Source organism: Novosphingobium sp. ZW T3_23 (assembly GCF_044987305.1).
In the GTDB taxonomy this organism is placed as follows: domain Bacteria; phylum Pseudomonadota; class Alphaproteobacteria; order Sphingomonadales; family Sphingomonadaceae; genus Novosphingobium.
On sequence record NZ_JBJDRF010000009.1, the window covers coordinates 1 to 114188 of the forward strand.

General features: G+C 63.0%; 92 protein-coding genes, 4 pseudogenes and 2 riboswitches. Of the genes and pseudogenes, 45 read left to right on the forward strand and 51 right to left on the reverse strand.

Going from position 1 to position 114188, the window contains the following annotated elements:
- Nucleotides 1–115 precede the first annotated feature (115 nt).
- Nucleotides 116–979 (forward strand): ABC transporter substrate-binding protein, encoded by an 864-nt coding sequence (locus tag ACI3K3_RS07350; RefSeq protein ID WP_404912956.1) that lies wholly within the window; start codon nucleotides 116–118, stop codon nucleotides 977–979.
- Here the strand turns inward: ACI3K3_RS07350 and bluB are convergent.
- The 5 genes from bluB to ACI3K3_RS07375 all read right to left on the reverse strand — a co-directional run bounded on the left by bluB (nucleotide 966) and on the right by ACI3K3_RS07375 (nucleotide 8149).
- Nucleotides 966–1601 (reverse strand): 5,6-dimethylbenzimidazole synthase, encoded by a 636-nt coding sequence (bluB, locus tag ACI3K3_RS07355; RefSeq protein ID WP_404912957.1) that lies wholly within the window; start codon nucleotides 1599–1601, stop codon nucleotides 966–968. The two genes, ACI3K3_RS07350 and bluB, sit on opposite strands and share 14 nt — an antisense overlap.
- A gap of 2 nt (nucleotides 1602–1603) precedes the next feature.
- Nucleotides 1604–2209 carry a cob(I)yrinic acid a,c-diamide adenosyltransferase gene (cobO, locus tag ACI3K3_RS07360; protein ID WP_404912958.1) on the reverse strand — a complete coding sequence of 202 codons (606 nt, stop codon included), beginning with the start codon at nucleotides 2207–2209 and terminating at the stop codon, nucleotides 1604–1606.
- A gap of 2 nt (nucleotides 2210–2211) precedes the next feature.
- Nucleotides 2212–6039: a cobaltochelatase subunit CobN gene (cobN, locus tag ACI3K3_RS07365; RefSeq protein ID WP_404912959.1), complete on the reverse strand. Its 3828-nt coding sequence runs from the start codon at nucleotides 6037–6039 to the stop codon at nucleotides 2212–2214.
- Nucleotides 6039–7088 carry a cobalamin biosynthesis protein CobW gene (gene cobW / locus ACI3K3_RS07370; RefSeq protein WP_404912960.1) on the reverse strand — a complete coding sequence of 350 codons (1050 nt, stop codon included), beginning with the start codon at nucleotides 7086–7088 and terminating at the stop codon, nucleotides 6039–6041. The genes cobN and cobW overlap by 1 nt, the downstream gene beginning before the upstream one ends.
- Before the next feature lie 189 nt (nucleotides 7089–7277).
- A riboswitch (cobalamin riboswitch) is annotated at nucleotides 7278–7523 on the reverse strand.
- 29 nt (nucleotides 7524–7552) lie between these two features.
- Nucleotides 7553–8149, reverse strand: a complete 597-nt coding sequence (locus ACI3K3_RS07375) for a histidine phosphatase family protein (RefSeq protein ID WP_404912961.1) — start codon at nucleotides 8147–8149, stop codon at nucleotides 7553–7555.
- A 20-nt stretch (nucleotides 8150–8169) separates the two neighbouring features.
- A riboswitch (cobalamin riboswitch) is annotated at nucleotides 8170–8311 on the forward strand.
- Between the two features lie 34 nt (nucleotides 8312–8345).
- Between ACI3K3_RS07375 and ACI3K3_RS07380 the strand changes: the two genes are divergently transcribed.
- Nucleotides 8346–8573 carry a CbtB-domain containing protein gene (locus ACI3K3_RS07380; RefSeq protein ID WP_404912962.1) on the forward strand — a complete coding sequence of 76 codons (228 nt, stop codon included), beginning with the start codon at nucleotides 8346–8348 and terminating at the stop codon, nucleotides 8571–8573.
- Nucleotides 8574–8581: 8 nt separating this feature from the next.
- A complete protein-coding gene (locus ACI3K3_RS07385; RefSeq protein ID WP_404912963.1) occupies nucleotides 8582–9337 on the forward strand; it encodes a CbtA family protein in 756 nt (251 codons plus the stop codon).
- Between the two features lie 17 nt (nucleotides 9338–9354).
- Here the strand turns inward: ACI3K3_RS07385 and ACI3K3_RS07390 are convergent, their stop codons facing one another.
- The 4 genes from ACI3K3_RS07390 to ACI3K3_RS07405 all read right to left on the reverse strand — a co-directional run bounded on the left by ACI3K3_RS07390 (nucleotide 9355) and on the right by ACI3K3_RS07405 (nucleotide 12555).
- The gene (locus tag ACI3K3_RS07390; protein WP_404912964.1) at nucleotides 9355–9834 is read right to left on the reverse strand and encodes a MarR family winged helix-turn-helix transcriptional regulator; all 480 of its coding nucleotides are present in this window, start codon (nucleotides 9832–9834) and stop codon (nucleotides 9355–9357) included.
- 42 nt (nucleotides 9835–9876) lie between these two features.
- Nucleotides 9877–11814, reverse strand: a complete 1938-nt coding sequence (locus ACI3K3_RS07395; protein ID WP_404912965.1) for an FAD-binding monooxygenase — start codon at nucleotides 11812–11814, stop codon at nucleotides 9877–9879.
- Between the two features lie 172 nt (nucleotides 11815–11986).
- On the reverse strand, nucleotides 11987–12361 hold the full coding sequence (locus ACI3K3_RS07400) for a DUF6356 family protein (RefSeq protein ID WP_404912966.1): 375 nt from the start codon (nucleotides 12359–12361) through the stop codon (nucleotides 11987–11989).
- Nucleotides 12322–12555 carry a hypothetical protein gene (locus ACI3K3_RS07405; protein ID WP_313437005.1) on the reverse strand — a complete coding sequence of 78 codons (234 nt, stop codon included), beginning with the start codon at nucleotides 12553–12555 and terminating at the stop codon, nucleotides 12322–12324. The genes ACI3K3_RS07400 and ACI3K3_RS07405 overlap by 40 nt, the downstream gene beginning before the upstream one ends.
- Before the next feature lie 374 nt (nucleotides 12556–12929).
- On the opposite strand from ACI3K3_RS07405, the gene ACI3K3_RS07410 reads away from it, so the two are divergent.
- Together ACI3K3_RS07410 and ACI3K3_RS07415 are read left to right on the forward strand one after the other, a co-directional pair.
- Nucleotides 12930–13220: a hypothetical protein gene (locus tag ACI3K3_RS07410; RefSeq protein WP_404912967.1), complete on the forward strand. Its 291-nt coding sequence runs from the start codon at nucleotides 12930–12932 to the stop codon at nucleotides 13218–13220.
- A 56-nt stretch (nucleotides 13221–13276) separates the two neighbouring features.
- Nucleotides 13277–14560 carry a cystathionine gamma-synthase family protein gene (locus tag ACI3K3_RS07415; protein WP_404912968.1) on the forward strand — a complete coding sequence of 428 codons (1284 nt, stop codon included), beginning with the start codon at nucleotides 13277–13279 and terminating at the stop codon, nucleotides 14558–14560.
- 6 nt (nucleotides 14561–14566) lie between these two features.
- Here ACI3K3_RS07415 and ACI3K3_RS07420 read toward each other — a convergent pair whose 3' ends face one another.
- Complete coding sequence (locus ACI3K3_RS07420) at nucleotides 14567–15151, reverse strand: DUF1989 domain-containing protein (protein WP_404912969.1); 585 nt, start codon at nucleotides 15149–15151, stop codon at nucleotides 14567–14569.
- Nucleotides 15148–15828 (reverse strand): guanitoxin biosynthesis heme-dependent pre-guanitoxin N-hydroxylase GntA, encoded by a 681-nt coding sequence (gntA, locus tag ACI3K3_RS07425; protein WP_404912970.1) that lies wholly within the window; start codon nucleotides 15826–15828, stop codon nucleotides 15148–15150. Before gntA ends, ACI3K3_RS07420 begins: the two co-directional genes overlap by 4 nt.
- 295 nt (nucleotides 15829–16123) lie before the next feature.
- Between gntA and ACI3K3_RS07430 the strand changes: the two genes are divergently transcribed.
- Complete coding sequence (locus ACI3K3_RS07430; RefSeq protein ID WP_404912971.1) at nucleotides 16124–18367, forward strand: spermidine synthase; 2244 nt, start codon at nucleotides 16124–16126, stop codon at nucleotides 18365–18367.
- Nucleotides 18368–18625: 258 nt separating this feature from the next.
- Here the strand turns inward: ACI3K3_RS07430 and ACI3K3_RS07435 are convergent, their stop codons facing one another.
- Entirely contained in the window at nucleotides 18626–18889 is a 264-nt protein-coding gene (locus tag ACI3K3_RS07435; RefSeq protein ID WP_404912972.1) for a hypothetical protein, read from the reverse strand.
- Between the two features lie 174 nt (nucleotides 18890–19063).
- Entirely contained in the window at nucleotides 19064–19735 is a 672-nt protein-coding gene (locus ACI3K3_RS07440) for a TetR/AcrR family transcriptional regulator (protein ID WP_404912973.1), read from the reverse strand.
- Between the two features lie 47 nt (nucleotides 19736–19782).
- On the opposite strand from ACI3K3_RS07440, the gene ACI3K3_RS07445 reads away from it, so the two are divergent.
- The 3 genes from ACI3K3_RS07445 to ACI3K3_RS07455 are packed head-to-tail and all read left to right on the forward strand — an operon-like array spanning nucleotide 19783 to nucleotide 25667.
- Nucleotides 19783–20985 carry an efflux RND transporter periplasmic adaptor subunit gene (locus ACI3K3_RS07445; protein ID WP_404912974.1) on the forward strand — a complete coding sequence of 401 codons (1203 nt, stop codon included), beginning with the start codon at nucleotides 19783–19785 and terminating at the stop codon, nucleotides 20983–20985.
- 6 nt (nucleotides 20986–20991) lie between these two features.
- Entirely contained in the window at nucleotides 20992–24189 is a 3198-nt protein-coding gene (locus tag ACI3K3_RS07450) for an efflux RND transporter permease subunit (RefSeq protein ID WP_404912976.1), read from the forward strand.
- A 2-nt stretch (nucleotides 24190–24191) separates the two neighbouring features.
- A complete protein-coding gene (locus ACI3K3_RS07455; RefSeq protein WP_404912978.1) occupies nucleotides 24192–25667 on the forward strand; it encodes an efflux transporter outer membrane subunit in 1476 nt (491 codons plus the stop codon).
- Nucleotides 25668–25830: 163 nt separating this feature from the next.
- Here the strand turns inward: ACI3K3_RS07455 and ACI3K3_RS07460 are convergent, their stop codons facing one another.
- The 5 genes from ACI3K3_RS07460 to ACI3K3_RS07480 all read right to left on the reverse strand — a co-directional run bounded on the left by ACI3K3_RS07460 (nucleotide 25831) and on the right by ACI3K3_RS07480 (nucleotide 30650).
- Complete coding sequence (locus tag ACI3K3_RS07460) at nucleotides 25831–26793, reverse strand: glycosyltransferase family 2 protein (protein ID WP_404912979.1); 963 nt, start codon at nucleotides 26791–26793, stop codon at nucleotides 25831–25833.
- A 27-nt stretch (nucleotides 26794–26820) separates the two neighbouring features.
- Nucleotides 26821–27810 carry a phosphoribosyltransferase gene (locus tag ACI3K3_RS07465; RefSeq protein ID WP_404912980.1) on the reverse strand — a complete coding sequence of 330 codons (990 nt, stop codon included), beginning with the start codon at nucleotides 27808–27810 and terminating at the stop codon, nucleotides 26821–26823.
- 22 nt (nucleotides 27811–27832) lie between these two features.
- Nucleotides 27833–28825 (reverse strand): glycosyltransferase family 4 protein, encoded by a 993-nt coding sequence (locus tag ACI3K3_RS07470; protein WP_404912981.1) that lies wholly within the window; start codon nucleotides 28823–28825, stop codon nucleotides 27833–27835.
- Nucleotides 28826–28833: 8 nt separating this feature from the next.
- Nucleotides 28834–29781, reverse strand: a complete 948-nt coding sequence (locus ACI3K3_RS07475; RefSeq protein WP_404912982.1) for a glycosyltransferase family A protein — start codon at nucleotides 29779–29781, stop codon at nucleotides 28834–28836.
- A 113-nt stretch (nucleotides 29782–29894) separates the two neighbouring features.
- On the reverse strand, nucleotides 29895–30650 hold the full coding sequence (locus ACI3K3_RS07480) for a hypothetical protein (RefSeq protein WP_404912983.1): 756 nt from the start codon (nucleotides 30648–30650) through the stop codon (nucleotides 29895–29897).
- A gap of 477 nt (nucleotides 30651–31127) precedes the next feature.
- On the opposite strand from ACI3K3_RS07480, the gene ACI3K3_RS07485 reads away from it, so the two are divergent.
- Nucleotides 31128–32186 (forward strand): acyltransferase family protein, encoded by a 1059-nt coding sequence (locus ACI3K3_RS07485; protein WP_404912984.1) that lies wholly within the window; start codon nucleotides 31128–31130, stop codon nucleotides 32184–32186.
- A gap of 1 nt (nucleotide 32187) precedes the next feature.
- Here the strand turns inward: ACI3K3_RS07485 and ACI3K3_RS07490 are convergent, their stop codons facing one another.
- From ACI3K3_RS07490 to ACI3K3_RS07515, 6 genes are all read right to left on the reverse strand, one after another.
- Nucleotides 32188–32481 (reverse strand): plasmid stabilization protein, encoded by a 294-nt coding sequence (locus tag ACI3K3_RS07490; RefSeq protein WP_404912985.1) that lies wholly within the window; start codon nucleotides 32479–32481, stop codon nucleotides 32188–32190.
- 58 nt (nucleotides 32482–32539) lie between these two features.
- On the reverse strand, nucleotides 32540–33187 hold the full coding sequence (locus ACI3K3_RS07495) for a YbhB/YbcL family Raf kinase inhibitor-like protein (protein WP_404912986.1): 648 nt from the start codon (nucleotides 33185–33187) through the stop codon (nucleotides 32540–32542).
- A 71-nt stretch (nucleotides 33188–33258) separates the two neighbouring features.
- Entirely contained in the window at nucleotides 33259–33516 is a 258-nt protein-coding gene (locus tag ACI3K3_RS07500) for a hypothetical protein (protein ID WP_404912987.1), read from the reverse strand.
- A 374-nt stretch (nucleotides 33517–33890) separates the two neighbouring features.
- Complete coding sequence (locus ACI3K3_RS07505) at nucleotides 33891–38081, reverse strand: molybdopterin-dependent oxidoreductase (RefSeq protein ID WP_404912988.1); 4191 nt, start codon at nucleotides 38079–38081, stop codon at nucleotides 33891–33893.
- Between the two features lie 205 nt (nucleotides 38082–38286).
- Nucleotides 38287–39081, reverse strand: coding sequence for a transporter (locus ACI3K3_RS07510; protein ID WP_404912989.1), 795 nt, complete (start codon nucleotides 39079–39081; stop codon nucleotides 38287–38289).
- A gap of 67 nt (nucleotides 39082–39148) precedes the next feature.
- Nucleotides 39149–39874, reverse strand: a complete 726-nt coding sequence (locus tag ACI3K3_RS07515; RefSeq protein WP_404912990.1) for a hypothetical protein — start codon at nucleotides 39872–39874, stop codon at nucleotides 39149–39151.
- 151 nt (nucleotides 39875–40025) lie between these two features.
- Between ACI3K3_RS07515 and ACI3K3_RS07520 the strand changes: the two genes are divergently transcribed.
- From ACI3K3_RS07520 to ACI3K3_RS07560, 9 genes are all read left to right on the forward strand, one after another.
- Nucleotides 40026–40874, forward strand: a complete 849-nt coding sequence (locus ACI3K3_RS07520; protein ID WP_404912991.1) for a LuxR C-terminal-related transcriptional regulator — start codon at nucleotides 40026–40028, stop codon at nucleotides 40872–40874.
- A 274-nt stretch (nucleotides 40875–41148) separates the two neighbouring features.
- Nucleotides 41149–41376 (forward strand): response regulator transcription factor, encoded by a 228-nt coding sequence (locus ACI3K3_RS07525; protein ID WP_404912992.1) that lies wholly within the window; start codon nucleotides 41149–41151, stop codon nucleotides 41374–41376.
- A gap of 91 nt (nucleotides 41377–41467) precedes the next feature.
- Nucleotides 41468–42046: a hypothetical protein gene (locus ACI3K3_RS07530; RefSeq protein WP_404912993.1), complete on the forward strand. Its 579-nt coding sequence runs from the start codon at nucleotides 41468–41470 to the stop codon at nucleotides 42044–42046.
- A 16-nt stretch (nucleotides 42047–42062) separates the two neighbouring features.
- Nucleotides 42063–43130 carry a cell wall hydrolase gene (locus ACI3K3_RS07535; protein WP_404912994.1) on the forward strand — a complete coding sequence of 356 codons (1068 nt, stop codon included), beginning with the start codon at nucleotides 42063–42065 and terminating at the stop codon, nucleotides 43128–43130.
- 397 nt (nucleotides 43131–43527) lie between these two features.
- Complete coding sequence (locus tag ACI3K3_RS07540; protein WP_313442334.1) at nucleotides 43528–44268, forward strand: response regulator transcription factor; 741 nt, start codon at nucleotides 43528–43530, stop codon at nucleotides 44266–44268.
- A complete protein-coding gene (locus ACI3K3_RS07545) occupies nucleotides 44268–45593 on the forward strand; it encodes an ATP-binding protein (protein WP_404912995.1) in 1326 nt (441 codons plus the stop codon). Before ACI3K3_RS07540 ends, ACI3K3_RS07545 begins: the two co-directional genes overlap by 1 nt.
- Before the next feature lie 276 nt (nucleotides 45594–45869).
- Nucleotides 45870–46559, forward strand: coding sequence for a carbonic anhydrase (locus ACI3K3_RS07550; RefSeq protein ID WP_404913045.1), 690 nt, complete (start codon nucleotides 45870–45872; stop codon nucleotides 46557–46559).
- Nucleotides 46556–48100 (forward strand): SulP family inorganic anion transporter, encoded by a 1545-nt coding sequence (locus tag ACI3K3_RS07555; RefSeq protein WP_404912996.1) that lies wholly within the window; start codon nucleotides 46556–46558, stop codon nucleotides 48098–48100. Before ACI3K3_RS07550 ends, ACI3K3_RS07555 begins: the two co-directional genes overlap by 4 nt.
- A 258-nt stretch (nucleotides 48101–48358) precedes the next feature.
- Nucleotides 48359–49207 (forward strand): TorF family putative porin, encoded by an 849-nt coding sequence (locus tag ACI3K3_RS07560; RefSeq protein WP_404912997.1) that lies wholly within the window; start codon nucleotides 48359–48361, stop codon nucleotides 49205–49207.
- A gap of 74 nt (nucleotides 49208–49281) precedes the next feature.
- Here the strand turns inward: ACI3K3_RS07560 and ACI3K3_RS07565 are convergent, their stop codons facing one another.
- Nucleotides 49282–50493: a TetR family transcriptional regulator gene (locus tag ACI3K3_RS07565; protein WP_404912998.1), complete on the reverse strand. Its 1212-nt coding sequence runs from the start codon at nucleotides 50491–50493 to the stop codon at nucleotides 49282–49284.
- A 188-nt stretch (nucleotides 50494–50681) separates the two neighbouring features.
- Between ACI3K3_RS07565 and ACI3K3_RS07570 the strand changes: the two genes are divergently transcribed.
- Both ACI3K3_RS07570 and ACI3K3_RS07575 read left to right on the forward strand, forming a co-directional pair.
- Nucleotides 50682–52964: a TonB-dependent receptor gene (locus tag ACI3K3_RS07570; protein ID WP_404912999.1), complete on the forward strand. Its 2283-nt coding sequence runs from the start codon at nucleotides 50682–50684 to the stop codon at nucleotides 52962–52964.
- Between the two features lie 22 nt (nucleotides 52965–52986).
- Nucleotides 52987–53880 (forward strand): tyrosine-protein phosphatase, encoded by an 894-nt coding sequence (locus ACI3K3_RS07575; RefSeq protein ID WP_404913000.1) that lies wholly within the window; start codon nucleotides 52987–52989, stop codon nucleotides 53878–53880.
- 19 nt (nucleotides 53881–53899) lie between these two features.
- Here ACI3K3_RS07575 and cobA read toward each other — a convergent pair whose 3' ends face one another.
- From cobA to ACI3K3_RS07610, 7 genes are all read right to left on the reverse strand, one after another.
- Entirely contained in the window at nucleotides 53900–54685 is a 786-nt protein-coding gene (gene cobA, locus ACI3K3_RS07580; RefSeq protein ID WP_404913001.1) for a uroporphyrinogen-III C-methyltransferase, read from the reverse strand.
- Nucleotides 54682–55017, reverse strand: coding sequence for a nitrite reductase small subunit NirD (gene nirD, locus ACI3K3_RS07585; protein ID WP_404913002.1), 336 nt, complete (start codon nucleotides 55015–55017; stop codon nucleotides 54682–54684). The genes cobA and nirD overlap by 4 nt, the downstream gene beginning before the upstream one ends.
- Before the next feature lie 5 nt (nucleotides 55018–55022).
- Entirely contained in the window at nucleotides 55023–57551 is a 2529-nt protein-coding gene (gene nirB / locus ACI3K3_RS07590; RefSeq protein ID WP_404913003.1) for a nitrite reductase large subunit NirB, read from the reverse strand.
- A gap of 221 nt (nucleotides 57552–57772) precedes the next feature.
- Nucleotides 57773–58978, reverse strand: coding sequence for a hypothetical protein (locus tag ACI3K3_RS07595; RefSeq protein ID WP_404913004.1), 1206 nt, complete (start codon nucleotides 58976–58978; stop codon nucleotides 57773–57775).
- A gap of 76 nt (nucleotides 58979–59054) precedes the next feature.
- Nucleotides 59055–60323 (reverse strand): nitrate/nitrite transporter, encoded by a 1269-nt coding sequence (locus ACI3K3_RS07600; RefSeq protein ID WP_404913005.1) that lies wholly within the window; start codon nucleotides 60321–60323, stop codon nucleotides 59055–59057.
- A gap of 224 nt (nucleotides 60324–60547) precedes the next feature.
- Nucleotides 60548–61768 carry an ABC transporter substrate-binding protein gene (locus ACI3K3_RS07605; protein WP_404913006.1) on the reverse strand — a complete coding sequence of 407 codons (1221 nt, stop codon included), beginning with the start codon at nucleotides 61766–61768 and terminating at the stop codon, nucleotides 60548–60550.
- Nucleotides 61765–62346 (reverse strand): ANTAR domain-containing response regulator, encoded by a 582-nt coding sequence (locus ACI3K3_RS07610; RefSeq protein ID WP_404913007.1) that lies wholly within the window; start codon nucleotides 62344–62346, stop codon nucleotides 61765–61767. Before ACI3K3_RS07610 ends, ACI3K3_RS07605 begins: the two co-directional genes overlap by 4 nt.
- Nucleotides 62347–62546: 200 nt before the next feature.
- Here ACI3K3_RS07610 and ACI3K3_RS07615 point away from each other — a divergent pair, with 200 nt between their 5' ends.
- Complete coding sequence (locus ACI3K3_RS07615) at nucleotides 62547–63272, forward strand: GDSL-type esterase/lipase family protein (protein WP_404913008.1); 726 nt, start codon at nucleotides 62547–62549, stop codon at nucleotides 63270–63272.
- A 16-nt stretch (nucleotides 63273–63288) separates the two neighbouring features.
- Here the strand turns inward: ACI3K3_RS07615 and ACI3K3_RS07620 are convergent, their stop codons facing one another.
- From ACI3K3_RS07620 to ACI3K3_RS07645, 6 genes and pseudogenes are all read right to left on the reverse strand, one after another.
- Complete coding sequence (locus tag ACI3K3_RS07620) at nucleotides 63289–63774, reverse strand: spore coat protein U domain-containing protein (protein ID WP_404913009.1); 486 nt, start codon at nucleotides 63772–63774, stop codon at nucleotides 63289–63291.
- A complete protein-coding gene (locus tag ACI3K3_RS07625; RefSeq protein WP_404913010.1) occupies nucleotides 63771–65984 on the reverse strand; it encodes a fimbria/pilus outer membrane usher protein in 2214 nt (737 codons plus the stop codon). Before ACI3K3_RS07625 ends, ACI3K3_RS07620 begins: the two co-directional genes overlap by 4 nt.
- 132 nt (nucleotides 65985–66116) lie before the next feature.
- Nucleotides 66117–66827, reverse strand: coding sequence for a molecular chaperone (locus ACI3K3_RS07630; protein WP_404913011.1), 711 nt, complete (start codon nucleotides 66825–66827; stop codon nucleotides 66117–66119).
- Nucleotides 66828–66946: 119 nt separating this feature from the next.
- The gene (locus ACI3K3_RS07635) at nucleotides 66947–67126 is read right to left on the reverse strand and encodes a spore coat protein U domain-containing protein (RefSeq protein ID WP_404913046.1); all 180 of its coding nucleotides are present in this window, start codon (nucleotides 67124–67126) and stop codon (nucleotides 66947–66949) included.
- A gap of 417 nt (nucleotides 67127–67543) precedes the next feature.
- Nucleotides 67544–67705, reverse strand: a pseudogene (locus tag ACI3K3_RS07640) (restriction endonuclease); the annotation flags it as partial.
- Nucleotides 67706–67923: 218 nt separating this feature from the next.
- Complete coding sequence (locus ACI3K3_RS07645; protein ID WP_404913012.1) at nucleotides 67924–68187, reverse strand: helix-turn-helix domain-containing protein; 264 nt, start codon at nucleotides 68185–68187, stop codon at nucleotides 67924–67926.
- 307 nt (nucleotides 68188–68494) lie between these two features.
- Here ACI3K3_RS07645 and ACI3K3_RS07650 point away from each other — a divergent pair, with 307 nt between their 5' ends.
- Nucleotides 68495–69109 carry a hypothetical protein gene (locus tag ACI3K3_RS07650; RefSeq protein ID WP_404913013.1) on the forward strand — a complete coding sequence of 205 codons (615 nt, stop codon included), beginning with the start codon at nucleotides 68495–68497 and terminating at the stop codon, nucleotides 69107–69109.
- Nucleotides 69106–69360: a hypothetical protein gene (locus ACI3K3_RS07655; protein ID WP_404913014.1), complete on the forward strand. Its 255-nt coding sequence runs from the start codon at nucleotides 69106–69108 to the stop codon at nucleotides 69358–69360. Before ACI3K3_RS07650 ends, ACI3K3_RS07655 begins: the two co-directional genes overlap by 4 nt.
- A gap of 10 nt (nucleotides 69361–69370) precedes the next feature.
- Here ACI3K3_RS07655 and ACI3K3_RS07660 read toward each other — a convergent pair whose 3' ends face one another.
- Nucleotides 69371–70066, reverse strand: a complete 696-nt coding sequence (locus ACI3K3_RS07660; RefSeq protein WP_404913015.1) for a hypothetical protein — start codon at nucleotides 70064–70066, stop codon at nucleotides 69371–69373.
- Between the two features lie 141 nt (nucleotides 70067–70207).
- On the reverse strand, nucleotides 70208–75628 hold the full coding sequence (locus ACI3K3_RS07665) for a hypothetical protein (protein WP_404913016.1): 5421 nt from the start codon (nucleotides 75626–75628) through the stop codon (nucleotides 70208–70210).
- 348 nt (nucleotides 75629–75976) lie between these two features.
- Between ACI3K3_RS07665 and ACI3K3_RS07670 the strand changes: the two genes are divergently transcribed.
- On the forward strand, nucleotides 75977–76972 hold the full coding sequence (locus tag ACI3K3_RS07670; RefSeq protein WP_404913017.1) for a DUF4238 domain-containing protein: 996 nt from the start codon (nucleotides 75977–75979) through the stop codon (nucleotides 76970–76972).
- Nucleotides 76969–77346, forward strand: a complete 378-nt coding sequence (locus tag ACI3K3_RS07675; protein ID WP_404913018.1) for a hypothetical protein — start codon at nucleotides 76969–76971, stop codon at nucleotides 77344–77346. Before ACI3K3_RS07670 ends, ACI3K3_RS07675 begins: the two co-directional genes overlap by 4 nt.
- On the opposite strand, the gene ACI3K3_RS07680 is transcribed toward ACI3K3_RS07675, so the two are convergent.
- Both ACI3K3_RS07680 and ACI3K3_RS07685 read right to left on the reverse strand, forming a co-directional pair.
- On the reverse strand, nucleotides 77300–77578 hold the full coding sequence (locus ACI3K3_RS07680) for a hypothetical protein (RefSeq protein WP_404913019.1): 279 nt from the start codon (nucleotides 77576–77578) through the stop codon (nucleotides 77300–77302). The genes ACI3K3_RS07675 and ACI3K3_RS07680 overlap by 47 nt on opposite strands.
- Before the next feature lie 77 nt (nucleotides 77579–77655).
- On the reverse strand, nucleotides 77656–77946 hold the full coding sequence (locus ACI3K3_RS07685; protein WP_404913020.1) for a HigA family addiction module antitoxin: 291 nt from the start codon (nucleotides 77944–77946) through the stop codon (nucleotides 77656–77658).
- A gap of 434 nt (nucleotides 77947–78380) precedes the next feature.
- Here ACI3K3_RS07685 and ACI3K3_RS07690 point away from each other — a divergent pair, with 434 nt between their 5' ends.
- From ACI3K3_RS07690 to ACI3K3_RS07715, 6 genes are all read left to right on the forward strand, one after another.
- Nucleotides 78381–78506 carry a hypothetical protein gene (locus ACI3K3_RS07690; RefSeq protein WP_404913021.1) on the forward strand — a complete coding sequence of 42 codons (126 nt, stop codon included), beginning with the start codon at nucleotides 78381–78383 and terminating at the stop codon, nucleotides 78504–78506.
- Between the two features lie 528 nt (nucleotides 78507–79034).
- Nucleotides 79035–80567 (forward strand): TolC family protein, encoded by a 1533-nt coding sequence (locus tag ACI3K3_RS07695; RefSeq protein WP_404913022.1) that lies wholly within the window; start codon nucleotides 79035–79037, stop codon nucleotides 80565–80567.
- Between the two features lie 20 nt (nucleotides 80568–80587).
- Complete coding sequence (locus tag ACI3K3_RS07700) at nucleotides 80588–82738, forward strand: type I secretion system permease/ATPase (protein ID WP_404913023.1); 2151 nt, start codon at nucleotides 80588–80590, stop codon at nucleotides 82736–82738.
- Nucleotides 82735–84129, forward strand: coding sequence for an HlyD family type I secretion periplasmic adaptor subunit (locus ACI3K3_RS07705; RefSeq protein ID WP_404913024.1), 1395 nt, complete (start codon nucleotides 82735–82737; stop codon nucleotides 84127–84129). The genes ACI3K3_RS07700 and ACI3K3_RS07705 overlap by 4 nt, the downstream gene beginning before the upstream one ends.
- A gap of 292 nt (nucleotides 84130–84421) precedes the next feature.
- On the forward strand, nucleotides 84422–86098 hold the full coding sequence (locus ACI3K3_RS07710) for a hypothetical protein (protein ID WP_404913025.1): 1677 nt from the start codon (nucleotides 84422–84424) through the stop codon (nucleotides 86096–86098).
- Nucleotides 86092–86655, forward strand: coding sequence for a hypothetical protein (locus tag ACI3K3_RS07715; RefSeq protein ID WP_404913026.1), 564 nt, complete (start codon nucleotides 86092–86094; stop codon nucleotides 86653–86655). The genes ACI3K3_RS07710 and ACI3K3_RS07715 overlap by 7 nt, the downstream gene beginning before the upstream one ends.
- A 45-nt stretch (nucleotides 86656–86700) precedes the next feature.
- On the opposite strand, the pseudogene ACI3K3_RS07720 reads toward ACI3K3_RS07715, so the two are convergent.
- A pseudogene (locus ACI3K3_RS07720) lies at nucleotides 86701–86826 on the reverse strand (IS3 family transposase); the annotation flags it as partial.
- A 16-nt stretch (nucleotides 86827–86842) separates the two neighbouring features.
- On the opposite strand from ACI3K3_RS07720, the pseudogene ACI3K3_RS07725 reads away from it, so the two are divergent.
- Nucleotides 86843–86950: pseudogene (locus ACI3K3_RS07725) on the forward strand (IS5/IS1182 family transposase); the annotation flags it as partial.
- Here ACI3K3_RS07725 and ACI3K3_RS07730 read toward each other — a convergent pair.
- From ACI3K3_RS07730 to ACI3K3_RS07755, 6 genes and pseudogenes are all read right to left on the reverse strand, one after another.
- Nucleotides 86932–87360: pseudogene (locus tag ACI3K3_RS07730) on the reverse strand (transposase); the annotation flags it as partial. The pseudogenes ACI3K3_RS07725 and ACI3K3_RS07730 sit on opposite strands and share 19 nt — an antisense overlap.
- Nucleotides 87361–87595: 235 nt before the next feature.
- Nucleotides 87596–89611: an ATP-binding protein gene (locus tag ACI3K3_RS07735; protein ID WP_404913027.1), complete on the reverse strand. Its 2016-nt coding sequence runs from the start codon at nucleotides 89609–89611 to the stop codon at nucleotides 87596–87598.
- Between the two features lie 628 nt (nucleotides 89612–90239).
- Entirely contained in the window at nucleotides 90240–92399 is a 2160-nt protein-coding gene (locus tag ACI3K3_RS07740; protein WP_404913028.1) for a tyrosine-type recombinase/integrase, read from the reverse strand.
- Complete coding sequence (locus ACI3K3_RS07745) at nucleotides 92392–93360, reverse strand: tyrosine-type recombinase/integrase (protein WP_404913029.1); 969 nt, start codon at nucleotides 93358–93360, stop codon at nucleotides 92392–92394. The genes ACI3K3_RS07740 and ACI3K3_RS07745 overlap by 8 nt, the downstream gene beginning before the upstream one ends.
- A gap of 99 nt (nucleotides 93361–93459) precedes the next feature.
- On the reverse strand, nucleotides 93460–93810 hold the full coding sequence (locus tag ACI3K3_RS07750) for a spore coat protein U domain-containing protein (RefSeq protein ID WP_404913030.1): 351 nt from the start codon (nucleotides 93808–93810) through the stop codon (nucleotides 93460–93462).
- A gap of 82 nt (nucleotides 93811–93892) precedes the next feature.
- Complete coding sequence (locus ACI3K3_RS07755) at nucleotides 93893–95554, reverse strand: diguanylate cyclase (protein ID WP_404913031.1); 1662 nt, start codon at nucleotides 95552–95554, stop codon at nucleotides 93893–93895.
- Between the two features lie 229 nt (nucleotides 95555–95783).
- On the opposite strand from ACI3K3_RS07755, the gene ACI3K3_RS07760 reads away from it, so the two are divergent.
- Entirely contained in the window at nucleotides 95784–97565 is a 1782-nt protein-coding gene (locus ACI3K3_RS07760; RefSeq protein WP_404913032.1) for an SLC13 family permease, read from the forward strand.
- On the opposite strand, the gene ACI3K3_RS07765 is transcribed toward ACI3K3_RS07760, so the two are convergent.
- Entirely contained in the window at nucleotides 97562–98755 is a 1194-nt protein-coding gene (locus ACI3K3_RS07765; protein WP_404913033.1) for a M24 family metallopeptidase, read from the reverse strand. The genes ACI3K3_RS07760 and ACI3K3_RS07765 overlap by 4 nt on opposite strands.
- A 12-nt stretch (nucleotides 98756–98767) precedes the next feature.
- Nucleotides 98768–100003 (reverse strand): NAD(P)/FAD-dependent oxidoreductase, encoded by a 1236-nt coding sequence (locus ACI3K3_RS07770; RefSeq protein WP_404913034.1) that lies wholly within the window; start codon nucleotides 100001–100003, stop codon nucleotides 98768–98770.
- 263 nt (nucleotides 100004–100266) lie between these two features.
- On the opposite strand from ACI3K3_RS07770, the gene ACI3K3_RS07775 reads away from it, so the two are divergent.
- From ACI3K3_RS07775 to ACI3K3_RS07825, 11 genes are all read left to right on the forward strand, one after another.
- Nucleotides 100267–100923 (forward strand): GntR family transcriptional regulator, encoded by a 657-nt coding sequence (locus ACI3K3_RS07775; RefSeq protein WP_404913035.1) that lies wholly within the window; start codon nucleotides 100267–100269, stop codon nucleotides 100921–100923.
- Nucleotides 100924–100945: 22 nt separating this feature from the next.
- A complete protein-coding gene (locus ACI3K3_RS07780; protein WP_404913036.1) occupies nucleotides 100946–102361 on the forward strand; it encodes an amino acid permease in 1416 nt (471 codons plus the stop codon).
- Nucleotides 102362–102418: 57 nt separating this feature from the next.
- On the forward strand, nucleotides 102419–103933 hold the full coding sequence (locus ACI3K3_RS07785; RefSeq protein WP_404913037.1) for a glycoside hydrolase family 27 protein: 1515 nt from the start codon (nucleotides 102419–102421) through the stop codon (nucleotides 103931–103933).
- 334 nt (nucleotides 103934–104267) lie between these two features.
- Nucleotides 104268–104921 (forward strand): PepSY-associated TM helix domain-containing protein, encoded by a 654-nt coding sequence (locus ACI3K3_RS07790; protein WP_404913047.1) that lies wholly within the window; start codon nucleotides 104268–104270, stop codon nucleotides 104919–104921.
- A 15-nt stretch (nucleotides 104922–104936) separates the two neighbouring features.
- Complete coding sequence (locus ACI3K3_RS07795; RefSeq protein WP_404913038.1) at nucleotides 104937–105440, forward strand: DUF2271 domain-containing protein; 504 nt, start codon at nucleotides 104937–104939, stop codon at nucleotides 105438–105440.
- A gap of 62 nt (nucleotides 105441–105502) precedes the next feature.
- The gene (locus tag ACI3K3_RS07800; protein ID WP_404913039.1) at nucleotides 105503–106369 is read left to right on the forward strand and encodes a DUF4198 domain-containing protein; all 867 of its coding nucleotides are present in this window, start codon (nucleotides 105503–105505) and stop codon (nucleotides 106367–106369) included.
- A 34-nt stretch (nucleotides 106370–106403) separates the two neighbouring features.
- Nucleotides 106404–107375, forward strand: coding sequence for an FAD:protein FMN transferase (locus ACI3K3_RS07805; RefSeq protein WP_404913040.1), 972 nt, complete (start codon nucleotides 106404–106406; stop codon nucleotides 107373–107375).
- A gap of 138 nt (nucleotides 107376–107513) precedes the next feature.
- On the forward strand, nucleotides 107514–109976 hold the full coding sequence (locus ACI3K3_RS07810; protein ID WP_404913041.1) for a TonB-dependent receptor: 2463 nt from the start codon (nucleotides 107514–107516) through the stop codon (nucleotides 109974–109976).
- 108 nt (nucleotides 109977–110084) lie between these two features.
- Nucleotides 110085–110765, forward strand: a complete 681-nt coding sequence (locus ACI3K3_RS07815; RefSeq protein ID WP_404913042.1) for a Fe2+-dependent dioxygenase — start codon at nucleotides 110085–110087, stop codon at nucleotides 110763–110765.
- Nucleotides 110762–111883, forward strand: coding sequence for an alpha-hydroxy acid oxidase (locus ACI3K3_RS07820; RefSeq protein WP_404913043.1), 1122 nt, complete (start codon nucleotides 110762–110764; stop codon nucleotides 111881–111883). Before ACI3K3_RS07815 ends, ACI3K3_RS07820 begins: the two co-directional genes overlap by 4 nt.
- A gap of 170 nt (nucleotides 111884–112053) precedes the next feature.
- The coding region (locus ACI3K3_RS07825) for a hypothetical protein (protein WP_404913044.1) at nucleotides 112054–114188 on the forward strand (2135 nt) is incomplete at its 3' end.

Genomic DNA, 114188 nt, shown 5'->3' on the forward strand with positions numbered 1-114188 from the left:
GCCCGGGGGATGGAGGTGGGGCGGGACGAACTGCGGCTCTGCACGATAACCTCGCATGCGATCGGCTGCCCGTCACGCTTGTGTCCCGGGTCCGTGTTGGTAAGGAGCCCATGACATGAGCTTCGGAAAAATCCATCGCTATCTTCGGCTTGTCCCCTGCCTCCTGCTGGCGGTCCCCTTGGCTGCGGCATCCCCGGGGGCGACGAATCCTGCCAAGGATAGGCTCGCCAAGGAACGGCCCCGGCGGATCGTCTCGCTCAATCTTTGTGCGGACCAGCTGCTGGTCGCGCTTGCCGATCGGGAGCAGATCGCGGGGCTGACCCGCTATGCATCCGACCCGGACATGTCCGACGTCGCGAAAACCGCACGAAGCCTGCCGGTCTTCGGCGGTTCCGCGGAAGAGGTGCTGGCCGCCGATCCGGACCTGGTGATCGGCATGCCGGCGCGTCGCAATCCGGCCATTGCCGTGCTGAAGAACCAGCACTATGCCTCGCTCGACCTCAAGTCTGCGCATGATTACGCGGGCATTCTGGCCTCCATCCGCGCTGTGGCCGGTGCGGTGGGACATCCGGAGCGGGGAGAGGCGATGATCGCGCGCATGAACGCGCAGCTTGCCGGGCTTCGCAGCGCCGGCCGTGGCAATGTGGCGGCCTACTACCAGAGGCGCGGCTACCTTACCGGCACCGGCACGCTGGTGGACGATCTGATGACGCGGGTCGGCCTGGTCAATCTTGCCGGGAAGCTGGGCAAGCCGTCGCTCTCGCAGATGAGCCTTGAAGAGATGACGGCGGCGCATCCCGACTACATCGTGATCGACAGCGCGACGCAGCGCGTCTCCGACCAGGGCACCGAGATGATCCATCATCCGGTCCTGCGGGATATCCCGCGCATCGCCATTCCGCAGGCCTGGACGGTCTGCGGAGGCCCGGCCTACATCAAGGCGGCGAAGGCGCTGGCGGCGCAAGTCAGCGCTCGCTGACGTTGGCCCGCCAATCCAGCCGCGATTGCCAGCCGCGCCGTTCGAGTTCGGGCCGGTCGTCCGGCTCCAGCGGATGACCCAGGCACAGCAGTGCGATGAGCCGCCAGTCCGGCGAGACGCCCAGCACGCTTTCGACATGGCCCGGCGCGACTACGGAGACCCAGCCCAGCCCCAGCCCTTTCGCCCGAGCCGCAAGCCAGAGCGTGTGGATCGCCAGGACCACCGAATAGCGCCGGGTTTCCGGCATCGTCGCGGCGCCAAGGCCTGAGCCGAAAGCGGTGGCGTCATCACAGAACACGGCGATGACCTCGGCAGCCTCGCGCATCCCGTGGAGTTTCAGGACGGAGTACGCCGTGCGTCGCTCCTCCGACATGGACGATCCGGCCCGTGCCACTTCCGCATCGGCATGCAGCGCCAGTTGCTCGCGCAGTTCGGCCGAGCGGACCCGCACGAACCGCCAGGGCTGCGAATTGCCGACCGAAGGCGCGAACTGGGCGGTTGCCAGAAGTTCGGCCACCGTATCCTCGTCCAGCGGGTCGCTGCGGAAATGGCGCACGTCGCGCCGCCATTCCAGCAGCGCGGCGAGTTCGTCCTGAAAGGCGGGACCGAAGCGTGGCGGCATCGTCAGAATTCTATGCCGGCCTGCGCCTTTACGCCAGAGCGGAATGGATGCTTCACCAGCGTCATTTCCGTCACCAGATCCGCCGCATCCATCAACGCTTCCGGGGCATTGCGGCCGGTGACGAGGACGTGGTTCATCTCGCCGCGCGCGCTCAACACTTCCAGCACCTCGTCGAGCGGCAGGTAGTCGTAGCGCAGCACGATGTTGAGTTCGTCCGCGAGCACCATGTCATAGGCGGGATCCGCGACCATGCGCTTCACTTCCTCCCACGCCTCGCGCGAGAGTTCGATATCGCGGGCGCGGTCCTGCGTGTTCCAGGTAAAGCCTTCGCCCATTGGCTTGAATTCAACCTGATCGGGGAAGGCATCGAAGACGACCTTCTCGCCCGTGGTCATCGCGCCCTTCACGAACTGGATGACGCCCACTTTCTTGCCATGGCCGATGGCGCGCACCACCATGCCCAGCGCAGCGGTGGTCTTGCCCTTGCCCTTGCCGGTGTGGACGATCAGCAGGCCCTTTTCGACCGTCTTGCCGGCCATGATCTTGTCATGCGCGGCCTGCTTCTTCTTCATCTTCTCGGCGTGCTGTTCGTCGGTACGCTGCACCATGGTCATGCTCCAGAGAGTTCAGCGAGCATCAGGCCCGCGCTGTTCGATCGGGGTTTCCAGAGGCCGCGCTCCAGCGCCTCGGCAAGGCGCGCGGCGGTTTCGCGCAAGGCCGCCGGGTTCGCATCGGCCATGAACTCGCGCACCGCCTCGTCCTCTATGAAGGCGGCGTGGACGAGGTCGAAGTGATGGTCCTTCACCGCGTGGGTCGTTGCGGCAAAGGCGAAGAGGTAATCAACCGAAGCGGCGATTTCGAACGCGCCCTTGTAGCCATGGCGCATCACGCCCGCGATCCACTTGGGATTGGTGACGCGCCCGCGCACGATGCGGCCGATTTCGTCCTCCAGCGTGCGGACGACCGGGCGCTCGGGGCGGCTGTGGTCGTTGTGGTAGCTGATCGGCGCGCGGCCCTTCAGATGCTCCACGGCGGCGGCGATGCCGCCTTCGAACTGGTAGTAATCGTCGCTGTCGAGCAGGTCGTGCTCGCGATTGTCCTGGTTCTGGACCACGGCGTCCACCGAGGCGAGGCGGGCGGCGAACAACCCGCGCTCGGCATCGCCTTCGACGCCGCCGCCATAGGCGTAGCTGCCCCAGTCGAGATAGACGTCCGCCAGATCGCCGCGCTCGTGCCAGATTTTCTCGTCGATCATGGCTTGAAGCCCGGCCCCATAGGCGCCCGGCTTCGATCCGAAAACGCGCGCGCCGGCGCGGCGAGTGGCCTGCGTTTCGGCCTCGCCGCCCTCGACGAGTTTGGCCGTTTCGGCGCGGTGGCGCTCTGCGGCGGGGTTGTCGCCCAGCGGCTCGTCGAGTGCCATAACCGCGCGCGCGGCGCTGTCGATCAGATCGATCTGTTCGGGGAAAGCGTCGCGGAAGAAACCGGAGACGCGCAAGGTCACGTCCACGCGCGGGCGGCCGAGTTCGGCCACGGTCATGATCTCGAAGCCGATCACGCGGCCCGAAGTCCAGTCCCAGCGCGGCCGTGCGCCCATCAGCGCGAGGGCCTGCGCGATGTCGTCGCCGCCGGTGCGCATGTTGGCGGTGCCCCAGGCGGAGAGGGCGATGGCCTTGGGATATTCGCCCTCGCGCTGGAGGTAGTCCTCCACCAGCAGGTCGGCGGACTTGCGGCCGAGTTCCCAGGCGACGGCAGTGGGCACGGCGCGGGTGTCGACCGAGTAGAAGTTGCGACCCGTGGGGAGCACGTCCGGGCGCCCGCGCGTTGGGGCGCCGGAGGGCCCGGGGAGGACGAAGCGGCCGTCGAGTCCGGCGATCAGCGCCTCGGCCTCGTGCGGGCCGCATAGGTCGATGCGGGGGGCGAGGTCGGTCTGGATCGCGTGGAGCACAGCGGCGGTTTGGGGCCCTACGTCGTCCCGGACTTGATCCGGGACCGCTGGCAATCCTTGAGGCGCTCCCTCGCGAGCAAGGCGCGGCTCGGCCAGCGGTCCCGGATCAAGCCCGGGACGACGAGGATCGACCAGTTCCGCAGCCAGCAGTTCGAGACGCTCCACGGTATCGCCATGCGTGCGCCAGGGTTCGTCCGAAACCGCCGCCAGCGCCTCTGGCTGGGCGCCGTCCCAGCGATCGCCCATCCGGCAATCGAGCGGATCGAAGTCGAGCCCGAAATCCTCGGCCATCGCCCGCAACAATGAGGCCTGCCCGGCATGGTCATACCCGCGCGGCGTACGGGCCAGCGCCACCAGCAGGTCGCGCCGCAAGCGGCCCTCGGGCGACCGGGTGAAGACATGCAGACCATCACGGATCTGCAATTCCTTCAATTCGCACAAGTAGTTGTCGATGGCCGAAAGCGCGTCGTCATCGTTGCCGCTGGCCCCGGCGTCGCGGTCGAGGCCGTGGCTGCGGGCCAGATCGAGAATGTCGCGCCGCAGCCGATCGAGGCGGCGCGGGTCCATGCCGGCGGCGAGGTAGTATTCGTCCACCAGCGCTTCCAGCTGCTTGAGCGGGCCGTAAGTCTCGGCGCGGGTGAGCGGCGGGGTGAGGTGGTCGATCACCACCGCGCCGATGCGGCGCTTGGCCTGCGTGCCTTCGCCGGGATCGTTGACGATGAAAGGATAGAGTTGCGGCAGCGGCCCGGCGCAGATCTCCGGGAAGCACTCGCGCGAAAGCGAGATCGCCTTGCCGGGCAGCCATTCCAGATTGCCGTGCTTGCCGACATGGACCAGCGCCTGCGCGCCGAAATCCTGCGCCAGCCAGACGTGGAAGGCGAGGTAGGCGTGCGGCGGCGGCAGGGCCGGGTCGTGATAGCTGGCCTTGGGATCGATGTTGTAGCCGCGCGCGGGCTGCACTGCGATGGCCAGATTACCGAAGCGGTGTACCGGCAGGCGGAATGCGCCGTCCCGTACGAAGGGATCGGCGGATGGCTCGCCCCAGCGCTCGACCATGGCCTTCCGCGCGCTTTCGGGCACGGCCGCAAAGGCGGCTTCGTAGGCAGGGAGCGGCAACGAGACTTCGCCCCCGCGTTCCAACGATGTGCGGTCCAGCGAGGTGAGGTCGTTGGTCACGCCGCCGGTCATGATCCGCATCAGCGCCGCGCCGTCCCTTGGCGCTGCTCCGGTGTCGTACCCCGCCTCGGCTAGCGCGGCGATGATCGCGGCGGTGCTGGCAGGCGTGTCGAGGCCGACACCATTGCCGATACGCCCGTCGCGGTTGGGATAGTTCGCCAGCACCAGCGCCACGCGGCGCTCGGCAGGGACTGTGCGGCGCAGGCTGGCCCAACCGGCGGCAAGATCGGCAACGAAAGCCACGCGATCCGGTGCGACGCGGGGGACGACGATGCCGCACTGGGTCACTTCGTCGAAGCGCTCGGCGGCCTTGAAGGCGACGGCGCGGGTGAAGATACGCCCGTCCACTTCGGGCAGCGCCACGTTCATGGCGAGATCGCGCGGGCCGAGGCCGCGCGCTGCCCCCTGCCAATCCGCTTCCTCCACGCCCGCGAAGGCGACTTGCAGGATCGGGCAGTTCGCTTTTTCGAGAATGCCGGGCTTGCGGTCGTCGCCTGCCGAGGAGGAGGCGAAGCTGGTGGCGTTGACGATCACGTCGGGTGCGATCTCGCCAAGCAGTCCGCCCAGCCAATCCACCGCAAAAGGTTCGCGCAGCGCACGGACGTGGACGGCGGCGACGTTGAAACCGCGCTGGCGCAACGCCGCGATCATGGCGTCCACCGCGTCGAGCGTGCCCGCGATCATCAGCGCGCGGTAGAACACCAGCAGCACCAGCGGACGGCCTTCGGTCCAGCCTGCCTGCACGTCGGCAAGGCCCGCGCGCTTCGTCCCCGCGAGATAGAGCCCCGCATCGGCCACCGGCACAGGATCGTCGGGCTCTCCCGCATCATGGCCGATGGTCCGGGCCGCCGTGCGCAGGAACGAGAGGGCATTGGCCGTGCCGCCCTGCCGCAGATAGTCGCGCATCCGTTCGCACACCTCGGCGGGGAGGGTGGAAGCGCGATCGAGCGCCGGATCGGCCTCTCGCCCGTCAGCGATGGCGGCGAAGGCAATGCCGTTTTCGCGCGCGACGCGGGCGATCTCGTCGATGCCGTAGCCCCAGTAGCTCTTGCCGCCGAGCAGGATCACGCAGACGAATTTAGCCTGCGCGATCACTTTCTCGACATAGAGGTCGATCGAGTAAGGGTGGCGCAGTTGCAGCAGGTTCGCGAGGCGGACGCTGGGAGCATCGAAGGGCAACCGCGCCGCCGCCCCCGCAAAGCAGGCAAGTTCGCTGTCCGCCACGGTGAGGATCACCATGTCGCCGGGAGACTGGTCGAGATCGATTGCCTCCTCGCCGTTGGAGATCGTCCCCGGCGTGGCGGAGAGCAGGTGCATCAGGCGTCCACGGTGCCGAGAACTTCGGCAAGCCCCGCCTCGATGGCAGTGCGGTCCAGCCCCTTCTGGCCGATGACGACAAGCTGGGTGCGGCGCGCTTCCTGCGGCAGCCATGCGCGGTCGTAGAAGTGCTGGATACGCGGGCCAACGGCCTGCACGATCAGGCGGCTCGGCTTACCGCCAACGGAGACCATGCCCTTCACGCGGAGCACGTCATGCTCCGCGATCAAGCTCTTCAGGCGCGCGAGCAGCGCGTCGAGATCGGCCACATCACCGCCGGATACGACGAAGCTGTCGAAGTCGTCATGGTCGTGATCCTCGTCCAGCCCGTCGATGTGCGAGGGGCGGGAATCGAGGTCGTCCTCGGCAGCGGCGGTGATGCCCAGCAGCGCGGCGATGTCGACCGCGCCGTGGTCCGCGCGCACGATCTTCACGCCGGGGCGCGTTTCGGCCAGAACCAGCGTTTCGACATGGGCGAGGGCCTCGGCATCGACGAGGTCGGTCTTGTTGAGCACCACCATGTCCGCGCAGCCGAGCTGTTCCTCGAACAGTTCCTCCAGCGGGCTTTCGTGGTCCAACATTGGATCGGCGGCGCGCGCGGCGGCAAGGGCGATCTCGTCGGTGGCGAACCGGCCGGCGGCCACGGCATCGGCGTCGATCAGCGCGACCACGCCGTCCACGGTGGCGCGGGTGCGGATGTCGGGCCACTGGAAGGCCTTCACCAGCGGCTTGGGCAAGGCGAGGCCGCTGGTCTCGATGATGATGTGGTCGGGCTTGTTCTCGCGGTCGAGCAGCTTCTGCATGGTGGGCAGGAAGTCGTCGGCGACGGTGCAGCAGATGCAGCCGTTGGCCAGTTCGACGATGTCGTCCTCCGGGCAGGCCTCGTCGTTGCAGCCCTTCACCAGCTCGCCGTCCACGCCGACATCGCCGAACTCGTTGATGATGAGCGCGAGGCGGCGGCCCTTGGCGTTCTGGAGCAAGTGTCGGATCAGCGTAGTCTTGCCCGCGCCGAGGAAGCCGGTGATGACGGTAGTGGGAACTTTGCTCATGGTTCGTCTCCCGCGCGCCAGCGACCTGAAACGGCGGGGCTTCCTCATCGCACGCGCGACGATTGCGGCACGCCGCGCCGGACCGGCGCACGGGCGCCCGACGTGTCATGCCGCCGCGGCCCCGGCCGCATGCATCACGTCGCTCAGACGGAAGGATTACCGTGCCTTGGCCATTCCCTGGACCCGGGCAAGAGCGACATCGACGCCGGCAGGTTTCCTGGCTCGCGGGTCACAGCACGATGCACGGCCTTCCCAGGCCCCGCATGACTTAGCGTCCGGCCCAGTGGCTGCGGCGGAAACCCTTGTCCCACCGCCGATGTGCATCGCGCTCGCCGCTTACAGTTGCAGGGACAGCCCCGGATCGGGATGGCGGACCATCCTTACCGTGTTCCCGTATTAAGCCCCTTGCGGGGCACCGGCGCGATCTTCTGCCGAAGCGCGTGAGCGCCTCGACCGTCCGGCGATTAGCTGGGCACGCTCTCGCTCGCAACCCCCTGAGTGACAGGCCCCAGCGACTGCAATCGCCATGTCTGGTTGAACGAGAGGGTGGTTCGGGAGAGCGGCGCCACATCCACGGCGAGCGTAGCCCGCAGCGGCATGTCGAGCGCATGGGCAAGCGCGGCGCGGACGATCATGGGATGGGTGACGGCGCAGACGGAATCCTGCCGCGCCGCGATACCGTCCATCCAGGTTCCTACGCGGAGGCGGGCCTGCTCCATCGTTTCCCCTCCTGGCGTTCCCCTTGTCGGGTCCGCAAGCCAGAGCGCCAGCGCGCCGGGTTCCGCAGCCTCGATTTCAGCGAAGGAACGCCCGCTCCAATCGCCATGGCGAAGGTCGGAGAGAGCAATGTCGTCATCGGCAACCAAACCCATCGCCGAGGCGGTCTCGGCGGCGGAGCGAGAGGGGCTTCGATAGGCTGCGGCCCGAAAGCGCTCCGGCAGTGGTAGGCGCCTCGCGTCCCGCGCACCGGCGGCATCCAGTGGTTCGGCGGGATCGGGGAAACGGCCCTGGCGGCTCGACGCGGTGCCGGCGATGCAGATGAGCAGAAGCGTGGTTGCCAAGCGTCCATTCCGTGAAGTCGTTGACGCGGCGGCCTGCGCGGTCCTAAGGATGCGGCGTCGAGGATCGAAGAAGCCGGTGGGAATCCGGCGCGGTCGCGCCACTGTAATCGCATGGGAGCTTTCCCGTCGAGAGCCAGACCTTCCTGCTCGACAACAGGTTTTCCGGGGACGCGCAATCCCGCCAAGGAGCATGACAATGGCTGTTTCCGCCGCAGTTTTCGATGATGCCTTCATCCCATTGGAGGGTGGCAACGCCATTCCGCTGGAAGATATCGCGCCCTGGGCCGTGCTCGGCACCCTGCTGGCTGTGATCTTCATCTATTTCGTCAGCACGGAGCAGGGCGCTTTCTCGCTGTTCCAGGGCATGTACGTGCACGAATTCGTCCATGACGGACGCCATCTCCTCGGCTTCCCCTGCCACTGAGATAAGCCATGACCAGGAACCTGCTCTGGCGCGGGATGCTTGCCGGCATCCTGGGCGCCCTTCTTGCCACGCTCTTCGCGCGCGGCTTCGCCGAACCTCGGATCGACCTTGCCATCGGCTACGAGGAAAGCCACGCCGCGCATGGAAAGGATCATGCGGATACGGCCCATGACGGGCCTCCGGAAGAAGAACTCGTCAGCCGCGATACGCAGAAGGGGGCCGGACTGCTGACGGCACTTGCGCTGTACGGCGCGGCCGTCGGCGGGATCTTCTCGCTCGTCTTCGCTTATGGTTATGGCCGTATGGGCCATCTCGGTCCGCGCAGTTTCGCACTGCTGTTGGCGATGCTGACTTTCGTGCTGGTGGTGCTGGTGCCGGCGATCAAGTATCCTCAAACCCCACCGGCGGTGGGCAAGCACGAAACCGTGGCACTGCGCACCGCAGCCTTTTTCGGAATGATAGCCCTGTCGCTGGGCGCCGCCATCGTCGCGGCACGTCTGCGGGCGGCTCTGGCTCGGCCGGGAAGAGGTTTCGACGCAACCCTGCTGGGCCTGGTGGTCTATCTTGGGATTGTCGGCCTCGGCCAGTTCCTATTGCCCGTGATCGACGAAGTGCCGGGCGATTTTCCGGCCGCGCTCCTCTGGGAATTCCGCATCGCTTCGATCGGCACGCAGCTCGTGCTGTGGCTGACGATCGGGCTGGCATTCGGACTTTGGGCCGAGCGCGTTCTCAGCCGCCATCAAGCTGATAAATTCAAAGCCTAACGACGCAACCCTCCCATCTATTGTGAGATCTTGACCTTCGCCCCATGCCGAAGCGGCGCACGACTCATCTCGTTACCCGCCTTCGTAGTTTTTTGTAGCAAATTCAGAAAATTATCTCGCTCTTCTGAAGTGAGTTGCGAAATGAGGTCTTCCTGAACCTTGTCGACCCAGGGCGTGGCGACCTCGACCGCGTTGCCGCCTTGGTCACTCAGCATCAGCACGCGGGCGCGGCGGTCGTTGGGGCTGGTTTCCCGATTGACGAATCCCTTCTGGACCAGCCTGTCGATCACGCCGCCGATCGTCACACGATCATAGGCGATCATGCCGGCCAGGGTCTGTTGGTCCAGGCCGGGATGATCGCGCAAGGTCAACAGCGCGGCATATTGAACGGCCGTAAGGTCGATGCCGGCTTCGGCCATGCGCGACGTGAAACGCGCGACGGAAATCTGGTGCAGGCGGCGGATCAGGTGTCCCGGCATGGTCTCTAGGTCGCTCATGGGGCCACCTAGCGCGAGAACCGCCGCCCGCTCAAGATGATGTTACGCCGGAACGGGTTCCGAACGTTCTTTTATATCGATTTGACCGGCATCGTGCAGAATGTCCGCAAAGAAGGCGGCAAGGCGATCGTGCGCATCGAGCGGTAGAACCTGCGCAACATATTGGTCCGGGCGAACCACGACCATGCAGCCCTTTTCCCTGTCGATGCCGCGCAAGTCGTAGATGTCGCCGGCCCTGGAGTCGGCGCAGAACGCCTTCTCGTAATCCCTGAGGCCCAGAGTGCCCTTTCGCGGCCAAAGCAGGCCGGGAAGTTCGTCCATCGACAAGGACTGGTGCGGCTGCTGGAAGACGGCCCGAAGGTCGAACAGCGCATCGCTATCCGCCCCGATCGGCGTATGCCGACGCAAGGGCGACGCGGGATCGGCTTCGAGAAAGCGGCAGAGCCTGTCGATCGAACCATTTGCGGCGAGGCCTTCTTTCCCCGCGAACAGGTAGACGCGCCAACGGCCGTCAGCCTCAGCAACGTGGCCCAGGTGCATCGGCTTGGCGTCGGCGAGGCGCACGACGGGTGCGGAATGGAAGCGCATGCCAAGGCGGAAGCCTTCCGCCAAGTGCTGGTGATCGCTTTTTCCGGTGAGGGACGAGGGGCCGTACCGCGTCGCCGTGCCTGCCGTGAAGCGGCCCTGCCTGATGAAGTATCGCTGGAATTCGGCGGGGTCGACCCCGTCCTCGTCATCGGACGTCTTAGGCTTGGCGCTGAACATGGCGGCGAACTCCCGATCGAAGTCGATCAGTTCCTTCGCGATCGCCTGACGCTCGGCGGAGTAACTGTGAAGCAGTTCGGGCGAGGCCTGTCCCCCGAGCACGGCAGCCAGCTTCCACCCAAGGTTGAAGGCGTCCTGCATGGACACATTCATCCCCTGGCCTGCTTTCGGGCTGTGGGTATGGCAGGCGTCGCCCGCGATGAAGACGCGCGGATTGCGGCTCGTTTCCTGCCCGGCAGGGACATCGTCGAACTTGTCGCAGAGGCGTTGGCCGATCTCGTAGACCGACCACCAGGCCACTTCCTTCACGTCGAGCACATAAGGGTGCAGGATGCGCTGGGCCGCCTCGATCAGTTGATCCTGCGTGATGTTCCGGGCGGAGACGCGTTCGTCCTTTTCGAGCTTGTCCAGTTCGATATAGAGCCGCACCAGATAACCGCCTTCGCGCGGAATGATCAGGATGTTGCCCTGGTTCGCGGAGTGAATGGCTGTCTTCAGGCGAATATCCGGGAAGTCGCTGTAGGCCAGGACATCCATCACTCCCCAGGCCTGATTTGCGGACTCTCCATGAAGTTCGCGGCCCATGGCCTTGCGAACCTGGCTGCGGGCTCCGTCACAGCCGACCACATAGCGGGCGCGCACGGTTTCCACGGCATGCCCTAGCGCGGCGTCGACACGTTGAAGGCGAGCGACGACCGGCTCCGCAGGATCGGCCGGGATCGTCAGATCCTGAAGCAGCAAGCCATAGTCCGGCTCAAGCCGGCTTTGGGAATTGCGCATGGCTTCAAGGTAGAAATCGTGCACGCGCGCCTGGTTGAGGATGACGTGCGGAAACTCCGAGAGGCCTTCTTCCGTGTCAGGAATGCGGCCATGGCGCGTGATCCGACGGGCTTCGCTCTCATCGGGCTTCCAGAACGTCGTTTCGTTTACCCAATAAGCTTCGCGCGCCACGCGATCGGCGAAACCGAAAGCATTGAACATTTCCATCGTGCGACAGGCGATGCCGTCGGCCTGCCCCAGCGTGAGAGGGCCGTCCTTGCGTTCGACGATGCGGGTCCGGATCGAGGGAAAGCGCGCAAGTTGGGCGGCCAGGGTAAGTCCGGCGGGGCCGCAACCGACGATCAGGACATCGACGGTATCCGGCTCGTGATCGACAGGTCCGGCTTGCGATATCGCCGGATCGCCGGTGTGAAAGCCGTTCAGGTGGAATTGCATGATATGGTCCTCTCCTGCGCAGGAGAGCCGGATGCCGAAGCTCCGCCGTCCTGCATCGAACGATATATGTAGTATGCTACATAAAATGTCGTGTCAAATGCGCAAGAGGGAGAGGATGGGCGAAGAAGAAGATTAAGCCAGAGAACCCAGCAGCTTGAATGTGGTTCTTAAATCAGATTTCATATTCCGGCTGCCAGCGATTCGGCGCTGGGCGATCGGGCTGAGCCTTGATGGCAGCGGTTTGACGACGCGTCATTTCGCCATGCAGCTTACGAATGGCGTCGCTTCCGGCGTGGGTAAGCAGTCCGGGCACGAAGCCGTGCAGCATCGTTCCTAATCCCGCCACGATCATCTTCAGGCCGAAGCGGTTGGCGACGATCCAATGCTCACCGTAACTCTCGTTCACGGCGCGCGGGTGTTCTACGAAGAGAGCCTTGAACATGCTTGTTTTCTCCAGCCGCAGCTTTCCAGCGGGCGCGCCGAAGCGTGGGCGCGCCCGCCGACAGGTCAGGCGGTCGGTGGATAGGGGTGGCGGCCGAAGACCCATTGCGTGCGGGGATCGGCATGACCGTCGATCAGCAAGACTTGCGCGCCGTGGCCCTTCATGCCCACCTGATGGGCAGCATCGATAGCGCGATTGATCGCGGCTTTCTGGGACTCGAAGGCCGCCAGGAAAACGCCGTGGAGGCTTACTGCCCAATTCAGGCCCTTGCGGACGACGTGGAAATCGCTCTGAGGCATGGGTGGTTCTCCCTTTTCGTTTCTACCGAGGTGGGTCGCCTGACAGGATGCCCGTCGACCCGAGGATAATTCCCGATGTTGCATCTTCGATGTAAGGTCGAAGAGGTCAAGCAGTTATCTCAACCTATTTACTTGAGAATGATCCGTCAAGGCCCTGGTTCCCTCTTGCAGGCGGCTGTCGATGAAACATCGCACCGACGGGACGAACTGCGCAGCGTCCTCGCATGGCAACTTGAGCGCTGTCTAGAAATTCGACGGTTTCGCTGCCTTTTCCCAGAAACTCGAAGCCTTCCGATGCGTTGATCAGGAGTAAGAAAACGCGCGCGCGCTCAATCGGCTCGAACCGGGTCGCGCCATATCGGGAAACAGGCTTCATGGACATCCAAGCGAAACTCCGCAGCCGCGTCAGCGTCGTTGCGGTGCCGGAACAGGCAGCGTCCAACCGGCGGCCGCGGCGCGACACGCCTGTGTTGCAAGTTCGGCTTCTGGGCGACTCGGTGCGAGCGGCAGGTCAATTCCAGCGGTCGGCCCTGGGGCACATGGACCACGAGAATTGGCTGGAGAGGGTCTTGGACGATGGTCAGCGCCTGGTCGATCTGCTGGTCCAGATGGGCTTCACTCCCAGCGCCGATCGCTCTGGGATCCATCCGCGAGATCGTTACTAGTCGGGCGTTCCTCTCCCCGCTACCTATTGCAAATAAGCCTGGCTGAGGAGAACGACATGACGGCACCGCGGGAAAGCAAGACGGCGATCGGCGATCATCGGCTCCATCCGGATACCCTCATGTTGAACTACGGCTACGACCCCCTTCTGTCCGAAGGTGCCGTCAAGCCGCCGGTGTTTCTGACATCGACTTTCGTCTTTCCCACGGCAGAAGAGGGCCGCGATTTCTTCGACTATGTGGCCGGACGGAAGGATCCGCCACCGGGGCAGGGGCGGGGTCTCGTCTATTCCCGGTTCAATCATCCCAACAGCGAGATCGTGGAAGACCGCATGGCGGTCTACGAAGGCGCGGAAGCTGGAGTGGTGTTCTCGTCTGGCATGGGGGCGATCACCACCACGATCCTGACTTTCGCGCGTCCGGGAGACGTGATCCTTCATTCCCAGCCGCTTTACGGAGGCACCGAGACGCTTCTGGCGAAGACTTTGGCCAATCTCGGCATCAAGGCGGTAGGCTTCAGCGATGGACTGGACAAAGAGGCGGCCATGCAGGCGGCTGAGCAGGCCATGGCGCAGGGCCGGGTTTCGCTTGTCCTGGTGGAAACGCCCGCAAACCCCACCAACAGCCTGGTCGATATCGCGTTGATGAAGACGCTCTGCGAGGAGATCGAAACGCGGCAGGCTCATCGCCCACTGCTCGTCTGCGACAACACGCTGCTCGGCCCCGTATTCCAGCATCCGCTGCGGCTTGGCGCCGATATCTCCCTCTACTCGCTGACCAAGTACGTGGGCGGACACTCCGACCTCGTTGCCGGCGCGGCGCTGGGGTCTGCCAGTCTGATGCGTGAGGTCCGCCTTCTGCGCAGCGCGATCGGAACGCAACTGGACCCGCATAGCTGCTGGATGCTTGGGCGGTCTCTGGAGACGCTGGGTCTTCGCATGGAGCGCGCCAATGCCAATGCCGCCGCGGCAGCCGAGTTTCTCCGCGCACATCCCAAGGTCGAAGGCGTGGCCTATCCGCCGTTCTACCCTGAAGGCAGCAGGCAGGCAGAGGTCTTTGCTGCTCAATGCACCGGCGCAGGATCGACGTTTGCCTTCGACATTGCCGGGGGGCAGCCAGCGGCTTTCCGGTTCCTCAATGCCTTGGAGATATTCAAGCTGGCGGTGAGCCTTGGTGGCACGGAGTCTCTTGCGAGCCACCCCGCCACCACGACGCATTCCGGGGTTCCGGTAGCGGTCCGGGATCGGATCGGGGTTCTGGAGTCCACCATCCGCCTCTCGATCGGCATCGAGCACCCGGACGACATCGTTGCCGATCTCGCCCAGGCGCTGGATGCCGCATGAGGACGGTCATTCGATACGATAGTCGATAGGCTTGAAGGTCCCGCCATTGCTGGCATAGGCCGAGCAGGCCGTAAGGCCGATGATCAGATCCTGCTCCGCGCGGAACGAGATGCTGTCGCCCGCCCGACTGGGCGGCGGCAGGACCGAAATTCCGCCGGTGCTGTCCACCGGGACGTTCATGAAGCAATTGAACGCCACAGGGATGTCGTCAGGCGAAATCCCATGGGGAGCCAGGCATTCCGCAAGGTTGCCGAAACACCCTCTGTGTTCGGGCTTGTCGGGGTAGAAATGGCGGAACGTATCGACGCTACAGGGCGTGAGCAGGAAGTCATGGCATCCCACGCTGTCATCCTCGATGGTCAGTAGCACGCGAGAGCGGTTGGACCAGATCCGATTGCCACGGGTGAGCCGCAGCGTTTCTTCGTAATCGAAAGTGCGGCCGTTGCTGATCACCTCGCGCACGTCGTCCGCGCAAAAGGCCAGAAGGTCCGACACTTGCGTGCCGAGGGGATCGAGCACGGTCAACAACTGACCACGCCCGAGGGGAAAGGCCGCGCCGCTGCGGGGCATGATGCGATGGGTTCCGCTCATCGCGCGGCCCTCGGGTTCTGGAACGGGCACTGCCATTCCGGGCCTACCAGGCGGCCGCTGTACTGGGCCGCTTCGCTGGTCTCGCCATGCCGCGCGAGCATCGGATTTATGGAGCCGGCCATCTTCACGTCTCGCTCCAGGATGGTCTCGCGGATCTTCTCGTACCGTCCCTGGGATCGAAGCTGCTCGAACTGGTCGTGGAGGTTGAACACCATCACCGGACGCGCGAACCTGCGCGCGGGACGGCTCGCGTTGGGGTGCATGCCCACCACGAAGAACGCCTCTCCCCCGAAGCTCAGCGAGAAATGGGGATCGTCGGGATCGCTGCTCACGCGCTGATCGTAGGGCAACCCCAACCAGGCATCTTTGTCCGAAAGCGACTGAACGCGCTTCCACAGGGCCTGTTCAAAGCGGTCTTCATCGAGCGGCTCGTCATCGGCGAATATGACGGCAAGACTGCGAAACAGCGATGGATCGTCCTGATAACTGGCCGACCAGTCCAACAACCTCTCGTAGATCACGAGATCGTCCCAGCTGCTCTCGATCGAATGGCATACCTCTACCGCGAGCGTTCCCCGCGAGAGGGCGGATTTCGCGCCTACGCAGGGGAAATCCTTTGCTTCGATGAAAGCGCGAAACTGCGCCTCCCAGGCGTCACGGTCGGTTTGGGAAAGCACCTGCTTCCTCTCCAAGGCTGGAACTTCGGACATGGCTGGTAAACTGCACCGCACTTTTCGCGTTCCTTCGCCATTGATCTATGTTTGTGCTTCGCGCCAAAGTATTGCCGACCAAGTGGCGGTTGAAATTAGGGGTGCCGTCGCTCCACCAGCCAGGTCCGCGCTTACTCAGAGCTATTTTCGCGTGATCACCGGCCGCCGCTGAGATCGTTGCCCCGGTCCGCAAACGGCATTGCCGGCTTTATCCCGTCGCCACCGTAGGATAGAGCGCGGCCGGCACCTGCAAGGAAGATTTATGGCTGGAGTTAAGGGTCTGACGAAAGGCGGGCCTCGGCGCGGGCTTTTCGTCGTCACCATACTGACGGGCAGTTTCCTGCTGTTTCTGGTTCAGCCGATGGTGGCCCGCATGGCCCTGCCGCGCCTGGGCGGTGCACCCAATGTGTGGAACAGCGCCATGCTGGTCTATCAGGCGCTGCTTCTGGCCGGCTACGCCTATGCGCATCTGTTGGGGCGGCTGTCGCTGGGGCGGCAGGCTATGGTCCACCTTTCCGTCCTGGTACTGGCCGGCCTCACGCTGCCCGTCGGACTGGCCGATATCCCGATGCCCAAAGGTTGGCCAGAGGCGCTGTGGGTGCCGATACTGCTTGGGATCAGCGTGGGCCCGGTGTTCTTCGCGGTCTCGGCCCAGGCGCCGCTGATGCAGCGCTGGTTCGCGGCCGACCCTGGTGCCGGTGCGCCTTGGGCGCTCTACGCAGCTTCCAACCTGGGCAGTTTCGCCGGATTGCTGGCCTATCCGCTGGCTGCCGAGCCGATGCTTTCGTTGCGCGAACAGAGCCTTGCATGGTCGATCGGCTTCGGCGTGCTGATTATGCTGGTAGCCGTGGCGGCGATCAGCCGCCGTCATCTGTCGCCCGTAGCAGGCGGCCCTGCCGGCGCGTCACGCGAAGTGGAGACGCCCGGGCCCGGCGCAAGGCGGATCGTGCTGTGGCTGGCATTGGCCGCGGTGCCTTCCGGGCTCATGCTTTCCACGACCACCCATCTCACCACGGACATCTTCGCGATGCCGCTGCTTTGGGTCATTCCGCTGGGGCTTTATCTGCTGAGCTTCGTCGTCGCCTTTGCGGACCGCCGCGGAGCGGCGATGGCCGTGGCGGGGATCGCGCCGGTAGTCGTGCTTTTCGCGGGGAGCTACGCCATGCTCTCCAATGGATCGGGAACATTGTGGGTCGCAGGCGGCGCCTGCCTCATGCTGTTCTCCATCGCCACTGCCCTGCACAAGCGGCTGTACGACCTCCGGCCCGGACCGGCACGACTGACGCAGTTCTATCTCGTCATGTCGGCGGGCGGAGCGCTGGGCGGCATGTTCACGGCGCTGATTGCACCGCTGGTGTTCGACTGGGCATGGGAACATCCGCTGCTGGTCGTCGCGGCGGCACTGCTCATGCCGCTCGACCCGCTGCTGCGCTGGCGCAGCGGGGAGGGGATCGAACTCGGCATGGCGCGCCTTGCGCTCCTGCTGCTGCTAGCCTTCGCGGGCTTTCTCGGATGGCAACTCGATCAACACGCCCTGCGCCCGGAGGAGGGACTGAGCGCGGTTCTGCTTACGGTCTTCCTGGTCGGCACGGGTGTTATGGTCATGGCATGGCGCGCGGCCTTCGTGCTGGTGCTTGCCATAGCCATGGTCGCACAAGGCGGGATCTGGACGATCCGCGCCACGCTGGCCGGAGAACGCACGCGCAGTTATTTCGGCATCTACACCGTGCGGGATGCTTCCAACGGCACCTTGCGCACGCTTGCCCACGGAACAACGCTTCACGGCGAACAGTCGCTGGAACCGGGCCGTTCGCGAGAGGCCCTGACTTATTATGGGCCGACTTCCGGGGTAGCGCTGGCGCTTTCCGAGGTTCCTCGACTTGAGGGAGCGGGGGCGCGGGTCGGGGTCGTCGGGCTGGGGACGGGATCCTTGGCGTGTCGCTCCCTGCCGGGCCAACAATGGACCTTCTTCGAGATCGACCCAGTGATCCTGAGCTTCTCGACCGAAGGCAGCTTCACTTTCCTGCGCGATTGCACACCATCCGCGCGTATCGTCCTGGGCGATGCGCGTCTGGAGCTTGCCCGCATGCCTGCCCGCGCTTTCGACGTGCTGGTGATCGATGCCTTCTCCAGCGACGCGATCCCTGTTCACCTCCTCACCAGAGAAGCCTTGCAGGTCTATGTCCGGGCCCTGTCTCCGCAGGGCCTGCTGCTGCTCCACATATCCAACCGATACATCGATCTTGCCCCGGTTGTGGGCGCAAACGCCGCTGCGGTCGGTCTGGGCGCGCTGTCCCGTCTCGACAGCCCGGCTGACAGCGAGCGCTACACCCCGTCACGCTGGATCGCTCTTTCCCGCGACCCGCGAGTGCTGCAACAGCTTGCCCAGGGGAGCCCCGAAACGCCTTGGGGGCCTCTGGACGAGCGTGCGGCACGGGCGTGGACGGACGATTACGCCTCTATCCTGCCTTATGTCCGCTGGGGCCGGCTGACCGGAAATCCGTGATTGCTTGGTGAAAGCCGGTCCGGTCTCGGCGGGTGTGTAGCCAACACCCGCCCGGACGCGCTCGAATCTCGACGATGATTCGCCCATGCCTTTTGGAGCCGGCAGCGATCATCGACCCAAGGCCTCAGCTCTTGCCATCGGCATCAATTACACGTCGCCAGTCCGATGCAAATTACGCGGCCGCGATTGCAGCGGGCGCACGTCTCTCTAATTCAGCAATCACCGCCCGCCACTATCACTGGCGGCAAATATGCGAAATCAGTTAACGCGGTGCCTGTGCTTGCCGCCATATTTCTTTCCGCAGAACTGCTCCAGCTCGCGCATGTCCGAGGCAGCCGCACTCGCAAGTGCACTGGCGCACGGCATATGGCTTTCGACATCGGCGATCCGAGCTTCCACGCGTTCACGCAGTTCTTCGATATCGGCGCGGTTCAGCACGTTCTTTTCACGCAAGTAGCAGATCAGGCTCTGCAACAGGATCATCGCCTTTTCGCCCGAGTCCACTTCAGTCTTCTCGATCATCTCTAGCATCCTCCGCGCGACTTTTTGGAAGGTCGCGTCAAGGACAAGGATGATATGAATCGCAAAGCCTGTCCAGCCCCAGTAGCAACAGTTGCGCAATTTTCGTTCACGCCTCCACCCGCCTTGAGACACAAACGGATCGCCGCGCTATTGGGAACAATATTCTCGGAGAGATCAGCCGGTTAGTTCGGCCATTTCCTTACGTAGGACGGACACGATATGTTCGCGAACGAGCGCGTGCTGCTTGCCCGGCGACAATTCCAGCATGGCAATCATCCCCCAGGACAACAGAAACACGAGGTCCACCACCAAGGATCGACGCTCCAGCGAAGCTTCCGGCGCAAAGGAGGCGAGGGCCTTGTCCAAGCGCTGGCGAACCCGTTCGTCGGCTTTCCGGTTGATGGAGGCGATGATCGGGTTGCGGCCGACTTCGGCAAGGAGTTCCGCCATCAATCGGCGGTCCTCGGTGGAAGGCTCGTCCGAGCAGATGCCTTCGATCCAGCTTGCGACAGCGGCCGTATCTCCCGCCGCCACGGCAGTTTCCAGAGCATCTTCCTCCAGCCAGGCCACGAGATTGGCTTCGCAGATGGCGGCGATGATCGCTTCCTTGTTGGCGAAATCGCGATAGATCTGACCGACCTTGATGCCCGAGGCCAGGGCGATCTGCGCCATGCCGGTGCGATGGAAGCCCTGTTCGACGAACAGTTTCCTGGCCGTATCCAGCAGATGCTCCCGGCGTACCACGGAACGAGCCGCTCGCGACCCGTCCATAATTGTGTCATCTTTCACTGCATCCTCCTCACCTTGCAATCGTTCTAGCGACCCAATACACATCGCGCGAATCAATGAGTGAACATTCACTCACGTTTTAACTCTCATTGCGAGCTTGCTCCATGAAAAAGATCACTCCGGCGTTTGCCTTGCTCCTGACCGCATGTGGCGGCGGGGGAGAACAACAGGCTCCCGCCGGTCCCCCCGAAGTCGGTGTCGTTACCGTCACGGAGGGAGCCGTAACCCTGAGCTCGGAGCTTCCCGGACGCACCACGGCCTATGAAACCGCCGACGTCCGTCCCCAGGTCAACGGTTTGATCCTGGAGCGCCTGTTCCAGGAAGGCGACATGGTTCGAGCCGGGCAGCCGCTCTACCGCATCGACCCGTCGCCCTACGAGGCACAGGTTGCCAGCGCGCGCGCCGCGCTCGTGCGGGCGCGGGCCAACATCGCGAACACCGCCGCCCTGGCGCGCCGCTACGGCGAACTGGTCAAGATCAACGCGATCTCGCGGCAGGAAGCCGAAAACGCCACCGCCAGCGCCGCACAGGCACGGGCAGACGTGGCCGCGCAGGAAGCGGCCTTGCGCAGCGCGCAGATCGATCTCGGCCGCACGACCATTCGCGCGCCGATTTCAGGCCGTATCGGCCGTTCCACCTTCACCACTGGCGCGCTCGTATCGGCCTCGCAAACCGATGCCCTGACCACGATCCAGCGGCTCGATCCCATGTTCGTGGACATCCAGCAGTCCAGCGCCGACGTGCTGCGTCTGCGCCAGCAGCTGCTTTCGGGTGATCTGTCGCGCGGCGGCGGCGCTGCGCGCGTCCAGCTGACGCTGGAGGACGGCAGCACTTATGCCGAAGAGGGCACGCTCAAGTTCACCGACGTGACGGTGGACCCGGCCACGGGCAGCCAGATCGTGCGCGTTCAGTTCGGCAATCCCCGCGGGCTCCTGCTCCCGGGCATGTTCGTTCGCGCCAATCTGGTCGAAGGTACGAAGAGCAATGGCATCCTGGTCCCGCAATCGGCGGTGAGCCGCGATGAGAAGGGCAACCCGACGACGATCGTCATCGGCGGTGGCAACAAGCTGGAGATGCGCAAGCTCACCGCGCCTCGCACGGTCGGCACCAACTGGCTCGTCACCGCCGGGTTGAAGGCGGGCGACAAGGTGGTCGTCGACGGCGCGCAGATGCTCCGGCCCGGCATGCCCGTGAAGCCGGTGGCGGCACAGGCAGCAGCCAAGCCTGCCGGTTCGGCACCTGCCGCCGGGGCATCCGGCCAGCAGGGCCAGAACCCCGCGCAGACACAGAGCGGGCAGGGACAGTAACCGATCATGGCACGCTATTTTATCGACAGGCCCATCTTCGCATGGGTCATCGCCATCGTGCTGATGATGTTCGGCGCGCTGGCGATCCGCAGCCTGCCGGTCTCCCAGTTCCCCGAGATCGCGCCGCCCACCGTGACCATCAGCGCCAACTATCCCGGCGCCGACGCGGAAACGCTGGAACGCACGACCACGCAGATCATCGAGCAGCAGCTCAAGGGCATCGACAACCTGCGCTACTTCTCGGCGCAGTCTTCCTCGGCCGGTAACGTTTCGATCACCCTGACGTTCGAACAGGGTACCGATCCGGACATCGCCCAGGTCCAGGTGCAGAACAAGCTCCAGGCCGCGACCGCGCTGCTCCCGCAGGAGGTCCAGCGCCAGGGCGTTACCGTTGCCAAGTCGGCGGCCAGCTTCCTGCTGGTGGCGGCGATCTATTCGGAAGACGGCAGCCATAACGCCAATGACCTTTCGGACTACCTCGTCAGCCAGGTCCAGGACTCGGTCAGCCGCGTCAACGGCGTGGGCGAACTCCAGATCTTCGGCACCCAGTATGCCATGCGCATCTGGGTTGATCCGCTGAAGCTGCGCAGCTACAACCTGACGATCGCCGATGTCACCGCTGCCGTCCAGGCACAGAACGCGCAGGTATCGGCGGGTCAGATCGGCCAGCTTCCTGCGTCGAAGGAGCAGCAGCTCAACGCCACCGTTTCCGTTCAGTCGCGTCTCCAGACCCCCGAGCAGTTCGGCAACATCCGCCTGCGTCAGGGCCAGAACGGCGCCGTCGTGCGCCTGCGCGACGTGGCGCGCGTCGAACTCGGCGCCGAAAACTACGGCTTCGAGACCGAGTACAACGGCAAGCCCGCTTCCGGCTTCGGCGTCAGGCTGGCGTCTGGCGCCAACGCGCTCGACACCGTCGACCTGGTGAAGGCCGAAGTCGAACGCATCGCCAAGAACTTCCCGCAGGACGTGAAGGTCGTCTATCCTTACGACTCCACGCCGTTCGTTCGCCTCTCGGTCGAGCAGGTGATCCACACCCTGTTCGAAGCCGTCGCGCTCGTCTTCCTCGTCATGTTCCTGTTCCTCCAGAACTGGCGCGCGACGATCATCCCGACGATCGCGGTTCCGGTGGTCCTGCTCGGCACCTTCGGAGTCATGCAGGCGCTGGGTTATTCCATCAACACGCTGACTTTGTTCGGCATGGTGCTAGCCATCGGCCTGTTGGTCGATGACGCCATCGTCGTGGTCGAGAACGTCGAGCGATTGATCCAGACGGAGCACCTCAAACCCAAGGAAGCCGCGCGCAAGTCGATGGACGAGATCAGCGGCGCGCTGATCGGCATCGGCCTGGTGCTCTCGGCGGTGTTCCTGCCGATGGCTTTCTTCGGCGGCTCCACGGGTGTGATCTATCGCCAGTTCTCCATCACGATCGTATCGTCGATGGCGCTGTCGGTGATGGTCGCCCTGATCCTGACGCCGGCGCTCTGCGCCACCATCCTCAAACCGCACGATCCGACCAAGAACGAAGGTAACGGCCTGTTCGCGCGCTTCTTCCGCTGGTTCAACGAGAAGTTCGACCTCGGCACCCAGAAGTACGAGAAGAGCGTTCGCGGCACCGCCCGCAACTGGAAGCGCTCCGGCCTGGTCTATCTGCTGATCGTCGGCGCCATGGCGCTGATCTTCTGGCGACTGCCCAGCGGCTTCCTTCCCGAGGAAGACCAGGGCACGATGTTCGCGCTGGTCCAGGCACCTCCGGGCGCCACGCTGCCCCGAACCCAGCGCGGGCTCGACGTCGTTCGCGATCACTTCCTCAAGAACGAGAAGGCGAACGTGGAGTCCGTCTTCACGATCAGCGGCTTCTCGTTCAGCGGGCAGGGCCAGAATGCGGGCATGGCCTTCATCAAGCTGAGGGACTGGGCAGACCGCAGTGGCGCCGACAACCGTGCGCCGGCCATCATCGGCCGCGCCATGGGCGCCTTCTCGACCTATCGCGACGCGACGATCTTCGCGCTCGTTCCGCCCGCCGTCCAGGAACTGGGCAATGCCACCGGTTTCGACTTGTGGCTGGTGGACCAGAACAACATCGGGCACGAAAAGCTGGTGGCTGCGCGCAATCAGCTTCTGGGCCTCGCCGCCCAGGACAAGCGCGTCGCCCAAGTCCGTCCGGTCAGCCTTGACGATGCGCCGCAGCTCGACGTCAAGATCGATCAGGACAAGGCGGGTGCGCTCGGCCTCGATCTCAGCGCGGTCAACAGCGAAATCTCGACCGCCTGGGGCAGTGCCTATGTGAACGACTTCCTGGACCGCGGGCGCACCAAGCGCGTCTACATCCAGGCGGAAGAAGCCTATCGTTCATCGCCGGAAGCCATCGAGAACTTCTTCGTTCGCGGCAGCGACGGGCAGATGGCACCCTTCGGCGCTTTCTCGACCCTGTCGTGGAAGACGGCGCCGGTGATCCTGACACGCTATAACGGCCGTCCCGCCGTCCAGCTTCAGGGTGCGCCGGGCGAGGGCGTCAGCACCGGCTCGGCGATGGAAGCCATCACCGAGATGCAGCAGAAGCTGCCGCCGGGCACTGCGCTCGAATGGACCGGTCTGTCCTACGAGGAACGGCTGTCCGGAGGCCAGGCACCTGCGCTTTATGCGCTGTCGCTCTTCGTCGTGTTCCTGTGCCTTGCAGCGCTCTACGAAAGCTGGTCGGTGCCCATCGCGGTCATCCTGGTGGTTCCGCTCGGCGTCATCGGTGCGGTGCTTGCCGCCAAGCTCACTGGCCTGAACAACGACATCTACCTCCAGGTCGGCCTGATCACCACGATCGGCGTCGCCGCCAAGAACGCGATCCTCATCGTCGAATTCGCCGAGGAACGCGTGCAGTCCGGCATGAATGCCTTCAGCGCGGCCATCGAGGCGGCAAGGCTGCGCCTTCGTCCGATCCTCATGACCTCGCTGGCCTTCGTGTTCGGCGTGCTGCCGCTGGCCGTATCCAGCGGTGCGGGCGCCGGCGGACAGAACGCCATCGGCCGTGCCGTCGTGGGCGGCATGCTCTCGGCCACCGTCTTCGCGATCTTCCTGGTCCCGATGTTCTTCGTGGTCGTCAGCCGGCTGTTCAAGCACGGGCAGACCGATCGCCACGAGGAAGCTGAAACCCATGTCGAGACCGAAGCCGGTCCTCGCTCCGCCGACGGCACCGAGCCGCAGGGAACCTGAACATGAAAAAGTCCCTTATCGCCCTGATTGCCGGCACGACGATGCTGGCAGGGTGCAACCTGGCGCCTCGTTATGACCGGCCGGTAGGCTCCGTTCCCGCGGCCCTGCCGCAGGGCGGGGTCTACCCGGCGGCAGCCACCGACGCCTTGGACGTAAGCCGCATAGGCTGGCAGGAGTTCTTCCTCGATCCGCGCCTGCGCAAGGTGATCGAGACCGGCCTTGCCAACAACCGCGACTTGCGCGTTGCCGCCGCGAACGTGCTTCAGGCCCGTGCGCAACTGCGCGTGCAGCGGTCTTCGCTGTTTCCCACCGTGAATGCGGGGGGAACGGCGACCTATACCAACAATATTGCCGGAGCCACCGGCGGCACGGGCGGAACCGGAGCCGGTGTGGTCGGATCGCAGGACATCGAGATCTATTCGGCGACGGCCGGCATTTCCGCCTTCGAACTGGATCTCTTCGGGCGCATCCGCAACCTCAGCCGCGCCGCGCAGGAGCAGGTCTTCGCCAGCGAGGAAGCCCAGCGCTCGGCCCGCATCAGCCTGATCGCGGAAATCGCAACCGCCTGGCTGACGATGGCTTCGGACAATGAGCAGCTTCGCCTGTCGCGCGAGACGCTCAAGACCTTCGAGGATACGCTTCACCTGACGCGGGAGCAGTTCCGCATCGGCGTCGGTTCCGAACTGGAGGTCCGGCAGGCGGACACCAACTATCAGTCCGCCGTGAACGACATCGCCGCACTGGAAGCGACCGTCGCTCTCGACCAGAACGCGCTGAACCTGCTGGTCGGCACGACCGTGCCGCAGGAGCAGCTTCCTGCCGGGCTCCCCGACACGCTGGTGACCCGCGACGCGTTGCCGAGCGACGTCTCGTCCGACGTGTTGCTGCGCCGCCCCGACGTGCTGCGGGCGGAACACCAGCTGATCGCCGAGAACGCCAACATCGGCGCCGCACGCGCGGCGTTCTTCCCGACCATCTCGCTGACCGGCACGATCGGCACGATCAGCACCGCCTTGTCGGGCCTCTTCAAGAGCGGCACTTTCACTTATACCGCGTCTCCCGGCGCCTCATTGCCGCTGTTCGACGGCGGTCAGCGGTCGGGTAACCTGGCCTACGCCAAGGCCTCGCAGGTTGCCGCCGTCGCCACATACGAAAAGTCTGTCCAGACGGCTTTCCGCGAAGTCGCCGATGCGCTGGCGCAGCGTGGCAAGATCGGTGACCAGATCCGCGCGCAGACGAACCGTGCACAGTCCGCGCAAGTCGCCGCCCGGTTGTCCGACGCGCGCTTCAAGGCAGGGGTGGATTCGTTCCTGACCTCACTGGACGCACAGCGCACCGCCTATGCCGCAGAGCAGCAACTGGTCACGACGCGGCTGACCCAGGCGAACAACCTGATCGAACTTTACCGTTCGCTCGGTGGCGGACTGGGCGACGAGCCCGCCGCTGGGTCGCGAGAGGGTTCACGCCCGCAAGGCTGAACGACCATGGTTGGCCGGCGAGATCATACTCGCCGGCCAACCAACCGTCGTCATCGACAGGGCCGATCCAGAGATCAAACAGGCCATTGCTTAACATAATACATATTATCAGCTCTAGCTGTATGGTTCCGGACGGGGGTACGATGCCCCTGCCATCCTAAACTTAGATACCCGCTGCCGAATTGTTGCCGCCGCCGCCCGTACGGAAGATGCGGGAACGGGACACGAAGCGCCAGAGCGCGCGCGGATGCCGCAAGGCCAGCGAGGCAAACTCACCCCAGCGGCCTGTCCGGCGCAATTCTCCAAGACGGTGCGAATCCGCATAGAGCACCTGCCACTCCCGACCCTGACGCAATGTCGCCAGCGTTCCGGGCTCCGCGTGGCCGCCGTATTCCGAGATGAGCCGGTCCATGATGTCTACCCGTGTCTGCGGCGTGAACCGGGTACGGGTACCCTGCGAACGCGCGCCACTCACCTGGCCGAGCTGCGTGGTGTAGACGTACCAGGCGCGGCGATCGAGAACGCCGGTCGCGCCCGAAAGCAGGCACCGGGCATAGAGATCGAAATCCTCGGCGAAGCGAAGGCTTTCCGAGTATCGCAGGCTTTCGCCGGTGATGAAGCTGCGGCGCATCATCGGCTTGAGGAAGCCGAACTTCAACGGCGAACCGGGGCGTTCGGCTTCGATCAGGTCCGTGATCGTCACCGACGATATGCCTTCCTCGCGAAACGATCGCCCGGTTTCCCGTCCCGCCTGGTCATCGTAGTAGATCAGTCCGTCGAAGACGAGATCGGCGCGCCGTTCATCGCCCAATGCGCTCATCCGCGCGAGCCGCTCCGGCTTGAACGCGTCGTCGGCATCGAGGATGGCGAGCCATTCTCCCCGGCTCTCGCCTACGCCGATATTGCGGGCGACGCTGGGGCCGCCGTTCTTGGGCGTTTGCAGGCACCGCACACGCGGATCGCGATGCGACCATTCCTGCAATCGTGTGTAGGTGTCATCGGTCGAGCAATCGTCGATGGCCAGCAGTTCCCAGTCCTGTAGCGTCTGGTCGCGCAGGCTGCCGATCGCGCGATCCAGAAACCGGGCGGCGTTGTAGCAGGGCATGATCACCGAAACCTGGGGCATGGTATCTCCGCTTGGTCAGGAATTTCTCTATCGCCGCAGGGTGCGCTTGATCCTGGCGACGCCGCGGTCTCCCAGCAGCCCGAACGCCACCGCCCTCACCAGCCGCTTGGCCGCACCCCCGCCCGTCTCGTTGCGCCTTGCATAGTTGCGCCGGGCAGCGGTGGTGTCGCCTGGCCAGACCATGCGCTGGCCTTCGATGCTCAGCACCGGTCGTTCGCTGAGTTGCGCGATCTCCTGGGCCTGCTTGTCCTCGCTTTCCACGAACAGCCCCGCGCCGGTCTTGACGTAGACCGACGCCTTGAAGCTGGCATGAGCACGCTGGCGCCGACGTTCTTCGGCGGATGGCAGGTCCAGCATCCAGAGGTTTTCGTACTTTACGCCGTTCTGCGCCAGCCACCGTTCGGTTTCCGGCCGGTACTTCTCCAGCCTGCTGGTCACCAGGTGCTTGATCGGCACGTTCGCCCGCAGCAGCGGCTTGGCGGTCAGCAGGAAATCGCGATACTTCTCCCCGTCGTCGTTCTGCGAGCTGTGGGGGTCGTGGCAGAGGATGCCGTCGATATCGAAACAGGCATCGGCTAGGCGCTTGTGGCGCATCAGGTTCCATTCGAAGATGCGCGGAGATGGGACGGCCTCGAAGATCAGGTCGGCATCTTCGTGCGCGGCCCTGGTTCCGTAGACCGCAAGGTAAGTCGCCGGAATGTCGGGGCCGACGGCCCTAACCCGTTCGCGGACCGCCCGCATGGATTCTCCGGAAGCGATGCTGTCGTCGACGATCAGGACGCGCCGCGGCCGAACGTTCTGGTCAATCGTCTCGCGCGCCGTGCGCCCCACCGTGGGGGTGCGCCCCTCCAGATAGCTTTCCAGATCGAGCAGGGGCTTGTGGAGTTGAACCGCCAGGAGATTGGCAGGCAGCAGTCCGCTGCGCGGTATCCCGACGATCAGATCGACGTCTTCCGGTATGGCGTGAGCGTTGAAGAACACGGTCTCTGCCAGATCCGCGAACGAGCGATATTCCATGTCGTCTTCCTCGAAATGGCGGTCAGGATGGCGCGGTGGGCTGGAGGTAGAAGGCCTGCACCCCGGCGCGCACTTCGTCGCTGAGCAGGCTTTCCGCGGTCTGTCGCGCCGCCTCGCCCAGCGTTTGGCGCAAGGCCGCGTCGGCCTTCAGGCGCATGATCAGGTCGTAGGCTTCCTCGGTCGTGTCGAAGAGAAGGCCGTTGAGGCCATTCTCGATCACGGAAGATGCGCCGGACGTGCGATCGGTCACGACCGGAAGACCGCTGGCCATGGCCTCGATGATCACCCTTCCCCACGGCTCGGGCCACAAGGGCGAGGTGCGATAGAAGAAGCAATCGAGGTTGCCCAGAAACTCGGGCGCCTTCACGCTGCCGATGGCGCGCATATGGACATTCCCGGTGTCGAACGAAGCCTCCTGCATGGCGATCGTGGCGCCAAGCACGTCGATCTCGCAGCCTTCCTCGGCCAGCCTTGCATAGAGCGCCATGTCTTCCGGGTGATGCTTTTCCGGCGCATCCCGGCTCAATCGGCCGACGCGCAGGCCATCGCGCCCCGACCTGTCCCGAGGCACGAAGGCATCGAGGTCCACCAGCGAGGGTTCGACAATGCCGCGATAGGGAACCTGATCCGCCAGTTCCTTGGAGCAGAACACGATCTCGGGCTCCAGGCCGCAGGCCTTGCGAATGAGATCGACCCGTTCGGCCAGGCGCTCCGCGTCCGGCGTGTTGTAGGTCAGGATCACCCGGCGGGGCCGCGCCAGTCGGATCCAGTGACCGATGTTGAAGTAGACGCCCACGAACACCAGCGTGCCGCCGCGTGGGAACGACAGCCGACGCGTGTCTATCCCGGACATGCGCACGCCCGCAAAGGCCTGTGACGGCGCCTCGCGGAAATGCCAGACCGTGACATCGGCCGAGGGTTCGAGCTGGCGGTAAAGGCTCACGGTTCGCCATTCGCTGCCACCGGAGGGGTTGAGCATCGGGTTCACGAGATGGATGCGGGGGCTTGCGGTCATGGCGATGCTCAGGCTCCGGCCGAGAGCTTTTTCAGCCGCAGGCCGATCCGGGCCAGCGGCTGACATAGCGGTGACGACAGGCCGAGCAGGATCGCGAATTGCAGCGGATTGTACCAGGGCTGGAAATGCTTCCAGCTCGCAAGCCTGACCCGCTGGCTTTTCGCGGTTCGCAAGGCATATTGATATGTCTCGCGATTGGCGAGCCTGATCAGCAGCTTGCGCGTGGAGGAAGGCTCCGTCGCCTCCAGCTTCACGATGGTGTCGATCATGCAGTGGCAGAGGTTATCGTGCGAAAGCGCGGTCACCATGTTCTGCGAATCCTTGAAGTATACGGCAGTGCGTACGGGGTTCACATGGACCGGGCCCTGACGCGCCAGTCTCAGCCACAGATCCTTGTCTCCCCCCCGGCGGCAACGGTCTTCCGGAAAGAGCCCCGCATCCAGCAGCGCGTTTCGCCTGGCCGCGATGGCCGAGGTCCACACCGGGCACTCTCCCGCATCGAGCCAGGCCTCCACGAAATCGGGAAATGCCAGCAGTCGCTCGCTTCCGCCCGAGCGGCGATAGACGTCGGGGATCGTGCGCCCGCCCGGATGGATCTCGTCGTAGCCGGTGCCGAACATGGCCGTATACGCCGGCGAGGTGCGGATCATGCTATCCAATGTTTCCAGATGGTTATCTGTCCATTCGTCGTCTGCGTCGAGGAAGGCCACATAGTCCGATCGCGCGGTTCGGATCGCCAGGTTGCGCGCCGCGTAACCGCCCGGCCCCGGCGTGCTCCGGGTCAGCACCTGAACCCCGGCATAGCGGCGCGCGATCTGAGGCCCTTCGTCCTTCGATACGTCGTCGACAACGATGATCTCGGCCGGCTGCCTGGTCTGGCGCAGGACGGAATCAAGGGCACGGGCGATGTGCGGACCCTTGTTATGTAATGGAATCACGACACAAATCGATGTCACGCGACCATCCGTCCTTCTGGTGTGGTGCCCCTGTTAGGCAGTGCTTTCAAAGGCGATCAATGACCATAAATAGCTACCGGCGCCTCTCATGAGGCCAGATCAGGAAGCCAGGATCAGCCGGTGGAAGCCACTCCGGGTTTCCTTGCCACCGGCATTTGCAATGGATTGCCGAAGTCTTCCACGAGTGCCGTGACCTGCAGATCGTTTTCGCGGCGGTTGTGATCGTAGAGCCGCTCCTTCTGCGATGAATGCCAGGCGGTCTGGTCGAAGCGCGGCCCCACTTTGCAATAAGGGGTGCCGGCCCGCCTCGCGCACCAGTAGAACCACAAATCGTCGGCCGAAGGCGCATAGTGCTCGAACAGGTCCCGCCTGACCACGTCGGGATGGAGGCCGCCGGGGGGGTAGAGAATGCCGCCGATCCCGGTAGGCATGAGATCGACGCCGGGCATTCTCGCCTGCGGATCCTGAACGTCCCATTCCCAGTCGTGATAGGGTGCTATTTCGCCGCTCTGCCGTTGCTTCAATCGATGCGCGCGATGGCAGGTGATCACCGGCCCCTGCCCGCGCTGCCCTTCGACCAGATCGGTCAGCCAGTCGGGTCGATAGAACACATCGTCGTCGGCAGTGGCGATGTAGGCATCCGGAAAAGCCGGGATCGCGAAAATCAGCTTCTTATAGCTCCGCGCATCGTCGACGACGCGCAGCTCGATCCCGCGATCGAGCAGGTCGTGCACCTTCTTCGGCAAGGCGGCTACGTCGCCTTCCGCGATCCACAGGACGATCCTGTCCGGCAGGGTTTCCTGCCGCAGAAGGCTGCCCAGCGTCAGGTGCAACGTGGCATAGCGCGCCGGATAGGATGTCAGCGACACCACCAACTCGCAGGGAAGCCCGTGAGGCCGGGAAGATGTCACCGGAAATTGGCGCAAATTCTCCCGATACTGGGCCGCGCTCCACAGCCGCGTTGCCACCGGCCGGGGGAGCAGTCTGTTCAAGATGCGCTTTCCAAGGCGGTTCAAATGCTTGTTCCCGGACGATTGGCGATCCATCCGAAGTCTAGAGCATGCCAAAACCGCCCGCCATTATACTCTAGAGACTGTCCGGCGCTCCTGCCGCCGCGCCGATCAGCCGTGCTGGAGCAGCAGTGCGCATCCGCAGTTTCGTGTGGTTTATGCAGGCTCGCCGAGCATCGTGCCACAATGCTCTGACAATGAAGATTTTCCCTTTCCTAACAACGACGGCGACAAGGGGTTAGTGCGGAATCTTAAAGGGTTATCGCGCGATGGAGGCGGGACGACTAGGACGGGAGGCGAATTCCAACGGCACATCGGTGCCCAGGAGAGCCATTTGTGAACAGGGCCAAGGCACTCGAAACCCGTCCCGGCCATAAGCGCATCGCCTGGCTGGAGGCCTGCAAGGGCCTGGGTATCATCCTGCTTGTAGTGCTTCACGTCTGCGCGGATTCCAAATCGTCGATGTCGCCGGAAATCGTATGGTTCCTCCGGCTTTTTCGCATGCCGATGTTCTTCGTCGTATCCGGATTGCTCTTTTCGGTACGACCACCAATGAACTTGGTGGAGAGGAAGTTCCTATCTATTATAGTGCCTTATATAGCGTTTCTTGCTCTTATTCTGGCACTTATCTCGCTGAGATCGATCCTCTTTCACGTCCCCAACCCCTACCTGACGCGTGCGGGCGTGAAGGCCGTGATCTTGGGTGGAGAGTACCTGAAGAGCGATTTCGGCGTGTTCTGGTTCATGACCTGCCTGTTCTTCACGCAGATTCTCTACAACGCGATGCTGCTGCGCTGGAAAACCGCAAGCAATCCGCGGCTCGTCGCCGTGGTGATCCTGATCTATGTCTGCGGTTACGCTCTGTGGCTGGCCGCGCCGGGGTTGCCCACCCCATGGGCGATCGGAGTAGTGCCCTTCGGCCTGCCGTTTCTCTGGTTCGGAAACCTGATGAAGGAAGGCCGTATTGGCCTGCGTGGCGCATGGCTGCTGTGTATTGCGGTCATCGCCGTGTCGCTGATGGCGGGGATATTCGGAACGCACTTCAGAATGGATCTGAAGTATGCGGAGCCCGGCCCGCCGCTTATCGGCATGGCACTGGCGATCGCCATCACCTGGCTGTTCTTTCAGCTTATGAAGGTCATCTGCCTGATACCCTGGCTGCCGCGACCCTTGGAAGTGATCGGCGCATCCTCGATGACCGTGATGTTCCTTCACCAGTTCGTGCACTTCTCGCTGCGCCAAGCTGGTATCGGTTTCGAACCGCTGTTGATCTTCGCGGGTGTGACCGTGCCGATGGTGTTCTGGTTCCTCGTGAGGCAGGCTCCGTGGGCCAGTGCCCTCTTCCTGGGGACAGCAACCCCCGGCGCGGCGCTGCGCCATCTCAGGCTGGGCTAGATCAGGCGTTACCGTTTCGTCGGCGCGTCTCCCAGCCCTTGCGCGCCGCTGCGGAGCGCTGTTCCGAAGATCCTGACTTGTGCGCCTTCCCGCCTCGGGACGCCGAAACATGCGTGTCCGGTTTGCCGCGTCCGGATCCCGATTTGTTTCCTCCGCCGGATTCCTTGTTCACGGTAGCCCAGGCACGACTTTCGGCTTCCTCGTGGCTTACGCCGCGATCTTCGTAACCTTCCTCAATATGCTGTGCCTTGCGTTTCTGCTTGTCGGTATAGCTGCTCTTGTCCCCTCTGGGCATGGATATCCTCCATCTGGACAAAGCTGGGGCCGGACGCGTGCACGCCCGGCCCAGCGCTTCAGGCCGGTGCAATACCCGATGGCGCCACTGGGACTGCCGCTTCCGACCGACTATCGACGCGGACAGGTTCGTCGCGCGAGTAAGTTCCTACCAGCATGCCGGCGGCCAGTACCCGGCCGCTGATGGCGCCGATAACCTCGGACCGACCGGGCGTATCGTCCACATCGATGGCTTCTGACAATGCGAAGAGCTGGAACACATAATCGTGCACACCATGCCCGGGCGGAGGATCGGGCGGAAGCCAACCTTCCAGGAAATAGCTGTTGCGGCCGACGTCCCGGCCATCGGGACCGCCGATCCCGTCCGCAACGATCTCTCCTTCCGCAAGCCGTCGCGCGGTGGGCGGCAGGTTCCAGACCAGCGCGTGCACCAATGGGTTCGGTGCCGGTGCATCGGGATCCTCGACTAGAAGAACGAGGCTCACCGTTCCGGCCGGTACCTCGCCCCATGTCAGCGGCGGAGAGACGCCCTCGCCATCGGCGGTGAAGCGCTGGGCGAGGCGGCCGCCGTTGACGAAGGCCGGGCTGGAAAGATCGATGAACCCGGCATCGCGCGCCACCTCTTCCTGCACGATAGCGAGCTTGGCATGGCCTGCCCGCACATTCGTTATCAGCGCACCGAGCCAGCGGGGAACATGTTCGAGCATAAATTCTCCAGATACTGCGCAGGGGCAACCTGCCCTTCACTTGCTACCCGGCTAGAATGGCCGGTGCCCGATCATTCGCTTTCGAGATCGTCGTCCTCGTCGTCATAGTCCTCGACGGGTTCGTCTTCGTCGATATCCGCGAAATCGAGAGGATCGAGACCCAGTTCGGCAGCCACTTCCAGGCTGGTGGCGACGACTACCAACTCTTCGCCATCGTCTAGCTCTATGACGGTAGTTTCATCCTCGGTGCCCTGCGAGATGTTTACGACATCGGCCGGATCGACCTCGATCTCGTCGCCCTCGGGGGTTTCGAATTTTGCTGTCGGCATGTTGCACTCCTTGTCGAGAGAACCACCGAACTCGTCATTCGCGCGCGGGTTCCCGGCCTGACGATGCGAGTTCGGGCCAATCAATCGCAAGCTGGCCACGCTCCGCATCCCGGCGCGCCAGAATCCAGGCCAGGAACGTTGCCGCTCTGTCCCTCACCGGCTCCGTCACGGGGCTTTCCGTGGAGCAAGGCATGACGACTGTCGCCGTGCCGCTTTGATCCGTTTCCGAGGCGATATCATCGAGACGGCGCGAAAAGGCCGTTGGTCGCGGGTTGAATTCCCTTGCTGCCATTGCTGCTCTCCACACCGGCCGATTTGCAGTTACCATGGCAACGCGCAAAGCTTGCGGGAGGTTTCAGGTGCCGGAGTTTTGGCTAATAGACGTCCCGAAGATAGCGCCGGTCTTCCCGCATCTGGGCGATGTAGTCCTCCACCGCGCCCGGTTTCAGGCCGCCGTGCGTGGCGATGATGCGGCGCAGGGCCAGGTCCACGTCCTTCGCCATTCGACCCGCATCGCCGCAGACGTAGAAGTTCGCGCCGCCATCGATCCAGCGCCAGAGTTCCGCACCCTCCTCGATCATGCGATCCTGGACATAGACCTTCTCCGACTGGTCGCGCGAGAAAGCCAGACTCAGGCGGTCGAGATGACCCGTGCGGCGCCAGTTGTCGATTTCCTCGCGGTAGTAGAAGTCCGTCGCCTCGTGCTGTTCCCCGAAGAACAGCCAGTTGCTGCCCGTTGCGCCGGTGGCCTCACGATCCTGAAGAAACCCCCGAAACGGCGCGATTCCCGTTCCGGGACCGACCATGATCGCGGCGCGTGCAGGATCGGCGGGCGGGCGGAAATGCGCGGCGGGCTGGAGAAACAGGCCCGCGCCAAGTTCTTCCGCACGGTCCGCCATGAAACTGGAGCACACCCCGCCGCGCCGCCTTCCCTTGTTGGCATAGCGCAGGACGGAGACCGTCAGTTGCACTTCGTCACCAAGGACATGGGGGCTGGAGGCGATCGAATAGAAGCGTGGCTGGATGGGCCGCATGACCTTCATGAGGTCGCTGGCGGTCAGGCGCGCGCCGGTTTCGTGAAGGACATCGGCAATCTGGTGTTCGCGCAGGAAACGGTCGTAGTCGGGCTTGCGATCCGGATCCAGCAGGGGCACGAAAGCGGCTTCCGGCAGGCGTTCGGCCACCAGTTCCAGAATGTTGCGGGTAGGCTTGGCGATATCCCAATGGCGCAAGAGCGCCTCATAGAGCGCTACTTCGCCTACGTCCTTGACCGTGACCGGCGTTTCGGGAGCGAGATCGAGCAGTTCGATTATCTCGGACGCCAGCGTGGGACAATTGGTGGGCCAGACACCCAGCGCATCACCCGACCGATAGGCGAATCCCTGATCCGCGAGGTCGAAGCCGAACAGCCGCACTTCCTTGGCGGCTCCTAGTCCGCTCAGCAGGGTGTTCCGGATCATGCGCGTCCGCAAGGGGGCCTTTCGGGTGTAGGTACCGTCAGCGGTGCCTTTCCTCACTATCGCTGGACTGGGAGCGGCGGGAACGGCAGGTTTTTCAATGCCGGGCGTCGTCATTTCGGGAACGGGATCGTCTTGCAGAGCGCCCAGCACGGTGTCCAGCCACTGTCCGGCCGTATCCTCGTAATCCGGCTCGCAATCGGCACGCGGCGCGAGGCGGGTTGCACCAAGTTTTTCAAGTGTTTCGTCTATCTTACGACCAAAACCGCAGAACTCATCGTAACTGGAATCGCCGAAAGCCAGCACCGAATAGCGCAGGCCCGTCATGCCCGAGGAAGCCTCATTCTGGAGCGACGACCAGAACAGCCCCCCATTGTCCGGTGCGTCCCCATCCCCGAACGTGCTGGCGATGATCAGCGCCTGTCCGGCGTCTGCCAGTTCTGAAGGCTTGACGCTGTCCAGCGACGCCAGGCGCACCCGGCAGGCCTTCGCCTTAAGGCGCCGGGCGCATTGCTCGGCGAAGCTCTCGGCATTGCCGGTCTGCGAAGCCCAGAGCACCATGACTTGCGAACCAGGCTCGTCATCGACAGCAGCCGATGCCGGAAAGGCTAAGGCCTCGCCTTCGTCGGTGGTGAAAGGGACACGCGCGAACAGACCGGCCAGAAGGCCGTTCACGTAGTGAAGCCTGCCGCCATCGAGCGGTGCGGACCGGGGCAGCACCGGAACATCCAGAGCGGGAGCGGCGGTCCGCAGGCCCGTCATGAAGCCGGTCAGATAGTCTTTCTCCACCGTGGTCAGTTCCGGTGGCAGGCCCGGCGAAAGCCCCATGACCTGCGCGAAGGCATCGATCGCGGCGGCTTGGAACGGCAGCAGGTTGCCGGCGGCAGGTATGGTCGCGGAAAGGCGTGAGAGTGCCTCGTCCGGCGCCGAAGCCATCGAGGGTTGTTCGACAGGCCCGGACAGCCGCGTGAGGGCTACGGCCGAGAACTTGAATTCCGGTTGCAGCGAAATCGGGTCTATCGCGTCGCTCGTCAGGGCATTCACGCAGATGTCCTCAGCGAACACGTCGTTCCAGTGGAACGGTGCAAAGCAGTTTCCGGGCCTTACCCGGTCGGTCACCACGGCGGGCAGGACGGCCCTGCCCCGGCGGGAGCGTAACTCCACCATATCGCCTTCCGCAACGCCCAGCGCTTCGGCATCCTCGGCGTGGATTTCCACGAAAGGGCCGGGATTGAGCTTGTTCAGCGCCGGCACTTTTCCGGTCTTGGTGAGGGTATGCCACTGGTGTTGAAGCCGCCCGGTGTTGAGCACCACGGGGTAATCGGGATCGGGCATTTCCGCCGGGTCCATGTGGGGACGGGGCAGGAACACGGCCCTGCCGCTTTCGGTCGGAAAGGCTATGGTCGGCGATCCGCCGTCGCCATCGAGCCGACGCGTTTGGCTCACGCCATCGTTGAGATAGCGGATGGGATTGCGGTCGCTCGCCGCATCGGGCGGACAGGGCCATTGCAGCGGCGTCTCGCGCAGGCGGTCATGACTGGCGCCGCGGATGTCATAGCCGGTGCGGGGGTTCCAGAACTGACGAATTTCCTCGAAAACCTCCGCCGCCGAGCCATAGGAGAATGCCGAGGCATAGCCCATCTCGCAGGCGACGCGGGCGATGATCTCCCAATCGGCCATGGCTTCGCCGGGGGGATCGACCGCCTTCTGCATCAGCGTAAGATTGCGCTCGGAGTTGATCATCACCCCTTCCGCCTCGGCCCAGAGCGCGCCGGGCAGGATCAGGTCGGCATGGCGGTTGGTCTCGGTATCGACGAAGGCATCTTGGGCGATGACGAGTTCGGCCGCCTCCAGCCCGGCGATGACCGTCTTGCGGTTGGCGACGCTGGCCACCGGATTGGTGCAGATGATCCAGCAGGCCTTGATGACGCCCCGTGCCATGTCGTCGAACATCGCGATGGTGCCGGCACCGGTTTCGGTCTTGAGGGTGCCCTTCGGGATACCCCAGGCATCTTCCACGAAGCGGCGGTCCGGCTCGCTCGGCGTGCCGCGCTGGCCGGGGAGGCCCGGGCCCATGTAGCCCATCTCGCGCCCGCCCATGGCGTTGGGCTGCCCGGTCAGCGAGAATGGGCCGGCGCCGGGGCGGCAGATTGCGCCGGTGGCAAGGTGCAGGTTGCAGATGGCATTGGTGTTCCAGGTGCCGTGGGTGCTCTGGTTGAGGCCCATGGTCCAGCAAGTCATCCAGGCCCCCGCCTCGCCGATCCATTGCGCGGCCTGCCGCAGGTCGGCTTCCACGATCCCGGTGAGTTCCGCCACTTTCGCGGGCGGGTAGTCGGCCAGGAACGCGGGCATGGCCTCCCATCCCTCGGTATGGGCGGCGATGAACTCGGCATCGACTAGGCCTTGCTCCCAAAGGAGATGGAGCAGCCCGTTGAGCAAGGCCAGATCCGTGCCGGGACGGACCTGGAGGAACAGGTCCGCCTTGTCCGCCGTGGCGTTTCGCCGAGGATCCACCACGATCAATTTCGCGCCGGCCTTCACCCGGTCCATCATCCGCAGGAAGAGGATCGGATGGCAGTCCGCCATGTTGGCGCCGATCACGAAGAACAGGTCGGCCTTGTCGAAGTCCTGGTAGGAGCCCGGCGGCCCGTCCGCGCCGATCGACAGCTTGTAGCCGCTCGCCGCGCTGGCCATGCAGAGGCGCGAGTTGCTTTCGATATTGTTGGTGCCGATGAAACCCTTGCACAGCTTGTTGGCAAGGTATTGCGCTTCCAGCGACATCTGGCCCGAAACGTAGAAGGAAACCGCATCCGGCCCGTCGCGGTCGATGATCGTGCGCAGCCCCTGCGCGGTGCGGGTGATGGCCTCGGCCATCGGGATCGCGCCCTGATCGCGGCTGCCTTCGATACGGGCATAGGCGGTTGCCGCTCTTCCGGGTGCGGAAACCGGAACGTGGCAGGTGCTGCCCTTGGTGCAAAGCCGGCCGAAATTCGTGGGATGGGACTTGTCGCCCGATACCTTGACGATCCGTCCGTCCGCCACGTCCATGACGATCCCGCAGCCTACGCCGCAGTAGGGGCATGCACTTTTGACCTTGCTGCTCGCCACGTCTTCCCCACACGAAAAAACGCCACCGGCCGGAACCCTTTTCGAGTTCGACCGATGGCGTCGTTGCCTTGCTGAACAGCCTCGCGGGCTGTAGGATGCCTACCTGCGCCTTTGCGGGCAGACCTCCAATTTGATCGTCATATTGCCGTAAGCGCTGCCCCGCCGCAAGCCCCTGTTTCGCAGTGCAGCATCCGGCGCCGAGGCATCAGAAGCGACGCGATATTCCCATGTAGAGTTCGAAATCGTCCGCATCGCGATCCAGCCCGGCATTGGCGCCAAGATCGATCTGGAAGCGATCGGACGTCTGCCAGGCCAGCGACAGCCCGGAGAGATGCTCGGCGTGATGGTCGCCCGTTTCACGCACTTCGCGCAACTGGTACTCCGCAGTGGCGGAAACGGTATCGCTCAGGTTTGCGGAGACGCCGAAAACGTTTCCAAAAGCGAGATGGCGACCGTGGCCGTCGTCGTCCACCTCGGCATCCAGTTCCGGTACCATCTCCAGCTTGATAACGGAGGAAACTTCGTAGGAAATGGGAACGTGCAGCCCGCCGCCCCAGTCTCCGGCGCCGATGGGCTGGCGTCCGACCGGCAGCGTGACGAACGGCATGGCGGCAACCGAGAAACCCGAACCGTCAGGATTGGCGAAGTTCCGCCGCAGCGCCAACATGATATCGCCCGTGCCGCTGCGCTTGTCGATCCGTCCTGCTTCGTCGCGGTTTCGGGCGAAACCCAGGCTGGTCCAGCCAAGCTGGATCTCGGCGTGATCAGCCACTCCGGCGCGGATCAGAAAGTCTCCGAAGACGAAGATGTCCTCCCGATCGCCAGCATCCCGGTTCAGCGTCCAGTCGCCGAGGCCGGTTTCGAAGGATAGACGTCCCTTGTCCATAATGCATGGGGGAGAGCCGATACCGGGACGGTCGGGGCAAAACTCCCGATCCTGCGCTATCGCCAGATCCGGTGCGGCCAGCAGCAACAGAAAAGGAAAGGCTCGAAGATACATCACCACGCCTCTAACGGACTGCGATGGATATCGCCTCCAGGCGAGACAAGTTCCCGGGCCTAATGCTTCAACGCGCGTAACGCCCGCGCCCCAGTTCGACGGGAAGCAAGGTATCGCCATCGATCCGCAAGGTCATCCGTTCGAAGGGCGATGCCGTAAACTGTTCGACATCGATCGAAAAACGCACCTCGCCCGAGCGGACCGGCGGGATGCGAAGATCCAGATCGCGTCCGGGAGCATAAGGCGCGCTGAGCCGCACGGACACAAGCTCCGCATCGGGAACGTCTGCGACCACGGTGGGGCCACTCCCGGTCGTCGTTACCTCGGCCTGGCTGCCATCGGCGAAATGCATGGCGACCTTCACCCCGTGAGCGGAGCCTCCCGATTGCGGGTCGAGCACCTGCACGGCCAGTCCTCCAGGCCGCCCGTCCGGCCCCTGCGTCGCAGCGCCGACGGCCTCCGCCGACAAGGGACGCGTGTCGAGATAGCTGAAAAGCGGCTTGTCCTTCGACGGCAAGCTTGCCGCCAGCACGATAGTTTCGCCCTCGCGATGCCAGCGCCCGTGGGAGAACTGATCCAGCGCGCCATAAGAGATGTACCACTCGAAGCTGCCATCCGCGCGCAGGAGGAGTTCGGACCCGGTCTCCATTATTCCGGAAAGGTAATAGTGACCAACGAATGCGGGATCGGGCGCGGCCTCGCTGCTCGCATGGGCATCGCCCTCCTGGGCAGCGGGCGCGATCGAGGGCATGGTGAGGGCAAGGCAGCCTGCGATGAAAAGTCCGGTCCGCATTGCCGATATCTATCGCGCCTTTCGCGGACGGCAATCTCCATGGTGGAAATCACCCTCACCCAAAGTGGGAAGTGTAAAACTTGCACGTTCTGCCCTAGGGTGGGTGCGGACAAATTTGCCTGAGACACCATCTGCATTTTTCCGGGTTCTGTTGGGCGGAACGGATCTTCTCGGACCTCATGCCATCTCGCGAGATGCGGCGAAACAGAGAGGCCTGCGAACGATCATGACAACGGTAGTATCAGTCGCCATCCGCAATTCGCTGATACGAGAGGGCGTCCGCCGAATCCTGTCCGATTCCGGCTTCGACCTCATGGAATCGGTCGACGACCTGGCCAATCTGGCCCCCCGCGAACCAGGCGATCGGGCGCGGAATAACCAGCCCATCGAAGAGCGCAGCCAGACCGACTCCGGACATGTTATCGTGGTGGACGGCTCGCTGCTGGGAAGCGAAGGGGCCACCGTGGTCGCCGGGATACTCGATCGCTTTCCGGCTGCACGCGTCGTTGCGCTTGTGTCCTCTTTCGAATTCACGGAAATGGCGTCGATCTATGCGGCCGGGGCCTATGCCTATTTTCTCGACCAGGTGCCGTATCAGTCGCTCGTCGCGATGATGCAGATGGTGGCCGTCGGCCAGAAGGTCGCGCCGCCCGAGATCATCGGGCTGCTCGACAACCTGCTGCTGATCACCGAAGTTCCCGCGCAGCATCGTGCAAGAAACGGCTTCGACCTCAGCGATCGGGAATGGGATGTTCTGGGCGCTCTCGAACGGGGCCTTCCCAACAAGACCATCTCGCGCGACATCGGCATCAGTGAGTCGGCGGTGAAGGCCACGGTGAAATCGTTGCTGAAGAAGCTTTCGGTCAGCAACCGGACCCAGGCGGCGGTGCTTGCGCGCGAATTGGGGAGCGATGGCCCGGCAGGGGTGCTCTGCGGCCGCCGCATCACAGCGGTGGCGGCCGGCAAACCTGCGCATGACGCCGAACACGCCCGGCCCTGAACTTAACTTCGGCCGCTATCTTCGTGCCGTTATGTTCACCTATGAACATAACCCTCCTGAGTTACCCCAAAGAACGGCCGGTCGAATCGGGATAGTCACGCCGCCCATGCGACTGCGCATGAAGCGGATCGAAATCCAAACGGCTCTCCCTCCACGCCAAAATATAGCGTGACTCAATGCCTCCTCAATGTAACATTTGCGGATGAGGCTCGGTAAAAGTCTCAACGGAAGGTAGGGGGGGCGAATAACATCATCGAAATGTAGGGGGAATTTCATGTACCGATTTGACAATGAGTCTGTGCAACTTACAGCTCGGGAATTGGATGTATTACGCTTCGTGGCCATGGGACGGTCGGCAAAGGAAACGGCGATAGAACTCAAAATCGCGCCGTGCACGGTGGAACGCCACGTCGAAAACGTCCGCCTCAAGACCAGGACCCGCAACCGGGCCCACATGATCGCCCATGTCATGCGCGAAGGGCTGCTTGAACTCCAGCGATAACAGGGCTTGCACCCGCAAGCCGATTGCCCTGATCAGACCGATCCATCCGGATGCATCGGGCTTCGGGCAGGTTCCAGAGAAGCGGCTTGCCATGCGCGTTCGGCTCATAGCGCTGGCTCGCGGCCGTTTCGCGCATACGCGCATGGTGCTCGAACTCGGGCGCTACCTCGTTTCCGAGGCGGGCTATCTAGTGACGCGCGTGGTTTCCACCAAGCTGTCGCGCGGAAAGCGTATCGCGATCTGCGATGGCGGCATGAACAACCACCTTCCGGCCTCCGGACATTTCGGCATGGTGGTGCGCCGCAACTACCGGATGCACAAGGTCGGCACCGAAAGGGCTGCCGAGGCGTCCGAACCCGAGCCGGTGGACATCGTGGGGCCGCTCTGCACCTCGATAGATCGCCTGGCGAGCGGCATCGTCCTGCCGCCGATCGACGAAGGAGACCTGATCGCGGTCCATCACAGCGGCGCCTACGGTCTCACGGCAAGTCCGGTCCATTTCATCAGTCACGCCATGCCGGAGGAGATCATGGTGGTGGAGGATACGCTACTTCGCGCCACCCGCTGTTTCGGCGCGGGCACGGCCCTTCACCGTCATAGCCCATGTCCCGAAGACGGCATCCGTTTCGTCGAAGGCGCGCATCCGGCGGCCGCCAATCAGAACACATGACCTTCGGGGCGCGGGCATGATGCGTTCGGCTGCAGTCCTGCTTGGCGCGATGATGGCCTGGGTTCCCACCGATCATGCGCCGGGGTTGGGCAACAACCGTCTGCCGCGAACGGTCATGGCGCAGGACACCGCAGACAACGGCGCCATCGGCCCGGCCTTGGCGCGGACGATCAATGCTGCCGCCCCCCTCGCCCAGGGACTGGTGGTTGCGGCCCAGCCCTTTCGCTTCGTTGCGAGCCCCGACGATCGCGCCCGCGCAGCCGACTGCCTTGCCGCCGCCGGCTACTATGAAGCAGGCCCCGAGGCGGCCGACCAGCGCGCCGTGGCCCAGGTCGTGCTCAATCGCGTGCGTCATGCCGCTTTTCCCGCGACCGTCTGCGGCGTGGTCTTCGCGGGGTCCGAACGAGCGACCGGTTGCCAGTTCACCTTCACATGCGACGGTTCGCTGGCTCGCCGTGCCCCCTCGGCGCAGGATTGGCGCCGGGCCCGCGAGACGGCGATGGAAATGCTGCTCGGCCGGGTGGAGACCGGCGTCGGCCTGGCAACGCACTACCATACCGACTGGGTCACCCCTTCCTGGGACCGCGCGATGGACAAACTCGCCATGGTGAACAGCCATCTGTTCTTTCGCTGGCGCGGAGCCGTCGGGAGCCCGGCAGCATTCGTACAACGCTACATGGGCGAAGAACCGCGCATACCCGTCATGTCCCGCCTTTCCACCGTCCATGGTGGTGACGCACCGGGGCCGAAAGGTGCACTGCCGATGATGCTAAGGGAAAACCCGGCGCCCCCGCGCCTCGTGCCGTCGACCGAAGTCGGCGTGATCTTGGCCACGCTGCCTGCCACCAGCCCGGAAGCGTTTCGCGACCTGGCCGAAAAGCGCTGTGCCGGACTGGAGGAATGCCGCTTCATCGGTTGGACTGATCCCTCGCGAAAAGCCGGTGCGTTGCCGCTGCCGGGGGCCTCGGTGGATGCGATATCCTTCACATTCGTGCGACGTCCCGGAACTCCGGATCGCGCACTCTGGAACTGCGAGGAATTCGGACGAAGCATGTCCGGGCAATGTCTCTTGCGAGGGTCTTAGTCCGACACACGGATCAGGTCATGCCAATGCAGCCATGCCTCAATTCCTCTTCAGAAACATTTCGTAACATTTCTGCACGAAGCAAGACACCAATGATCCTCAGATTCGGCTCCGCTTATACGGAGACCTGATCCATGACATCCCCCCGCTCCGCAATCGTTGCGGTTCTGGCGCCCGATGGCGCAAATTGCATCCGTGTCACGGAACCTGCCTCCCTCGATCGCCGGTGAAGGCACGCGCTTTCCCTGCGCTTCCTATCCGTAGTCGGGAAAGCACCTGCCGAACCGATAATTTGCAGGTGTCGTTTGCCATGGCGCGCCTGAAAACCTACATCTGTGCATGAGAGACAATGAACATTACCACAGCCCCCATATATCGCCATCTCGATGAAGGCCCGATGCCCACGCCGACGATCCTGCTGGTGGAGGACGATGGTCCTCTGCGCACCCTGACGGCCCGCGCCCTTCGGCAAAGCGGCTTCAACGTCCTGACTGCGGCCACCGGCGCCGAAATGTGGGTGACTCTGCGCGAAGGACCGGTCAGCCTCGTCGTTCTCGACATCATGCTGCCCGGCACCAGCGGTTTCGACCTGTTCCGCCGTCTGCGCCGCGAATGCGACATTCCAGTGATCTTCATCAGCGCTCGTGGCAGCGAGGAAGACCGCGTGCTGGGGCTGGAACTGGGCGCGGACGATTACCTCGCCAAGCCTTTCAGCACCCGCGAACTCGCCGCCCGTGTCAGCGCCGTCCTGCGCCGGGGCGGTAACAATCCCGCCGCCGCCGAATTCACCGGCAGCGACACCGTGGCCGATGGGCGCACGCCGGAATCCATCCACTTCGAAGGCTGGAACCTCTCCATGGCGCGCCGCGAGCTGCGTTCGCCCACCGGCGCCATGGTCGATCTGACCGGCGCGGAGTTCGACCTGCTGGCCACGTTCCTGGCCTATCCGCAGCGCGTTCTCGGCCGTGAGCGCCTGATCGAACTCTCGCGTTCGCGTCTGGGCGACAGTTCCGATCGCAGCGTGGACGTTCTCGTCAGCCGCCTGCGTCGTAAGCTTCAGGCTGAGGGTGGAGAGTCGCCGATCGTCACCGTTCGCGGCGTCGGGTACATGTTCAAGGCAGAGGTTACGCGCGCCTGATGTCCTTGCGCCGGTTCCGCCTGTTCCGGCGCTTCGGCCTGCCCGAGCGGTTGATTGCCGTCCTTCTGCTGGTCTTCGTCATAGACGTGATCTGCAACACGGTGCTGTTCGAACGTGCCAACACGTTCGAATTGCGCCGGGACGACGCCCAGCGGATCGCAGAAAACCTGGTGCTGGCAAGCCGCGCCATTGAACACGCCGGTAAAGAGGATCGGCAGGTCGTCACCTCCGCGCTCAGCACGTCGCAGTTCTCCTTGCGGCTGATCGAGCCGGGCCGCCGCTATCGCGGATCGCTGAGCCTGGCGAACCTGCGAACCCAGGTGTTGGAGATGGCGCCCGAGCTGGCGCATAGCGATCTCGAACTTCACCTGGAATCGATCCCGCGAGAAGGCAATATCGGCGGCTCGCTTCGCCTGTCGGACGGCGCATTCCTGGATTTCCGAACTCACGCGCGCTCCGCCTGGAAGCTCAGCATCGGCAGGTTCGCCAGCCTGGTGCTGCCGACCCTGCTGTTGATCTCGTTGGCATGGCTGCTGCTTCGTGCCGCGTTGAACCCCCTCCGCTCGCTGATCCGCGCCACCCGGAATTTCGGCGCCGGGCCGCCAAGGCTCGTCCCGGAACGAGGGCCGGACGAGATGCGCGAACTGATCCGCGCGATGAACGAGATGCAGGAACGCATCCACCAGTCCCTGGTCGATCGCACCCACACGATGCTTGCGATCGGGCACGACCTCAAGACGCCGCTTGCCCGCATGCGCCTGCGGTTGGACGATGGCGAGGTCGATCCCATCGTCCGCGACGGCATCAACCATGACATCGACGAAATGCGCATGCTGCTGGACTCGATCCAGGCTTACGTCGAGACCGGCGGCACACAGATCCCAGCCGAGCGGATCGATCTTGCCATCATGGCGGAAACCCTTGTCGACACCGCAGCGGACCGCGGCGCCGACGCCACCTATGCGGGCCTGTCCAGCCTCGAGATCATGGCGCGGCCGGTGTCGATTCGGCGTGCCTTGTCGAACCTCATAGAAAACGCGCTTCATTATGGCGGCAACGTTCGCGTCACCCTGCGCCGGGACGGCGGCGCCGCAGAGATCACCATCGATGACGATGGGCCCGGGATCCCAGAAGACCGAATCACCGACGCGCTCCAGCCCTTCGTCCGTCTCGATACCGCACGTGCGCGGGACACGGCCGGCATGGGCCTGGGCCTGCCGATCGTACGCAAGGCAGTGCGTCTGGAAGGCGGCACGCTGGACCTGAGAAATCGGCCGGAAGGCGGACTACGCGCAACGATCAGGCTGCCTGTCGCAATGCGGTAGACCACGTGCTGCTTTGCAGCACGGCAGACACTTTGCTTTATGTCTCTGTTATAGTTCCGCAATAGCGGGACATGCGGCATGGAACAAGGCAAAACCCCGCTGCACTGCGGGTTTCCCCTGCAATCGTTGATTACTACGCTGCGTCGCAGCAACATTTCCTGACAAATGCGCACGACTGCCGAAAACAGCGGCTCGTAATTTTCGTCACAAGCTCCGCGCCCCGTCCCCCACCCCTCCGGAGAGCGCGGAGCACCTGGATCACGAAAGGTGACGAGAGTGAATGAACTGATCGGCCGGGTCTTCCATTTCGAGAAGACCATCTTTCCCGCCAGCAGCGAACTGTTCGGCAAACTCGCCAACGAAGGTCAGGAGCCCAAGGCCCTGATGATCTCCTGCGCCGATTCCCGCATCGTGCCGGAGCAGATCATGCAGGCCCAGCCCGGCGACCTCTTCGTATGCCGCAACGCCGGCAACATGGTGCCGCCCTATGCGACTCAGAACGGAGGCGTCACCTCCACCGTGGAGTACGCAGTGGCCGCCCTCGGCGTGCGCGACATCATCGTTAGTGGCCATTCCGGCTGCGGCGCGATGAAAGCGCTGGCCGATCCCACCGGCCTCGAAGCGATGCCGAACGTGGCCGCCTGGCTGAAGCACGGCGCCGCCGCCGAGCATATCGTCAGCACCTGCCACGGCGACCTTAAGGGCAACGACCGCGTTCGCGCGATCACGCTGGAGAACATCATCGCCCAGATCAGCCACCTGCGCACGCATCCTTCGGTAGCGGCGGCGATCGCACGCGGGCAAATGACCCTTCACGGCTGGTTCGTCGATATCCATGCCGGGCAGGTGCTCGGACTTGACGGTGAAACCGGCCAGTTCGTGCCCTTGCGTGAAGACGCTCCCCTTCCGGTCGCGCTTGCCGCCAAGGCCCGCTTCGCCACCGAATTTGCAGAGGCAGCAGAATGACGACCGCCACCGCAACCTCCCCAGAGGCAACCCGGAGCGGGCCTTTCGCCCACTTCGGCCGGGACTTCACCGCGTCCATCGTGGTCTTCCTGGTCGCGATGCCCCTCTGCATGGGCATCGCCATCGCCTCGGGCGTGCCCCCTGAAAAGGGCCTCGTCACCGGCATCATCGGCGGCTTGGTCGTCGGACTTCTGGCAGGCTCGCCGCTTCAGGTGAGCGGGCCGGCGGCCGGCCTCGCCGTCATCGTCTTCGAATTCGTGCGCGAGCATGGCCTCGAAGCGCTTGGTCCGGTCCTGCTGCTCGCGGGTGTTTTCCAGCTTGTCGCGGGCGCGCTGCGCCTTGGCGGCCTGTTCCGCGCCATCAGTCCCGCCGTGGTCCACGGCATGCTGGCCGGCATCGGCGCGCTGATCGTGATCGGCCAGTTCCACATCCTCTTCGACCAGAAGCCGATGTCCAGCGGGCTCGAAAACATGGCGATGATGCCCGCGCGTATCCTCGGCCTCGACCCCGGCAACGTGGCGTCCACCGAACTGGCCCTGATGCTGGGCGTGCTCACCATGGCGGTGATGCTCGGCTGGGAGAAGGTCCGTCCCAAGAGCATGGGCCTCGTTCCCGGCGCTCTGCTCGGCGTCGTCGCCGCAACGGCGGTGGCCTGGACCATGGGTCTCGACGTGGCCCGCATTGCCGTGCCGGAATCGATCGGTGCCGCTTTCACCCTGCCGACCACCACCAGCTGGTTCTCGCCGCTCGGCAATCCTGCGCTGATCGTCGCGGCTCTCGCGATCGCCTTCATCGCCAGCGCCGAAACGCTGCTTTCGGCGGCGGCCGTCGATCGCATGCATGATGGCGTTCGCACCAAGTACGACAAGGAACTGCGCGCACAGGGCATCGGCAACCTGCTCTGCGGCCTGTTCGGCGCCCTGCCGATGACCGGCGTGATCGTGCGCAGTTCGGCCAACGTGCAGGCCGGTGCCCGCACGCGCCTGTCGACGATCCTCCACGGTGCGTGGATCCTGGCCTTCATCGCGCTGCTGCCCTGGCTCCTGCGTGAAGTGCCGATGGCAGCGCTGGGCGGCGTGCTGGTCGTAACCGGCTGGCGCCTCGTCAGCCTGAGCCACGTCCGTCATCTGTTCCACAACTACGGCGCGTTCCCGGCAGTGATCTGGGCGGTGACTTTCGTCCTCGTCGTCACCACCGACCTGCTGACCGGCGTCCTGGTGGGACTGGCACTCACCGTGCTGGAACTCGCTCCGCACTTCCGCAACCTGAAGCTGAAGGTGGAAGAGCATGAGACCGACGAAGCAACCCGCCTTGCTCTCGGCGGCGGTGCGACCTTCCTTGGTCTTACCCGCCTCAACAAGGTGCTGGAAAAGGTGCCGCATGGTCGTCCGGTTCACCTCGACCTGGGCCAACTCAAGGTAATGGACCACACCACCGCCGAAACCATCAGCGAGTGGATCAACCGGCGCCGCCAGAGCGGCCATGCGGATCGCGTGACCGGCCCTGAGCCGATCCTGCGGCCGCTGCCCGTGGCTGCCTGACGAAGTTCGAACTCTCGTAACGCACGGACGCTTTCGCCTTCGTGTCACCCTTCACCGGGCGGTCTCTGCACCGCCCGGTTTCTTTTTGCCCCCTCCCCGCCGCGCCTTCGGAAAACCGTTCCGCAACGATCTTGACTTGCATTGAGGAACGGGAGCCACTAGAAATTACCTCGTCTGCACGAAACGGGCCCGCCATGTATGTAGGGCTCGGCTGCAGGCCGCAGGATGGAACGCGACAACAACATGAGGGCGTTCCATATGAAGATCCGTCTTGCCGCAGGCCTGCTTGGCCTCGCCGCGTCCGGTATTGTTTTCTCTGCTCCGGCAATGGCCCAGGAAGAGGTCCCGAGCGAGATCACGGTATCGGGCACTGTAGGGCTCGTTTCCGACTACCGCTTCCGCGGCGTCTCCCAGACCGACAAGGAAATGGCCGTTCAGGGCGGCATCACCGTTTCCCACGCCACCGGGCTCTATGTCGGCACCTGGGCCTCGAACCTTTCGGGCTGGGGAACTTTCGGCGGCTCGAACATGGAACTGGACCTCGTCGGCGGCTATGCCACCGAAATCACCAGCGGCGTGAAGCTTGACGTCGGCCTGACCTGGTACATGTATCCGGGCGGCGCTTCGGACACCGATTTCGCCGAGCCTTACGTCAAGCTTTCCGGCACGGTCGGCCCTGCCAACCTGCTCGTCGGCGTGGCTTACGCGCCGAAGCAGCAGGCTCTGGGCAAGGTCTATGCAAGCGGCGCCGACTATGCCGCCGGCATCGGCAACTTCGGCAAGGAAACCGACAACCTCTATCTCTGGGCGGACGGCAACGCCGCGATCCCCGACACGCCGCTGACGGTCAAGGCGCACTTCGGCTACTCCAACGGCAACTCGGGTCTCGGACCGAACGGCACCAGCGTCGCCCCAACCGGCGAATATCTGGACTGGATGCTGGGCGCCGATCTCGCCCTCGGTCCGGTCACGCTGGGCGTCGCCTATGTCGACACCGATATCTCGAAGTCGCAAAGCGCTTACCTGCAGCCTAACTTCTCCTCGACGAAGAACGGCTCGCAGATCGCCGGATCGACCGTGCTCTTCTCGGTCGGCGCCAGCTTCTGATCCTTGCCACGGGATGATGCCTGCTGCGGCCTGGCCGTTGCGGGCGTCATCCCCCGCGTCATTCTGGCCAGACGTCAGTCTGTTTTGCGTAGCCTCGCAACCAGCGCGTCCGCGGCATCGAGGCCGGCATGAATGTCGGCTTCCGGTAGCCCGATCAGCGCGCGGCGCTGGCCTGAAACCATGCTTGAATAGATGGCGGCATCGAGCGGCGAAATGCGGGCTTCCGGACCGAGCTGCAGGGCAAGCTGCAAGCTACTGCTTCGCCCCCGCAGATACCGCAGTTGAGGCCCGAAATCGCGCAAGCCGGGGTCACGCGCGACCGCCAGGATCAATTCCTCCATGGCTGCCAGACGGCGCGGCTGCGAAGAGAAGTCCGCCCACGCCGCCAGCATCTCACCCCGGTCGGCGGGATGTGCCGGTTTATCCAGAATGGGCGCAGTGAGCCGGCGATAGATCGCGTCGAATGCGGCGCGGACGAGATCGGCGCTGGTGCGATAATTGTAGGAGACGACGCCCAGGGTCACTCCGGCACCCGCAGCCACCGCCCGGTGGGTCAGTGCGGCAATGCCCAGATCCTCGACGACATCCGCCGCGGCATCGGCGATCATCGCGGCGACCCCGTTGGGCGCGGAGAGTTCGGGCGAGGAAGCCAGAGCGATCTCACGCGCGTGGCGCCTCCATGGACCTTCCTCGGCGAGCGAGCCGGACAGCCACTTGCCCCAGCCGGTGCAGAACTCATCGAGTGCCGCCCGGTCGATCGTTCGGTTCCAGCGGATCAGATGCATCTGCCCCGTCGCCTCGAAGATGTGCGAGGTGGCTCCGGCATGTTCGGCCAGGCCTGCGCGGTAGCAGGCCTCGTTCCAGAACCTCGCCCAGGTTTGGCGCCAGGCATCGATCGCCGGGAGATAGGCGGCATCACGCTGCGCCAGCAGATGGCACTGATTCCAGGCGAAGGCGAGTTCCCGGTTCTCCTGTACCCAATCGTCCAGGAAGACCGCCAGCATGCGAGCCAGCGACTCGGGGCCTCCACCGCTGGGCCATGTGGAGATTTCTGCGATCCTGGCCTCGCACCACGCTTGCGCAGCGTCGCGTGCATGGGCCTGAGCCGATTGCAACAACTGTTCCATGGAACCGAAGTGATGATAGATGCTGGATGTCGGCAGAGCCGTGTCACGCGAGATGAGGCGCGCGGACATGGCTGAATGGCCTTGATTCGCCCAGATGGCGAGCGCCGCTCGAATCAGCCGTTCCTGCGATGAAAATCCGTTAATTTCAGAACTCAACACGTTTCACCGGAAGCCTTTTCCTATGGTCCGAAGCGGGCGCGACCGCTGAACTGATGACAATGCCATAAGCGCAAAACCCGGCGCAAGCGATCCAATCCCGGCATTGTCACCTTGTGGGACAAACGTAACACAGATGACATACAGGCGTTCTAGCGGACGGCCCGTCAGTTTCATGAGGGTCGAGTTTCATGTCCGTTCGCAACTTCGTTTCATATCGTTCCATAGCCTTGGCCGGCTCCGCGCTTGGTGCGCTTCTGGCAGGCGCTGCCCATGCCGCTACAGAGGCGGCTGATAGCCCCGATGCGGCAGCGGAAAGCGCTGCCGTCGAAGCCGGCCCGGGCCTCGGCGATATCGTGGTCAGCGCACAGAAGCGCGAAACCAACCTCCAGACCACGCCGATCTCGATCGCGGTCATGGGTTCGGAAGACCTTCAGAACCGCCACGTCGTCTCGCTGGAATCGCTGGCGGACGGCTCGATCCCTTCGCTCCGCATCGCGCCCAGCTTCTCGCGCAGCTCCGCGCTGATCGTGGGCATGCGCGGCATCGGCACGCTGGGCGATGCCAACCAGCCCGCGCGCGACCAGGGCGTCGGCGTCTATATCGACGGCGTGTTCATGGGGCGTGCTCAGGGCCTGGGATCGGCACTCTACGACGTCGAGCGGATCGAAGTCCTGAAGGGGCCGCAAGGCACTCTGTTCGGCCGCAACACCGAAGGCGGCGCCATCAGCATCGTCACCAGGAAGCCCAGCGGCGAATTCGGCGCCCGCGCCAGCGTCGGGGTTGGCAACTACGATTCCCGCGAGGCTTCGCTTCACCTCGACCTGCCGAGCTTCGCCAATATCTCGGTCAAGCTGGACGGCCTGATCACCACGCGCGGCGGTACGGTGGACAACCCGCTGGCCAGCGCGCGCGACTTCAATGCCTACAACAAGAAGGGCACCCATGCCGCCGTGCTCTGGGAGCCGAGCAGCAGCTTCAACGCTCTCTATTCGTTCGACATCTCGCGCGATCAGACGACGCCTTACTATCTCCAGCTCCTGACCAAGAGCACCGGCCCCCTGCTCCAGGCGCAGCCGGATCGCGCGAAGGTGGCCAATATCGGCTCTCCGCAGCCCTGGGCCCTGGGCAAGACGCACGGCCACTTGCTGACGCTGGACTGGACGGTTTCGCCGGTGCTGGAGATCAAGTCGATCAGTTCCTACCGCGAACTGACGCAGACCCAGAACGACAATGGCGCCGCGAACCTTGGCGTCTTCATCCCCGGCTATAGCGGCAACACCAATTTCAGCCGCTTCAGCCTCGCGGACGTCTGGCAGAAGCAATACAGCCAGGAAATTCAGATCATCGGCACGATGAAGCAGGTGAACTTCGTGGCCGGTGCCTTCTACTATAACGAGAAGGTGAACGACAACGCCTGGACGCCCTACACCAACAAGTGGAACGCGGACGGAACCGGCTATACCATTCTTCCGCAGCCCACGTCCTCCATCCCCTTCCCCGACCGCGCCAGCCACGCCAAGACCGAAAGCATCGGCGTCTTCGGCCAGGCCACCTGGACCCCGCAGATGCTGAACGACATCGTCCACCTGACCGCAGGCGGCCGCTTCACGCACGACGCCAAGACCGGCAGGCTCGACAAGGTGAACGGCGTCGATACGCCTTACGTGCTGGATGATGCATGGAACCGGCTCGACCCGATGGTGAACCTCGCCGTCGACGTGACGCAGGATGTCCATGTCTACGGAAAGTGGAGCACGGGCTACAAGGCGGGCGGCGCCAACAGCCGTTCCAAGGAATACCACAGCTTCAATCCGGAATCGGTTTCCACTTTCGAAATCGGCGCCAAGACCGAATTCCTCGATAACCATGTCCGCTTCAACATCGCGGCCTATACATCCGCCTACAAGGACATGCAGATCGACTTCAACGCGCCCGTACTGAACACCACGCGGACCACGATCGAAACCCGCAATGCCGAGGGCAAGGGGCGGATCAAGGGCATCGAAGCCGATCTGACCGTGGCTCCGTTCCAGGGCCTGACGCTTACCGGCTCCTACGCCTATACCGATGTCCACCTGCCGCTCGCGCCCAATCCGTTCGACGGCGACAAGCTGACGCAAGTCTATGTGGTCTACACCCCGGCCCATGCCGCCAGCGCGGCGATCGACTACGAATTGCCGGTCGGCCCATCGATGCTGCGCTTCCATGTCGACGGAAACTACGGCTCGGGCCAGTATTCGATGGCCAGCGATCCGACGAAGACGGGCTCTTCCTTCATCGTCAACGGCCGGGTCGCCCTTGCCGATATTCGCATGGCCAGCGGGCCTGCGCTGGAGCTTTCGGTGTGGGGCCGCAACCTCTTCAACGAAGCCTATACTTACGTGAGGGCGAACGGCGGATCGACCCTGGGCTACTACGGCATCTTCAACGATCCCCGCACGGTCGGGATCTCGGCAACCGTCAAATACTGATCCTGCGAAAAGGGAAAAGACCATGAACTGGCGTTACTCTGCCGGCGCGTTCCTCGCGCTCGGCCTGCTGGCCCAGCCGGCCATCCACGCGGCGACGAAAGCCGCCCCGTCGCCCTCCGCCCAGACGTCGCCCTCCGCCCAGGCGGCGCACCAGCGGCTGCTGCCGCTGGAAGGCGGCCGCAACTTTCGCGACCTCGGCGGCTATCGCACTGCCGACGGCCGCACCGTGAAGTGGGGCATGCTGTTCCGCTCGGGATCGATGGTGGACCTCACCGCGCAGGATCTCGGCTACCTGAACAAGCGGGGGATCAGGACGATCTGCGATTACCGCGATCGCAACGAGCGCAAGGCCGAGCCCATGCCCTGGGCTGCGGGCACCGGCCCGGCGATCTTCGCCGAAGACTACGACGGGATGTCGGTGGGCCTCATGCCCAAGCACATGGACAAGATCACGCCGGAGATGGCGAAGTCGATCATGACCGCCAGCTATCCCAGGATGCTCACCACCTTTGCGCCGCAGTTCAAGCGCATGTTCGGTCAGTTGCTCGCCGGCAATGCGCCGCTGGCGTTCAACTGCTCGGCGGGGAAGGATCGCACCGGCGTTTCGGCCGCCCTGCTGCTGACCGCGCTTGGCGTGCCGCGCCAGACGGTGATCCAGGACTACCTGCTCACCAACACCTACCTACCCCCGGCCCTCGCCAAAGCGAAGACCGGCGCGAGCGCTGCCACCGGCCAGGCCTTCCTCTCACTGCCTCCCGCCGTGCAGGCCGCCTTCATGAAGGCCGACCGCGCCTACATCGAAGCTGCCTTCAAGGCACTGGACGCACATCGCGGCGGCGCCATGGGCTATCTCAAGGATGAGATGGGCCTGGACAAGCCGCAGATCGCCAAGCTGCGCACGCTCTACCTCGACTGAGCATGAAAGGTCGGCGCGATCACGCGATCGCGTCGGCCATTTTCGCGACTTCGCGCACGCGTTCCGGCCGCGCTTCGACGGCTTCGCCGATCAGCAGCAAGGTCGGATCGTCGTCGCTGATCGTGGCGACCAGGAAGGCCAGCGCCGAGAGCTTGCCCCGGATCAAACGCTCGTTCGGCAGCGAGACATTGACGGCGATCATCACCGGCGTATCGGGATCGCGTCCGGCGGCAATCAGCGAACGGCCGATCTCTCCGGCTGCGGCCCGGCCCATGTAGACGCCCAGCGTACCGCCGGGGCGAGCCAGCGTTTCCCAGTCCAGTTTCAACGGTTCACCCGTCTTGAGATGCGCCGTTACCAGCGTGAGGCCCCGCGCCACGCCGCGCAGGGTGAGCGAAGCCAGCCCGCTCGCCGCCGCCGCACTGGCAGTGGTCACGCCGGGACATATCCGCACTGCAACGCCCGCAGCCGTCAGGTGGTCCATCTCTTCGGCGGATCGGCCGAAGATCGAGGGATCTCCGCCCTTCAGGCGCACGACCCGCTTGCCGGCGCGTGCCGCCTCCAGCAGCAGGTCGTTGATCGACCCCTGCGCCTTGCTGTGTCGCCCCGAGCGCTTGCCCACGCTCACCCGCTCCGTGCCGGAGGGGATCAGGTCCAGCACACCGGGGCCGACAAGGGCATCGAAGAACACCACGTCCGCCGTTCGGATCAGCTTTTCGGCCTTTCTTGTGAGCAGGTCCGGATCGCCTGGCCCCGCACCGACCAGCCAGACTTCGCCCGGCGCCATGAGAGAGGCCCCGCTCATGCCGCCACCTGCAAGGCCTGCGGGTGGGCGATCAGAATGCGATCGCCTTCCTGCTTCACCGCGATCTTCGGCGTGCAGCCCTCGTCTTCGCCCTGTGCCTCGCCGGTCGCGAGCGCGATGTTCCAGTTGTGCAGCGGGCAGGTTACCGAGTGCCCGTGGACGATCCCCTGGCTCAGCGGGCCCTTTTTGTGCGGGCATTCGTTGACGAGAGCGAAGACCCGGTCGTCCCCCGTACGGAAGACGGCGATCTCCTTCTCGCCTTCAAGCTGCACGGTGCGCGCGCCGCGCAGGGGGATGTCGGAGAGAGTGCCGATGTCGATCCAGTCGTTCATGCGCATTACTCCGCTGCTGCCAGTTCTTGGGGGGCTAGAGGTTCGAGGTGCTGGTGCAGTTCGGCCTGATGGCCGGCCGCGCGTTCGGCCCAGGGGTCTTCCTGGCTGAAGCTCTGCGAATAGAGGAAGCGGGCGCGCAAGGCTTCCCGGCCCGCGTCGTCCTCGACGATCCGCTGCTTCACGTAGTCCACGCCCACGCGTTCGATCCAGGGCGCGGTGCGCTCCAGATAGCGTGCTTCCTCGCGGTAAAGCTGGGTGAAGGCGGCGCAGTAGTCGAGCGCTTCCTGCTCGGTTGCAACTTTGCACAGGAAGTCGGTGGCGCGGACATGAATGCCGCCGTTGCCGCCGACGTGCAGTTCGTAGCCGGAGTCCACGCAGACGATACCGAAGTCCTTGATCGTCGCTTCCGCGCAGTTGCGCGGGCAGCCCGAGACCGCGATCTTGAACTTGTGCGGCATCCACGAGCCCCAGGTCATCCGCTCGGTCTTCACGCCGAGGCCGGTGGAATCCTGCGTTCCGAAGCGGCACCATTCCGATCCTACGCAAGTCTTCACCGTGCGCAGCGACTTGCCGTAGGCGTGGCCCGAGACCATCCCCGCCGCATTGAGATCGGCCCAGACGGCGGGCAGGTCTTCCTTCTTGATCCCGAAGATGTCGAGCCGCTGGCCGCCCGTCACCTTGACCATCGGCGCGTCGTACTTCTCCACGACATCGGCGATGGCGCGCAGTTCGCGCGGGTTGGTGAGCCCACCCCACATGCGCGGCACCACTGAGTAAGTGCCGTCCTTCTGGATATTGGCGTGCATGCGCTCATTGACGAAGCGGCTCTGCTGGTCGTCCTCGTACTCGCCCGGCAGCGCGCAGAGCAGGTAGTAGTTGAGCGCGGGGCGGCAGGAAGAGCAACCGTCCGGCGTGGACCAGTGCAGCTTCTGCATGACCTCGGGGATCGACCTCATCTCCTGCGCCACGATTTCCCGCCGCACGTCGTCATGGGTGAAGCTGGTGCACTTGCACAAGGTCTTGGGGCCGGACTTCACGTCCTCGCCCAAAGTCAGGGCGAGCAGGCTTTCGACCAGGCCCGTGCAGGAACCGCAGCTTGCCGAGGCCTTGCAGGTGGCGCGAACGGCATCGAGGCTGCACGCCCCGTCGGTGATCGAGGCGACGACCTGGCCCTTCGAAACACCGTTGCAGCCGCAGACTTCGGCATCGTCGGCCAGCGCCGCGACTGCGGCCAGCGGATCGGCGGTACCACCGGAGGCGAAGGCCTGGCCCAGGATCAGGAAATCGCGGATATCCGAGACATCCTCGCCCTTCCTGAGCAAGTCGAAGTACCAGTTCCCGTCCGCCGTATCGCCGTAGAGCACGGCCCCGACGACCTTGCTGTCCTTGACGACCACGCGCTTGTAGACCCCGCGCGAAGCATCGCGCAGCACGATGTCCTCGCAGCCTTCCCCGCCCGAGAAATCGCCCGCCGAGAATACGTCCAGCCCGGCAACCTTCAGCTTGGTGGACGTTACCGAGCCGCGATAGCCGCTATGCCGGTCGGTCAGGCCGTCGGCCAGGCTGCGGCACATGTCCCAGAGCGGTGCGACGAGGCCGTAGACGTTGCCGTCATGCTCCACGCACTCACCCACCGCGAGAACGGCCGGGTCGCTGGTGACCATGTGATCGTCGACCTTGATGCCGCGTCCCACCTCCAGGCCCGCCTCGCGCGCCAGCGCCGTGGCGGGGCGAATGCCCACGGCCATGACCACGATGCTGGCCGGGATCTCTCGACCGTCCTTGAGCCGCACGCCTTCGACCCGGCCCTCGCCGTAGATCTCGGCGGTGTCCGCGCCGGTCAGGATCGTCTGCCCGCGTGCTTCCAGCGCGGACTTGAGCAGCCAACCGGCCGCTTCGTCGAGCTGGCGCTCCATCAGCGTGGGCATCAGGTGGATCACGGTGACCTTCATGCCGCGCAGGGCCAGGCCGTGCGCCGCTTCCAGACCGAGCAGGCCCCCGCCGATCACCACCGCATCGCCGCCCTTGTCGGCCGCTGCCAACATGAGGTCCACGTCATTCATGTCGCGGAACGAGATGACGCCGGGCAAATCCTTGCCGGGAACCGGGATGATGAAGGGATCGGAGCCGGTGGCGATCAGCAGCCGGTCGTAGGCAACCATCCGGCCCGACTTCGCCGTAACGGTCTTGCCCGCGCGATCGACGGCAACGATCGGATCGGACGTGACCAGTTCGATGCCGTTATCGTCATACCATTCACGGGTATTGATGACGATCTGGTCGAAGGTCTTCTCGCCCGCCAGCACCGGCGAGAGCATGATGCGGTTGTAGTTCACATGCGGCTCGGCGCCGAAGATAGTGACGCGGTAGCGCCCCGCATCGCGTGCCAGCAGTTCCTCCACCGCCCTGCACCCGGCCATGCCGTTGCCGACCACCACCAGATGTTCGCGCGCGTCCTGGGCAGGTGCGATCAGCGTATCCTCGTAGTCGGCCGCCAGAGCTTCCTGCGGTTCGATCCCGTCCTGAAATTCCATCCCCGTGACTCCAGAAAAACGAAGGGAGAAAAAGAAAAAGGCCGCCATCCGGACCCTCGGTTCGTGAACCGAAAGTCTGGATGGCGGCCTTGCCATCATTCGCGCTTCTGCGGCCCGTCAGTGGACCGCATCAGCTATGGTTTTAAGGACAACATCGTCCCTTGCAGTGCACCATAAGCGGAATCGCCCATGGGCTCAAGCGATTTGCGTGACCGTTCCGATCAATAGGTCCAATCCAGCTGAATCCAGTACTTATCGGTGTCCGTGGCGAATTCACGGGCGTCGTAATGGGCGTAGCGAAGCGATACGAGCGTCTTGCGCACCTTCGCGGTTGCGAGAAGATCGATCTCGTTGCCGTAGTGCTGGCTCAGCCGGTCACTGTCGAGACGATGCCAGACCGCCTGGAGCGAGACACCCGAGAGCGGCCCCACCTGCTTCAGGCCATAACCGCCACCGACATAGAGGTCGCGGATACCGTTGGCAGGCGTCGTCAGGAACTTGTCGGTCCAGCCCTGGAACTTGAAATTGCTGCCCAGCGGCGTCTGGAAGCTGGTGAAAGGGGTGCCGTCGCTCGCGCCCAGCACTTCGTATCCGGCGTTGAGCTTCCATCCCCGGACATCCAGCGTGGCATCGGCCATCCAGTAGTCGGCGCGATAGGCGTTGGGATTGCGATGATAGTCCCCTTGCCGGGCGTAGCTGGCCACATAATCGAGCTTTGCGGCGGGGGAGAAGACGTGGCTGCCGCTCAGCCGCGCCCCGTAAGTCTGGCTGGAAAGGCGGTATCCCTGCACGGCGGCCTCATCCTGATCGACCAGATAGGCGAACCCGGCGAGCGTTCCCAGCGGCGTGGCGTAGGACAGGTTGGCGAAAAGGTTGTCGCCGCCGATCGCCTGCTGCCGCGCGCCACGGCCATCGATGCCCCAGATCGTGCGGACGCTCCAGGCATAGGAGAGGTCCAATTTCAGCCCGCGGACCGGCGAAAGCTGCGCGCGCACGGCGTCATAAGTCTGGGCATTGTCGCGAATGGGCGCATTGCCGACGAAGCGCTCGTCATCGAGCACGATTTTCTGGCGCCCGGCCGTCAGCACGGCACCCTTGGCCCGGTACTGGAGCTGGGCCACGTAGAGACCGATGCTCTGCGGATCGGAAATCTGCGGGCGATCCGCCGGACCGTGCAAGCCGTCATCATAGCGATCGACCAATGCCAGGTTGCCTTGCCCCTGAACGGTGGCGCTCCAGTGGCCGGAGCCGATCTCCACGCCGGTTCGCACGCGCGCCGTTACCGCATCGGCGTCCCGCGCCATTCCGTCCTGATCGACATGTTCGTGGCGAAGGCGGACTTCGGCCAGTGGCCTGATCTCGAAATCCTGGGCGCAGGCAGGACCGGCGACGGCCAACGCGGCCGCCGTGCCAAGCAAGTATCGCATTCGATTGAAACTCCTGGGGGGCAAACGAAAGGGCGGCAGTCGGACCGGGAAGTCCAACCGCCGCCACTCTCTCCCATTATATGCGAGCAGCCGTCTTCCAGGTCGCGCGCCAGCGGTTCTTGATCATCGACACGCCGACCAGGGCGACCACTGCCAGGCCCGCGAAGATCAGGAAACCGGGCGCGAAGCTGCCAGTCATCTGCTTGGCCAGCCCCAGCGAACTCGCCAGATAGAACCCGCCGATGCCGCCCGCCATGCCGACAAGGCCGGTCATGACGCCGATTTCCGCCTGGAACCGCTGCGGAACGAGCTGGAAGACCGAACCGTTACCGGTGCCCAACGCCAGCATGGCAACCACGAAGAACCCAAGCGATGCAGGCAGGCTGGCGGCATTCGCCACTCCGGCAAGCGCCAGCGCGGCAACGAAATAGACCATCATCAGCGCCTTCACGCCGCCGATCCGGTCTGCCAGCGCGCCGCCCATCGGCCGCACCAGCGATCCGGCGAAGACGCAGCCCGCGGTGCAGTAGCCCGCCACGATCGGGGTCAGGCCGAACTGGTCGGTGAAGTAGATCGGCAGCGAGGCCGCAAGCCCCACGAAGCCGCCGAAAGTGACGGCATAGAATGCCATCAGCCACCAGGCGTCACCCTGCCGGAGCGGCTCGAAGTAATCGATCAGTTTGCGCGGAGCAGGCTGGCTGGGCGCGTCCTTCGCCATGATCATGTAGACGAAGAAGACCAGCGACAGCGGGATGCAAGCCAGGCCCAGGACCGCATTCCACCCGAACATCTTGGCCAGCAAGGGCGCGAAGAGCGAGGCGAGAACGGTGCCCGAATTGCCCATTCCGGCCAGCCCCATGGCCTTGCCCTGGTGCTCAGGCGGATACCAGCGACTGGCGAGCGGCAGTGCGATCGCGAAGCTGGCGCCCGCAAAGCCAAGGACGATACCCAGTGCCAGCGTACCGGCGAAGCTGTTCACGCCCATGAACCAGGCCAGGAACAGGCCGGCGATGACGATCAACTGGCTGATCGCACCGGAAAGCTTGGGTCCGATCCGGTCCACGAGCAATCCGTTGACCACGCGCAGCAGCGCGCCCGCAAGGGTTGGCGTCGCCACCATCAGGCCCTTTTCGGCGGACGTCAGGCCAAGGGTCTTGGCGATTTCCGGTGCCAGCGGGCCCAGCAGAACCCAGACCATGAAGGCAAGGTCGAAGTAAAGAAAGGCGGCGATCAGGGTCGGCGTATGGCCGGCCTTCCAGAAGCTGGTCGTGGGCGGCGGAGCCCCCTCGGCTGCAGCATCGGCCGTTGCGGCCTGCCCTTCACGTTCCCAGTAAGCGGTTGCCATCGTCAGTCCCTCATCAAACGGACACGAAAAAAGCCGCAGGCCGGACGTCACACTGGGTGAGCCCGGTCAGCGGCTTTGCTGCGAATATCGGTGAGGACGGCGCCCCACCCTTGGAGCAGCGCATCCGAATATGATCACGCTACGTCGCGTGAAGCCCGTATCATCGTGCGATTCGCTTTATGTTGCAAGGCACAAAATGTGCGATCAGACAGTCGGGCAGATATTCAGGCGTGATCGACCCGCCTGAAGCCGTCAAGGTACTCGTCGATCCGTTCGGGATCGAAGACCCTTCCATCGAAGAAGCGATCCGGTCCGAGCGTCAGGTCTCCCTTGCGCGATCCGACCGCCAGCGGCAGCTCCACGGCGCCTTCCAGCTTCATGCTGGCGCCCGGCATCGGCATGTCGCTGCCCGCCAGCGCGCGGCGGAACACATCGGGCCGGAATACATCCCCAGCGCTCGCGGCGTTGCCCGGCGTGTGTTCGACCATGCCCCAGCGGACGAGCTGCGAGTAGATCCACAAGGCCTGACTGCGCCACGGGAACGGCGTCGCCTCGCGCGAGAACAGCATGAAATCGGGACTGGCTATCGGCGCATCGCCTGCCCGCGTCACGATCTGCCCGGTCAGTCCGCGCAGGATCAGATCGGCGGGCTGGTCCACATAGCGCGGATCGGAAAGCAGGTGCGCCAGGGTTTCGTGGTTCTCGGGAAGATCGCACCAGGCCGCAGCCCGCGCCAGCGCGCGCAGCAGCCGGTCGACCGTTTCCGGATTTTCCTCCAGCCAGTTCTGCCGCAGGACCAGGACTTTCTCCACGCCCCGACGCCAGATGCGCTCACCCAGAGCGACGACTTCGGCCAGGCCTGCCTCGACGGCGGCACTGCCCCAGGGTTCTCCCGCGATGAAACCGTCGATTTCGCCGGCATGGAGCGCCTCCACCATCAGCGAAGGCGGCAATACCCGCAGCACCACGTCTCGATCGGGGTCCACCCCGGCGCTGGCAAGCCAGTATCGCAGCATCAGCGAATGGCTGGAAAAGCGATGGACGACGCCGATCACGGGCTTGCGGCGCCACAGACCTATCGCAGAGGCAAAATCGTGCGCGGTGCCGAGCGGATCGGCGATGCGGCTGGCCGGGTCGGGATCGAGCGCGGCGGCGAAGTCCCGGCTCATCACCAGCATGTTGCCGTTGACTCCCAGCTTGTAGGGGGCGGCCAGCGCGGCGGGCTGCTGGCTGAGGCCCAGCGTCACCGCAACCGCAAGCGGCGCCAGCATATGCGCGGCCTGCACTTGCCCATAGACGAGCCGGTCGCGCAGGGTAGCCCAGCTCGTGGTCCGCACGAGGTCGAGGGTCAGGCCTTCTTCCTCGGCAAAACCGCGTTCCCGGGCGGCGGCGAGCACCGCCACGTCATTCAGCGGCAGGAAGGCGATACGCAGGTTCGTCGTCATATTCCGCCTCCCAGCAGGTCGCTGGCGGTAATCAGCGCCTGCGCCACGTCCACGATCTTCTTGCCCTGGTTCATCGCGCTCGACCGCAGCAGCGCATAGGCTTCCTGTTCGGACAGATTGCGCTGCGCCATCAGGATCGACTTCGCACGATCGATCACCTTGCGGTCGGACAGTGCGGTGCGTGCTTCCTCCAGTTCCGCCTGGATCCGGGCGAAAGCGTTGAACCGCCGCACGGCCAGTTCCAGAACGGGCTTCACGCGTTCCTTGCGCAGGCCGTCCACGACATAGGCGGAAACGCCCGCATCGATAGCGGCGCCGATCATCGTCTCGTCGGATTGATCGACGAACATCGCGATCGGCCGGGCAAGCGCGCGGCTGACGGTCAGCATCTCTTCCAGAGTGTCGCGACTGGGGCTGCCAAGGTCCATCAGCACCACGTCGGGCGCCATGCGTTCGAGCCGCGCGACGAAGGCACCGCGCGGCGGAACGATATGGATATCGTCGTAACCGGCCTCACGCAGGCCCTCTTCAAGGACCGTCGCTCGTAATCCGCTATCGTCGATGATGACGATTCTCATCGATGGTCCTTGCCCGCCATTTGCGCCGCACATTGCCGAGACGCGGTTCCGCGTCAACGGCCTTGCGAAAGCGGCCGGGGAACCGCCTTGCAACAATCGCTTGCAAAAGCGGGGGTGAACAAGCAGCGCTGAAGTTCACGTTGCGTCAAGCTGCAAGGCTGGAACGTCTCACCTCGAACAACTGCCACAGGATATCGATCTTGCGCCTGAAAACGCTGCCTTTCGTCACTGCTCTTGCCCTTGCGATACCCCTCCCCGCTTTTGCCCAGGCAGCGGCCGACTGGGCCGATACCGCGCGCTATCGAGACGCCAATATCGCCGATGCAGCGGCAACCGCCCGTCCTCGAATCGTGTTGATGGGCGATTCCATCACGCAAGGCTGGTACGACCTTGACCCGGCCTTCTTCACCCCTGGCCGGATCGGGCGGGGCATCGGCGGGCAGACGACCTCGCAGATGCTGGTGCGCTTCCAGCAGGACGTGATCGACCTGAAGCCGCAAGTCGTGCAGATCATGGCGGGCACCAACGATATCGCCGGAAACACCGGCCCGATGACCGACCAGCAGATCCAGGACAATTTCCGTTCGATGGTGGAAATGGCACAGGCGAACGGTATCCGCGTGATACTCGCATCGATCCCGCCCGCCGACCTGTTCCCCTGGCGCCCCGGTCTCGAAACCGGCCCGCGCATCCAGCGGATCAACGCATGGCTCAAAAGCTATGCGGCCAGGACCGGTTCGGTCTATGCCGACTACTGGTCCGCCATGAAGGGCAGCGGCCTGGGCGCGCGCGACGGACTGACCTCCGACCATGTCCACCCCACGCCCGCCGGGTACGAAGTGATGAACAAGGTCGCCGAGGTCGCCTTCCAGCAGGCGCTTGCACTTCCTGCGCCGGGCAGGCTCGCCACCGCGCAAGTGAAGTGAGCATGGCGACCACCGATCAATAGGTTATGGTGACGGTAACCGCGTCCGCGTAGGCACCTGCGCGGACGTATTGGTGCGTGGAAATGCGGCCGTAGGCGGTAACCGAGGCCGAATAGGCAAGCAGCCCGTTGAAGGGCAGTGTCACGCCGGTGGTCCCGCCGGTCCCGTCACCCCAGATCGTCGTATGGTTGGAGTCGGAATAGATGTTGTAGCTCAGGACGTTCGCGCCCTGGGCCATGCGGCGATTGGCGATGCTCCCCGAGCCGCCGGGGCTCAAGGAAACGTCTATTGTCCCCAGCAAGGCCGCAACCCCGCTGCAATTGATCTGCACCACGGCATTGGCATCACGCGGCGTATTCGACGTGGGATCGTAGGCCCCGAAAGCGAGCCCCGCCGTGGATGCCGAACAGGAGCACAGGACGCAGAGCGCCTGAGCGGAACTGGCCGGAAACAGCATGGAGGACAGGGCGAGGACCGGAACCAACAGCTTCCCATGCTTCATTTCAGAGGCTCCTTGGCGATCGGCCGGCAGGTCAGGATCATCGGCTCGGCCAGAGTATCGACGGCAGGCTTGGCCGGCAGCGTCGCCTCGCATTCGGCAGGACTGCCGCGTCCGATCCGCAGATGTGCCTCGGCGGGATAATCGCTCAGGAAGACTTCGCCGTCATGGCCGGTGACGGTTGCGCCGGGTTCCGCACCGATATCGACCGACAGTCCCGGCGGCACGACCTTGCCGGCCTCATCCAAGAGCCTCAATCTTGCCGGGTGAACCGCGCGGGAGCCGAAAGTCACGCGGGCGGCCTGCTTCCAGCCCGGTGCCACCACCTGCTCGACGCCGCCAAGCTCTCCGGTGATCGGCAAGGCCGCAGGATCGATCGAGATACGGTTGGCGACATAGGGCTGGAGGCCGGTGAGAATGGCCGTCCGACCAGCGCCTGCCCGGGCGGCGGCGGGCTGGTTTTCCAGCAGTACCGGCACGCGCCGGTCGCCCGCCACTTCGACGACGGCCATTCCCTGGCTGATACCGGGCGTCGCCACTATCCCGCCGCCGGTGGCGACCAGCGCACCGCGTGCTTCCAGTCGCGTCATGATCCCGTTGCCGCGGCGCGTGGCTGCCACATCCAGTTGCCCGGCGGAGGTGCGTAGGGTGGCGGCCCCTTCCAGCCATTGCCCCTGTTCCGCCTCATGCCCTGCAGCCAGACGATAGCCCATCCCGACGCTCGATGGCGCGACCTTCTCGAAAGTTGCGAAGACACGTCGGTCATCGCCGAACAGGCCGATATGACGCCTGCCGCCCAAGGGAAGCGTGATCGTCCCGAATGCGGTGTTTTCAGCGCCCTCCTCGCGATCGATCCGCTGCATGCCGATCGACAGGAATGCGCGTCCGAGGCTGGCGGAATAGCCCAGCGAGGCTATCGAGCTTCTGCCCGCGCCGTCCTCGCTCCGCAGATAGCCCGCATTGAGCCCGCCCCATCGCCCCAGAACGATGCTGCCCGCAATCGCCATTTCGCGCGAAGGGCCACGATCGCGCCGGAGTTCCCCGACCTGACGGAAGCGCGATCCCCTTCTCCGATAGCTTGCCGTAAACGAGTAATCAGGTGCAAGCCTCTGGAACTGAAACTGGTAGAGCCCGCCTGCCCCTGCGTCCCCTTGCGATGCAGCGGCATCGAGGCGGATTTCACCGAAGGGCTGAACGACCCATGTCGCGCCTGCACCGGCCATCCGCACATGGCTATCCGCTTCGGATCGGGCCTCCAAAGTCAGCACATCGCTCACCCCCCGTCGATAGGAGCCTGCGACGAAGGGCGCTCCGTACGAGAAGCTGCGCAGCCCGTAGTTCTTTCGCAAGACGCCCAGTTCCAGCGAGAACTCCGCGAGACCGGGACGCAGGATGGCCGTGCTGGCGTAGAAACTGCGGGTGACGGTGCGTTCGTTGCCGGCCAGATCACGCACCGTCATGGTGACATTTCCGGCCCCGGTGAAACGAGGGCGATAATCCAGGGCGAAACGGCCCGGCTCGACCGAAATCGACTGCCGGTTCGCCTGGGAGGCCAGTTCTATGGTGGAGGGCAGCAGCGAGCTTCCCGATAGCGACGGGACCGGAAAGGTGATCAGGGCAGGATCGAGCGAGAAGTCGGTGCCGAAGCGAACCCCGGCGAAGCGCGCGGGCTGGCTCCAGGGCGCGGCGCGGGTGAACGTGTCTCCCACGGAAAGGCGCAGGCTTCGTTCCGGAAAGTCGCGCACATATGTGGTGTCCAGGCGAACAGGCCGTTTCTGCCCGGTATCGGCGATGGCGCCGGTGGAGATCACGCCCCACTCCCCCGATACGCCGGCCTCCATCACGGCCGAGGCGCGGGAATATCCGCGCTGGTCGGAAAAGTTCAAATCATAGTCGATGAAGGCGACGGGAACCGCACGCGCCACCGCGATCGGGCTTTCATGCAGGGGAAGGTAGGTCCGTGGCAGGTGCCGGGCGTCGGCCTGGAGCATCAGCGTGGTGCCGTCGGGGGCCAGACGAGCGGAAAGCCCTGGCTGCTGCGCGATGTCCGAAAAGGCATCGCCGTCCCATGCAAGATCTTCCCCGAACTCGGTCACCAATCCCAGATCGCGAAGATCGGCGATCCTCACGAAAATCCGCTCGCCGCTCACGACGATGAGGCCGGCGCGCTGCGTCTCACGACCGTTGAGCACGATATCGACCGGCATGGGCATTGCCGCATCCTGAGCGACGGCACTCGAAGCGGAGATAAGCGATGCCCCCCACAGGATGCCGCAAACTGTTCCGCCCGATCCCAACCTCAGCCCCAACATCAGCCTTTTGGGCAGGCGCATGTCGTCCGTTCCTCACCGGCCGTCGCCGGCATCGGCCAGCCGCGACGCGGTGAACACGGCTTCTTCCGTGCGAACCCTGACCTCTTTTATCGACGCCATATTCCCGCCGGGCACCGCGAATTCGAGGCGGCCGCCCGCAAGGACGTAGCCGCCCTGCCTGATCAGCGTCACCCGCCCCGCCGCCGACACCAGTTCGATCGAAAGCACGCGCGCATGCCGGTTGCCGCGATTGACGATCGCGACGATGGATCCGGCATCGGCGCGGGATGAAGGCTCCCAGGCAAGATCGGCCCGCGCACCCTGCCCCGCCCGGAAGATAGGCACGCTGATGCGCAGGAGCGTGCGGATCTCACCAGGTCTTGCAGGACCATCGGCCGTCGCCAGTTCGTCGAACAACAAGCGCCAGGTTTCCTCGCGGGCACTTTCGGGCCCTGCATTTTCGGCAGCCCCCTCGGCCCTGGGCAGACTGCATCGTATCAGCCGCGACATGCCGCCACCCAGCGTCACGATCGTGGGGTTGATCACAAGCCCTCCCGCCGGTTCCAGCACGTCGTCGCCCTTTTCGCTCTTCGACCAGCGGAACCCGCGTATCTGGACACTCACCGGCAAATCGCCGTCATTGGCGAGGGTGATGGCGCAGAAGCGATCGCCGGGGGGCACTTCGATCCTGATCGGAGTCACGCGCAAGGCGCTGGCCATGGCGTCGGGAACCGGTGTCGCCATGGCCGCCGACAAGGCCAGTACGGCAGCCCGGGCCCAGCGCCATATCTGCCGGGCTCCTGTCTTGCGGGCCCCTGTCTTGCGGGCCCCTGTCTTGCAGGAATGTCCAGTCCCGGCCATCTTCAGTAGTTGACCGTTACCGTGACGCTGTCGCTATAGGCCCCGGCCGGGACATTCTGCGATGCCCCGATCCGCCCATATACGTTCAGCACACTGGGCACCGCCGTGGCACTGATGGCCGTGGGCGTGTCGGTGCCCGGCGTATTGCCCCAGTTCGTGGTGTGGTTGATATCGCTGTTTATGTGGAATAGAAGTCAATTAGAATTGTACGCCTTGCGGAATTCGGGTTCAGAATTCGCATTTAGCAACAGCAGTTTGCACCAACGTCTCTCGATAATGAATAAGAGCGAGATGCGAACTGATGATGTTTTTGAACGATCAAGGATCTTTTATGTGGGGAACCGTAGGTTCCCCACATAAAAGATCCTTGATCGTAACCCACTTAGCGCAATTGCCCCAGAGGCATCGAGAGGTGACATTTCTATCTTGTGCTACAAGTGACTTCTCTAAATGGCGGAGCCTAAACCCGCTTCTTTAGCAAAGTGGCCCTTTTAATGGCCCCTTTCACGCTTCACGTTTGCTCGGGTGTCCAAGCCAGCCAGGCCTTTTCGAAACTCAGCCAGTTCGGACTATCCCGATGCCTCAAGCTACTCTCCTGCTCAGTGCTGCGCGTGAGATTCAACGAGATAGCTGAACTCGCTGATATTCTCTGCGTCGATCAGAAGGACTCCAGTGCTGTTTCCAAGCTCAATCGCTGACGCCGTGTAACCGCCAGTGCCGATGACGCACGCCGCGTCCGCACGGTAGTGCATCATACCTGCGTAGGCTTCTTGGTTTTCCGGTGAACACCTGTTTCCTCAAAATCGCTACACTTTCGGCCTGCACGAGCGCTGCTCCAGCCTTGAGAAAGCAGGGTGAGGCGCTGAGCCTTCAACTTAGCGCGGCGCCTCACCCTGCCTAGCACAATGGCAGTTCAGAAAACCTCGGACCCGGCGCTCTGCGCCGGGCCCCCTCATTTCTGCGCTCGTGACGCTTCAATTCAAGGCTCCATCGTTGAGCCTGTCGAATCAAATCGACAGTCACTCAAATCGATCCCGGCAAGAATCTCAGACGGCGCCACCTCCAAGCTGGCTGCCAAAGAGAATAGGACATTCATTGAAATGTTCAGTTCGCCCCGCTCGATGCGGCCATATCTAGCGCGCTCGATATTCGCGAATTGCGCGAAGCGCTCCTGAGAAATCCCCTTGGCCTCACGGAGGCTGCGGATTGTTGCTGCGAGTTTCTTCTGGGCCTCGGTGTACACTCGGCCGTTCAACGAAATACTTGCTTTCCGGGCAACGCCAGATATAGCGACGTCATATATAACGCACCCGGACTGCAACTCAGTTTCGTTGGTTCGTCGACCACTTTTCGTTGTGACTAGCAGTCTATTAGAGTTGTCAGGCGTACCGGAGCGCCGTCCCCCAAGCGAGGCAGTGGACGGCAGAGTTCATCCGACGCGCATTCAAGGCAACATTGATAGCAAATGCGGAAGGACGAGATTTGTTTTCCGTTTTCGTGCCCCCCTTTCCGACTACCGTCACGGGCAGGCGAACTTGCAGGACCAGGTCGTGAAATTTGCGACGATCTTCTGTGAGGACCGGGACTCTCTCTTCGCGCCAGACCGGATCAAATCATATTATCCAGGTGCAAAAATTGGACTCCTGTCTTTCCGCAAAAGCCCTGCCTTTATTGTGAAGGAGATCTGCTGGGGAACGCTCGACGATGCGGGAACGATGACCACTGGAACCGTCACCATTCTGTGGCGCGAAGGGGACACCGATGGTCCCGGAGAATCAGAGAAACAGAGACTCTACGCTATTGCCGCTCGTACGCTGAATAGGCGGTTGCGAGGGGTGATCGTCGAAAAAACTGACTTTCGTCCGAGGAAGAGCACCGAAACCATTTTCTATGAGGAAGCGCGAATCAAGCCGACCTGGATTCGTGCAGGTAGTGCAGCTTATTCTCTCCTCGATGAGCTGAAGATCGAAGTTGCGACGGGTGGAGGGTTCCGACCTTTCCTCCATCAACGACAGGAAGACTCAGGCGAGGAATGGATTGAATCCCGACTCAAGGCGTATCACCGCCTTCGGGAGTTCCACCGACGCTACAGTTGCCAAGATTTGGAGCCGTCTTCGAGGCAGGAAAAACCTCCCAAACGATATAAGGACAAAATTCCAGGATGATGGTCGTGACGATCGAAATATGGCCGGGCGGCGAGGAGAACGAAGCCTTCGAAATCGGCCGGATGGAAATCGCCAATATGACCGCTTCCGGCCATGTGTGTGACTATTCGGCCCGCATTACCCAAGAAGAAGAGATCCTGCTCATGGTGCCCGCCCTCGACAAGGCCATATCCGTCAAAGCTCATTCTCGTCGCGCAGGACCATGGAAGCTTGTAAAGCGGGTTCTCGACCAGGCTTTCCCCGGGATCTAGCCTCAGGACCTCAGTGATTGCCGCCTAGGTTGTGAGAGGTTTCCATCTCCCGCTTTGCTTGGCGATATAGAGCCCGACGTTCAGCTTCGCTTTGCATCGGGGCGACCAGACTGAATGGGTTCCCGCCCCTAAGTTCGCGACCGCGGGCGCTGTCTTCGAGCAAAAGCTCAATTACAGCCTCCAAGGGACGGCGTCTCAGTACAAAGCACCAAAGCCGCGTGGCGGCATTTTGCAGCCGCTGGCATTCAAGTTGATTGAGCGCCTTGGGGATCAGAGTGGGATCTGACACAATAAGATCTGCGTGTCTCCGAGCGTGCAGCAGGCTGAGCCGGTCGGAAACTTCATGGGCGTAGGGCTGACGTGGTCCTTGCATTTGAGTCGGTGCCGTTGGCTGAAATGGGTCGATGGGAAAGCCTGCGAGCTCTCCGATCCTGACCGCCAGCTTGCTGACCGCATCCACATCAAGGCTCATTTCGCGGACGAACGCTTCGCGCAATTCGGGTCGGATTTCCGTGAAGAAGGCAAAAACAGCCCCGTCGATTTGATACGCGACGTGCTGTTCTATGATTTTGTCGGCCAATTGCTGGGGGCTATAGTCGCGGCCATAGGAAGCGTTGACGGTCGTCATGATTTTGCGCGCCATCGCCTGAAAATCAGGTGCCGTCTCGGGGACGTCGGCATCATTCGCGACAGGAGTGTTGGTCATCGTTCCGAAGGTCCGCTCTTGGCGCCATTCGTGCAAATCAGCATCATGCCTCAACCAAGGCGTTGTATCTAGCCATGATTTCCGCTCTGGTACTTCACATCATCGGCTCCGGTAATTCGTGCAAACTCAGGCTCCAACTGCCTATTTCATGCGAAAAGTTGTCTCGCCGTCAGCAGTGCTCGTTGCGCCGATGACACGTAGATCACGAAAGGCCGGACTGATCTGCAACGCGGCGCTACGCCGATCCCCTTGATCGACAAGCACATCGAGAATGCACAGTAGTTTTCGCCCAAGCGCGAGCGGCAGCGGTGACGCGCGGTCGGCGATATCCTGAACGCGTGCAGCGATCCTAGCGGCGATCATCGTGCCACGCCAGCGCGCGCTCGGGTCTGCCCGTGCTGATAGTGCAGCGAGAATAGCATCGGCAAAGGCCTCGGCAGGGAAGTTCTCACGGGCACGCTCGGCAAGCGTGAGGAAGTCCTCCATCACTGTCGGCGCCCATCCCGCGGTGCGCACGAAACGATTGACTGTCGGGAGTATAAACTCGATGTCGGACCAATCGCCGTTTGAGAAGCGGTGAGCGAGTGCCGCTTTCTCGACCCCGACGAACATCAGCCACTGGGCGAGCTGGGGCATCGAAAATCCGGTCATCTCCCCGGCGCGGTATCCGGTTCGTGTGAACGTCGGCGCGGCTAGCAGGCGGTCGAGCGAACGTTCAAGCACGACCGGGGTGACCGGCGCGACCTCAGGACTGTCCAGCACGTGCTGGCAGGCGAATGAGATAAACAGCGGCGTGAGCAGGTCGAAGCAGGTTTCCTCCTCGGCAACGTCACAGATGGGCCCAATGAAGGCTACTGCCGCATGTCGCGGATTAATCAGGCCGACCAGTGCTCCAAGCACGCCACCGAACCGGTAGGTCCATTCCGAGACGTTCGCCTTCTGGATGTCCCGCGCGCGCGCGGCCCAGGCGGGTGCCCGCCGGTCGATCGTCCATGCGAGCATAGCCTCGCAGAACGAGACGAATGGATGCTCGAAGCCTGCGGCGAGGATCGCCGCCTTTGGCTGCTTGGCCAGTATCTCGCCGGCGCGGTCCGACCGCCACCATCCGTCTGCGGCTCGCCAGTGTGTCGACGCCGTCCCATCCTCATCTTCTCCGTTGGGCAGCCTATCTAAGCGCCGCCGGTCCTTGGCCTCTGTGGCCGTCCATGGTGCCGGCGGGAGCGGGAGCGCTGCAGATTCGAGATCGAGCTTGGACAGAGCTGCGTGGAGCTTACGCTGCCGTATCTCGTTGCCAGCGTTGGGATCATGAATCGAGTGTGCGCCGATGTCTCCAGGCGCAACGATGCAAAGGTCAAGCGCGAGCCCAAGCCCAACCCAGCACACCTGTGGCGCCACATCCCAGAGAGAGGCGAGCAGGACCGAAGTCGCCATTCCGACGTTGTCGAGTGGATGGATCAGCGTAGCGAGCAAATCGGTCGCGTGCCGTCTGAAATCGGGCTCGCGGCGCAGGTCGGCCGCCGCGGCCCGCGCAACGAAGATGACGTGGTGCCACGCGACGATCCCGACGGACGACCAGAGCGGCCCGCCTTCCTCGGCGCAATTGGCGGCACGCGCTAGCACCTCCCGTGCCCATCCGGCCTCCGGCCCCGTCGGTGCGAATGCGACGACGATCGCCGCGGTCCCCGCGACCGCGCCCCGTCGGATCGAGGCTTGGTCGTCGCCCGCAGCCGGCTCGAAGAGCGTCCCATCGTCGAGAGATTTGGCGTTCGCGACACCCTGTTCGATCGACATTGAGGCCGCAACCCGGTTCTCCTCGAACGACTTCTCGGCCCAGTGGGCCAAGGCGAAGGCCTTCAGGTGTTCTTGGCCCTCCTCCAACCGCTCGCGGACGCCCGGCTCCTGGATGATCGGGTTTACCATGACGATCGCTTGCCGCTCAGGCTGGTCGGGCGCGTCCACCAATCGGTAGTGGGCGAGATCTCCCCAAGCCGCGTGGGTCCTCGCCTGCTCAACCGCCTGGTCCCGCGCGCCGGGATGGCTGCGCTCCTCCTCGAGCTCGAAGTCCGGGGCATCAGTGAAAGCCTTAATAGAGTCGCGGACCCGCTGCGCGGCCGCAGCGTCGACCTGCAGGACATGGAGGGCGGCCAAGCGCCGAATCTCCTGCGAGCGGACGGGAAGAGTATTGAGTGCCTCGACGGCCATTGCGTCCTTGCGGTGGTGCTCCTGCCAGAACCCGATCTGGCTCGACGTCCGGACGCTCGGTTCCTGGACGAAACGCTGGATATCCGCCCGCCATAGGCGTTGAGTGGTGACGAGAGCCTCGTTTACCTGCGTAACCGCCGGGTTAACTAGCGCCACATGGAGGGCGATCCCGAGCGCCGCGATTGAGTCGTTGCCGCGAACAATCCGCTCGATCAGCGCGTCGCCGTCGGCGCCAGCATCGATCTGTTCGAGTGCCCACTTGTCGAGTGTGAGGTAGGCGGAAGCAAGTGGCTTCGGTGCCCAAAGTCCGCGACTCCAGAGGTATTCTCGGACACCGCCCCAAAACATCTGACGTCCCCAGGGGAAGTCAACCTCGATCGGCACCGGCGTGCCGCTGCTGGGCTGGAGCCGGTGGAGTTGGCGCCACGCCTCCATGGCGTGATTGGACATCAAACGCACAACCCTCAGCGCCTCATTCGGCGCGTTCTCGAACAGAGCCTCGAAAGGCTGGTGTAGCGGTGACGCGGGGAAGTAGCCGAACGAATCTCGTTCGATGGAGAGCGCTTCCCAATCCCAGCGTTCCGGGCCCCAGTATCCCAAGCTGGGGCTCGAAAGGCTCATCTGCTCGCTCCAGTCGAGGCTTTCCTCGGGGCGACTTCGCAGTTCTTCCCGGTATTCCGCCGACTGCCTCTCCTCCTCGAGACGGCGGCGCCGGTGGTCCTCCGGCAGTTCGCGTCGGAGGTGGTTTAGCGTAAACTCCGCGAGTTCAGCCGGCAGGGCCTGCGAAAGCAACGGCGCGAACGCCATGATGTCCTCGAACGCCTTGGACGAGGCCGGGCGTTCGCGCCCGAACTGGCCGAGATAGGCCGCCACCCGCTCGGGTTCGGTCCGGCCAGCGCGGAGCAGCAGGCGTCGCAGCGCACCCTCGAACTCATCGGCATTTTCGACGTCGTCCCACGGGTCGGCCGCTTCCTTCTCGTCGCGCCGCTGGAACCGCCCCATGCGCTCGTGACGTTGTTCGAGCTCCGAGAGCCAGTCGGCCGCGTGTCCGACGATCATCGTCGAAATCAGATTGGGGGAGTCCGCGATAGCATTCTGCCACACCTCGAAAAGGGTCAGGACCTGGGGAAGCAACCGGTGGGGAATTTCGCCTAATCGCACGTCCAGGTATCTAAGAAATCGCATCCAAAGTCGAAAGTCGTCGGGCCAACCTAGCCGGTCTGCCGCCCGCATCCGCACGTCGCGATCGGCGATGTCCCCGACGGAACCGTCCAGCACACTTGGATTGGGGACGGTGTGCTGCGCTTGGAACCATACCAGCGCGGACCGCAAGAGCACGTGGTCGCCTGAGTTGACGGCGACCTCGAAGTCTGCCGAACGCGAGATGAAGTCTGGTAGTCCTAGGGGCGCGAGGAGCCAAAGGCGGCGCCATTGGCTGCGAAGTTCAGAGCCCGACAGAGGGGTCAAGGCCTCCCTCCATGCGTTCGGGTCAGCCACGAACATGGCCTGCGCGCGCAATTCGACGGAACGCCCGATTACTGGAGGCTCGCCCGCCGACCGCAGGTCGTCTAACCAGCGCGGTCCGGCGCCGACTAGCGCCTGTGCGAACGACCATTCGAAGAAAATGTCATGTGCGAAACGCACGAAGTGCCCGTCGCCGGCGTCTTCGAGCACTCCATCGTTCGCGAGCTCCTCGACCGGCGCGAGCAGCGAAGCCTCAAGCGCCTCCAAGGAGACCGGAGCGTCGGGCTGCAGAGCGCGGAGCCGGACTAACCGCAACAGCGCTCGCTGGCGAAGGCGCGCCTCGGTCCCTTGGGCGTCGAATCCGCCGCGCGACCACCACCGGGACATCAGCTCGATCTCAGACTGCGGCGTCGTCCCGGACGCGAGATCGGGATCGTCCAGCACCTTCGCGAAGAACGGCCTGCGCACGAGCGTTCGGACGGGTTCGGGACCAAACAGCAGCGTCCGCAGCGCAGGCCTTGCCACCGCCAGTGCCTCCGCCTCCTCGTCGCCGAGCACGCCGACGTCGATCGAAGTCATCCGGCCACCGTCGAATAAGCGTGGCAGCCAAGTGCGTACCGGTTCAACGCCAGAGTCCCTGAGCGTCGCCAGCACACGCCAGCCCGAAAGTTCTGGCTGCGCCTCCAGCGCCGCGAGGAGATCGACCACTATTCCGCGCTGCGCTCTGTCGATGCGGTCGAGGCCGTCAATGAACAACGTCGGGGTGCCAACTGTGGCGATCTCACGGAGCAGAGGGATCGGATCGCGCTGCACCAAGCCGAGCGCGTTCGCGTATTGCGTCCAGCTACCGCCGGTCAAACGGTCGGCTTTGAGCAGCAGCGCCGGCCCGCGAGACAGCGCCGCCTCTACCTCGCGGCGCAGCATCACCGACTTGCCGGCTCCGGGAAGTCCACGAAGCGTGACGAGTTGACGATCCGCTAGCGCCGTCGCCACCATATTCCGCAAATTCGCGCGGTCGAGCGTCGCATCGCCGATCCGATCGAGGATGCTCGCCGCGGCTGACCTCACCTCGACCATGAGGGCATCCAAGTCTGCGGCGAGAACTAGATCTGTGTCGAGCCTGAACCACGGCGAGACGTCGAGCCTTAGCGCGCCCCGATTCCACGATCGCGCCGTGCCGGCCCCTCGCCGCGCCATGCCGCGCAACCGCTCGACGAGCGCGACGGCCTGACTGGCTTGACCGGAAGCAAGAGCTTGCTCAGCCAGCGCGATCGTCATTGGGTCGTCGGTGGCACCTTCATGCAAAGCGTCGAACCTGATCAGGACAAAGTGGGATAGCAGCGCATGCATCGCCTCGACGGTCGCTGGCCTGCCGAGCTCCGCGGTGATCTTCTGGAGGTCATTCAAGACGGTGCGGTGGTCTTTCGATGCACTTCCGCCGGGTGCGAACCTTACCGCGAAGTCAGCGGACGTGGCGCTGTCCGCGGCGAACTTGGCGAGCGCCACCAAGTCGCGCCACTTGCCGACGGCGGTCGATGGCCCAACCGCCGCGCCGACGCGGTCCACCCGCTTGCGGAAGTCGGGCTTGTCGATCGTCTCCCAGCTGTCGCGCACGATGTCGCGGAAGTCCTTATTCGCCGCGGCCGCGCTGATGGTGATCTCTTGCTTAACCTGCAGGCTCAGGCGCGCCACCGACCCGTCCGGTGCCTCGCCGTCGACGATAACGTCGTCGAGTGGCTCACCAGCATCCCGTTGCTCTAGAGCCACGCGGATCACCCTCCGTTCGGCTAAGCCCGCTGCGCCGGACCCAAGCAGCAACGCCGCGAGGTAACGCGTTGCTATCTGATCCGCGAAGGTGAAGCCGGCGCCGCCGGCGAGTTCAGGGGATTGCGTCATATGATTTCAATTACATGGATAGGGAGACTTGATCGAGGGTTCGCACCCCCAGAATGCTCATCCGTCTAGTTTGCCTGTTTATCCGGCACATGGGCTCACCTATCAACCGCGTGCAGGAGCTTACTTTCGGAGTGACGATGCGGACAAACGCATTCGGCACGCGTCACGCCGTTGGCCGTGCAAACACCGGTTTCACAAGGCGCGCTGCGCATCCAAGTGCTGCAAATCAGATGAAGCTTGCGGTCGCCGCTGCCCGGCCGCGAAGATCCCCGCCCGCCAGCGATCGTTTCCTCCGGCCGAGCCCCGTCAGCGGCACGGTTCACGCGCCCGGACGTGCACAGGAGGACGATGCCGAAGGCTGGCGGCCATCTTCAGCCCTCAAACCCTGCGGGAAAGAAAAACCAAAAATCACCAGATAGAAAAGTTGCGGACGAAACATACCGAGGGCAGTTTCAGATCGTGAAACATCATTATGTCCCTCAATTTCTTCTGCGGCGGTGGACCACTGAAACAGGCCGATTGCACTGTTTCTCCGTCCGAAACGGGCGTCTCGTCTGTAGCGAGCGTGCGCCCGAATATACGGGATTTGAGAAGGATCTGTACGGAATCCTGGCAAATGCGCTTGGCGTGGGCGAGGATCACTTAGAGAAGCGGTTCTTCGGTCCGATCGACAGCAATGCGGCAAGGGTTCTCGACAAGCTCGAACAGCACGCAGTGCTGACCGAGGATGAACAGATCGCATGGACGTTTTTCCTGAGTTCGCTTCGGGTTCGGCAACCCGATGTTCTCAGATTTCTCCGGAATGAAGGGATGAGGCGGTTGAGGGCGACGTTAGCCGCACGTGACAGGGAAACGCTGCTCGAGGGTTGGCCGACGACCGAGGAATGGTTCAATCGCAATCATCCCGGCGTGATGGAGGCCATGGCCCTGACAAACTGGCTCCCGAAGATGATCCTGCACGACGGGGTTATGGACGCTTTTGCTAGTATGCGATGGTGGCTTCGCGAGTTCGATGCGGATCAGCCGGCGCTTCTACTTTCAGATTTGCCGATACACTGGGAAGGCGGCTTTACCAGCGAAGAGTTCATGATCCAGTTGCCGCTCGGCCCGCGCCGCGCCTTCTTTGGCGCGCGGTCTGCAGAGACAGAGCAAATATTGGATCGCATTCCGCCGGCCGAGCTGATCAGACGGGTCAATCTCACAACCGTCGCGGCGGCCGCTGACCGCATCTGGGCCTGTGAGCGGGCCGATGCGGCAGCATTTATCGAGGCCAATCTCGACAAGATCGGTGTGAACGTCGTGGCTTTCGATACCCTGGCTCCAGCCTTCGCGGTCGATCTGTGACGCGGCTGTCCAAGAAGGATGAGGAGCGTCGGAACCTCGACGCCTATCTTGCTGCGGCCGCTATCTCGGTCGACGACAGCAAGGTCGACCAAGCTGAGCGGCCCGATTTCCTTCTTCGCGTCGACGGCGTGCTAGTTGGTGTCGAGGTGACGGATTATCACGTTGCCGGCAGTCGTCGCGAGGTCGAGGAGCATTGGGCGTCCCTCCGGCAGTGGCCAATGGTGCTCAACGATTTTCCCCGGCACCGGCGTGTCGATTTGAATTTCAGGGCGCTGAAAGTGCCGTCGCGCCGCGAGACGCATGATTTCGTCGCACAGGTGTTCACGATCACCGCTGGCGCGGATTGGCTGCATAGGTCCGTCCATTTTCAGTGAAGTTTGGTTCAGCCTGAATGACCTGGATAAACTCATGGATTGTATCTGGCGTGATGACTTCATGTTCATGGCCATTGAGATTGGCGTAGAAAAGCGAAAAATGAGCGCCTTCGCCCTTATGGAGCAACAGCACTTGCTCCATCTGCTCAGGAGTGAGGCCCGCTGGAGCCTCGACGGCGCTCTCGCTCGATACCTCAACGTTACGCTTTTTAGAAAATGGCCACACGTGCATTACCCCCATTTGAAAGCCAAGCTTACAGTGCGCGCCTTAATCATTTACCACTATGCTATGTCGGGACGGGATTGCCTTCAGGCTGCGTCCCGCAAGGCTCTCACTGGCGGCTGTTGATGCTGCCTCGCGCACCAAAGATCATAGTTGGCCTGCAATGCCACCCAAGCGCGCGCGGTGCTAACCCCCGCCTGCTCAAGCCGCAGCGCCAAGTCGGGGCTGATGCCAGCCTTCCCGTTCAGCACTCGCGACAAAGCAACTCGCGACATTGCAAGCCGTTCTGCCGCCTCGGTGACAGACAAACCCAAAGGCGCGATCACTTCGTCCTTGAGAGTTTTGCCGGGATGGGGAGGATTTTGCATCATGGTCATGTCCTCAATAGCCCTGATAATCTACAAGTTCAGCATCGGACCGACAAAGCGGAATGTAATGCGCCAATTACTATTCACCAAATCGACCATTGGCCATTCAAGTTGCCTTGAGAGGGCAACTTTAAGGATGGAAATGGCAGGTCATCCAGACCACCTGAACTTCCAATAATCCGAGGATTTTGCGAATTTTCTGAGCATGATTGTCTTGGATACCACGCGTCGATCCGGTTCCACAAAAAGTTTCAAGTCCCTTATGTCGAAATCCGATAATTATGCATCGGTGTTACGTGTAATGAAACGGGAAGCAATATCCGAGCGGGAGTGATCGGCCGAACGGATGTTCAGCGGAAATGCAACATGTCCGCCCATCTCATCCATCTGTGGCTGACGCTATTCGATCGGGGGAAGCTCACCAACGAGGAAGCCGAAGCTTTATGAAGACGCTGAAAATTGAGGAGGTTTACATCACCGGCTACGAGACCTTTGCCGATGTCGCCGAGCGACTCTCGGTCTTCATCGAACGCGTCTACAGTACTCAGGCGATTGCATGCTTGGTCTAGCTTGTATGTTTCCTCGATTCCCGGGTCAGTGGCAATCAACACGCTGTGGTTACTTCGGAACCTCACGATTAATTTTCTGCAAGCCTTCGTAACAGGTGCAAAAAAATTGTTACATTTCGACTGAACCCTGCCATTAAAACATGGCAGTCGTTGATCGACTGGAGTATTCGGGGGGGGGGTATGAAGATCGCGTATTATGATCGCAATGCTGAGCTCGCGTTGTTTCGCGAGCGGCGAGTCAGCCGCCAGCGCCTTCTCGACGGCTAATTAGCCGCTGACGTCGCGCTTTCGAAAAGCGCGTCACCCACGCTCAGGCAGATGCGACCACGTGCCTGAGCGATTCTATTGTGGTTTGCTCGGCTTGGCGGATGGGCAGTCCTCGTTACCATGTATCTTCGTATGTACGGCAAAGTTGCGTTTGCCACAGTTCTGCTCGTGCCATTCCAGGGGCTCCATGCGGCTTCTGGGAGAGGAATGCGCGCGTCCATCGCTTTGGCCGGATTCGACTTGCCAGTGACGACTGACACCATGGCCACAGGTGACCAACAACCCAACGACAGCCTCGCAGCAGCCATCGTGCAAGCCTATGTCTCCAATCCCTCGCTTGCCGCTACCCGCTACGATCTGCGCGCAACCGATGACGAACTTGGCCTCGCACTCGCCCGAGCACGGATCACCATCGACCTTCAGGTTTCGGGTCAGTATGACCTGACGCTGCCGGGGCGCGCGACGCAAGCTTCCCGGCCCCTTGTCGACCGGCTCAACGATCCCACCATCGAACATCACAGCCTTGCCTCCAGCCTCATTGCCGAGCAACCGCTCTATACCGGGGGCCGGGTCAGTAACGCTGTCGCCGGCGCTCGCGCAAGCATCGATGCGGGGCGGGAGGCCTTGCGCGGCGACGAAGGCGACATGCTGGTCAACCTGATTGCCGCGTATAGCGATGTGCGCCGAAACAAGCGAGTCGTCGCCATCCGCAAGACCAACGTCGAAGTCCTCGCCAAGATGCTCGACGAAGTGGCGGCAAGACGCGAAGCAGGTGAACTGACCCGAACCGATATAGCGCAGGCAGAGACCCAGCTGCAAGCGGCCCAGGTCCAGCTCGACGGTGCTTTGGCTGAGCTTGAATCCAGTCGCGCGACTTTTGCTACTATCGTCGGAAGAGAACCCGGCATCCTGGCCCAGCCCCCGGCTCTGCCGGGATTGCCGCAGACGATCGATGAGGCTTTTGCGGGTGCGGAGGAAGCGAACCCGGACCTTCGGCAAGCCATCGCGCAGGACAAGGCATCGCAGGCGCAGATCGCAGTCGCCAAAGCCGAAGGTCGCCCCAGCCTGTCGCTGCAGGGTGTGGCCGGCACGAACGGCGAGGCCGTACCTTTCCACCACCGCGATCAGGACGTGACCTTCACCGGGCGGGCGACGCTTAAGATCCCGCTGATCGCCGGGGGGCGTATCCGCTCCATGGTGGCTCAGGCCCAAAACCGCGAAAGCGCCGATCGTCTGCGTATCGTCGCAACCCGGCGGCAGGTGGCGCAAACTATCATCAATGCCTGGAACCAGTGGATCACCGCCGAGCGCAACGTCGCAACCCAAAATGTCCAGTTGAAGGCCGCGCGGGTCTATTATGACGGCACGTTCGAGGAATACCGTGAGGGCCTGCGCTCGACCTTCGACGTGCTCTACGCACAGAATTCCCTTCGCGAGACGGAAATCGCCGTACTGACGAGCGAGCGCGACAGCTATGTCGCGCAGGCCTACCTGCTTCGACAACTTGGCCAACTTGAGGCGGGACGCCTAGTTCAAGGCGCCGCGACCTATGACCCTGCCGCCTATACTCGGAGGGCTGAGAACCGCAGCGGCGTACCATGGGGCGTTGCCGTGCGCGCGATAGACAGCATCGCCGCGCCTGGCAGCAAGCCCCAGCCCCAGCCCCTCTCGATGCCCGACAGCGCTGCGCCCGAACCCGTCCTCGCGCCTCCGACGTTTGCACGAGAGCGCCCACTCGCCACAAGCGCCCCCGCAACCTCTGACCTGAACGTTTCAACGGGGGCCAACCAATGAATGATATGCATAATTCTGAGTTGGCAGACGCTACGCTTTCGCGCGACGATAGCGGCCTGTTCGCATTCGCGACGGTCCTCGCGCTCCACCGGATCGCTGTAGATCCGCAGCAACTGCGCCATAGCCTCGGTCATGACCGCGCCATCGATGCCGACGATCTGAAGCGGCTTGCCAAGCGGCAAGACGAAGTGCGCGCCAAGTCGCTGCGCGCCACCTTCGACAAGCTTCGTCAAATGCCGCTTCCAGCGCTCGCCAACGGTCCTGCAGGGTGGTTCGTGATCGCCCGCGCAGCGAAAGATGAAGTGCTGATCCAGCCACCCTGCCATGCGGCGGACGGCATGCAGCCTCAGATCATGAAGATCGACCGGGATGCGCTCGAGGCCATGTGGTTGGGCGAACTTCTGCTCCTTACTACCCGCGAAGGCGTCGGCGGTGTCAGCCGGGCTTTCGACGTGACATGGTTCATTCCCCAGATCGTCAAGTATCGCCGCCTGATAGGCGAGGTCCTGCTAGTCACGCTCGGGATAAACCTGCTAGGGCTCGCCTCACCGCTGTTCTTCCAGAACGTCATCGACAAGGTGCTGGTCCACAATACCCTCGACACCCTAACCATCCTGGTGATCGGGTTCGGCGTCGTGTCGGTCTGGGAGACCGCCTTCGGATGGCTGCGCACCCGCCTCTATTCCGAGACGAGCCAGAAGATCGACGTCGAGCTTGGTGCAAAGCTTTTCCGACATCTCCTCGGGCTCAACCTGTCGTACTTCGAGGCGAGGCGCGTCGGCAACATCGCCATGCGCGTGCGCCAACTGGAGACGATCCGCGAGTTTCTCACCAACGCCTCGCTGACGGTCCTCATCGATCCGATCTTTACGGTCATCTTCCTGATCGTAATGTGGTTTTACTCGACCCAGCTATTCCTCATTACCGTTCTGACAATTCCTTGCTACATCGCTGTCGCCGTTTTCATCACGGGACCGCTGCGCGCGCGGATCGAGGAGAAGTTCGAACGCTCGGCGGCTAATAATGCCCTGCTCATCGAGAGCATCGGCGGCATCCAGACCGTCAAGTCTGGCGCCGTGGAACCGCAATGGCAGGATCGCTGGGAGCGCCAGCTCGCCGGCTACAGCTTCGCATCGCAAAAGGTCATCAATCTCGGGAATACCGGCAGCCAGCTGATCCAGCTGATCTCCAAGATCAACATGGTGCTGATCCTCTATTTCGGTGCGCGCGCGGTGATCGACAAGGACATGACGGTCGGCGCTCTCGTCGCCTTCAATATGTTCGCCCAGAGGGTGTCAGGTCCGGTCATCCGCATGGCCCAGCTCTGGCAGGACTTCCAGCAGGTGCGCATTGCCATCGAGCGCCTCGGCGACGTGCTGAACCAGCCCGTCGAGCCCGGCACGGGTAGCCGCGTCGCACTACCGCAGCTCAAAGGCGCCGTCGCCTTCGAGGGCGTCAAGTTCCGCTATGGTCTGGACGGTCCCTGGACGCTTGATGATATCGATCTGATCGTGCCTGCCGGTTCAACGCTGGGCATCGTCGGGTCGTCCGGCTCGGGCAAATCGACGCTCACCAAGCTTTTGCAGCGTCTCTACGTGCCGGCCGCAGGCCGGGTTACGATCGATGGGGTCGATATCGCCCAAATTGACCCGGCCTGGCTGCGGCGTCAGATCGGTGTCGTGCTGCAGGAGAACCTCCTGTTCAGCCGGACGATCCGGGAAAACATTGCGCTCTCCAATCCGGCCATGCCGATCGAGAAGGTCATGGCCGCGGCTGAGCTTGCCGGCGCACATGAATTCATCGTCAAGCTGCCGCAAGGCTACGATACGCTTGTCGAGGAGCGCGGCACCAATCTGTCCGGCGGGCAGCGGCAGCGTCTCGCGATTGCACGTGCCCTCGTCAATCAGCCGCGCATCCTCATTCTTGATGAGGCCACCAGCGCTCTCGATGCCGAGAGCGAAGAGATCATCCAGCGCAACCTCAAGGCGATGGCGGCGGGACGTACCGTGATCATCATCGCCCATCGTCTCTCTGCCGTCCGGCAATGCGATACCCTTATCGCCCTTGAAGCAGGCCGGATCGTCGAGCGCGGCAACCACGAAGAGCTTCTACGGGTGAACGGTCGCTATGCCGACCTGCACCGCCGACAGAGCGGAGGGATCGTCGCATGAGCGCCTGGGGCCATCATTGGGACGTGCTGCGCGAGGCGCTGCGGGCCGAGAAGGAGCGGGCGAAGAATTTTGTTCCGACGCGGGAGGCCGATTTTCTGCCGGCAGCGCTCGAAGTCGCAGAGCGTCCGGTGTCGCCGACCGCGCGGGTCACGGCATGGGTGCTGCTAGGCGGCCTTGCCATCACGATTGCTTGGACGGTGTTCGGGCGGGTGGATGTCGTGGCCTCGGCGCCAGGAAGTCTCATCCCGACCGGGAACACCAAGCTTGTCCAGTCGCCGGGACAGGGCGTCGTCAGGACGATCTACGTCCGGAACGGCGACGTGGTGCATAAGGGCCAGGCGCTGCTCGACCTTGACCCCACGCTTACAGGGGCAGACCTTGCCCAGGCCGAGAAGGCGCTGGCTTCGGCGGAGCTGGACATTGCCCGCAATCGCGCCATTGCCGATGCCTTTTCCGGTAAAGGGCTTCACTTTGTAGCGCCGCCTGGAACGTCTCCCGAGATTGCCGAGACCCAGCGCCGTTTGATCGCAGCACAACTCGCGGAAATCGAGGCGACTACGGCCAGCCTGTCCTCTGCCCGTCGCTCGGCGCTTTCGGATGCGGAATCGGCGCGTGCGCAGGTGGCCAGGCTGTCGGATACTGTTCCTATTCTCGACCGACAGATCGAACGTATGAGCTGGCTTGATGCCAAAGGATATGCACCGGGCCAGCGCCTTTTGGAATTGCAAAGGCAGAGGCGCCAGGAAGCTGGCGATCGGGATGTGGCAGTCACTCAGATTAGTCGTGGACTTGCTGAAGCTGGGAAACTCGAGCAGCAAAGCCGTGAGGCGCGCGAACAGGCGCGTCATACCGCACTGGCAGATCTCGCCAAGGCAGAGGCCGACGCCATCTTACGACACGAGGAAGTGACCAAAGCGCGGCAAATGAGCCGGTTTCAGCGTCTTGTTTCGCCGGTCGACGGTACTGTGCAGCAGTTGGACGCTCATACTGTGGGCGGTGTCGTGGAAGCGGCAAAGCCGCTGATGGCAGTCGTTCCTAGCCGAGGCGGAATTGAAGTCGAAGTAAAAATTCTCAATAAAGATGTGGGTTTTGTCCGCGCCGGACAGGATGCCGCTGTAAAACTAGAAGCGTTCCCATTCACGCGTTATGGCACTGTACCGGGAAGAGTGCGCTCGATTAGTCGGGATGCCGTCCAGGATAAAGATTTAGGGCTTGTCTACATTGCCACCATCACGCTGGCGAGAAACTTTATTAACGCGAACGGTTCTCGGTACGCGCTAACTCCTGGTCTGGCAGCAACGGTGGACGTCAAAACTGGGACAAGACGAATTATATCGTACCTTTTCAGTCCGCTTCAAAAGAGCATCCAGCAGGCAGGGCGAGAGCAGTGAGGTTAAGCTTCAGCGAAAGTCGTATGGCATCGCAAAACACGAGCGTGAGATGCCGGCTTGTCGCCGGTGTCGCCGCAGTCAGAGTTCTTCTGACGCTGCAGGCCTGCGCGAGCAGAACCAGCTTCATGGGCGGTCCCATCGCTGCGGGACTATTCGCGAATGCATTCCTTAAGCATAAGAATCGGGTTCGAGAACCGCTGCAAGCTATCTTATAAGCACCTTAATATTGAGCGTTTCTCAAGTAGGGAGGGAACTCTAGAAATCAAATCTTTTGAAACTCTAGGAGATTGCAATGGCTGCTGAAGACGAGGTAATAACTGTAACCGCTCACAGAATAGATGGTAGCGCAACCGGCGTAGTACCCTCCTGGTCCGTGAGTGCCGTTCATAGAAACATGGGCACCGGTCAATCTCGGCAAATTACGACGTCCTCCGGACTGAAGACAGATATAAAGCCGCTTGCTCCTAATGATTCTGTGAAATTAGTAGTCAATGTAGAAGGATCTACCTTAACTGTCGTTTTCACAAATTTAAACGGAAGAGACGTCCAAAAAACGTTCGCGAATTTTTTCTCTGTCATCACATCAGCTCTTGACGGAAGCCTCATGGCATCTGTCCAGCAAATCAAAAGCGATAGCCAACGAAATCTATTAACAACGTTCGTGGCCGAACTAACAGCAGACCTAGTCTCGGCTGCTGCAAACGGACGCTACCTAAATATTGCTGGCGATACTGCCATAGGCAATAATTATGGATTATATGGAGGAATTCGTTCCGGCGGAGTAGACATTGACGGTGATGGGCAACCAAATGCCTACCATACGATCAAAGTTGATCCCAATAAAATCGGATCTGGTGTGAATGAGCGCCTGAATACAACTCTATTGCACGAGTTATTTCATATGCTGGAAGGAGATGGAACTACGCTAGACGCCGACTACTCACGATTTGGAACGAATGAAGCAGGGCATACCACGGTATATGATCGCGCAGCTTCTAAAATCGCGAGGCTAGCTAATAAGAAGGAAATAGATCTAGCTACATTTGTGGACGGAGGTGTCATCCAAGGCATCAGCGGCACGGCGGCTGGAGAGCCTTTAAGCATGACTCCCGGTTATCGAGGTGCATTTATAGAAGGATATGCTGGAAATGATTACATATCCTCCTCTTTTTCGGCTAGCGTACTCGATGGTGGATTTGGTGATGACACGTATAGCATTATTGGAGGCGAAGGCAGAGTAGCTATATTTGACGATCAAGGATATGATACTATCGATTTCGGAGCATCTTTTAATAGAAGCCAGCTGGTGGTTAGGCTTGATAATGGGTGGGTTGAATTAGGGATAAATAGTAATAATATCTCCGATCCTTCAATAGGCGACCTTACAAACGTAGTCATCATGCCAGCAATCGACTACGCATCTAATCCAATAGAGCAGGTAAACATTGGAGGCCAGTCATTTTCGATGTCGAGTATAATGACCTCCGCCAATACCAAGCCATATTTGATATCTTTGAGCGAGTATTATGCTAAAAGCACATTCCGTGGCGGTTCATTGGGGCTTATAGCAGCTGCAGACCTTGACGGTGATGCCCTCACCTATAGCATAATCGACAAGCAAGGTTACGCTAGTGGTAGTTCATGGTCAATTACAAACGGCCAGTTGTATGTTAACGCAACAGCACCTAATGCTATGTCAAGGTCGACAATAACTGTACGTGTTAGCGATGGAAAATCTTTCTCAGATACTTCGCTCGACGTTATTTGGGCGCGTAAAAGTGATGTATCAACCGACTCGGCGCCGGCTAATGTCTTGTTGGCTGCAGGAAATATAGCAAGCGCTATGTCCACCTTTGAGGCCGGGTCGGAATTAAGCGATTATTCAGAAAATAGAGATCACTTTGCGGGATCGCCGCTGACATCCGGAGCCGTTTTAAGTGAATCCTTTCGGAAGGAATCGTCATGGTAAGGCCATTTTCATTTCGGCAGGCAAGCCAATTTATTTTGTTAATCACAACAATATTTTATTCTAATGGCTGCCTTGCACACGGCTCACTAACCTGGGATCGAGAAATAGCAAGGGACTTGCACATCGAGACCCGTGATACATCAGAACCTGACATGCTCAGATCAATATCGATGAATTCTCGTAAAAAAACTGCTGAAATTTGGAATTTCCGACGCATTGATAGTCAGAAGGCAAGTTTGGTTTTGACTATAGCCTCCTATGTCAACAGCAAATGGACGACAACATACAGCAAGAAAGCAGAGCTTAGCATTGAAAAATTTGACGCACTTCGCTCAAACGTTTTTAATATCATCATAGCATCTAGCGAAAATAAAAAAAGTGTGAATGACGGAATAAATAATACATTTGTATGCGCAGCAGATGAGCACGCTGCTATCGAAATTGTTTACGCGCTCCCCACGCCAATTTCTGTTTTACGAACTGATAACTGCAACGCAGATGATCCTGTCGTTGAAGCGCTAAAGATCATTAAATCTCAACTTAAAGTCGACGTCTAACATCGATCGAGTTTGACGTGACCCCCTGGTTTCCACCAGCGCGGATTAGAGCCGGGCAGCTTTGTTGCGCATGAGCGCGGGTTGAGCAATGGCCTGCGCAGCGGAGCCCGTAGGGCGTAGCGAAGGAGGCCATTGCTTATGCAGTTCAGCGGCGAAGGCCGCAGGGGTTTCGGACCGATATGATGGGTTGAGCGCGGCGGGCGACCCGCTGGAGCGCCTGTCCGCTGTCGTAGACTTCGAGGTTTTTCGCGGACCGCTGGTGGCGTCGCTTCGCCGTAGTCGTTGTGACAAGGGTGCAACCAGACGACTGACCTGGCTCTTCGATACGCCGCTGGCGCCCATCGCATTGACCAGATCATCGACCGAAGGAGTCGAGATCCCGTGCACATAAGCCTCCTGAATTACCGCTGCCAAAGCTTTCTCGGCGGTCCGGCGCGGCTCCAGGAAACTCGGGAAGTAACTGCCCTTGCGCAGCTTCGGGATTGCCAGATCAATCCGGCCAGCGCGGGTGTCCCAACCACGCTCGCGATAGCCGTTACGGTGGTTGAGCCGGGCTGCACTACGAGCACCGGCAGGAACCCCGGTCTTCGCCTCAATCTCCATATCCATCATGCGCTCAGCGGCAAAAGCCAGCATCTCGCGCACCAAATCACTGTCAGCCCCTTGCTCAATCAGCTCAACAAGGGCCATTCTGTCGTCGGTCATCGTCTTCTTCTCCAGGTTCGAGTTCGCATCCGAACCCTGCCAGAAGATCGACGGTGGCCACCCTTCTCAGGAAAACCTTCCTACACCACCCCGTGGGACACGACCTGCCCAGCTCGCCGATGCGTCGATTTTGGCAGATTCCTCGTACTCCCGCTCGGCATACTCCGGACAGGGTGAAGGGCCGACGGTTTTCGCCATTTCAGAAGCCGCTTATTAGGGAGAACCGACACTTGGCTCAGGTAAGACCGAGTTTAGCGAAAAATGCTTCATTTCTCAAGCGCGCATCATGGAGAAGCTTGTTGTAAGGCAGCACCTCTACAACCGCGTTGTGGATGGGAGAAAATCCGAAATATCCTTCGCCATCAGCGCTCTTATTCTGAGCAATAGATATCGACACCATTTCCAGCAGTTTTGGTGTGAAATCGGCAATTACAAAGCAGATAAACCGGGTGCTTAAAGGGATAGGCTTTCGAATACGTCCAGTACGATCTTTGAAAGCGCCTCCGTTGCGCATTATATTAACATACTCGAGGACTTGAGTTACCGGATTATCATCATGGGAATAGGCAGTCCGGCCGGGCCGCTTGAACTCCACGATCACGATCGGCTCATCCGTCCCCTCCCTATCGAAAGCAAGCGACCGATCGAAAACAACCGCCACGTCCGGCTCCCGCCGACTTTCGGTGTCAGTAAGGAAGGTATTAAACGGCTTGTCTGATTTGAGATAAGAATAAAATGCAAGGCGATCGTCAAGAACCCAAAGATTGTGATCTTCATAATCGAGTGATTCTCCATCCGATCGGATAGGTATAATTAGATCGTGAACGATCTCCTCTCTCAGATAATTTCTTGATTGCGGATCAGCATAAGCCAAAGAGCTATCAAGAAGATCAAGGATTTCTTTTCTCTTGATAACATACTCCGCTAACGAAGCCTTTTTATCCATATTGATTGCGCTGGCAAGCTTTTGGACACGCTCATCAATATCTTCACCGTCTGTGTTAGAAAGAGCCCTGATCTCGCGCTTAGTTTCCCTCTGTTTGCGCCGACGTTGCCGAGCGAGCTCAAGGTATATGTCTTCTTCTGATTTAGCGTTAAGAGAAAGGTATTCTTCTACGAACGCCGGAACATCATTCGCGATAGCAAGAAATTGTGGGTTTTCCCTAATAACACGTAAAGTCGTCTCCGACTGTTTAGCCCGCACTGCGTCGATATATGGCGCAAGATGCAACTTAGCCGCTACTACCGTCGAGGCATGCAGAGTGCGATAGTCGCTATCGGAGAAGGTGAAATTCGTCCTCTCCTGATTTACATGACTACTGAGGTAATCTCCGGCCACTAAGCCGATATACACGCAATCGCCATTCTCGCCAACGTATCCAACACCAAGTTGATTATCAATCTTTTCGTCTTTGACTACTCTTCCATCACCAACATATAAGCACCAATGCTTAGCGCCTTCATGGAGGCGCAAACCCTTTTTCAGGAGAATGTGGTAGACATCAACTACGATTGGGTCGGCGCCGTCAGCAATTTCCACTGACAGTGTTTCCTCTACTTCGGATTCCACGTTCTCGCTGTAGAAATCCAGCAGATTAATTCTCTCGTGGCCGTCGATAAGTATGAAGCTCGGCACTTCGTAGCTGGCGAAGTTTCTAAGGAAGTGACCGATGATCTGAGCCGCTATCGTTTCAATTTTACGAGGACAATGGACGCTATAAGCGTCAACATAAGGCTCTAAGTGAATTCTTGTTCCGATTTTCGACGCGTCACTACCAGAACTGATTGAATGGTTATGCAGGGGGGTGGAAGTCGATTCCTTAAGAGCGAAGTCAAACGTCCGGTATAGAACTTCCGAACCTTGAGAAAAACTACTGGCCACGCTTGTGTTTTTAAACACTTTGAGCCAAGATAACCGGCCGACGCCCTTACCACCGCGATTGATCTTGCTAGCGGTGTCAGCAGTGCGAAAAGCTTTCCAATTGTCAGAGTTCAAGCCAACTCCATTGTCTTCGACGACAAAGCCCAACACCGGGGGATTCTCGTCTCCGCCATCTCCACGCAGTACCTTCACAACGATGCGGCCGTCGCGCGAGGCATCGCGATCCCATCGAGCTTCGATTGCGTGCAACGCGTTAGCGATCGCTTCGAACAGCGGAAAAAGCGCGTTCAAGGGGGACGGAGCAAAACCTAAGTTTCGCACGCGGCCGGCCAAGCTAAACTCAAACTCTTCAGTTGTGCTCGCTGGCATGAAATCTCCCACGTCCTTAAACCCCTAAAGAGATTTCGACATCACCACAATCATGGGCTGCGCCAGGTATAACGGAGGCCCAACCGCCGAGGAGGTAGCTTATTCGACCCCGATCGAGAAGGGTAAGAACGATGGATTTCACGAGTTTCGAACAGCGGACATGGGCGCGTAATCAGCCGGCAGATGTCCATCTCTAGAAAGACTGGTTCCAGCGTGAGCGAACGTCCGCTGCTGCCTGGCTCCGGCAGGCGCTGCCATTGGCTTGTCGAAAGACGCGCTTTTTTCGACAGGTGCGGCTAAATCGTGCGGTGACGCGCCGTTGCTATCGTGGAGAGTGCTGTAAATCCTGCGGGTCTGTTGGCTTTAGGGAAACATGAGCAAGCCGTACTTCGCGGTCAACTGTGTCAGCGTACGTTTGAATTATTTTTCATGTTGCGCCTATCGTCCATGGTAGGGCGGCGGCAATCGCCAAAGTCCTCACCGCCCACGTTCGCCTCTTTGGAGACTAGCGCCAAAACCTCCAATGGGTGAGAAGTCTCCCAGGAGTCCTTCGATCTTATCGCCAAACCCGGCAGGAGGCAATGATCACTCTGAACCACCCCAATCCCGGCGCGGTTTAAACCTACTGTTAGTGGCGCCGCTGCAAATCTATCTGGGCGGGGGTGCGACCGTCTGGCGTAGCTACGTGATTCAGCTTCCCAATGAATGCGGCGATTTTCTCTGCATCTCCTTCAACTATCGAACGCTCTTCAACGCTCAGAGGAACCTCCTCGAGATAGCGGCGGATCGAGGCTTGGCTTTCCAGAGCTTGAGCCCGAGCACTTGCCTTAGGAACATTGAAATCACACCCCGCACATGCCATCCGATGCGGGCATGCGCTCCAGAAGGGATTTGAGCAGTAGGAATCGCCTAGATCGTAGAAAGCATAGGGCTCGTCTGATTTGCGCGCGATGGCGTCATGATCGAAGAGGACAGCCACCATATGCGCCATGTGATCGGCTTGTGCGAAAGAGGCTGCCAAACGCGTAGGCCGCACCCGGATGTAGTGCATCGTCGAGGTAGGTGAAGTATGCCCCGACCACTCCATGAGCTCGATCAGTGACATGCCCTTGGGAACGCTGGCGAGCGCGGTCAAGGCCGAGGCCCGGCCGCGATGGCTGGTTATCGGCCCCATGCTGTCGCTCGCCGGTAGTCCGGCCTTCGCACACAGCATCGGGATGATCGTCTTGTTCATCAGCGATACGCCCACCCGGCGACCGCGGTACTGGAACAGGAAATTGACGCGCTCGCCGGTTCGTTCGTCGAGGAGCGGCGCCTGGTCAGCAGGACGCTGCGCTGCCCAGGCATCAATGCGTTCTTTTACAACAGCAGAGACCGGCTTCACATAGGCGCGAAAGGTCTTACTGGCGGGAACCTCGAGATAACACAGCGTACCCGCCGTTACGGTACTGCCGTCTTCGTTAACGATGTCATCGGCCTGCGCCTTGGCGCAACCCAATGCGAGTCGCACCACCTCATTTTGTCGGAGGCCGCAATGCGTCCAAACAACAGCGAGAGCCCGGATCAATGCTAAAGGATACCATTGTTCGGATAGAAGGTCGTCCTGTTCGAGATTGAGGCTGGCCCAGATCAGCCGCAGCCACATGGCTTCATCGATCACGCGCGGTTTGACGCCGCTGTTGAAAGTTACCGCCTTGGGCGTCGCTAAGTGGTAACGGGGGCTGAACCGCAGCGAGATCCATCCCCAAAGTTCAATGTCGATGAAAAAGCGCCGCATCGCGTGGAGGAACGTCCGCTTGGAATTGGCGGCGATCGGCATCCCATGCGTTTTGGCCCTGCGCTGCGGTGCGGAATCGAGCGACCATTCGCCCACGGTCATCCGGTCCACAGCAGCAAGAAAGATCGCGCACGTCGATGCGTCCCAGTCCGCCGGCGACTGAATTTGTGGCTGCTCTTTCGCCAGCCACAGGCCAACGCGAAGGACAAACCCGTAGTTCGTTTCGCGGGTTCTAGGGCGCAAGGTTGATGTGTCGCGCCAGCGAGCGCACCATTGTGCCCACTCCTTCGGCACACCTTCGTTGCTCTTGTCCTTCCATCCCACGTAGCTGCGCATGCGCAGCGGGGTTTCGATAATGCCCAGGGCGGCCAGCCCATTCGAAACTTTGCCGACCGCGCGCGCCACGCCGCCATTTCGGCTACCTTGCCCTTTTTGCAGGAGATCGACCGTGAAGGTCTCCAACCGGGGATCTCCGTTCTCGAGCATGAGATGCCCGAGCACACTGGCGAGGAACATGTCGAGCGTTCGTTGCGCATAGCCAAGCGAACATAATGTTGACGCGAGCCTCTTGTGCTCACGCCAGAAGATGCCGGTGCCGAAGATTGCTCGGGCATACACACCAGAATGGCGGAAAGTGGCGAGGTTTCTCACCTCGCGAAGACCCCCAAGGTGATAAGCGATAGCTGTAAGGAACGGGCGTGATCCTGTTGTCCGTTCGAGCACGGCGAGCCACGCCGCCTTATCCCATTGCCAGTAGGCAAGTTTCTCGCGCACTACCGCTTCCATGATGGCCATGATGCTTGCTTCGCGTTTGGCCTCGGACACGTCTCCCCACTGCGCGATTGCCAGCAGTGGAGCGACAAGACGTGGCGCCGAGCGCTCGAAGTCCACAAAGGGCGTTTTTCGCCGACGATGCAGAGCCGCAATCTCGTCATCCGTCAGTGCGCCCACAAGGCCATAGGGCGATGGATCAAACGCGGCATAGACATTGTTAAATGCGACGTCAGTCATGGAATGGACCGAACAGGCAAGTGCCAACTCGCGCATCAATGTGACCGATTGACCGGGCCATGCGCTGCGAGAGATCGGCGCCGGCAATATGCAGATAGACCATAGTCGTCTTAGGATCGGCATGGCCAGCATAGGAGGAAAGTTCATGGAGGCGCCAGCCCGCCCGTGCCAGGTGCGTGAGGCGTAAGTGCCGCAGGCTGTGCGTGCTGAAATTTTCAACCTTGGCATGGTTGGCCCAACGGGCAACAATCTTGCTCCACGACCAGATCGATAGTGGTGCGCCGCGATTACGATCCGAGTCTGAGCGAAACAGCGGGCTGGCCCGACCATCGATCCGCGCGAGAGCATGAAGGTGAAAGGTCAGCATTGGCGCGACCTGGGGACTGTAGGCGACGATCCGCGCCCGCTTGCTCTTCGTCGTCTCGGCACGCAGCGTCACCAATCTATGCGCGAAATCGAGATCGCTGATGCGCAACGATGTCAGTTCCTGGCGACGTAGCGCCCCATAATAGCCTAGCGCCAGCATCAGCCGATTGCGCACAGTGTCGCAGGCGGCAACAGCAAGAATGCGCTCCCATTGCGGATCAGTAGGAACGGAGGGAAGCTTGACGAGGCGGGGAACAAGTCCGCGGCTGAAGCCGGCATGCTCGGATATATGTCGCGCAACCGATAAATGTCCGCGGGGCAGCGGATTGTTGGAGCGCAAGCCTTGGTAGATCAGATGGTCATACCACAGTCGAATGGCACTCAGCCGTTGGTGCAGCGAAGCATTGGCGATGCGCTCCGCCCCCTCCGACAATGATCGAATATAGTGCGCGAGATCCGGGAGTGTGGCCGTGGACGCGGCGACACCTACGACTTCACAATACGCCAGGAAATGGCTGACCCCTCGGGCATAGGCATCGAGTGTTGCCGGAGCGCGGCCAAGGTTGCCGAGCAGTTCGAGCCATTCGGCCAGCAAGGGATACCGGACAAGAGGTATTTGCAACGATGGGGCAAACCGCATGGCGTTCCTCCGCCCGCCGAGCATACCATGACTGCAGGCATTCCACCTAACTTACTAGAGCGCATAGTTGAGCCGATTGCTGCCGTTGATCATCTGGCGCGTGGTAACGGTGGCACCACTGGTCGATCCGGCATTGAGGCCGACGGTGAAGGAGGTTCCGCTGGTGCAGGTGACCGTCACTGTGCTGGCCCCGTCCTTGACCGAGCCGGATGTCGGATCATAAGTCCCGAAGGCCAGCGGGGTAACCGCGACGATGCAGGCGGACTGCACCGTGGCAGTCACCGCCATGGGGGCCGTGGCCGTGGCGGCGATGCTGCGGCTCGGCGCCAGGAATGCGAGCGCCGTGGCCAGAACCGTCACGGCTCCAACGGATATCCGGCGAAAGGAAGGAAGGTCTTTGTCCATAAGGCCGCATCTAGCGGAAAGACCTTGAGAATGTGGTCGCCCGGCGCTTTCGGGTTTTCCGGATACGGGCGTAGCACTTGCTTCAGAGAGCTTCCATCGCAGCCTTCTCGTCCAGCAGGCGAATGGCCACCTGATCGCGCCCCTGCCGTTTCGCCTCGTAGAGCGCCTCGTCGGCCAGCCGATAGAGCGAACGGAACTCGGCGCCGTTCAAGGCTTCCGCTATGCCTATGCTGACGGTCACCTTGCGATGCCCCACGATGTCTCCATGGTCGCAGGCCGCGATCTGCTGACGAAGCGCATCGCCGAACCGCACCAGATCGTAACCTTCCAGCCCCGCGATCATCACTGCGAACTCCTCGCCGCCCAGCCGGGCCACGGTGCAGTTCCGGTCCTCGTGCGGCGCGATGCGGCGCGCGATGGCGGCCAGCACCACGTCACCCGCATCATGGCCGTAGACGTCGTTTATCGACTTGAACCAGTCCACGTCGATCAGCAGGAGAGCGACCACCTCGCCCCGTTCCCGCGCCCTTTCCAGCACGGAACCGACCTTCTCCATGAAGCCGCGCCGGTTGGGAAGGCCGGTCAGCGCATCGCGGCGCGCCAGTTCCTGCGCCTGTGCCTCGGCACGACGCGCCATGTCCCGTTCGATCCGCAGCCTGGCGTGGGAACGGGAAGCGGCCACCGAAAGCCAGAGCGTCTGCCAGGCGGCCGCGAAGAGCACGAGGATTTGCGACCCTCCGCCCCAGAACATGCGATCGGCATCGAAGAACTCGGTGGATGCCAGCACGACCATCGGCACGGCCCAGGCGCCTGCGAAACTGCGAGCCTCGGGGCTTCCACGTCGCCAGGCCTGAGCAATGCAGCAGGCCACCGCCACGAGGTTCGCCAGCAAGACTATTCCGAGCACGGCGCCGAGCGCTGCGAACGGTCCGGATCGCATCATCGACAGCGGCACGCCGAGCGCCACGACGATCGCCGTCAAGCCCAGCGCGGTGCGTCGCAGCCAGGGGCTGACACTCCCCGCATCGAGCGCGGTGACGGCGCTCAGGGTGGCCAGCGCGATGGCAAGGCAGGACAGCCCCGTGCAGATCTGCGCGGACAGCGCGCCGGCCATTCCGGGGAAGAAGAACAGGTGAAGCTGCGACCAGCACGCACCCCAGGCGATCATGCAGGCCGCCCAGGCCGCCTGCCAGGCCGAGAACTGGCGCCGCACCGCCACGGCGAGCGAGGCGTTATAGATCGCCCCTGCCAGCAGCAGCACCAGCGCGGCGCCGATGGAGGTCGCCAGGCCCGTCGTCTGCGTGCTTTCCTCGCCGCGACCTACCAGCCGCATTCGCAACAGGTCGGCACTCGCCACCTTGTCGAAACGCATCGTTACGCCGGTCAGGGGAACGTCGCGGTGCGGCGCGCGAAAGGCCAGCTGGCCGCCGGCGCGCCAGTGGGTACCGAAATCGCCGCTGCGCACGTCCTGCTGCTCTCGTGCGCCATCCGCATAGGAGAAAGTCACGAGGAGCCGATCGAACCGCGAACTGTGCACGATCAACGACAGATCATCCTGTCCGTCCCTTCCGGACGGCAGCGCCGCACGAAGCCAGAGCGTACCTTTCTGGTATCCCTCGGGATCGCCCTCGCACTTGAAACGAGCGGGAACGGCATCCTTTCCAGCGACGACCGCGCTTACCGAATGGCAGAGGGGCCGGCCGATCCTCAACACTTCGGCAAGGCCAGCGCCGGGCCATCCCATGCACATCATTGCGCAGAGAAGAACCAGAACCTTGGCAAAAAGGCGTAAAGGCGGCGATTCGCAATCCATTGCGCTGCGACCTATGGCACAACCCCTAGTTCAACAAGGTTACCGAGCTGGTGAGAAATCAGCAGCGACGGGAACACTTCGCGTATTCTTGACGGCACCTGCAAGCCACTCGTGCATTTAACTTTCGTACCGGACAACCGGCCAGCCAGAGCGAGACGAGATGACCCTGAACCAGTGGCTTTCCATCGCCACCCTGTGCGGAATGATGCTTCTCTTCATCTGGGGTCGTTTTCGCTACGACGTTACCGCGATCATCGCCCTTCTGGCCGCCTTGAGCCTCGGGCTGGTGCCGCCCGAAAAGGCGTTCTCCGGGTTTTCGGACGATATCGTCATCATCATCGCCTCGGCGCTGGTGCTTTCCGCTGCCGTGCAGCGGACCGGGCTGGTCGAGCGTGCCGTGAACTGGATCAGCCAGTGGGTTCGCAGGCCGGGATCGCAACTGCTTGTGCTGACCGGATCGGTCGGCGTCGTGTCCGGCCTGATCAAGAACATCGGGGCACTGGCGATGATGATGCCCGCCGCATCGCAACTGGCGCGCCGCAGCGGCGCCAATCCCTCGCGCTTCCTGATGCCCATGGCCTTCGCCTCGCTGCTCGGCGGGCTGACGACGATGATCGGCACGTCACCGAACATCATCGTCAGCCGCGTTCGCGAGGAAATGACGGGCCAGCCCTTCGCGATGTTCGATTACCTGCCGACCGGCCTTGGGATGCTGGCGGTAGGCCTCATATTCCTGCGCATAGGCTACCGGCTGGTGCCGGCAGACCGACGCGCTGCCGCGACCATGGGCGAGGCGCTGAACATCTCCGACTATACCACCGAGGCCACGGTCGGAGAGCATTCCAACGCCATCGGGGAAACCATCGAGGCATTCCTTGCCAGCCACGACAACGAAATCGAAGTCAACGCCGTCCTGCGCTCCGGCCTCAGCGGCCACGTTCATCCCGAGATGCACATCGTCCAGGGCGACGTCCTGATCCTCTCCGGCGAGCCCGATGCTCTGGAACGCGCCATCGCCGGCTCGCAGCTGACGCTCGACGATGACGAGGAAGAAGAGGCCGCTGCCGACAACAACCGCGCGCGGGACGAGATCGGCGTGATCGAAGGAGTGGTGAGCAGCGAATCGGCCTTCGTGGGCAGCACGGCAGGCCGCCTGATGCTCAAGGAGCGGCTCGGCCTTCGCCTCGTGGCCATCTCCCGCAGAGGAGAAATCCTGCGCAACAAGCCCGGCAATATCGTCATCGGCGCGGGAGACGTGATCGTCCTCCAGGGCGTGCTGGGAGAGATGCCGGGACGCCTGCGGCAACTCGGCGTGCTGCCGCTGGCGCAACGATCGATCCGTCTCGGCATGAACCGCAGCAGCTGGCTGGCACTGGCGATCCTGGCGGCGGCGATGATCACCACCGCGACCGGGCTGGTCCCGGTGGCCGTGGCCTTTTTCGCTGCGGCGGGTGCGGTGATCATCACCGGGGCCTTGCCGGTGAACGACGCTTACGAGGCCGTCGAATGGCCCATCCTCATCATGCTGGGCGCGCTCATCCCGGTCAGCGAGACGCTCCAGACGACAGGCGCCTCGGACATTCTTGCCACCGAACTGGCCAGGCTGGCGCGCGACATGCCGCCATGGGGCGCGGTCGCCATGGTTCTGGCCGCGTCGATGGCGGTAACGCCGTTCCTCAACAACGCGGCGACCGTGCTGGTCGTGGCGCCGATCGCCGCGGTGTTCGCCACCGATCTCGGCTATCGGCCGGACGCTTTCCTGATGGCGACCGCGATCGGCGCGGGCTGTGATTTCCTCACGCCGATCGGGCATCAGTGCAATACCCTGGTGATGGGACCGGGCGGCTATCGCTTTGGCGACTACGCCCGCCTCGGGGCGCCCCTATCGGTGCTGGTGCTGCTGATAGGGACGCCGCTCATCATGTACTGCTGGCCGCTTTAGGCTTCCGGAAACGGCCGATCGATCGAGACTTGCGGCTTGGTGAACCACTGCGCGCCGGTTTCGGTCACGAACATATGGTCTTCCAGTCGCACGCCGAATTGCTTCGGAACGACGATCATCGGCTCGTTCGAAAAGCACATGCCCGGCTCCAGCGGAGTCTTGTCGCCGCGCACCAGATAGGCGGGCTCATGGATCGAGAGACCGATGCCGTGGCCGGTGCGATGCGGCAGGCCCGGCAGAGCGTAGTCCGGCCCCAGTCCCGCTTTGTCCAGAACCGCGCGCGCGGCATAGTCCACCGCCTCGCACGGTTCGCCCGGTCGGCAGGCGTCGAAGGCGGCCTGCTGGGCCTCCTTCTCGATATCCCAGATCCGGCGGATATCCTGCGAGACCTCGCCAAAGGCATAAGTGCGCGTGATATCCGAGTGATAGCCCTGGATCGTGCAGCCGGTATCGACCAGCACGAGTTGGCCCTCCTGAAGCTCGCGGTCGCCCGGAAGTCCGTGGGGATAGGCGGTCGCCTCTCCGAACTGGACGATGCAGAAGCTCGATCCGCTGGCGCCGAGCTTGCGGTGCGCGGCATCGATGAAGTGCACCACCTCACTCTGGCGAATGCCGGGACGCAGGATGCGCGCCGCTGCCTGATGAACCAGCAGCGTCATGTTCTTGGCCTGTTGCATCAGCGCCAGTTCTGCGGCCGACTTGACCATGCGGCACTGCTTGATCACCGGCATCGCATCCAGGAGCGCGGCCGAGCCGCCCTGACGCACGCGTTCCGCGAAGTGGAAGGGCAGTTCCGGATCGATCGCCAGGGTCTTCACGCCCAGTTCCGCCAGAACCTGCGTCACCAGGGCCACCGGGTCTTCGTCTTCCTGCCACGAGCGAATGTCCACCGCGATTGCCAGGTCCGCTTCCAGCGTGCCGATCTCGAAATGGGGGCAGATCATCACCGGCTTGCGGCCCGGCACCAGCAGCATGGCGACGAGACGCTCGGTCTGGCCCCAGGGCAGGCCCGAGAAATAGCGCAGCGAAGCGCCCGCATTCACCAGCAGGGCATCGGCGCCGAGCCTTTCGGTCAGTTCCTGGGCCCGCGTCATCCGCGCCTCGCGCTCGGCCACGGCAATGGCCGGGGCGCGATCAGCCCAGGCGGTGAGGCCGGCCAGTTCGATCTCTGCGGTCGATCCGCCAATCATCCTTGTATTCCTTTATGCAAAACGCTGGATATCGAAGGGAGCGAGCGGCAGTTCAGGCTGCTCACCCCCGACCATCGATGCCACCAATCGCGCCGTGATCGGCGCGAGAGTGAGCCCGAGGTGCTGATGCCCGAAGGCATAGAAGAGATTCGATGCCCTAGTCGAGCGTCCGATAGCGGGCAGGTAGTCCGGCAAGGTGGGGCGGCAGCCCATCCAGCGACGGAACGGCCCTTCGATCGGCAGGCCCAATTCGGCAACGTGCCGCTCCAGCCGCTCCCACTTGCGCGAGTCGGCGGGAGCATCGACCTTGCCGAGTTCGACGAAGCTGGCGGCCTGCACCTCGTTCCGATAGCGGGTGACGATCATCGATCGCTCCTCGAACACCACCGGCGGAAGGTCGGCTGGCCAATGCTTTCCCGCTAGGTGGTTGGCATCGGCGCGAATATGGTAACCGCGCTCTGCGATCATCGGAACCTTGTGGCCGAGATGTTCCATCAGTTCTCGCGAACGCACCCCGGCGCAGACCAGCACCTGCTCTGCGTCGACTCCGGCGATTTCGACACGTCCGCCAGCCACGCGCAGTTCCCCGCGCTGCGCCACCATGGCGCCGCCGCGTTCGGTGAACGCATTCCTGAGAGCCTGCCGCAACTCGCCGAGATCCGCGATTTGGCCGCTGCCCGAAAAGCGGATCGCGCCGGCCACAGGCTCCCTGCCCAGCCCGGCGAGCATCGCACGTTCCGCATCGCTCGCGGCATGAACCTGAGCGCTGCCGGTTTCGGCAGCCATCCATGAGGCCAGCCCCTCGCGCGCGGCCCGCTCTCCGTGCCAAAGCACGAAGTGGCCATTCTGCTTGAGAAGATCGGGCGCACCGATCCGTTCGACCAGCGAAATCCACGCCGGCATCGACTCCGCAAGCAGGGGCGACAGAGCCTCGCAGCCCTTGCGAAACCGCGCGGGGCGGGCAGCACTCAGGAGACGCAGGCCGAACGGCACCCATTCGGCTACGGCCGACGGCGGAAAGCCCAGCGGTCCGCCGCGCAGGAACAGGCGCCGGGACAGGCTGCGAACCATCTCCATCGAGGCGAGCGGCTCCACCTGTTCCACCGCGATATGGCCCGCATTACCCCAGGATGCCGCCTGGCCTTCCATGTCGTCATCGACAATCGCGACCTGATGTCCGGCTTCGAGCAAGGCGATGCCCGTGCAGAGCCCGACCACTCCGCCACCGACGATTCCAATGGACCTCACAAAAACTCCGTTGCATAAGTCAGACTATATCGTATACCATATATCAATCACCGCCCGTCTTCACAAGGCTTCGCACTTCACATGACCGTCTCGATCCACAGCATTGGCAGCGCTTCGGTTCGCCAGCGTGGTGACGGCCTGCGATTAAAAAAACGCAATAGCGGATCAGAAAAGGTCGGATTGCAGCACGTTTTACGATCATCTACCGTATACGTTAGATCGGAGGCGCTGTGCGCCCTCGAGACGTTTATGGAGATACACTGGTGACAATCGTCGTCCGCACCCTTGCCGAACGCATTTTCGACGTGATCCGCGAAAGGATCGTCGAAGGAAAGCTCCCCGTGATGGAGCCGGTGAGGCAGGATGCACTGGCAGCCGAACTCGGCGTCAGCAAGATTCCCTTGCGCGAGGCACTCGCCCGGCTCGAACACGAAGGCCTGCTGACCAGCCAGGCCAACCGGGGTTGGTTCGTCCGCCCGATGTCGAGCGACCAGGCAGAGGAAATCTACCTCCTGCGCCTGGCCATCGAACCGGCAGCGGCAGCCTATGCCTGCACGGTTGCCGACGAGAACGATCGCAAGGCCGCCGTCAACGCTTTCGAGGTTCTGGACGCCGCCGCCAAGGACAACCTCAGCGATGTCGCCGTGCGCAACCGCGAATATCACGTCGCACTGGTGCGCCCCGGCAAGCGCCTGCTCACCACGCAGCTCGTCGAGCGCCTCGAAGTGCTCGCGGAGCGCTACGTGATCGCGCACCTCGAACCTGCGGGCCGTGGCGACCGCGCCCATACCGAACACCGTGAACTGCTCGACACCTGGCTTACCGGAGACGCGGCCAAGGTGCAGACCATGCTCACCCAGCACATCGCCAGCACGCTCGACGACTTGCGCGCTCATTTTACCGCCAGCCAGTCAGGCTGAGACAATATAACCAGGGGGATCCATGCTCGGACCGCGTAAATCCATAGAAAAACTGTCACAACGCGATTCCGGGCATTCCCTGGCCAAGACCCTGAGCTGGCCTCATCTGATCGCACTGGGCGTCGGCGCCATCGTCGGCACCGGCATCTACACGCTTACGGGCGTCGGCGCCGAGCGCGCCGGCCCGGCCGTGATCCTGGCCTTCGCCATCGCTGGCGCCGTCTGCGCCTGCGCCGCGCTCGCCTATGCCGAGATGGCGACGATGATCCCGGCAGCGGGCAGCGCCTACACCTTCTCCTATGCCGCCATGGGCGAGACGATCGCCTGGATCGTCGGCTGGAGCCTCATCCTCGAATACTCGCTGGCCTGCTCGACGGTGGCGGTAGGCTGGTCCGGCTATCTGGTCGGCTGGATAGAGTCCGCGGGCATACACCTGCCGCACATGCTGCTCGTCGGCCCGCACGGGGGCGGCCTCGTCAATCTGCCCGCCGTCCTGGTGGCGCTGGCCGTCATGGGCATGCTGATCGCCGGCACGCGTGAGAGCGCGACGCTGAACATCGTGCTCGTCATCATCAAGCTCGTCGCCCTTTCGATCTTTGTCGTCATGGCGCTGCCCGCTTTCCAGGGTGGCAATCTCGATCCCTTCATGCCCTACGGTTTCGCCAGCACCGAGATCGAGGGCCAGAAGCGCGGGGTCATGGCCGCTGCCGCCATCGTCTTCTTCGCATTCTACGGCTTTGACGCGGTCGCCACTTCGGCCGAGGAAGCCAAGAACCCGGGCCGCGATCTCACTATCGGCATCGTCGGCTCGATGGTGGTCTGCACCGTGATCTACATGGCCGTCGCCATCGCCGCGATCGGTGCCCTGCCCTTCCAGCAGCTTGCCAACTCGCCCGAGCCGCTCGCGCTTGTGCTGCGCCAGCTCGGCCAGCCCGTCGCCGCACACCTGATCGCCTTCGCCGCCGTGCTCGCCCTGCCCTCGGTCATCCTCGTCATGATGTACGGCCAGAGCCGCGTGTTCTTCGTCATGGCCCGTGACGGCCTGCTTCCCCGCAGCCTCGCCAAGATCAGCCCGCGCACCGGTGCCCCCACTCGAATCACCCTGATGACGGGCATTTCGATCGCCGTCGTCGCCGGTATCTTCCGCCTCGACGAGATCGCCGAACTGGCCAATGCCGGCACCCTGATCGCCTTCATCTCGGTCGGCGCCTGCCTGATGATCCTGCGCCGCCGCGCACCGGAACTGCCGCGCCTGTTCAAGTGCCCCAAGCCGTTCGTGGTCGGTACTCTGACGATCCTGGGCTGCGTCTACCTGCTGCTCAGCCTGCCGGAGAGCACGCTGATCCGCTTCGGCGCGTGGAACGTCATCGGCCTGCTCGTCTACTTCCTCTACGGCCGCTCGCGCAGCGAGGCTGGCCGCGAGGCGGCGACGGCCTGACCGGCAAGAACCAGACCCTTTCCAAACCGTCCTTTTCCAAGATCCAAGGAGATCGCGATGAAGCGCGCCCTCGTTCTGGCCGCCGCTCTGCTCGGCACGGCCCTTTCGCCCGCCACGCCCGCCCTTGCCAAGACCGCCTATGACGGCGTCTGGCTGTTCGACGACGCCCTGCCCAACCCGGGCGTGACGATGGTCGAAGTCGGCTCGAAAGGTGGCAAGATCGCCGGCACCGTCACCACCAAGTGGTACGGCCCGGTCGAGATGATGAACCCCCGCGTCGAGAATGGCGAACTCAAGTTCGAAGCCCGCAATCTCAACGACAAGGAGCACCTGACCCGCTCCTGGAGCGTTGCGCTGGAGAATGGCCAAGCGCATCTCAAGGGCCGGATCTGGGAATCCGAAATCGACAGCAAGGGCTACAAGGGCACCGCGAAGGACGCCAAGGCCCGCGCGTTCCAGTTCTCGACCCTGGCCCCGCTAGGCGCACCGATCCCCAAGAAGCTGGCCGCCACCCCGCCGATGGGCTGGAGCAGCTGGAACAAGTTCGCGGAGCACATCGACGACAAGACCATCCGTGCCCAGGCCGATGCCATGGTCTCGAGCGGCCTGCGCGATGCCGGCTACCTCTACATCAACATCGATGACGGATGGCAGGGCAAGCGCGACGCCCAAGGCGTGCTCCAGCCCAACGAGAAGTTCCCCGACATGAAGGCGCTAACCGACTATGTCCATTCCAAGGGGCTGAAGATCGGCATCTATTCTTCGCAAGGCCCGCGCACTTGCGCCGGTTACGAGGGCAGCTACGGCCATGTGAAGCAGGACGCGCAGACTTACGCGGACTGGGGTTTCGACTATCTGAAGTACGACCTCTGCTCCGGCGAATGGTTCTATGCCGATGCCGATACCGTGAAGCGCAGCTACTATGAGATGGGCGCCGCGCTTCAGGCGACCGGCCGCGAATTCATCTTCTCGCTCTGCGAATACGGCCGCTTCGACGTGGGCAGCTGGGGGCGTGACGTCGGCGGCCAGCTCTGGCGCACGACGGGCGACATCACCGACGATTATCCGACGATGGCCAAGATCGGCTTCGACAAGAACGGCAATCCCGATTGGGCCGGCCCGCACGGGTGGAACGATCCGGACATGCTGGAAGTCGGCAATGGCGGCATGAGCGCGGACGAATATCGCACTCACATGACGCTCTGGGCCATGTCCGCCGCGCCGCTGATGATGGGGCACGACTTGCGCGAAACCAGCGCCGAGACGCTGGCCATGCTGACCAACAAGCGCGTCATCGCCGTCGATCAGGACGCGAAGGGCGTGCAGGGCAAGGCGGTGCGCAAGGTCGGCTCCATGGAGGTCTGGGCCAAGCCTCTGGCCGGTGGCCGTGTCGCACTCGCCCTGTTCAACCGCGGCGATGCGGCGGCCTCGCTGGCGCTGACCGCAGCCGATGCAGGGCTTTCCACCGTCTCGCAAATCGAGGATCTGTGGACCGGTGCAAAGGCAGCCAAACTGCCCGCCAGCTACGCCGTGCCCGCGCGGGGCGCCATCATGCTGACGGTCGGCGGCTGATAACGCCCATAGATGATCCGTTGCCGACACGCGCGCGAGCAGTCCCCTCCCATGCGTGTCGGCACACTTGCGGGCGGCAACCGGGCATCCGGTTGCCGCCCGCATTCGCATAGACGATCTCTATAACGATTATCCGTCTTTGTTATTGCGAGGCATTCGCACTTCCGGTAATGGCCCTTCATCAAGGGGGGCCGGACCGATTTGTCCGTGACACGGCGCGCGCCCCGGCCATCAGGGATACGTGCAAGTGGGCGGGAACGGCGGAAGCATCGATGTGCTGGAAAGTGCGGACCGCGCACCCCCTGCGTCGCGCCTCCAGCCCAGCGAGCGGACCATGGTTTCGCCCCCTGCCCGAAAAACCCCCGCCAAAAAGAAGAACAAGAAGGCGCGCGCCTTCTGGCTGAAACAGCTTCACACCTGGCACTGGGTAAGCGCAGCGGTTTCGCTGGCGGGCATGTTCCTGTTCGCCATAACCGGCATCACGCTCAATCATGCCGCCTCCATCGGCGCGGAGCCCAAGGTCGTGCAGAGCGAGGGCCGGATAGCTCCGGGTCTGTTGCGCCAGTTGCCGCCTGCCGGAGACAGCACGGCGCCCCTCCCGGCAGATGTGGCCAAGGCGGTCGCGGCTGCCGTGCCGCTTGACCCTGCCGGCTTCGCTGCGGACTGGTCGGCGGAAGACGAAGTCTACGTCGCGATGCCGGGACCGGGCCGTGACGCCTGGGTCAGCATCGATCGCTCTAACGGCGCCGTCTCTGCCGAGGCAACCAATCGCGGCACGGTTTCCTACCTCAACGACCTGCACAAGGGCCGCAACACCGGCTCGGTCTGGTTCTGGTTCATCGATCTCTTTGCGGCGGCCTGCGTCGTGTTCACCGTGACCGGTCTGTTCCTGCTGCAACTTCACGCCAAGCACCGGCCATCGACCTGGCCGCTGGTAGGCCTGAGCCTGCTGATCCCGCTCGCGATTGCTCTTATATTCATCCACTGAGACAAGAAGGCACCGATGACGACATCGAAGGTACTGCCCGCGCTTCCGCTTCTGGCCCCGGCGCTCGTTGCCGGAACCCTCGCCACACCGGCGACCGCCGCCACGGTCAGCGTGACTATCCCGCGCGTCAATGTCGCGGAATACCATCGCCCCTACGTCGTCGGCTGGCTGGAACCCGTCGCGGGCGGCGCCGCTCGCACCATCTTCGTATGGTACGATGTCAAGAAGGCCGGTCGCGAACCCGGGACCAAGTGGCTGGCGGATCTGCGCACCTGGTGGCGCAAGGGCGGCCGCTCCATGCAACTCCCTGCTGACGGGCTGAGCGGCGCCACGCGCGCCCCCGGCACCTACCAGATCCCGCTCCCTGCCAATCTCGCGCCGGGACAATATGTCCTCAAGGTGGAAGCCGCCCGCGAAACCGGCGGCCGCGAACTCGTCTCGGTTCCCGTAACCGTTCCGGTGAAGAAGGGCGGCTCGGCTTCGGGCACCAGCGAACTGGGCGCCGTTACCATCCGTTGATGGCGCAATCCGCTATTCCCCGTCTTCTGAGAAGCTTGAACTTCGAACCTCAAGGATTTTCCATGCGCTACAGCCCTATCCTGATCGCATCCGCCGCACTGGCGGCAGTCCTGGCTTCACCCGCTTCGGCCCATCGCCAGTGGCTGCTGCCCTCCACCACGACCCTCGCCGGAACCAGCGAATACGTGACGGTAGACGCAGCCGTTTCCAACGACCTGTTCTATCCGGATCATTTCCCGATGAGCCCCGACCAGGTCACGGTGTGGACGCCGGACGGCAGCCAGGGCAAGCTGGAGAACCCCGCCACCGGTCGCTATCGCTCGACGTTCGACGTCAAGATCGACAAGCCCGGCACCTGGAAGATCGGAACCCAGCGTTCGGCCGTAATGGGCAGCTTCAAGGTAAACGGCGAGGACTGGCGTCTTGGCGGACGCGGTCGCCCGATGCCTGCGGCTGGCGCAGGTGGCCCGGGCGGCGCTCCGGCTCGCAGCGTTGCCACTGTCGCCGACATCCCGGCCAATGCCACCGACGTGAAGCTGACCGAAGTTCAATCCGGCAATTATGTCTACGTCACCTCGGACGCGCCCACCAAGACGGTGTTCACGCCCACCGGCAAGGGCCTGGAAATCGATCCGATCAGCCATCCCGACGAACTCGTCTCGAATGAGGAAGGGCAGTTCCGCTTCCTGATCGACGGCAAGCCCGCCGCCGGCGTGAAGGTTACCGTGGTGCCTGGCAGCAAGAAGTTCCGCGAGGCCGAACAGGCGCAGGAACTCACCACCGGCGCGGACGGTGTGCTCCACGTCAAGTGGCCGGTCGCCGGGATGTACTGGATCAATGCCAGCGTTTCAGACAACAAGCCCAGCGAAAAGCGCGCTACCGAACGCCGGATGAGCTACACGGCCACCGTGGAAGTGGTGGCGCCCTGAGTGCACCGGCTCCTCTCAGGAACCGGGTAATTCCATGCGTCTCGCCGTCCCGCTCGAAATCGATCGCGAAGTCCTGGCCGACTGGCGTCAGGACGCCCCGATCGTGGAGATGGGCGGCGAGACCATGGGCACCAGCTGGCGCCTGCGGCTTGCCGCGCCCGACGGATTCGATCGAGGCTCGACCCTCGGCGCGATAGAAGCGCGCCTCGAAGACATACTCGCACAAATGAGCCACTGGCGCGCAGACTCGGTTCTGGGTCGGTTCAACCGTGCCGCGCCCGGCGTCTGGATGGACTTGCCCCCCGATTTCGCGGCGGTGATGACGGCCGCGCTCGCCGTCGCCGACATCACCGGATCCGCATTCGATCCCGCCATCGGCGCGCTGGTCGACGCATGGGGCTTCGGTCCGGTTCCAACCGATGGGCCGCCCGGCGCAGACGACCTCGCCAAAGCCCGAGCCTTGTCGGGTCGGCATCGGCTGACGCTCGATCCCGAGGGACGGCGACTGCTGCAACCCGGCGGACTGCGCCTCGATCTTTCCGGGATCGCCAAGGGCTACGCCGTCGATGCCCTTGCCGCCCTTTTGCGCGGGCGCGGCTGCAACCATTTCCTCGTGGAGATCGGCGGCGAACTTGTCGGCGCCGGCATGAGGCCCGACGGCGATCCCTGGTGGGTCGATCTCGAAACCCCCACTGCCGCGGTTCCCGCCTTTCGTATTGCGTTGCACCAACTCGGGGTCGCCACGTCCGGCGACTATGTGCGCGGCCGCCACACCATAGATCCGCGAACCGGCCGTCCCGTCGAACACGCCCTGTCGGTCAGCGTGCTCCACCCTTCCGCCATGCTGGCCGACGCCTGGGCCACGGCGCTCACCGTCGAGGCTCCCCCGGCCCTGCGCGCGCTCGCAACGGCGCGGAATCTTGCCGTTCGTGCAATCTTCCGCATCGGGGAAGGCTTCGAGGAATGGATCAGTCCCGCTCTCGGCCGACTGGTGGTGGAACCCTGAAGCGAGCCGAAGTCGATCCGCAATCAACGTGGACACGATGCTGCAACAAAGTCGCGACAATTGTAACAAAGCATATTGCGAATGCGAATGACTCTCATTATCGGGAAGCCCAAGGGATTTCCAAACATGAGGGGAAATATGTCTTTCAAGCCTTCTGCCGCGTCTGCGCGGCGCACATTCCTAGCGCTGTCCTGTATCGCGCCGGCGCTCGCTCCTGCCGTTGCCCATGCACAGGACGCGCAATCGTCCCGCGTGCTCGGCGGCGTGACCGTCAGCGATACGGCAATCGACGAGCAGCCCGGCCGCAAGCTGGAATCGCCCAAGCGCACGCGCTCCGTGCTCGATACGCCGCAGACGATCACCGTTCTCAGCAATGAAGTGATCGAGCAGCAGAACCTGCTGACCCTGCGTGACGTGCTGTCCACCGTGCCGGGCATCACCTTCGGCGCAGGCGAAGGCGGCACCGGCCCTGGCGACAACATCACCTTCCGCGGCTATAGCGCCAGCAACGACATCACCGTGGACGGCGTGCGCGACAGTGCGCAGATCACCCGCACCGACTCCTACAATCTCGAGCAGCTCGAAGTCACCAACGGCGCCAACTCGGTGATCTCGGGCGCAGGCTCGACCGGCGGCAATATCAACATCGTCACCAAGCGCCCCAAAGCCGACGATGCCTATCTTGCCACGGCGGGCATCGGCACCGACAACTATTATCGGGCCACGGTGGACCTCAACAAGCGCGTCAACGAACTCGTTGCCTTCCGCCTCAACGCGATGTGGCACCGCAACGACGTGCCCGGCCGCGACGTCGAGGATTACCGTCGCTGGGGTGTCGCGCCGTCGCTTACCATCGGCATCGACAGCCCGACCCGGCTGACGCTCCAGTACAATCACCAGGAAGACAACAACATCCCGCAGTATGGCGTGCCCTACTATCGGGGCGACATCCTGCCGGGCGTGCACCCCAGCGACTACTTCGGCTTCCGCAACGTCGACAAGCAGCGCATCAACGTCGACCAGATGACCGCGATCTTCGAGCATGACTTCAGTGACACGGTGTCCATCCGCAACCTCGCCCGCTGGCAGGATTCCCGCCAGCTCACGCTCGTCAGCCCGCCGCAGGGCACGTACTGCCTGGCCAACGGCCTGACCCCGCAAGGCGGCGCCTGCACGGTCAATGTCGGCACGGGAGGCACCACCAACAACGTGTTGCTGCCCGCAGGCTACTACCTGATCGGCGGTCCCCGCGGGAATACCCGCGATACCCGCAACCAGCTGATGTTCGACCAGCTTGACCTGAGGGCGGTGTTCAACACTGGCGCGATCGAGCACACCATCAACCTGGGCGGTGCACTGACCTGGGAAAAGTATGACCTCTTCAGCGGCAATTCGCTGCGTGGTGCGGACGGTTCCGTAACCTATACCCGCTATCCGCTGGTCAATATCGACAACCCGAACGAAATCGTCCCCGGCCCGGCCAGCCCCTATTTCACTTATGGCAACAACGTCTACGTCGGCCCCGTGAACTTCATTCGCGGCAGCCACGCCATGGGTGAGCAGACCAACGTCGCGGGCTACCTGTTCGACACGATGAAGCTCGGCAAGTTCGAACTCAGCGCCGGCGCCCGCCTTGAGCGCAACGTCGGCACAAGTCGTACGGACACGATCTGCACCACGGTCGGCGGCTGTGTCGTGGGCGGCGTGCCTGTCGCTCTCGGCCAGGTCACGGTGGCAGGCGCCAAGGCGCGCAATGCGGACACGCTGTTCTCCTACCGCGTGGGCCTGAACTACAAGCCGGTCGAACAGGTCAGCATCTATGCGGCCTATGGCAATTCGCGCACCCCGTCGAAGAACTCGGTCAACGGATCGTGCACGGCCGATACGCCGGGCGTGGTCAACACGACCTGCAACATCAATCCGGAATCGGCCAAGAACTACGAGATCGGCGTGAAGGGCGAACTGTTCGACGGCGGCCTGCTGCTGACAGCCTCGGCCTTCCGCAACGAGCGTGACAAGTACGCCGTCGTCTCCGGCGACCCGACCGTTCCCAACCAGCAGCTCGACGGCAAGTCGCGCGTGGACGGTATCGCCCTCGGCGCATCGGGCCAGATCACCAAGGCCTGGACGATCACCGCGAACTACACCTACCTCGACTCGGAACTGCTCCAGTCGGTTTCGGACAAGTGCCTTGCCAACCCCGGCAGCGGTACCTGCACGAACACGGCCGCCAATCCCAATCCGGGAGCAGGCCAGTACCTTCCCGCCACGCCCAAGAATTCGGGAAGCCTGTTCACCACCTATCGCCTGCCATTCGGCCTGACGATCGGCTATGGCCTGACCTACCAGGGCAGCTTCCTGCTTTCCACCGCCACCCCGGCGACGGCGACGGCACCTGCGGTAGCGGCGGTCAAGTCTGACGACTTCCTGATCCACCAGGCCTATCTTGCCTATGACTTCACGCCCAACTTCTCGGCGCAGATCAACGTCAAGAACATCGGCGACAAGCGCTACTACACCCGCATTCGCGGCAACGGCGTGGGCTGGGCCACGCCGGGCGACGGCCGCGCGGCGGTACTGACCCTGTCCGCAAAGATGTAATTCAGGTCCCAACGGCCCGGCGGGCGCTTCACGCGTCCGCCGGGTTTCTTGCATTTATTCCATGCGCATGATGATTGTCAGCACCCGATAATTGGGCAAAGAAACCGGATGGTCATCGAAATACCCGAGCTTTTCTCCGCCGAAGAGGTCCGCGAATTCCGCCAGGCGCTGGAAAGCGCCGATTGGGCGGACGGACGCGCCACCGCCGGCCATCGCGCCGCCCGCGTCAAGGAAAACGAGCAACTTCCGCTCGATCATCCGCTGGCCCGGCAGCTTGCCGATCGCGTGCTCGCGCGCCTGATGCAAACTCCGCTGTTCATCGCCGCCGCCCTGCCGAACCGGGTGCTCCAGCCCCGGTTCAGCCGCTATGACGGACGCGGCCATTACGGCAACCACGTCGACAACGCGATCTTTCCGATCCCCGGCACCGGCGAACATCTGCGCAGCGACCTGTCAGGCACGCTGTTCCTCAGCGATCCCGACGATTACGACGGCGGCGAACTGATCATCGAGGACATGTTCGGCGCGCACAGCGTCAAGCTTCCCGCCGGCCATCTGGTCATCTATCCGGGCAGCAGCCTGCACCGCGTCGCCCCCGTCACGCGTGGCGCGCGCCTCGTCTCGTTCTTCTGGACCCAGAGCTTCGTAGCCGCCCCCGAACGACGCCGCCTTCTGCTGGAGCTGGATGGCGCGATCCAGTCCGTGGCGGCCGACCATCCCGAACACGGCTCCATCGATACGCTCACGCAAGTCTATCACAACCTGCTCCGGCAATGGTCCTCGACATGACCGAAGCCACACTCCCGCCATTGGTGCAGATCCCGCCGGACCTGCGCAGTCTGGCGGACTACGAGCGCCGCGCCCCCGCGCACCTCACGGCCGAGGCCTGGCAGCATATCCAGGAAGGGTCGGGAACCGGGCAAACCTTGCGCGCCAATCTGGAAGCCCTTGCGCGCCGGGGTTTCCGTCCGCGCACCATGGCCGACTTGCGTGGCGGCGGCACTGCGACAGACCTGTTCGGTCGCAGCCATGCCGCGCCGCTCATGCTCGCTCCCGTCGCCTATCAGCGCCTTGCCCATCCCGATGGCGAACACGCGACGATCCGCGCCGCCACCGCGCTCGATACCGGCACCATCGTCAGTACCCTGTCGAGCGTCACGCTGGAGGAAATCGCCGAAAGCGCCCACGCTTTCGCTCGCGAGATGGGCAAGCGCCCTGCCCCGCTATGGTTTCAGCTCTATCTCCAGCCCGAGCGCGAACATAGCCTTGCTCTCCTGCGCCGGGCGGAAGCTGCCGGATATGAGGCGATCGTGCTCACCGTGGATGCCGCGATCAAGCTGTCGGGCATGGTCCTGCCCGCAGGCGTCCGGGCGGCAAACCTCGCCGGGATGCCGCAGCCGCGACAGACCGCAACGCCCGGTGGTAACATTCTGTTCGGGACCCCGCTCACCGACGGTGCGCCCTGCTGGGATGACCTCGCCTGGTTGCGCGCCGCCACTTCGCTGCCGGTGCTCGTGAAAGGCATGGTGCTGGGCGAGGACGCCCTGCGCGCCGTGGACATGGGCGCCGACGGCCTGATCCTCTCCAACCACGGCGGACGCGTGCTGGACGGTTTGCCCAGCGCCCTGGACATGATCGAGGAAGTGATCGAGGCGATCGGGGGGCGCGTGCCGGTGCTGGTCGATGGCGGTTTCCGGTCCGGAACGGACGTGGTCAAGGCGCTGGCACTGGGCGCGCGATCGGTGCTGATCGGCCGCCCGCAGTTTCATGCACTGGCCGTGGCCGGAATGCCGGGCGTGGCCCACGCCATCCACCTCCTGCGCACCGAACTGGAAGCGGCGATGGCGCAGCTGGGATGTGCCAAAGTGGCTGACATCACGCGCGAGCGGCTGATCGCACTGCGCTAGCCTAGCGGGCGCTCATCTTCGGTAAATCCCCAAGAACCCATCAAGCCGCGTCCGCCGTTACGGCGGCGTATCTGGCGATGACTTGCTGTCACCAATTAATACAAATTGCGACGCGCCAGGAAGCGCGAAGTTTGTAATGGAACAGCAAAACAACATGAGGGAAATACGAAGTGGTGCGATTCCGTTTCGGTCTGCTGGCCTCGGCCGCTCTGGTGACGTGGCCGGTTTCCTCCGCCCATGCCCAATCCACTTCGACGCCATCCGCCTCGGCTCAATCCACTTCTGGCCCGGCCAGCGGCAATGCCGCAGCGTCGCCACCAGAGGAAAGCGGCGAGGAGTTCGAGATCGTTGTCGCCGGCCAGAAACCGCGCGGATCGGTGATCGGAGACATCGCGCCCGAAGTTACCTTCAATTCCGGAGACGTCCGGGCGCTTGGCGTTTCCAGCGTCACCGAACTGCTTGAGGAACTGGCGCCGCAGACCCAAAGCGCCGGTGGCGGATCACCCGTCGTGCTCCTCGAAGGGCGGCGCATCGCCAGCTTCCGCGAAGTGGGCACTATCCCCAGCGAGGCGATCCAGCGGGTCGAGATCCTGCCCGAGGAAGTCGCGCTCAAGTACGGCTATGCCGCCACCCAGAAAGTGGTCAACATCGTGCTACGCCAGCGTTTCCGCGCTTTCGCCGTGGAAGGCGGCGGCAAGCTGGGCACCCAGGGCGACGGGCTGGGCGTGAACACCAAGGGAGACTTTCTGGCGATCCGGCGCGGCGAGCGCGTCAATATCGATGCCAACTATTCGCACGCCAATCCGATCACCGAAGCCCAGCGCGGCCTGGCCACCAGCGGCGGGGACGGCAACAACCGCACGCTGCGCCCGGAATCCGAAGCATTCACCGTGACCGGAACCTGGGCCAAGCCCCTGTCGAGCGTCTGGCTTGCCACGATCAACGGCGAAGCCACGACCACCGACACCCAGGCCTTGCGCGGCAGCGCCGTACCGAGCGTGACCATCCCCGGCGGCAGCCCTTACGCCAGCGGTCCCGAGGACGAGACATTCCTGCCGACCGTGGACGGGCTTTCGCCTTTGCGCAACAGCAACAGCACGCAGACCGGTCACCTCGGCCTTACCCTCAACGGCACCACGCAGAAATGGCAGTGGACCGTGACCGGCAACTACGACCACACCGATACCCGCTCGATCCAGCAACGGCCGCTTAACCTGGCCGACTATGCCGCAGCTGTGGCCGCAGGCGATCCCCTTGCCGATCCCGCCTTGCCCATCGCCGGTCAGTTCCTGGATTTCCAGCCCGTCAACCAGACGCGCAATTCCACAGACAGCGCCGAAGTAAACCTCGTCGCAACCACATCGCCGCTTCAGCTCCCTGCAGGAGCCGTGAATACGACCTTCAAGGTCAGCGGCAATCTCGATCGCTCGGAAAGCGCCGTCACGCGGTTGGGACTGACCCGAAACACCAGCGTCGACCGCGATCAGGGCGAGGCTTCGGTGAACATCGACATCCCGCTCAGCAGCCGCGCCGTACCCCTGTTTCCGGGCGCGGGCCGCATCTCGATCAACGCCAATGCCGCCGTCAGGCAGATCGGCGATTTCGGGACGCTGCGCACCTTGGGCGGCGGCATGACCTGGAACCCCTCAAGCCGGTTCAGCCTGATCGCCAGCTATCGCGACGATCAGAACGCGCCGTCCGCCGCGCAACTCGGCGGTGCCATCATCACGACTGCCAACGTCGATATCTTCGATTACACGCGCGGGGAATCCGTGCGCGTGACGGCCGTGACGGGCGGCAATCCGGACCTTCAGGCCGCCAGCATGCGCAATTTCCGCCTTGGCGGCACGTTCCGGCTGGACGATCCCAACATAACGCTCAACCTGGACTACAACCGCACCTGGCAGCGCAACCAGGTGACGGCGCTGCCCGGCGCCACGCCCGCTGTCGTTGCCGCCTTCCCGGAACGGTTCACCCGCGATGCCGACGGTGAGCTGGTTGCCGTCGACTTGCGACCGATCAACATCGCCAGCGAGGACAAGTCCCAGCTTCGCATGGGCATCACGTTCACGAAATCGCTGAAAACGCCGCAATCGCAGATCGATGCGATGCGCGAGAGCTTCCGCAGGCGGTTTCCCGAGGGCGGTCCCGGTCGGCGCGAAGGCGACGGCGGACCGCCGCCGGGCGACAATGAAGCTTCGCCTCCTCGCGAAGGCGCCAGCTCGGACGCGGGAAGGCCCGATACCGGAAGTCCTGACACGCCGCGCGGCGTGTCAGGACTTCCGGTATCGGGCCTTCCCGCGTC

What these genes read in the sequence shown, in the direction of transcription:
- ACI3K3_RS07630 (WP_404913011.1), bottom strand. Translation starts at nt 66,827, where the DNA reads ATGGCGACACCGGTTCCCGACGCCATGGCCAGCGCCTTGCGCGTGACT.
- ACI3K3_RS07800 (WP_404913039.1), top strand. Translation starts at nt 105,503, where the DNA reads ATGCGCTACAGCCCTATCCTGATCGCATCCGCCGCACTGGCGGCAGTC.
- ACI3K3_RS07350 (WP_404912956.1), top strand. Translation starts at nt 116, where the DNA reads ATGAGCTTCGGAAAAATCCATCGCTATCTTCGGCTTGTCCCCTGCCTC.
- ACI3K3_RS07525 (WP_404912992.1), top strand. Translation starts at nt 41,149, where the DNA reads ATGTACCGATTTGACAATGAGTCTGTGCAACTTACAGCTCGGGAATTG.
- ACI3K3_RS07705 (WP_404913024.1), top strand. Translation starts at nt 82,735, where the DNA reads ATGAGCGCCTGGGGCCATCATTGGGACGTGCTGCGCGAGGCGCTGCGG.
- bluB (WP_404912957.1), bottom strand. Translation starts at nt 1,601, where the DNA reads ATGCCGCCACGCTTCGGTCCCGCCTTTCAGGACGAACTCGCCGCGCTG.
- ACI3K3_RS07790 (WP_404913047.1), top strand. Translation starts at nt 104,268, where the DNA reads ATGGTTTCGCCCCCTGCCCGAAAAACCCCCGCCAAAAAGAAGAACAAG.
- ACI3K3_RS07685 (WP_404913020.1), bottom strand. Translation starts at nt 77,946, where the DNA reads ATGACCATGATGCAAAATCCTCCCCATCCCGGCAAAACTCTCAAGGAC.
- ACI3K3_RS07795 (WP_404913038.1), top strand. Translation starts at nt 104,937, where the DNA reads ATGACGACATCGAAGGTACTGCCCGCGCTTCCGCTTCTGGCCCCGGCG.
- ACI3K3_RS07735 (WP_404913027.1), bottom strand. Translation starts at nt 89,611, where the DNA reads ATGCCAGCGAGCACAACTGAAGAGTTTGAGTTTAGCTTGGCCGGCCGC.
- ACI3K3_RS07765 (WP_404913033.1), bottom strand. Translation starts at nt 98,755, where the DNA reads ATGATTGGCGGATCGACCGCAGAGATCGAACTGGCCGGCCTCACCGCC.
- ACI3K3_RS07625 (WP_404913010.1), bottom strand. Translation starts at nt 65,984, where the DNA reads ATGCCCATGCCGGTCGATATCGTGCTCAACGGTCGTGAGACGCAGCGC.
- ACI3K3_RS07490 (WP_404912985.1), bottom strand. Translation starts at nt 32,481, where the DNA reads ATGCCCAGAGGGGACAAGAGCAGCTATACCGACAAGCAGAAACGCAAG.
- cobN (WP_404912959.1), bottom strand. Translation starts at nt 6,039, where the DNA reads ATGCACCTGCTCTCCGCCACGCCGGGGACGATCTCCAACGGCGAGGAG.
- ACI3K3_RS07455 (WP_404912978.1), top strand. Translation starts at nt 24,192, where the DNA reads ATGAAAAAGTCCCTTATCGCCCTGATTGCCGGCACGACGATGCTGGCA.
- ACI3K3_RS07710 (WP_404913025.1), top strand. Translation starts at nt 84,422, where the DNA reads ATGGCTGCTGAAGACGAGGTAATAACTGTAACCGCTCACAGAATAGAT.
- ACI3K3_RS07660 (WP_404913015.1), bottom strand. Translation starts at nt 70,066, where the DNA reads ATGACCAACACTCCTGTCGCGAATGATGCCGACGTCCCCGAGACGGCA.
- ACI3K3_RS07755 (WP_404913031.1), bottom strand. Translation starts at nt 95,554, where the DNA reads ATGGGATGGCCCGGCGCTGGCCTTGCCGAAGTGTTGAGGATCGGCCGG.
- ACI3K3_RS07465 (WP_404912980.1), bottom strand. Translation starts at nt 27,810, where the DNA reads ATGGAATATCGCTCGTTCGCGGATCTGGCAGAGACCGTGTTCTTCAAC.
- ACI3K3_RS07690 (WP_404913021.1), top strand. Translation starts at nt 78,381, where the DNA reads ATGAAGACGCTGAAAATTGAGGAGGTTTACATCACCGGCTACGAGACC.
- ACI3K3_RS07555 (WP_404912996.1), top strand. Translation starts at nt 46,556, where the DNA reads ATGACGACCGCCACCGCAACCTCCCCAGAGGCAACCCGGAGCGGGCCT.
- ACI3K3_RS07560 (WP_404912997.1), top strand. Translation starts at nt 48,359, where the DNA reads ATGAAGATCCGTCTTGCCGCAGGCCTGCTTGGCCTCGCCGCGTCCGGT.
- ACI3K3_RS07500 (WP_404912987.1), bottom strand. Translation starts at nt 33,516, where the DNA reads ATGCCGACAGCAAAATTCGAAACCCCCGAGGGCGACGAGATCGAGGTC.
- ACI3K3_RS07420 (WP_404912969.1), bottom strand. Translation starts at nt 15,151, where the DNA reads ATGAGCGGAACCCATCGCATCATGCCCCGCAGCGGCGCGGCCTTTCCC.
- ACI3K3_RS07380 (WP_404912962.1), top strand. Translation starts at nt 8,346, where the DNA reads ATGGCTGTTTCCGCCGCAGTTTTCGATGATGCCTTCATCCCATTGGAG.
- ACI3K3_RS07400 (WP_404912966.1), bottom strand. Translation starts at nt 12,361, where the DNA reads ATGGGTCTTCGGCCGCCACCCCTATCCACCGACCGCCTGACCTGTCGG.
- ACI3K3_RS07530 (WP_404912993.1), top strand. Translation starts at nt 41,468, where the DNA reads ATGCGCGTTCGGCTCATAGCGCTGGCTCGCGGCCGTTTCGCGCATACG.
- ACI3K3_RS07495 (WP_404912986.1), bottom strand. Translation starts at nt 33,187, where the DNA reads ATGCTCGAACATGTTCCCCGCTGGCTCGGTGCGCTGATAACGAATGTG.
- ACI3K3_RS07655 (WP_404913014.1), top strand. Translation starts at nt 69,106, where the DNA reads ATGATGGTCGTGACGATCGAAATATGGCCGGGCGGCGAGGAGAACGAA.
- ACI3K3_RS07785 (WP_404913037.1), top strand. Translation starts at nt 102,419, where the DNA reads ATGAAGCGCGCCCTCGTTCTGGCCGCCGCTCTGCTCGGCACGGCCCTT.
- ACI3K3_RS07510 (WP_404912989.1), bottom strand. Translation starts at nt 39,081, where the DNA reads ATGTATCTTCGAGCCTTTCCTTTTCTGTTGCTGCTGGCCGCACCGGAT.
- ACI3K3_RS07385 (WP_404912963.1), top strand. Translation starts at nt 8,582, where the DNA reads ATGACCAGGAACCTGCTCTGGCGCGGGATGCTTGCCGGCATCCTGGGC.
- ACI3K3_RS07575 (WP_404913000.1), top strand. Translation starts at nt 52,987, where the DNA reads ATGAACTGGCGTTACTCTGCCGGCGCGTTCCTCGCGCTCGGCCTGCTG.
- ACI3K3_RS07760 (WP_404913032.1), top strand. Translation starts at nt 95,784, where the DNA reads ATGACCCTGAACCAGTGGCTTTCCATCGCCACCCTGTGCGGAATGATG.
- ACI3K3_RS07410 (WP_404912967.1), top strand. Translation starts at nt 12,930, where the DNA reads ATGGACATCCAAGCGAAACTCCGCAGCCGCGTCAGCGTCGTTGCGGTG.
- ACI3K3_RS07395 (WP_404912965.1), bottom strand. Translation starts at nt 11,814, where the DNA reads ATGCAATTCCACCTGAACGGCTTTCACACCGGCGATCCGGCGATATCG.
- ACI3K3_RS07805 (WP_404913040.1), top strand. Translation starts at nt 106,404, where the DNA reads ATGCGTCTCGCCGTCCCGCTCGAAATCGATCGCGAAGTCCTGGCCGAC.
- ACI3K3_RS07750 (WP_404913030.1), bottom strand. Translation starts at nt 93,810, where the DNA reads ATGGACAAAGACCTTCCTTCCTTTCGCCGGATATCCGTTGGAGCCGTG.
- ACI3K3_RS07815 (WP_404913042.1), top strand. Translation starts at nt 110,085, where the DNA reads ATGGTCATCGAAATACCCGAGCTTTTCTCCGCCGAAGAGGTCCGCGAA.
- ACI3K3_RS07740 (WP_404913028.1), bottom strand. Translation starts at nt 92,399, where the DNA reads ATGACTGACGTCGCATTTAACAATGTCTATGCCGCGTTTGATCCATCG.
- ACI3K3_RS07445 (WP_404912974.1), top strand. Translation starts at nt 19,783, where the DNA reads ATGAAAAAGATCACTCCGGCGTTTGCCTTGCTCCTGACCGCATGTGGC.
- nirD (WP_404913002.1), bottom strand. Translation starts at nt 55,017, where the DNA reads ATGAACGACTGGATCGACATCGGCACTCTCTCCGACATCCCCCTGCGC.
- ACI3K3_RS07450 (WP_404912976.1), top strand. Translation starts at nt 20,992, where the DNA reads ATGGCACGCTATTTTATCGACAGGCCCATCTTCGCATGGGTCATCGCC.
- ACI3K3_RS07670 (WP_404913017.1), top strand. Translation starts at nt 75,977, where the DNA reads ATGCCGAAGGCTGGCGGCCATCTTCAGCCCTCAAACCCTGCGGGAAAG.
- ACI3K3_RS07515 (WP_404912990.1), bottom strand. Translation starts at nt 39,874, where the DNA reads ATGCGGACCGGACTTTTCATCGCAGGCTGCCTTGCCCTCACCATGCCC.
- ACI3K3_RS07545 (WP_404912995.1), top strand. Translation starts at nt 44,268, where the DNA reads ATGTCCTTGCGCCGGTTCCGCCTGTTCCGGCGCTTCGGCCTGCCCGAG.
- ACI3K3_RS07820 (WP_404913043.1), top strand. Translation starts at nt 110,762, where the DNA reads ATGACCGAAGCCACACTCCCGCCATTGGTGCAGATCCCGCCGGACCTG.
- cobW (WP_404912960.1), bottom strand. Translation starts at nt 7,088, where the DNA reads ATGAGCAAAGTTCCCACTACCGTCATCACCGGCTTCCTCGGCGCGGGC.
- ACI3K3_RS07620 (WP_404913009.1), bottom strand. Translation starts at nt 63,774, where the DNA reads ATGAAGCATGGGAAGCTGTTGGTTCCGGTCCTCGCCCTGTCCTCCATG.
- cobO (WP_404912958.1), bottom strand. Translation starts at nt 2,209, where the DNA reads ATGGTGCAGCGTACCGACGAACAGCACGCCGAGAAGATGAAGAAGAAG.
- ACI3K3_RS07665 (WP_404913016.1), bottom strand. Translation starts at nt 75,628, where the DNA reads ATGACGCAATCCCCTGAACTCGCCGGCGGCGCCGGCTTCACCTTCGCG.
- ACI3K3_RS07810 (WP_404913041.1), top strand. Translation starts at nt 107,514, where the DNA reads ATGTCTTTCAAGCCTTCTGCCGCGTCTGCGCGGCGCACATTCCTAGCG.
- ACI3K3_RS07680 (WP_404913019.1), bottom strand. Translation starts at nt 77,578, where the DNA reads ATGCACGTGTGGCCATTTTCTAAAAAGCGTAACGTTGAGGTATCGAGC.
- ACI3K3_RS07390 (WP_404912964.1), bottom strand. Translation starts at nt 9,834, where the DNA reads ATGAGCGACCTAGAGACCATGCCGGGACACCTGATCCGCCGCCTGCAC.
- ACI3K3_RS07435 (WP_404912972.1), bottom strand. Translation starts at nt 18,889, where the DNA reads ATGATCGAGAAGACTGAAGTGGACTCGGGCGAAAAGGCGATGATCCTG.
- ACI3K3_RS07535 (WP_404912994.1), top strand. Translation starts at nt 42,063, where the DNA reads ATGATGCGTTCGGCTGCAGTCCTGCTTGGCGCGATGATGGCCTGGGTT.
- ACI3K3_RS07570 (WP_404912999.1), top strand. Translation starts at nt 50,682, where the DNA reads ATGTCCGTTCGCAACTTCGTTTCATATCGTTCCATAGCCTTGGCCGGC.
- ACI3K3_RS07540 (WP_313442334.1), top strand. Translation starts at nt 43,528, where the DNA reads ATGCCCACGCCGACGATCCTGCTGGTGGAGGACGATGGTCCTCTGCGC.
- ACI3K3_RS07610 (WP_404913007.1), bottom strand. Translation starts at nt 62,346, where the DNA reads ATGAGAATCGTCATCATCGACGATAGCGGATTACGAGCGACGGTCCTT.
- ACI3K3_RS07780 (WP_404913036.1), top strand. Translation starts at nt 100,946, where the DNA reads ATGCTCGGACCGCGTAAATCCATAGAAAAACTGTCACAACGCGATTCC.
- ACI3K3_RS07715 (WP_404913026.1), top strand. Translation starts at nt 86,092, where the DNA reads ATGGTAAGGCCATTTTCATTTCGGCAGGCAAGCCAATTTATTTTGTTA.
- ACI3K3_RS07415 (WP_404912968.1), top strand. Translation starts at nt 13,277, where the DNA reads ATGACGGCACCGCGGGAAAGCAAGACGGCGATCGGCGATCATCGGCTC.
- ACI3K3_RS07605 (WP_404913006.1), bottom strand. Translation starts at nt 61,768, where the DNA reads ATGACGACGAACCTGCGTATCGCCTTCCTGCCGCTGAATGACGTGGCG.
- ACI3K3_RS07470 (WP_404912981.1), bottom strand. Translation starts at nt 28,825, where the DNA reads ATGACCGCAAGCCCCCGCATCCATCTCGTGAACCCGATGCTCAACCCC.
- ACI3K3_RS07430 (WP_404912971.1), top strand. Translation starts at nt 16,124, where the DNA reads ATGGCTGGAGTTAAGGGTCTGACGAAAGGCGGGCCTCGGCGCGGGCTT.
- ACI3K3_RS07595 (WP_404913004.1), bottom strand. Translation starts at nt 58,978, where the DNA reads ATGCGATACTTGCTTGGCACGGCGGCCGCGTTGGCCGTCGCCGGTCCT.
- ACI3K3_RS07600 (WP_404913005.1), bottom strand. Translation starts at nt 60,323, where the DNA reads ATGGCAACCGCTTACTGGGAACGTGAAGGGCAGGCCGCAACGGCCGAT.
- nirB (WP_404913003.1), bottom strand. Translation starts at nt 57,551, where the DNA reads ATGGAATTTCAGGACGGGATCGAACCGCAGGAAGCTCTGGCGGCCGAC.
- ACI3K3_RS07405 (WP_313437005.1), bottom strand. Translation starts at nt 12,555, where the DNA reads ATGCCTCAGAGCGATTTCCACGTCGTCCGCAAGGGCCTGAATTGGGCA.
- cobA (WP_404913001.1), bottom strand. Translation starts at nt 54,685, where the DNA reads ATGAGCGGGGCCTCTCTCATGGCGCCGGGCGAAGTCTGGCTGGTCGGT.
- ACI3K3_RS07695 (WP_404913022.1), top strand. Translation starts at nt 79,035, where the DNA reads ATGGCCACAGGTGACCAACAACCCAACGACAGCCTCGCAGCAGCCATC.
- ACI3K3_RS07460 (WP_404912979.1), bottom strand. Translation starts at nt 26,793, where the DNA reads ATGCCCCAGGTTTCGGTGATCATGCCCTGCTACAACGCCGCCCGGTTT.